The sequence below is a fragment of the Methylobacterium sp. TK31 genome (assembly GCF_055361545.1).
The window spans coordinates 4220267-4330158 of the sequence record NZ_CM143964.1 but is presented as its reverse complement, the minus strand read 5'-3'; the positions used below and the strand labels follow the sequence as shown (position 1 = coordinate 4330158).

Annotated in this window: 105 protein-coding genes and 1 tRNA gene (2 of these 106 running past the window's edge); 47 read left to right on the top strand and 59 right to left on the bottom strand. The window is 70.5% G+C overall.

The features are described 5' to 3' along the window. Together ACXJY8_RS20110 and ACXJY8_RS20105 are read left to right on the top strand one after the other, a co-directional pair. Positions 1-34 carry the 3' portion of a GcrA family cell cycle regulator gene (locus ACXJY8_RS20110; RefSeq protein WP_463772734.1) on the top strand. Its footprint begins 485 nt before the window's first position, so 34 of the gene's 519 nt are visible here — the last part of the coding sequence; its start codon lies beyond the left edge, outside the window; its stop codon occupies positions 32-34. Between the two features lie 87 nt (positions 35-121). Then, positions 122-364 (top strand): hypothetical protein, encoded by a 243-nt coding sequence (locus ACXJY8_RS20105; protein ID WP_463772728.1) that lies wholly within the window; start codon positions 122-124, stop codon positions 362-364. Between the two features lie 18 nt (positions 365-382). Here ACXJY8_RS20105 and ACXJY8_RS20100 read toward each other — a convergent pair whose 3' ends face one another. The 9 genes from ACXJY8_RS20100 to murB form a co-directional block, all read right to left on the bottom strand. Beyond that, a complete protein-coding gene (locus tag ACXJY8_RS20100; protein WP_463772725.1) occupies positions 383-592 on the bottom strand; it encodes a hypothetical protein in 210 nt (69 codons plus the stop codon). A 151-nt stretch (positions 593-743) separates the two neighbouring features. Further along, entirely contained in the window at positions 744-2411 is a 1668-nt protein-coding gene (recN, locus tag ACXJY8_RS20095; protein ID WP_463772723.1) for a DNA repair protein RecN, read from the bottom strand. 132 nt (positions 2412-2543) lie between these two features. Further along, entirely contained in the window at positions 2544-3422 is an 879-nt protein-coding gene (locus ACXJY8_RS20090) for an outer membrane protein assembly factor BamD (protein WP_463772721.1), read from the bottom strand. 221 nt (positions 3423-3643) lie between these two features. After that, positions 3644-4591 carry a UDP-3-O-acyl-N-acetylglucosamine deacetylase gene (lpxC, locus tag ACXJY8_RS20085; protein ID WP_463772718.1) on the bottom strand — a complete coding sequence of 316 codons (948 nt, stop codon included), beginning with the start codon at positions 4589-4591 and terminating at the stop codon, positions 3644-3646. 329 nt (positions 4592-4920) lie between these two features. After that, on the bottom strand, positions 4921-6732 hold the full coding sequence (gene ftsZ, locus ACXJY8_RS20080) for a cell division protein FtsZ (RefSeq protein ID WP_463772715.1): 1812 nt from the start codon (positions 6730-6732) through the stop codon (positions 4921-4923). 119 nt (positions 6733-6851) lie between these two features. After that, positions 6852-8174 carry a cell division protein FtsA gene (gene ftsA / locus ACXJY8_RS20075; protein ID WP_056215981.1) on the bottom strand — a complete coding sequence of 441 codons (1323 nt, stop codon included), beginning with the start codon at positions 8172-8174 and terminating at the stop codon, positions 6852-6854. Positions 8175-8240: 66 nt separating this feature from the next. Next, complete coding sequence (locus ACXJY8_RS20070; RefSeq protein ID WP_463772711.1) at positions 8241-9257, bottom strand: cell division protein FtsQ/DivIB; 1017 nt, start codon at positions 9255-9257, stop codon at positions 8241-8243. Then, positions 9224-10147, bottom strand: coding sequence for a D-alanine--D-alanine ligase (locus tag ACXJY8_RS20065; protein WP_463772709.1), 924 nt, complete (start codon positions 10145-10147; stop codon positions 9224-9226). Before ACXJY8_RS20065 ends, ACXJY8_RS20070 begins: the two co-directional genes overlap by 34 nt. A 303-nt stretch (positions 10148-10450) precedes the next feature. Beyond that, the gene (gene murB, locus ACXJY8_RS20060; RefSeq protein ID WP_463772706.1) at positions 10451-11389 is read right to left on the bottom strand and encodes a UDP-N-acetylmuramate dehydrogenase; all 939 of its coding nucleotides are present in this window, start codon (positions 11387-11389) and stop codon (positions 10451-10453) included. A 113-nt stretch (positions 11390-11502) separates the two neighbouring features. Between murB and ACXJY8_RS20055 the strand changes: the two genes are divergently transcribed. Together ACXJY8_RS20055 and ACXJY8_RS20050 are read left to right on the top strand one after the other, a co-directional pair. Continuing rightward, on the top strand, positions 11503-11706 hold the full coding sequence (locus ACXJY8_RS20055; protein ID WP_463772703.1) for a type II toxin-antitoxin system RelE family toxin: 204 nt from the start codon (positions 11503-11505) through the stop codon (positions 11704-11706). Then, positions 11672-12106: a helix-turn-helix domain-containing protein gene (locus ACXJY8_RS20050; protein WP_463772698.1), complete on the top strand. Its 435-nt coding sequence runs from the start codon at positions 11672-11674 to the stop codon at positions 12104-12106. The genes ACXJY8_RS20055 and ACXJY8_RS20050 overlap by 35 nt, the downstream gene beginning before the upstream one ends. A gap of 7 nt (positions 12107-12113) precedes the next feature. Here the strand turns inward: ACXJY8_RS20050 and murC are convergent, their stop codons facing one another. From murC to ACXJY8_RS20020, 6 genes are all read right to left on the bottom strand, one after another. Beyond that, the gene (murC, locus tag ACXJY8_RS20045; protein WP_463772695.1) at positions 12114-13529 is read right to left on the bottom strand and encodes a UDP-N-acetylmuramate--L-alanine ligase; all 1416 of its coding nucleotides are present in this window, start codon (positions 13527-13529) and stop codon (positions 12114-12116) included. Positions 13530-13600: 71 nt separating this feature from the next. Next, positions 13601-14710 carry an undecaprenyldiphospho-muramoylpentapeptide beta-N-acetylglucosaminyltransferase gene (murG, locus tag ACXJY8_RS20040; RefSeq protein ID WP_463772692.1) on the bottom strand — a complete coding sequence of 370 codons (1110 nt, stop codon included), beginning with the start codon at positions 14708-14710 and terminating at the stop codon, positions 13601-13603. Further along, positions 14707-15873 carry an FtsW/RodA/SpoVE family cell cycle protein gene (locus tag ACXJY8_RS20035; RefSeq protein ID WP_056476877.1) on the bottom strand — a complete coding sequence of 389 codons (1167 nt, stop codon included), beginning with the start codon at positions 15871-15873 and terminating at the stop codon, positions 14707-14709. Before ACXJY8_RS20035 ends, murG begins: the two co-directional genes overlap by 4 nt. 195 nt (positions 15874-16068) lie before the next feature. Further along, complete coding sequence (locus ACXJY8_RS20030) at positions 16069-16326, bottom strand: hypothetical protein (RefSeq protein WP_463772688.1); 258 nt, start codon at positions 16324-16326, stop codon at positions 16069-16071. A 125-nt stretch (positions 16327-16451) separates the two neighbouring features. Next, the gene (locus tag ACXJY8_RS20025) at positions 16452-17438 is read right to left on the bottom strand and encodes a CobW family GTP-binding protein (protein WP_463772686.1); all 987 of its coding nucleotides are present in this window, start codon (positions 17436-17438) and stop codon (positions 16452-16454) included. 53 nt (positions 17439-17491) lie between these two features. Continuing rightward, positions 17492-18094, bottom strand: coding sequence for a TetR/AcrR family transcriptional regulator (locus ACXJY8_RS20020; protein WP_463772684.1), 603 nt, complete (start codon positions 18092-18094; stop codon positions 17492-17494). 152 nt (positions 18095-18246) lie between these two features. Between ACXJY8_RS20020 and ACXJY8_RS20015 the strand changes: the two genes are divergently transcribed. The 4 genes from ACXJY8_RS20015 to panB all read left to right on the top strand — a co-directional run bounded on the left by ACXJY8_RS20015 (position 18247) and on the right by panB (position 22046). Continuing rightward, positions 18247-19200 carry a quinoprotein relay system zinc metallohydrolase 2 gene (locus ACXJY8_RS20015; protein WP_463772680.1) on the top strand — a complete coding sequence of 318 codons (954 nt, stop codon included), beginning with the start codon at positions 18247-18249 and terminating at the stop codon, positions 19198-19200. An 81-nt stretch (positions 19201-19281) separates the two neighbouring features. Next, entirely contained in the window at positions 19282-20136 is an 855-nt protein-coding gene (locus tag ACXJY8_RS20010; protein ID WP_463772674.1) for a quinoprotein dehydrogenase-associated SoxYZ-like carrier, read from the top strand. A gap of 15 nt (positions 20137-20151) precedes the next feature. Beyond that, positions 20152-20742: a rhodanese-like domain-containing protein gene (locus tag ACXJY8_RS20005; RefSeq protein WP_463772672.1), complete on the top strand. Its 591-nt coding sequence runs from the start codon at positions 20152-20154 to the stop codon at positions 20740-20742. A gap of 479 nt (positions 20743-21221) precedes the next feature. Then, on the top strand, positions 21222-22046 hold the full coding sequence (panB, locus tag ACXJY8_RS20000; protein WP_056277125.1) for a 3-methyl-2-oxobutanoate hydroxymethyltransferase: 825 nt from the start codon (positions 21222-21224) through the stop codon (positions 22044-22046). Between the two features lie 42 nt (positions 22047-22088). Here panB and ACXJY8_RS19995 read toward each other — a convergent pair whose 3' ends face one another. The 3 genes from ACXJY8_RS19995 to ACXJY8_RS19985 all read right to left on the bottom strand — a co-directional run bounded on the left by ACXJY8_RS19995 (position 22089) and on the right by ACXJY8_RS19985 (position 26028). Next, entirely contained in the window at positions 22089-24173 is a 2085-nt protein-coding gene (locus ACXJY8_RS19995; protein WP_463772667.1) for a TonB-dependent siderophore receptor, read from the bottom strand. Between the two features lie 428 nt (positions 24174-24601). After that, positions 24602-24904: a hypothetical protein gene (locus tag ACXJY8_RS19990; RefSeq protein WP_463772663.1), complete on the bottom strand. Its 303-nt coding sequence runs from the start codon at positions 24902-24904 to the stop codon at positions 24602-24604. A 191-nt stretch (positions 24905-25095) separates the two neighbouring features. Then, positions 25096-26028, bottom strand: a complete 933-nt coding sequence (locus ACXJY8_RS19985; protein ID WP_463772659.1) for a LysR family transcriptional regulator — start codon at positions 26026-26028, stop codon at positions 25096-25098. Between the two features lie 253 nt (positions 26029-26281). Between ACXJY8_RS19985 and ACXJY8_RS19980 the strand changes: the two genes are divergently transcribed. Continuing rightward, positions 26282-27394, top strand: a complete 1113-nt coding sequence (locus tag ACXJY8_RS19980; protein WP_463772655.1) for a type II asparaginase — start codon at positions 26282-26284, stop codon at positions 27392-27394. A 188-nt stretch (positions 27395-27582) separates the two neighbouring features. Further along, positions 27583-28464, top strand: a complete 882-nt coding sequence (locus tag ACXJY8_RS19975; RefSeq protein WP_463772650.1) for an AraC family transcriptional regulator — start codon at positions 27583-27585, stop codon at positions 28462-28464. Between the two features lie 107 nt (positions 28465-28571). Here ACXJY8_RS19975 and ACXJY8_RS19970 read toward each other — a convergent pair whose 3' ends face one another. The 6 genes from ACXJY8_RS19970 to ACXJY8_RS19945 form a co-directional block, all read right to left on the bottom strand. Next, positions 28572-29492, bottom strand: a complete 921-nt coding sequence (locus ACXJY8_RS19970) for a bestrophin family protein (protein ID WP_463772647.1) — start codon at positions 29490-29492, stop codon at positions 28572-28574. Positions 29493-29574: 82 nt separating this feature from the next. After that, positions 29575-30330 (bottom strand): glucose 1-dehydrogenase, encoded by a 756-nt coding sequence (locus ACXJY8_RS19965; RefSeq protein ID WP_463772645.1) that lies wholly within the window; start codon positions 30328-30330, stop codon positions 29575-29577. 190 nt (positions 30331-30520) lie between these two features. Then, a complete protein-coding gene (locus tag ACXJY8_RS19960; RefSeq protein ID WP_463772642.1) occupies positions 30521-31429 on the bottom strand; it encodes a LysR family transcriptional regulator in 909 nt (302 codons plus the stop codon). Between the two features lie 97 nt (positions 31430-31526). Further along, entirely contained in the window at positions 31527-33500 is a 1974-nt protein-coding gene (locus tag ACXJY8_RS19955; protein WP_463772639.1) for an acyl CoA:acetate/3-ketoacid CoA transferase, read from the bottom strand. Between the two features lie 320 nt (positions 33501-33820). Further along, the gene (locus ACXJY8_RS19950) at positions 33821-35179 is read right to left on the bottom strand and encodes an ATP-binding response regulator (protein WP_463772635.1); all 1359 of its coding nucleotides are present in this window, start codon (positions 35177-35179) and stop codon (positions 33821-33823) included. Beyond that, entirely contained in the window at positions 35176-36423 is a 1248-nt protein-coding gene (locus ACXJY8_RS19945) for an FIST N-terminal domain-containing protein (protein ID WP_463772633.1), read from the bottom strand. The genes ACXJY8_RS19950 and ACXJY8_RS19945 overlap by 4 nt, the downstream gene beginning before the upstream one ends. 144 nt (positions 36424-36567) lie before the next feature. On the opposite strand from ACXJY8_RS19945, the gene ACXJY8_RS19940 reads away from it, so the two are divergent. Then, a complete protein-coding gene (locus tag ACXJY8_RS19940; RefSeq protein ID WP_463772631.1) occupies positions 36568-37227 on the top strand; it encodes a response regulator in 660 nt (219 codons plus the stop codon). Positions 37228-37242: 15 nt separating this feature from the next. On the opposite strand, the gene ACXJY8_RS19935 is transcribed toward ACXJY8_RS19940, so the two are convergent. The 3 genes from ACXJY8_RS19935 to ACXJY8_RS19925 all read right to left on the bottom strand — a co-directional run bounded on the left by ACXJY8_RS19935 (position 37243) and on the right by ACXJY8_RS19925 (position 38491). Then, complete coding sequence (locus tag ACXJY8_RS19935) at positions 37243-37680, bottom strand: PRC-barrel domain-containing protein (RefSeq protein WP_463772627.1); 438 nt, start codon at positions 37678-37680, stop codon at positions 37243-37245. A 108-nt stretch (positions 37681-37788) separates the two neighbouring features. Next, positions 37789-38292, bottom strand: a complete 504-nt coding sequence (locus ACXJY8_RS19930; protein ID WP_463772625.1) for a DUF2721 domain-containing protein — start codon at positions 38290-38292, stop codon at positions 37789-37791. Between the two features lie 73 nt (positions 38293-38365). Beyond that, the gene (locus ACXJY8_RS19925) at positions 38366-38491 is read right to left on the bottom strand and encodes a hypothetical protein (protein ID WP_463772622.1); all 126 of its coding nucleotides are present in this window, start codon (positions 38489-38491) and stop codon (positions 38366-38368) included. A gap of 608 nt (positions 38492-39099) precedes the next feature. Between ACXJY8_RS19925 and ACXJY8_RS19920 the strand changes: the two genes are divergently transcribed. Continuing rightward, positions 39100-39465 carry an SWIB/MDM2 domain-containing protein gene (locus ACXJY8_RS19920; RefSeq protein WP_055947098.1) on the top strand — a complete coding sequence of 122 codons (366 nt, stop codon included), beginning with the start codon at positions 39100-39102 and terminating at the stop codon, positions 39463-39465. Between the two features lie 94 nt (positions 39466-39559). Here the strand turns inward: ACXJY8_RS19920 and ACXJY8_RS19915 are convergent, their stop codons facing one another. Continuing rightward, the gene (locus tag ACXJY8_RS19915; protein WP_463772617.1) at positions 39560-41704 is read right to left on the bottom strand and encodes a helicase-related protein; all 2145 of its coding nucleotides are present in this window, start codon (positions 41702-41704) and stop codon (positions 39560-39562) included. 456 nt (positions 41705-42160) lie between these two features. Between ACXJY8_RS19915 and ACXJY8_RS19910 the strand changes: the two genes are divergently transcribed. Then, the gene (locus ACXJY8_RS19910) at positions 42161-42478 is read left to right on the top strand and encodes a hypothetical protein (protein ID WP_463772614.1); all 318 of its coding nucleotides are present in this window, start codon (positions 42161-42163) and stop codon (positions 42476-42478) included. A gap of 6 nt (positions 42479-42484) precedes the next feature. On the opposite strand, the gene ACXJY8_RS19905 is transcribed toward ACXJY8_RS19910, so the two are convergent. Beyond that, on the bottom strand, positions 42485-43069 hold the full coding sequence (locus ACXJY8_RS19905; RefSeq protein ID WP_463772611.1) for a sigma-70 family RNA polymerase sigma factor: 585 nt from the start codon (positions 43067-43069) through the stop codon (positions 42485-42487). After that, on the bottom strand, positions 43066-43533 hold the full coding sequence (locus tag ACXJY8_RS19900) for a NepR family anti-sigma factor (RefSeq protein WP_463772608.1): 468 nt from the start codon (positions 43531-43533) through the stop codon (positions 43066-43068). Before ACXJY8_RS19900 ends, ACXJY8_RS19905 begins: the two co-directional genes overlap by 4 nt. A gap of 403 nt (positions 43534-43936) precedes the next feature. Here ACXJY8_RS19900 and ACXJY8_RS19895 point away from each other — a divergent pair, with 403 nt between their 5' ends. Further along, positions 43937-44866, top strand: coding sequence for a glutaminase (locus ACXJY8_RS19895; RefSeq protein WP_463780848.1), 930 nt, complete (start codon positions 43937-43939; stop codon positions 44864-44866). Positions 44867-44989: 123 nt separating this feature from the next. On the opposite strand, the gene ACXJY8_RS19890 is transcribed toward ACXJY8_RS19895, so the two are convergent. Continuing rightward, entirely contained in the window at positions 44990-46030 is a 1041-nt protein-coding gene (locus tag ACXJY8_RS19890; RefSeq protein WP_463772606.1) for a glutamine synthetase beta-grasp domain-containing protein, read from the bottom strand. Between the two features lie 196 nt (positions 46031-46226). Between ACXJY8_RS19890 and ACXJY8_RS19885 the strand changes: the two genes are divergently transcribed. Then, on the top strand, positions 46227-47309 hold the full coding sequence (locus tag ACXJY8_RS19885; protein ID WP_463772602.1) for a cytochrome-c peroxidase: 1083 nt from the start codon (positions 46227-46229) through the stop codon (positions 47307-47309). Between the two features lie 45 nt (positions 47310-47354). Here the strand turns inward: ACXJY8_RS19885 and ACXJY8_RS19880 are convergent, their stop codons facing one another. Continuing rightward, a complete protein-coding gene (locus ACXJY8_RS19880; RefSeq protein ID WP_463772597.1) occupies positions 47355-47516 on the bottom strand; it encodes a hypothetical protein in 162 nt (53 codons plus the stop codon). Between the two features lie 318 nt (positions 47517-47834). Here ACXJY8_RS19880 and ACXJY8_RS19875 point away from each other — a divergent pair, with 318 nt between their 5' ends. Beyond that, positions 47835-48836: a hypothetical protein gene (locus ACXJY8_RS19875; RefSeq protein ID WP_463772594.1), complete on the top strand. Its 1002-nt coding sequence runs from the start codon at positions 47835-47837 to the stop codon at positions 48834-48836. 34 nt (positions 48837-48870) lie between these two features. Here ACXJY8_RS19875 and ACXJY8_RS19870 read toward each other — a convergent pair whose 3' ends face one another. Further along, a complete protein-coding gene (locus ACXJY8_RS19870) occupies positions 48871-49122 on the bottom strand; it encodes a cupredoxin domain-containing protein (protein ID WP_463772592.1) in 252 nt (83 codons plus the stop codon). Between the two features lie 309 nt (positions 49123-49431). On the opposite strand from ACXJY8_RS19870, the gene ACXJY8_RS19865 reads away from it, so the two are divergent. Next, positions 49432-52320 (top strand): EAL domain-containing protein, encoded by a 2889-nt coding sequence (locus ACXJY8_RS19865; protein WP_463772590.1) that lies wholly within the window; start codon positions 49432-49434, stop codon positions 52318-52320. 125 nt (positions 52321-52445) lie between these two features. Here the strand turns inward: ACXJY8_RS19865 and ACXJY8_RS19860 are convergent, their stop codons facing one another. After that, the gene (locus tag ACXJY8_RS19860; RefSeq protein WP_463772585.1) at positions 52446-52721 is read right to left on the bottom strand and encodes a hypothetical protein; all 276 of its coding nucleotides are present in this window, start codon (positions 52719-52721) and stop codon (positions 52446-52448) included. A 319-nt stretch (positions 52722-53040) separates the two neighbouring features. On the opposite strand from ACXJY8_RS19860, the gene htpG reads away from it, so the two are divergent. From htpG to ACXJY8_RS19840, 4 genes are all read left to right on the top strand, one after another. After that, a complete protein-coding gene (htpG, locus tag ACXJY8_RS19855) occupies positions 53041-54876 on the top strand; it encodes a molecular chaperone HtpG (RefSeq protein ID WP_463772582.1) in 1836 nt (611 codons plus the stop codon). A 143-nt stretch (positions 54877-55019) separates the two neighbouring features. After that, a complete protein-coding gene (locus ACXJY8_RS19850) occupies positions 55020-55313 on the top strand; it encodes a hypothetical protein (protein ID WP_463772579.1) in 294 nt (97 codons plus the stop codon). A gap of 648 nt (positions 55314-55961) precedes the next feature. Beyond that, the gene (locus ACXJY8_RS19845) at positions 55962-57608 is read left to right on the top strand and encodes a DEAD/DEAH box helicase (protein WP_463772576.1); all 1647 of its coding nucleotides are present in this window, start codon (positions 55962-55964) and stop codon (positions 57606-57608) included. A 50-nt stretch (positions 57609-57658) separates the two neighbouring features. After that, positions 57659-57734: transfer RNA gene (locus ACXJY8_RS19840), tRNA-Thr, on the top strand. A 365-nt stretch (positions 57735-58099) separates the two neighbouring features. Here the strand turns inward: ACXJY8_RS19840 and ACXJY8_RS19835 are convergent. Beyond that, complete coding sequence (locus ACXJY8_RS19835) at positions 58100-59005, bottom strand: LysR family transcriptional regulator (protein ID WP_463772574.1); 906 nt, start codon at positions 59003-59005, stop codon at positions 58100-58102. Between the two features lie 155 nt (positions 59006-59160). Between ACXJY8_RS19835 and ACXJY8_RS19830 the strand changes: the two genes are divergently transcribed. The 8 genes from ACXJY8_RS19830 (at position 59161) to ACXJY8_RS19795 (ending at position 67802) form a co-directional block, all read left to right on the top strand. Next, entirely contained in the window at positions 59161-60702 is a 1542-nt protein-coding gene (locus ACXJY8_RS19830) for an ABC transporter substrate-binding protein (RefSeq protein WP_463772571.1), read from the top strand. Positions 60703-60768: 66 nt separating this feature from the next. Next, positions 60769-61683: an ABC transporter permease gene (locus tag ACXJY8_RS19825; RefSeq protein WP_463772569.1), complete on the top strand. Its 915-nt coding sequence runs from the start codon at positions 60769-60771 to the stop codon at positions 61681-61683. Next, positions 61680-62633 carry an ABC transporter permease gene (locus ACXJY8_RS19820; RefSeq protein ID WP_463772567.1) on the top strand — a complete coding sequence of 318 codons (954 nt, stop codon included), beginning with the start codon at positions 61680-61682 and terminating at the stop codon, positions 62631-62633. The genes ACXJY8_RS19825 and ACXJY8_RS19820 overlap by 4 nt, the downstream gene beginning before the upstream one ends. Positions 62634-62692: 59 nt before the next feature. Continuing rightward, positions 62693-64114 carry a M20 family metallopeptidase gene (locus tag ACXJY8_RS19815; protein ID WP_463772565.1) on the top strand — a complete coding sequence of 474 codons (1422 nt, stop codon included), beginning with the start codon at positions 62693-62695 and terminating at the stop codon, positions 64112-64114. A 2-nt stretch (positions 64115-64116) separates the two neighbouring features. Next, positions 64117-65727 carry an ABC transporter ATP-binding protein gene (locus ACXJY8_RS19810; RefSeq protein WP_463772562.1) on the top strand — a complete coding sequence of 537 codons (1611 nt, stop codon included), beginning with the start codon at positions 64117-64119 and terminating at the stop codon, positions 65725-65727. Positions 65728-66196: 469 nt separating this feature from the next. Beyond that, entirely contained in the window at positions 66197-66460 is a 264-nt protein-coding gene (locus ACXJY8_RS19805) for a hypothetical protein (RefSeq protein ID WP_463772560.1), read from the top strand. A 107-nt stretch (positions 66461-66567) separates the two neighbouring features. Then, positions 66568-67383, top strand: a complete 816-nt coding sequence (locus tag ACXJY8_RS19800) for a transglutaminase-like domain-containing protein (RefSeq protein ID WP_463772556.1) — start codon at positions 66568-66570, stop codon at positions 67381-67383. 68 nt (positions 67384-67451) lie between these two features. Continuing rightward, the gene (locus ACXJY8_RS19795; RefSeq protein ID WP_463772553.1) at positions 67452-67802 is read left to right on the top strand and encodes a hypothetical protein; all 351 of its coding nucleotides are present in this window, start codon (positions 67452-67454) and stop codon (positions 67800-67802) included. A 172-nt stretch (positions 67803-67974) separates the two neighbouring features. Here ACXJY8_RS19795 and ACXJY8_RS19790 read toward each other — a convergent pair whose 3' ends face one another. Together ACXJY8_RS19790 and ACXJY8_RS19785 are read right to left on the bottom strand one after the other, a co-directional pair. Then, positions 67975-68970, bottom strand: a complete 996-nt coding sequence (locus ACXJY8_RS19790) for an SDR family oxidoreductase (protein WP_463772549.1) — start codon at positions 68968-68970, stop codon at positions 67975-67977. 79 nt (positions 68971-69049) lie between these two features. Then, a complete protein-coding gene (locus ACXJY8_RS19785) occupies positions 69050-70396 on the bottom strand; it encodes a PQQ-dependent sugar dehydrogenase (RefSeq protein WP_463772546.1) in 1347 nt (448 codons plus the stop codon). 220 nt (positions 70397-70616) lie between these two features. Between ACXJY8_RS19785 and ACXJY8_RS19780 the strand changes: the two genes are divergently transcribed. Both ACXJY8_RS19780 and ACXJY8_RS19775 read left to right on the top strand, forming a co-directional pair. Continuing rightward, positions 70617-71573, top strand: coding sequence for a TAXI family TRAP transporter solute-binding subunit (locus tag ACXJY8_RS19780; protein WP_463772542.1), 957 nt, complete (start codon positions 70617-70619; stop codon positions 71571-71573). A gap of 62 nt (positions 71574-71635) precedes the next feature. Beyond that, positions 71636-72196 (top strand): SRPBCC family protein, encoded by a 561-nt coding sequence (locus ACXJY8_RS19775; RefSeq protein WP_463772539.1) that lies wholly within the window; start codon positions 71636-71638, stop codon positions 72194-72196. 73 nt (positions 72197-72269) lie between these two features. Here ACXJY8_RS19775 and ACXJY8_RS19770 read toward each other — a convergent pair whose 3' ends face one another. Next, positions 72270-73838 carry a sensor domain-containing diguanylate cyclase gene (locus ACXJY8_RS19770; protein ID WP_463772536.1) on the bottom strand — a complete coding sequence of 523 codons (1569 nt, stop codon included), beginning with the start codon at positions 73836-73838 and terminating at the stop codon, positions 72270-72272. A gap of 201 nt (positions 73839-74039) precedes the next feature. Here ACXJY8_RS19770 and ACXJY8_RS19765 point away from each other — a divergent pair, with 201 nt between their 5' ends. Further along, a complete protein-coding gene (locus ACXJY8_RS19765) occupies positions 74040-74267 on the top strand; it encodes a hypothetical protein (protein ID WP_463772532.1) in 228 nt (75 codons plus the stop codon). A gap of 22 nt (positions 74268-74289) precedes the next feature. On the opposite strand, the gene ACXJY8_RS19760 is transcribed toward ACXJY8_RS19765, so the two are convergent. Then, a complete protein-coding gene (locus ACXJY8_RS19760; RefSeq protein WP_463772530.1) occupies positions 74290-74577 on the bottom strand; it encodes an MTH1187 family thiamine-binding protein in 288 nt (95 codons plus the stop codon). A gap of 322 nt (positions 74578-74899) precedes the next feature. Between ACXJY8_RS19760 and ACXJY8_RS19755 the strand changes: the two genes are divergently transcribed. Beyond that, positions 74900-75436, top strand: coding sequence for a phospholipase A2 family protein (locus ACXJY8_RS19755; RefSeq protein WP_463780846.1), 537 nt, complete (start codon positions 74900-74902; stop codon positions 75434-75436). Positions 75437-75540: 104 nt separating this feature from the next. On the opposite strand, the gene lpdA is transcribed toward ACXJY8_RS19755, so the two are convergent. The 8 genes from lpdA to gloB form a co-directional block, all read right to left on the bottom strand. Beyond that, positions 75541-76941: a dihydrolipoyl dehydrogenase gene (lpdA, locus tag ACXJY8_RS19750; protein WP_463772528.1), complete on the bottom strand. Its 1401-nt coding sequence runs from the start codon at positions 76939-76941 to the stop codon at positions 75541-75543. Positions 76942-77055: 114 nt separating this feature from the next. Beyond that, the gene (gene odhB, locus ACXJY8_RS19745; protein WP_463772525.1) at positions 77056-78354 is read right to left on the bottom strand and encodes a 2-oxoglutarate dehydrogenase complex dihydrolipoyllysine-residue succinyltransferase; all 1299 of its coding nucleotides are present in this window, start codon (positions 78352-78354) and stop codon (positions 77056-77058) included. A gap of 80 nt (positions 78355-78434) precedes the next feature. Next, positions 78435-81407: a 2-oxoglutarate dehydrogenase E1 component gene (locus ACXJY8_RS19740; protein WP_463772523.1), complete on the bottom strand. Its 2973-nt coding sequence runs from the start codon at positions 81405-81407 to the stop codon at positions 78435-78437. Between the two features lie 193 nt (positions 81408-81600). Next, entirely contained in the window at positions 81601-82485 is an 885-nt protein-coding gene (gene sucD, locus ACXJY8_RS19735) for a succinate--CoA ligase subunit alpha (protein WP_463772519.1), read from the bottom strand. A gap of 8 nt (positions 82486-82493) precedes the next feature. Further along, complete coding sequence (sucC, locus tag ACXJY8_RS19730) at positions 82494-83690, bottom strand: ADP-forming succinate--CoA ligase subunit beta (protein WP_463772516.1); 1197 nt, start codon at positions 83688-83690, stop codon at positions 82494-82496. A gap of 135 nt (positions 83691-83825) precedes the next feature. Beyond that, positions 83826-84788 (bottom strand): malate dehydrogenase, encoded by a 963-nt coding sequence (mdh, locus tag ACXJY8_RS19725; RefSeq protein WP_463772510.1) that lies wholly within the window; start codon positions 84786-84788, stop codon positions 83826-83828. A 274-nt stretch (positions 84789-85062) separates the two neighbouring features. Further along, complete coding sequence (locus tag ACXJY8_RS19720; protein ID WP_463780843.1) at positions 85063-85809, bottom strand: TetR family transcriptional regulator; 747 nt, start codon at positions 85807-85809, stop codon at positions 85063-85065. 142 nt (positions 85810-85951) lie between these two features. Continuing rightward, a complete protein-coding gene (gene gloB / locus ACXJY8_RS19715) occupies positions 85952-86731 on the bottom strand; it encodes a hydroxyacylglutathione hydrolase (RefSeq protein WP_463772509.1) in 780 nt (259 codons plus the stop codon). Positions 86732-86984: 253 nt separating this feature from the next. On the opposite strand from gloB, the gene ACXJY8_RS19710 reads away from it, so the two are divergent. The 6 genes from ACXJY8_RS19710 to ACXJY8_RS19685 all read left to right on the top strand — a co-directional run bounded on the left by ACXJY8_RS19710 (position 86985) and on the right by ACXJY8_RS19685 (position 91871). Then, the gene (locus tag ACXJY8_RS19710) at positions 86985-87719 is read left to right on the top strand and encodes a class I SAM-dependent methyltransferase (protein ID WP_463772508.1); all 735 of its coding nucleotides are present in this window, start codon (positions 86985-86987) and stop codon (positions 87717-87719) included. Between the two features lie 4 nt (positions 87720-87723). Continuing rightward, a complete protein-coding gene (locus tag ACXJY8_RS19705) occupies positions 87724-88413 on the top strand; it encodes a MarC family protein (protein WP_056495212.1) in 690 nt (229 codons plus the stop codon). A 96-nt stretch (positions 88414-88509) separates the two neighbouring features. Next, entirely contained in the window at positions 88510-89307 is a 798-nt protein-coding gene (dapB, locus tag ACXJY8_RS19700) for a 4-hydroxy-tetrahydrodipicolinate reductase (RefSeq protein WP_463772505.1), read from the top strand. Positions 89308-89465: 158 nt separating this feature from the next. Next, complete coding sequence (locus tag ACXJY8_RS19695) at positions 89466-90104, top strand: 2,3-bisphosphoglycerate-dependent phosphoglycerate mutase (protein ID WP_463772502.1); 639 nt, start codon at positions 89466-89468, stop codon at positions 90102-90104. A 12-nt stretch (positions 90105-90116) separates the two neighbouring features. Then, positions 90117-90794 carry an alpha-ketoglutarate-dependent dioxygenase AlkB gene (locus ACXJY8_RS19690; protein WP_463772499.1) on the top strand — a complete coding sequence of 226 codons (678 nt, stop codon included), beginning with the start codon at positions 90117-90119 and terminating at the stop codon, positions 90792-90794. Positions 90795-90911: 117 nt separating this feature from the next. Beyond that, positions 90912-91871, top strand: a complete 960-nt coding sequence (locus tag ACXJY8_RS19685) for a hypothetical protein (RefSeq protein ID WP_463772496.1) — start codon at positions 90912-90914, stop codon at positions 91869-91871. A gap of 168 nt (positions 91872-92039) precedes the next feature. Here ACXJY8_RS19685 and grpE read toward each other — a convergent pair whose 3' ends face one another. Together grpE and ACXJY8_RS19675 are read right to left on the bottom strand one after the other, a co-directional pair. Beyond that, positions 92040-92648, bottom strand: a complete 609-nt coding sequence (gene grpE / locus ACXJY8_RS19680; protein ID WP_463772492.1) for a nucleotide exchange factor GrpE — start codon at positions 92646-92648, stop codon at positions 92040-92042. Positions 92649-92763: 115 nt separating this feature from the next. Then, positions 92764-95553: a [protein-PII] uridylyltransferase gene (locus ACXJY8_RS19675; RefSeq protein WP_463772490.1), complete on the bottom strand. Its 2790-nt coding sequence runs from the start codon at positions 95551-95553 to the stop codon at positions 92764-92766. Between the two features lie 280 nt (positions 95554-95833). On the opposite strand from ACXJY8_RS19675, the gene ACXJY8_RS19670 reads away from it, so the two are divergent. The 3 genes from ACXJY8_RS19670 (at position 95834) to ACXJY8_RS19660 (ending at position 97901) form a co-directional block, all read left to right on the top strand. Next, a complete protein-coding gene (locus ACXJY8_RS19670) occupies positions 95834-96334 on the top strand; it encodes a hypothetical protein (protein WP_463772486.1) in 501 nt (166 codons plus the stop codon). Positions 96335-96529: 195 nt separating this feature from the next. Beyond that, complete coding sequence (gene rpiA / locus ACXJY8_RS19665) at positions 96530-97237, top strand: ribose-5-phosphate isomerase RpiA (RefSeq protein WP_463772481.1); 708 nt, start codon at positions 96530-96532, stop codon at positions 97235-97237. A 70-nt stretch (positions 97238-97307) separates the two neighbouring features. Beyond that, positions 97308-97901, top strand: coding sequence for a DUF2059 domain-containing protein (locus ACXJY8_RS19660; protein ID WP_463772479.1), 594 nt, complete (start codon positions 97308-97310; stop codon positions 97899-97901). 37 nt (positions 97902-97938) lie between these two features. Here ACXJY8_RS19660 and ACXJY8_RS19655 read toward each other — a convergent pair whose 3' ends face one another. Together ACXJY8_RS19655 and ACXJY8_RS19650 are read right to left on the bottom strand one after the other, a co-directional pair. Next, the gene (locus ACXJY8_RS19655) at positions 97939-99312 is read right to left on the bottom strand and encodes a PleD family two-component system response regulator (protein ID WP_463772475.1); all 1374 of its coding nucleotides are present in this window, start codon (positions 99310-99312) and stop codon (positions 97939-97941) included. Between the two features lie 60 nt (positions 99313-99372). Continuing rightward, positions 99373-99753, bottom strand: a complete 381-nt coding sequence (locus ACXJY8_RS19650) for a response regulator (protein WP_463772472.1) — start codon at positions 99751-99753, stop codon at positions 99373-99375. Between the two features lie 75 nt (positions 99754-99828). Between ACXJY8_RS19650 and ACXJY8_RS19645 the strand changes: the two genes are divergently transcribed. Both ACXJY8_RS19645 and ACXJY8_RS19640 read left to right on the top strand, forming a co-directional pair. Beyond that, a complete protein-coding gene (locus ACXJY8_RS19645) occupies positions 99829-100131 on the top strand; it encodes a DUF3572 domain-containing protein (RefSeq protein WP_463772469.1) in 303 nt (100 codons plus the stop codon). A gap of 136 nt (positions 100132-100267) precedes the next feature. Further along, the gene (locus tag ACXJY8_RS19640; protein ID WP_463772464.1) at positions 100268-100675 is read left to right on the top strand and encodes a DoxX family protein; all 408 of its coding nucleotides are present in this window, start codon (positions 100268-100270) and stop codon (positions 100673-100675) included. 7 nt (positions 100676-100682) lie between these two features. Here the strand turns inward: ACXJY8_RS19640 and ACXJY8_RS19635 are convergent, their stop codons facing one another. Together ACXJY8_RS19635 and ACXJY8_RS19630 are read right to left on the bottom strand one after the other, a co-directional pair. Continuing rightward, positions 100683-101342, bottom strand: a complete 660-nt coding sequence (locus ACXJY8_RS19635) for a class I SAM-dependent methyltransferase (protein ID WP_463772461.1) — start codon at positions 101340-101342, stop codon at positions 100683-100685. 10 nt (positions 101343-101352) lie between these two features. After that, positions 101353-101970, bottom strand: a complete 618-nt coding sequence (locus ACXJY8_RS19630) for a hypothetical protein (protein WP_463772460.1) — start codon at positions 101968-101970, stop codon at positions 101353-101355. A gap of 90 nt (positions 101971-102060) precedes the next feature. Here ACXJY8_RS19630 and ACXJY8_RS19625 point away from each other — a divergent pair, with 90 nt between their 5' ends. The 3 genes from ACXJY8_RS19625 (at position 102061) to ACXJY8_RS19615 (ending at position 106064) form a co-directional block, all read left to right on the top strand. Continuing rightward, complete coding sequence (locus tag ACXJY8_RS19625) at positions 102061-103251, top strand: DNA topoisomerase IB (protein ID WP_463772457.1); 1191 nt, start codon at positions 102061-102063, stop codon at positions 103249-103251. A gap of 275 nt (positions 103252-103526) precedes the next feature. Continuing rightward, a complete protein-coding gene (locus ACXJY8_RS19620) occupies positions 103527-104534 on the top strand; it encodes an SDR family oxidoreductase (protein WP_463772454.1) in 1008 nt (335 codons plus the stop codon). A gap of 120 nt (positions 104535-104654) precedes the next feature. Beyond that, positions 104655-106064, top strand: a complete 1410-nt coding sequence (locus tag ACXJY8_RS19615) for a cytochrome ubiquinol oxidase subunit I (protein WP_463772452.1) — start codon at positions 104655-104657, stop codon at positions 106062-106064. Between the two features lie 61 nt (positions 106065-106125). Here ACXJY8_RS19615 and ACXJY8_RS19610 read toward each other — a convergent pair whose 3' ends face one another. From ACXJY8_RS19610 to ACXJY8_RS19585, 6 genes are all read right to left on the bottom strand, one after another. After that, complete coding sequence (locus ACXJY8_RS19610; RefSeq protein WP_463772448.1) at positions 106126-106806, bottom strand: helix-turn-helix transcriptional regulator; 681 nt, start codon at positions 106804-106806, stop codon at positions 106126-106128. A 296-nt stretch (positions 106807-107102) separates the two neighbouring features. Then, a complete protein-coding gene (locus ACXJY8_RS19605; RefSeq protein ID WP_463772444.1) occupies positions 107103-107999 on the bottom strand; it encodes a diguanylate cyclase domain-containing protein in 897 nt (298 codons plus the stop codon). 105 nt (positions 108000-108104) lie between these two features. Beyond that, positions 108105-108656, bottom strand: a complete 552-nt coding sequence (locus ACXJY8_RS19600; RefSeq protein WP_463772440.1) for a hypothetical protein — start codon at positions 108654-108656, stop codon at positions 108105-108107. Between the two features lie 510 nt (positions 108657-109166). Next, complete coding sequence (locus ACXJY8_RS19595; protein ID WP_463772437.1) at positions 109167-109436, bottom strand: hypothetical protein; 270 nt, start codon at positions 109434-109436, stop codon at positions 109167-109169. Positions 109437-109615: 179 nt separating this feature from the next. Beyond that, the gene (locus ACXJY8_RS19590) at positions 109616-109774 is read right to left on the bottom strand and encodes a hypothetical protein (RefSeq protein WP_463772435.1); all 159 of its coding nucleotides are present in this window, start codon (positions 109772-109774) and stop codon (positions 109616-109618) included. 110 nt (positions 109775-109884) lie between these two features. Further along, positions 109885-109892: the final stretch of a hypothetical protein gene (locus ACXJY8_RS19585; protein ID WP_463772432.1), read on the bottom strand. It continues 340 nt past the right edge of the window; 8 of the gene's 348 nt are visible here — the last part of the coding sequence; its start codon lies off the right edge, out of view; its stop codon occupies positions 109885-109887.

Below are 109892 nucleotides of genomic sequence, written 5' to 3'. Positions count from 1 at the left end.
CAAGCGCGACCGGCGCGTCGGCGGCTTTCGCTGATCCTGCGCGCGGGCGCGGCACGGTTTCGAGATGTCGTGCGTTGATCACCGTCGCCGGTTCCGGACCGGCGAAAGAAGGTGACGAGCCGTGACGGAGCCAACGAGCACAATCGACGCCGACGAGGCCGCCTTCCTCGACCTGCATGCGCAGCGCGAGGATCTGGAGCGGCAATTGTCGCTGGTGCAGCTGCGCCGGCAGTTCGGCCCCGGCCAGGAAGCGGTCGACCAGGCCGCCGCCGACGAGCAGGCCCTGCTCCTCAGGCTGGACCGGGTGCTGACCCAGATCCGTGCCGCCGAGTACAAGCGTCAGCCGAACGCGCGGCGCTGGTAGCGGACGCCGGTCGGAACCTCAGTCGAGGCGCCGCCGGTCCCGCTCCTTGTGCCGCAGGCGCAGCAGAAGGTCGATCTGGCCGTCGGGGATCGGCAGGGTGTCGCAGGTCTCTTCGTAGATCGAGCGCAGGGCTATCCCGAGACGATACCGCGTGTCGTCGGGCAGGTTGGGCTGACAGGCATGCGCCGTGTCCTCCCGCATCTCGCCGTCGCAAACTCTCTGGTCCAACGTCTCAGTCCCTCGTTCGAGCGATCCAACGCCGGCGCCGAATCGGAGCGCACTCGCCGTTCATTCAGTGTCGGCGAACATGGTTAAGAGACCGTTAACGACAGGCTCTTGTAACGACAGGCTCTTGTCTCAAAAGGCTCTTGCCCGGCCGTCAGGCGTCGGCGGACTGGAGCAGGCGGGCGGCCGCGGCGCGGGCCTCGTCGGTCACGGTGGCGCCGGCGAGCATGCGGGCGATCTCCTCGCGCCGGGCCGGCGCTTCGAGGGAGGCGACCCGGGTCGCGACCCGGTCGCTGCCCTTGACGGGGTCCTTGGCGATCAGGAAATGCGTCTCCGCCCGCGCAGCCACCTGCGGTGCGTGGGTCACGGCCACCACCTGCACCCGGGTGGCGAGGCGCCCGAGCCGGGCGCCGATCGCATCCGCCACCGCGCCGCCGACGCCGGTGTCGATCTCGTCGAAGATCAGGGTGGGGGCGGAGCCCTTGTCGGCGAGCACCACCTTCAGGGCGAGCATGAAGCGGGAAAGCTCGCCGCCGGACGCGACCTTCATCATCGGCCCCGGGCGCGTACCCGGGTTGGTCTGGGCCCAGAACTCGACCCGGTCGTAGCCGGACGCGTCGCGGGATTCCGGATCGGTGGCGATCTCGGTGATGAAGCGGGCCCGCTCCAGCTTGAGCGGCGGCAATTCGGCCTTCACCGCCGCGTCGAGGGCCTTGGCCGCGCGCTTGCGCCCCTCGGTGAGCTTGGCGGCCGCCTTCGCGTAGGCGGCCTCGGCGGCGGCCAGCGTGGCCTCCAGCCCGCCCAGGGCCTCCTCGCCGGCATCGATGGCGGCGACGTCCGCGGCGTAGCGCTCGCGCAGGGCCGCGAGGTCGTCGACCGGCACCTGGTACTTGCGCGAGGCGGCCCGCAGCGCGAACAGCCGCTCCTCCACCCGCTCCAGCTCACGCGGATCGAACTCGGCCTCGCGCAGGGCGACGTCGAGGATGGAGTGGGCCTCGTCGAGGGCGGTCAGGGCCGTGTCGAGGGCGGCGACGCAGGGCTCGACCAGGGCCGGCAGCTGCGCCGCCCGCCGCTCGAGCTTGCGCAGGGCCGAGGAGAGGTGGGAGACGATCGGGCCGCCCGAGGCCTCGATCGCCTCGTTCAGCTCGCGGGCGACCTTCTCGCTCTGCTGCATCACCGTGCGGCGCTCGGCCAGGGTGGTCTCCTCGCCCGGCTCCGGCGCAAGGGTCTCCAGTTCGGCCACGGCGTGGCGCAGGAAGTCGGACTCCTTGGCGGCGGCATCGACCCGGGCCCGGTGCTCGGACAGGGCGGACCGGGCCCCCTTCACGCGCCTGGCCGCGTCCGCGACCTGGGTCAGCGGGCCCTGGAGGCCGCCGAAGGCGTCCAGGATGGCGCGGTGGGTGGTGGGATCGGCGAGCGCCCGGTCGTCGTGCTGGCCGTGAATCTCCACGAGGGCCGCGCCGATGGCCCGCAGCACCTGGACGCCGACGGCCTGGTCGTTGACGAAGGCGCGGGTGCGCCCGTCCGCCATCTGCACCCGGCGCAGGATGAGGTCGCCCTCGGTGTCGATCTCGGCCTGCGCGGCGAGCGCCCGGGCCGGGTGGTCGAGGGGCACGTCGAACACGGCGGTGACGGCGCCCTGTCCTTCCCCGTGCCGCACGAGGCGGCCGTCGCCGCGCCCGCCCAGCGCCAGCGCGAAGGCGTCGAGCAGGATCGACTTGCCCGCGCCCGTCTCGCCGGTCAGGACGCTGAGGCCCTCGCGAAAGTTCAGGACGAGCTTGTCGATGAGAACGATGTCGCGGATCGCGAGCTGGCTCAGCATGCCGCGCCTGAGGTCCCGTTGTGAACGCTGGCGCCGTGTGTACGGCGAAGTGCCGCCGGCTTCACGCAAAAAGATGCCGCCCCCCTTGGGGAGCAGCAAAGCGGCACTCGACAGGTCGTGGAACGCGCCGGCCTACTGGGCCTCGGCGGTGCGCCCGATGACGCCGCGATAGACCTTGCTGAGCCAGGAGGTCTTCTCCTCGCGCGGCTCCAGGCCCCCGTTCTGCAGGAGCGCGTGGGCGTCCTTGTACCAGGGGCTGTCGGGGAAGTTGTGCCCGAGCACGGCGGCGGCGGTCTGCGCCTCCTGGGTCAGGCCGAGGGCCATGTAGGCCTCGGTCAGGCGCTCAAGGGCCTCCTCGGCGTGCCGGGTCGTCTGGTACTTGCTCACCACGTCGCGGAACCGGTTGATCGCGGCCGGGAAGTTGCGGCGCTCGAGGTAGAAGCGCCCGACCTCCATCTCCTTGCCGGCGAGCTGGTCGCGGGTGATCTGGATCTTGGCCTTGGCGTCGGCCGCGTATTCGGAGGTCGGATATTTCTGGACGAGTTCCTGCAGGCCGGCGAGGGCCTTCTCGGACCGGTCCTGGTCGCGGGTGACGTCGGGGATCTGCTTGTAGTGCGACATCGCCATCAGGTACTGGGCGTAGGCCGCATCCTTGCTCGCCGGGTGGCGCTGGAGGTAGCGCTTCGAGGCGTTGATGGCGTCGTCGTACTTCGCGCCCTCGTAATTGGCGTAGGCCGTCATCAGCAGCGCTTTGCGCGACCAGTCGGAGTAGCTGTAGGCCTTATCGAGCTCGCCGAACTTCTTCGAGGCGCCCTCGTAGTCCTTGTCCTCCATCCGCGCCAGGCCCTCGCTGTAGAGCTTGTCGGCGGGAACGTCCGGGATGACCTCGGGCTTGTACTTCTCGGCGAAGGGATTGATCGAGTCGAGGGCGTCGCATCCGCCGAGGCCGAAGCCGATGACGGACACCAGCACGGCCGCCATCGCACCGCGGTTGGGATGAGTAAGGCGCATTCCGGTCTTCCCCCAACAGACGGGTCCGGTCCCGGACGCGCGTCGTCAAGCCATCACAAAGGTCGGTCGCGTGGCTGACGGCCTCATGCCACGATCCGGGTGCGCTGCACACCGGACGGACGTCCCGTTTCACGCTCGATTCACCGTGGAGCGCGATTTGGGCGCGAAAGCGGCGGGCGGGCCACGCCCTTCACAGAAACGAAGGCTGTGTGTCGGTGGCGCTACAGATCGCCGACGAAGGCGGCGATGCCGAGGCTGGCGCCGAACTCGGTCAGGCTGGCCTCGCGGCGGGCACCGGGACCCTCGACGATGGCGTAGTTGGCGCGATCGGAGAACAGGGCGGTGAGGACGCCGACATTCATGCGGTGGCCGCCGCAATAGGAGCGGTAGCCGCCCTGGAGCGGGAGCCCGGCGAGGGCGAGGTCGCCCACGGCGTCGAGGAACTTGTGCCGGACGAACTCGTCGGCGTAGCGCAGGCCCTCGGGGTTCACGACGGCGGTCTCGCCGACCGCGACGGTGTTCTCGAGGGAGGCGCCGAGGGCGAAACCGGCCTTCCAGTAGCGCTCCACGTCGCGCATCATGCCGAAGGTGCGGGCGCCGGCGATCTCGCGGCGATAGGCGGAGGGGGTGAGGTCCATCGCCTTGCGGCTGCGGCCGATCACCGGATTCTCGAAATCGATCTCGACGTCGAGGCGGAAGCCCCGGTCGATGGGGCGGAGCTCGGCGAAGGCCCGGCCGACCTCGATGCGGACGGAACGGAGGACCTTGATCCAGCGCTTGGCGGCGCCGCAGGTCGCGGTGCCGACGGCGTCGATGGCCTGTACGTAGGGGAGCGCGCTGCCGTCGAGGATGGGCATCTCGGGGCCGTCGATCTCGACGAGGACGTTGTCGATCCCGAGGCCGTAGAGCGCCGACATCAGGTGCTCGATGGTGGCGACGGCGCCGCTCTCGACGTCACCGATGACGGTGCAGAGTTCGGTGGCGGAGACGCAGGCGTGGTGGGCCTTGATGAGCCGGTCGTTGCCGGTGGGCATTCCGGTGCGGAGGAAGGCGATGCCGTGGTTGGCGGGGGCCGGATGCAGCGTGATCTCGACCGGGTTCCCGGAGTGGACGCCGATGCCGCTCAGGGTCGCGGGGGCTTTGAGGGTCGTCTGTTGGTTCGTTCGCATTCCATAGCCCTCGGCCGTGATCGGGCGCGCGCATCCCGTTGGGATGCGCTGTTCGCCCCTTGCGATCCGTCCGCTGCTTGAAGCCCCTGCCGGCGTCTGATGGCCGAAACCACCGCGCCTTGTCGTTCCAAAATTCGTATAGCCGCGCCTCAAAGGCAGGCCAAATCACGGATTCTTACGCTGTGTTACAGCCGCGGTTTCCACCAGCAAATCCGAATCTCGTTTTGAAACAACGCTTTAACAATAGGCATGGCCCGGAGCCGCGAGGCTCCGGGCCTGTGGCTGAAATATCTCAGCCCGGGTGTTGAAGGGTCCGTCGGACCCCGGCGTCAGTTCGCCTGGCGGCGCAGGAAGGCCGGGATCTCGAGCTGGTCGTCGTCCATCATGCGGGCCTGGGGGGCGACGCGACCCTGGGGATCGAGGTTGCCCTGGGCCGGGCGGTAGGCCGGGGGCGCCTGCACCGGGACGCGCTTGGCGTAGTCCGCGGGCGGGGCGGCCTGCGGGACCGGGGCGGCGGGCGCCCGCATCGGCGGGAGCGGCGCGGCCTCGACATCCTCGCGGCGTCCGCCGAAGCCCACCGTCGCGAGACGGCGCAGCAGCGTCATGCGCTTGGAATCGCCGGCCGGCTCCGCCGGCTGCTCCTCGCGGGCCCGGAGCTGGGCCTGGGCGGGAAGCGGCAGGTCCTGGATCTGCGGCATGCGGGGCGCGCGGGCCACGGCCACGGCCGGCCGGGGCGGCACGAACGGGCCGGCGGCGTGCTGGGGCGCGGGCTCGGGGGCCGGCATCGGCGCGGGCTCGTAGGACATGGCGGCGCGCGGCTGGGTCTGGGTCAGCATCACCTCGTCGCGCATCACCGGGGCCTGGGGCAGCTCGACCCGCATCGGCTCGGGGGCGAGGGCCACCGGCTCCGGCGCGCGCAGGGTCTGCTGCACCGGCGCCTGGACCGGGGCGGGCTGGAGCGGCGCGGCCTGGAACGACGCGGCCTGCAGCGACGCCTGGGCGGCGGGCTGCGCGGCCGGGGCCGCTACGGCTCCGTCCTGTCCGACGGGGCGAAAGGTGGAGGCGGGCTGTGCGGCCCGCGCCCTCGCTTCCGCACGCAGACGCTCGGCGACCTCGGCGATGCGCTGCTCGGTCTGCACGATGTCGGGGTTGTTCTGGGAGTTGGCGGCGATCAGGGCCGGCTCGATGCCGGTGGCGACCACCGAGACCCGGATGATGCCGTCGAGGCTCTCGTCGAAGGTGGCGCCGAGGATGATGTTGGCGTCCGAGTCGACCTCCTCGCGGATGCGGGTGGCGGCCTCGTCGAGTTCGTAGAGCGTGAGGTCGTTGCCGCCGGTGATCGAGATCAGCAGGCCGCGGGCGCCCTTCATCGAGACGTCGTCGAGGAGCGGGTTGGCGATGGCGGCTTCCGCCGCGCGGTTGGCGCGGTTCTCGCCCGAGGCCTCGCCGGTGCCCATCATGGCCTTGCCCATGCCGCGCATGATCGCGCGGACGTCGGCGAAGTCGAGGTTGATCAGACCTTCCTTGACCATCAGGTCGGTGATGCAGGCGACGCCCGAGTAGAGCACCTGGTCGGCCATCGCGAAGGCGTCGGCGAAGGTGGTCTTCTCGTTGGCGACCCGGAACAGGTTCTGGTTCGGGATCACGATCAGGGTGTCGACGGCGGCCTGGAGCTCCTGGATGCCGGCCTCGGCCGTGCGCATCCGGCGCACGCCCTCGAACTGGAAGGGCTTGGTGACGACGCCGACGGTGAGGATGCCCATGTCGCGGGCGGCGCGGGCGATGACGGGGGCCGCACCGGTGCCGGTGCCGCCGCCCATGCCGGCGGTGATGAAGCACATGTGGGCGCCGGAGAGCTGGTCACGGATCTCGTCGATCACCTCGTCGGCGGCCGCAGAACCGACCTCGGGGTGCGAGCCGGCGCCGAGGCCCTGCGTCACGCCGAGGCCCATCTGGATCACGCGCTCGGCCTTCGAGGAGGTCAGCGCCTGGGCGTCGGTGTTGGCGACCACGAACTCGCAGCCCAGCAGGCCGGATTCGATCATGTTGTTGACGGCGTTGCCGCCGGCTCCGCCGACACCGAAGACGGTGATGCGGGGCTTGAGTTCCCGGATATCCGGCGCCTGCAGACTGATGGCCATGGTGTCGAGCCTCTCGTGCCTTTCACGTTTCGTTTGACGCCTGCCTGAAGCCAGGAGCGCCGATTTGGGTCTGACCGTTCCGCCCACCCCGCGGGGTTTCGGGCGTTCCGGCGGTCGTCTCAGAAGCTCTCGCGGATCCAGCGTCCGACGCGCGAGAGGTAGCCGTCCGTTCCCGTGCCGGCGAAGGCCCCGTGGCCCCGCGGCTCGAAATGCTCCGCATGCGCCACCTGCGGGTAGACCAGGAGGCCCACCGCCGCCGAGAAGGCGGGGCCCTTGGCGGCCTCCGGCAGGCCGCGGATGCCCAGCGGCCGGCCGATGCGGACCTGGCCCTCCATCACCCGGCGGGCGACCTCCGGCAGGCCGACGAGCTGGCTCGCGCCCCCCGTCAGCACCACCCGGCGCCCGGCCTGGGCCGAGAAGCCCGCGGCGCGCAGGCGGTCGCGCACCAGTTCCACCACCTCCTCGACGCGCGGGCGGATGATCCGCACGAGCTGCGAGCGCGGCACGTGGTTGGGCGCGTCGCCCTCGTCCTCGCCGACCCCGTGGACCGCGATCATGTCGCGCTCGTCGGAGGCGGTAGCGATGGCCGAGCCGTAGAGGGTTTTGAGGCGCTCGGCCGCGGCGACCCGGGTGGAGAGGCCGCGCGCGATGTCCATGGTGACGTGGTGGCCGCCGACCGCGACCGCGTCCACGTGGACGAGGTGGCCGCCGGAGAACACGCCGACGCTGGTGGTACCGCCGCCCATGTCGACCACGGCGACGCCCATCTCGGCCTCGTCGTCCACCAGGGCCGAGAGGCCGGCGGCGTAGGGGGTGGCGATCACCGCCTCGACGCCGAGGTGGCAATGCTCGACGGCGAGCATGAGGTTGCGGGCCGCGGCCGCCTCGCCGGTGACCACGTGCAGGTCGACCCCGAGGGCGTCGCCCATCATGCCCGACGGATCGATGACCGTGCCCTGGCCGTCGATGGCGTAGCCGGTGGGCAGGGCGTGGAGCACGGCCCGGCCGGGACTGACGCCGTGGGCCGAGGCGGTCTCCAGCACGCGCTCCACGTCGGAGCCCGTGACGGTGCCGGTGCGGGTGCCGACGCGGGCCTCGAAGTGCTGCGAGCCGATGCGGCCGCCGGACATGTTGACGATGACCGACTGCACCTCGACCTTCGCCATCCGCTCGGCGGCGTGGACCGCCTGGCGGATCGCGCCCTCGGCGGCCTCGAGGTCGACGATCACGCCGCCCTTGAGTCCCTGCGAGCGCTGGTGGCCGATGCCGATGACGCGGGCGAAGTGGGTGCGCCCGCGCAGGGTGGTGAGGGCCTCGGCCGGCTGGAGCTCGGCGATGAGGCAGACGACCTTGCTCGTTCCGATGTCGAGCACCGAGAGGGTGGTGCTGCGCCGGGCGGAGAGCGGTTTCAGGCGTGGGGTGAGGCCGTGCGGGTCGTGCATCGGGCTACCGGGCGGAGCGGGTGTGGCGGGGACGGGACGCGGGATGCGCCGGACGGATCGTGCGGCTCATGTGCTGGTCCCCTTGGGCTTCGACTTCTTCTGAGATTCGGCGCGGGCCGCGGCCGCCTCCTCGGTGAGCCGCACCACCACCCGGTCGGGCATGCGCAGGTCCACCGCGATGATGTCCTTCTCGAGGATGCGGTTGTCGCGCTCGAGCTTGACCAGCCGGGCCAGGGCCTCGGTCGCCCCCGTCTCGGGCAGGCGGATGTCGACGCCGTCGAGCTTGAGGGTCCAGCGCCGGCCGGAGACGTAGGTGCCGGCCTTGACCCGCTCGGCCAGGGTGCCGGCCGCCTCGATCAGGGCGAGGTAGTCCTTGAGCTTCAGGTTGGCGTCGTCGCCGACCACGAGGGGAAGGGCGGCGTAGCGGTCGTCGCGCATCTGGTCGATCACCGTGCCGTCGGCGGCGATCACGGCGATCTCGCCGTTGCGCTGCCAGAGGGCGGCGGGCTCGCGCTCGACCTGGGTGATGACAATCTCGTTCGGATAGACCTTGCGCACGGAGGCGCTGGCGATCAGCGGCACCGCCAGCAGGCGCTCGCGGGCTTCCGCCACGTCGAGGAAGACCACCGAGGAATGGCCGTCGATGCCGGCGGCCTGCAGCACTTCGCGCTCGTAGAGCCGGGCGATGCCCGAGATGGTGACGCGCTCGACGCCGAAGCCGGCGAGCCGCGCCATGATGTCGAGGGGGCGGCCGTGCTCGGCCACGAAGCGGTCATAGGCGCCGCTGCCGACGAAGCCCGCAAGGGCGAGGGCCGCGAAGGAGACGGAGAAGCCCGCCGTGCCGAGGTGGCGCGGGACGCGGCGCTCGATCGGGAGGGCGAGACGGGAGCGGCGGCCGGGCGGCGCGAAGCGGCGCAGGCGGGCGCCGAGCGCCGCGCGGACGGAAGCGATCGTCCCGGCGGCGGGCCCGAGCGGACCCTGGCCCAGCGGACCTTGGCCCAGCGGACCTTGGCCCAGCGGACCTTGGCCGCCGAACGGGCCTTCGGCCCCTACCGGCCCAACGTTGCGTCCTCCACCATCCATTGGACGAGCTCACCGAAACTATAGCCCGCATGGGCTGCGATCTCCGGGACCAAGCTCGTCTTCGTCATGCCGGGTTGCGTGTTGACCTCCAGCACGACGAGGGCACCGGTTCCCCCCGGTGTGTCGTCGTAGCGAAGGTCCGCACGGCTGATGCCCCGGCACCCGAGTGCTTGATGCGCCGTTAACGACAACTCTTGGACACGCTGGTAAAGATTTGGTTTAATTTCTGCCGGGAGGACGTGGATCGACCCCCCCTCGGCGTACTTCGCGTCGAAGTCGTACCACTCCCCGGAAGCCGGCTTGATCTCGATCACGCCGAGGGCCCTATCGCCCATCACGGCGCAGGTCAGCTCGCGCCCGGCGACGTAGGTTTCCGCAAGGATTTCATCGCCATAGCCCCAATCCTCCCGGCCCACCTCCTGGGGCGGATGGGAGCGTCCGTCGCGCACGATGATGACCCCCATGGAGGAGCCCTCGGCCACCGGCTTCAGCACGTAGGGCGGCGTCAGCACGTGTGACTTTGCGGCCTCATGACGGTTAACGACGCGGCCCTCCGGGACGCTGACGCCGGCCGCCCGCATGACCACTTTGGCACGTTCCTTGTGCATCGCCAGTGCCGAGGCCAGCACGCCGGAATGGGTGTAGGGGATGCGCAGCAGCTCCAGCAGGCCCTGGATCGTGCCGTCCTCGCCCGCCGGCCCGTGCAGCGCGTTGAAGGCCACGTCGGGCCGCAGGTCGGTGAGCACCGTCGCGATGTCCGGCTGGACGTCGACGCGGGTGACGCGGAAGCCCTGCCCCTCGAGGGCATCGGCACAGGCATGGCCCGAATTCAGGGAGACCGGCCGCTCGGAGGACCACCCGCCCATGAGGACGGCGACGTGCTGGGACATGGGGACTCCGTCAGGTGTAGCGTCGGTCGCGGGAGAAGCTGTCGATGTCGTCGCGGAACGGTCTGGTCCGGTCCGTGGATGAGGGGGTGGTGGACACCTCAGAGCTCGGCATAGGCCTCATCATCGGCCGGCCCGCCCCATTCGGTGAAGGCCGCGAAGGGGTTCTCACCCTCGTGCAACGCCGTATCGTCCGTATCGGCATCCGTGGCCATGTGTGTCCCCCATTCGAAGAGCGCGCGGGCTCATCACCGGCGGCCTCGCGATCCCGGCTCCGGTGGGGATCGCAAGGCCGCCACGGAAGACCTACCGATTCGCGGTGGCGGGATCGAGACCGAGGCGCTTGATCTCCCAGTGGAGCTCGACGCCGGAGGTCTCGCGCACGCGCCGGCGCACCTCCTCGCCGAGCCCCTCGATGTCGGCCGCCGTGGCGTTGTCGCGGTTGATCAGGAAGTTGCAGTGCATCTCCGAGACCTGCGCGCCGCCGACCGTCAGGCCGCGACAGCCGGCCGCGTCGACGAGCTGCCAGGCCTTGGCTCCGGGCGGGTTCTTGAAGGTGGAGCCGCCCGTGCGCTCGCGGATCGGCTGGGCCGCCTCGCGGGCCGCCGTCACCCGCTCCATCTCGGCCTCGATCGTCTCGCGGTTCCCCGGGCGGCCCCGGAAGACCGCGCTCGTGAAGATCACGTCGTTGGGGGCGCCGCTGTGCCGGTAGGCGAAGCCCATCTCCGCATGGGTGAAGCGGCGCGCCTGCCCCCGGCGGTCGATGCCGTGGGCCTCCACCAGCACGTCGGTGGTCTCGCCGCCATGGGCGCCCGCATTCATGCGCAGCGCGCCGCCGACCGAGCCCGGAATGCCGCGGAAGAACGCCAGCCCGTCGAGCCCGGCCTCGGCCGCCGCCTTGGCGAGGCGCATGTCCGGCACCGCCGTGCCGACCCGCAGGGTCTCGCCGTCGATCTCCACCGTTCCGAAGGCCCGGCCGCCGAGGCGGATCACGACGCCCGGCACGCCGCCGTCGCGCACGATGAGGTTCGAGCCGAGGCCGATCACGGTGACGGGGGTCTCCGGGTCGAGGGCCGCCAGCAGAAGGCCGAGATCCTCCGCATCGGCGGGCGTGAACAGCACCTGTGCCGGACCGCCGACCCGGAACCAGGTCAGGTCCGACAGGGGCTGGTTGGCGATGAGCCGTCCGCGCAGGGCCGGCGCCCGGGCACGGATGTCGGGGGTGATGTCCGGGAAGGCGGTCATTGGGACTGGTGCTTTTCAGATAAAGCAACGAAAGGTTGCATGATCGGGTGCGGAGACGCGTGATGGGTCGGATGGTGGGTTACACACGCCCGGTAGCGCGTGCCCTCACCCGAATGCCGCCCAGAACGGAAGCGCTCATCCGCGAGAAACTGCGCCTCCTCGCCGAGAGGCCGGAAGCGCTCGCCAACAACGTCAGGGCGCTGAAGGGCACCGAGGGCTACCGGCTTCGGATCGGCGACTGGCGCGTGATCTTCACGATCGGGCCGGATGGGATCATGGTGCATGACATCGGCCCGCGCGGCTCGATCTACGGTTAGGAAGATCGGTATGACCATCGTGCGCACCAAGACGCCCTCGGGCGACGCCATCGTGATCCTGCCGGAAGCGGATTTCGAGCGACTCGTCGCCCTTGCGGAGGACGCGGCGGACGCGCGGACGTTGCAGGCCTCCTGCAATCGTCTGGCCTGCGGAGCGGACGAGGCGCTGAGCGAATCGGATCTCGATGCCCTGCGCCGGGCTCCGACCGCCCTTGCCTTCTGGCGGGGGCGCCGGGGGATGACCACGGCCGCCCTAGCGCGTCTCGGCGGGATCACCGAACCTGCCCTATCGGCGATGGAACGGGGCGAACGCGCGGCCGACATCGTCGTCTATCGCGCTCTCGCGGGCGCACTGGGCGTCGACCCGGAGGATCTCATCCCGGACGGTGCCGGCAGGTAGGCCGGGCTCACGCCTTCACGCCGTCCAGGGCGGAGAGTTCGCCCGGCAGGGCGTAGGCCCATTGCGTGATGTTGCCGGCACCGAGGCACACCACGTAGTCGCCGGGCTTGGCGCGGCCGGCGACGATGCCGGCGAGGTCCTCGGAGCGCTGCAGCGCGATGGCGTCGCGATGGCCGCGCGACTTCAGGCCCGAGACGAGACCGTCGCGGTCCATGCCCTCGATCGGCGCCTCGCCCGCCGCGTAGACGGGGGCGACGATGACCGTGTCGGCATCGTTGAAGCAGGTGCAGAAATCATCGAACAGCGAGGCGAGGCGCGTGTAGCGGTGCGGCTGAACGATGGCGATGACGTTGCCCTCGGTGGAGGCGCGGGCGGCCTTCAGCACCGCCTTGATCTCCACCGGATGGTGTCCGTAATCGTCGAAGATCAGGGCGCCGTTCCACTCCCCGGTCCGGGTGAAGCGGCGCTTGACGCCGCCGAAGCCGGCCAACGCCTTGCGGATCGCCTCCGGCTCGACGCCGAGCTCGTGGGCCACCGCGAGCGCCGCGGTGGCGTTCAGCGCGTTGTGCTTGCCCGGCATCGGCAGGACGAGGTCCTCCATCTCCAGGCGGAAGCCCGGGCGCCGGTCGCGGATCATCACGCGGAACCGGCTCTGACCGCCGCGCAGGTCCACGTCGATGAGGCGGACATCGGCCTGCGGATTCTCGCCGTAGGTGATGATGCGACGATCCTCGATGTGGCCGACGAGGTCCTGCACGATCGGGTGGTCGATGCACATCACGGCGAAGCCGTAGAACGGGATGTTGTCGATGAAGCGCCGGAAGGCGTCCTTGACCGCGTCGAACGAGCCGAAATGGTCGAGGTGCTCGGGGTCGATGTTGGTGACGATGGCGACGTCCGCCGGCAGCTTCAGGAAGGTGCCGTCCGATTCATCGGCCTCCACCACCATCCACTCACCCTCGCCCATGCGGGCGTTGGTGCCGTAGGCGTTGATGATGCCGCCGTTGATCACGGTGGGATCGAGGTTGCCGGCATCGAGCAGGGTGGCGACGAGGGAGGTCGTCGTGGTCTTGCCGTGCGTGCCCGCGATGGCGACGCAGGACTTGAAGCGCATCAGCTCGGCCAGCATCTCGGCCCGGCGCACCACCGGAAGGCGGCGCTCGCGGGCGGCCACGAGTTCGGGGTTGTCGCGGCGGATCGCGGTGGAGACCACCACGAGGGCGGCCTCCTCGACGTTGCCGGCCTCGTGCCCGATGAAGGTGCGCATGCCCTTCTCGGCCAGGCGCCGGACGTTGGCGTTGTCGTTGGCGTCCGACCCCTGCACGGTATAGCCGAGGTTGTGCATCACCTCGGCGATGCCGGACATGCCGATGCCGCCGATGCCGATGAAGTGGATGGGGCCGAGCTTGTCGGGCAGCTTCATGGGAAGGACCAGTCTCAGGGGCGTCGGGCGCGGACGAATGGGCGCCGACGGGATCTACCGGGCGGAAGGGCTCAAGGGTTCGCCGCCGTCGCGACGACGATGTCGGCCAGCCGCTCGGCGGCGTCGTGAATTCCAGCGCTTTTGGCGGCTGAGGCCGCCGCGGTCAATTTTTCGGGATTGGTGAAGAGGTCGACCAGCTCCGCCGTGAGGCGATCCGGCGTGAAGGCGGATTGCGGAATCGCCTGCGCGGCGCCGATGGTCGCGAGCGTCGCCGCATTGGCCGCCTGGTCCTGGTCGAGGGCGCCGGGCAGCGGTACCAGGATGGCGGGCCGGCCGATGGCGGCGAGCTCCGAGACCGTCGAGGCGCCGGAGCGGCCGATCACGAGATGGGCCGCCGCCATGCGGGCGGGCAGGTCCTTGAAGAAGGGCGCGGCCTCGAGGCCGGCGAGGCCCAGGCCGAGATAGAGGTTCTGGACCTGCGTCAGGTCCTCGGCCCGCACCTGCTGCACCAGGTGGAGGCGCGCACGCAGGTCGGCGGGCAGGTTGGCGATGGCACCGGGCACGACCTCGCCCATCACCCGGGCGCCCTGGCTGCCGCCGAAGACGAGGAGGTGCAGGGGATCGCCGGCGCCCACCGGCGGGTAGGGATCCTTCGCCGCCTCGAGCACCGCCGGGCGTAGGGGATTGCCGGTATGGGTCCGGGGGGCGAGGGCCTTGGCGGGCACGCCGCGCACGTCGCGAAAACCCGTGGCGATGGCCCGGGCACCCCGCGCCAGGAAGGCGTTGGCCCGCCCCATCACGGCGTTCTGCTCATGTAGGACGGTCGGCACCCGCAGGAGCTGCCCCGCCAGCATCGGCGGCACCGTGGGGTAGCCGCCGAACCCCACGATGGCGGCCGGGTTGATGCGTCGGATCTGCCGGGCGGCGACGCCGAAGCCCCGCCCGAGGGTGAGGAGCGCGGTGCCGCGCTGGATCAGGGAGCGGCCGGAGGGCGTGGCCGACGCGATGGTGACGATCTCGGAGGCCGGGAAGCCGGCGGCGATGGAATCCACCCGCGCATCAGTGGCCAGCACCACCCGCACGCCCCGGGCGCGCAGGGCATGCGCCAGGCTCTCGGCGGGGAACAGGTGCCCGCCCGTGCCGCCGGCACAGAGCAGGATCGTGGCGGTCGCAACGGTCAACGCATCACTCCGGCGATCGTCGCCGGGGCGGTGCCCGGCGGCTTCTGGCTCAGGGTGGTGGTCCGGGGGCGCTTGCGGGTCAAGGCCACGAGGAAGCCCATGCCGAGGGCCAGCGAGATCAGCGAGGAGCCGCCGTAGGAGACGAAGGGCAGCGTCATGCCCTTGGCGGGCATCAGCCGCACGTTCACCGCCATGTTGATGCAGGCCTGGAGCCCGAACAGGGTGGTCAGACCCGTGATCGCCAACCGCGAGAAGGTGTCGTCGGTGCGGCGGGCCAGCTTGAGGCCGCGCATGACGATGTAGGCGAAGAGCAGGACGAGCCCGAGGCAGACGATGGTGCCGAATTCCTCGCCCGTCACCGAGAAGATGAAGTCGGTATGGGCGTCGGGCAGGTGGCGCTTGGCGACGCCCTCCCCCGGGCCGGTGCCGAACCAGCCGCCGGAATTGAAGGATTGCCGGGCCCAGTAGCCCTGGAAGTTGTCGCCGGAATCGCTGTCGAGGAAGCGGTCGATGCGCTCGCGGACGTGGTGCAGGAAGCGGTAGGCGGCGGCGACGCCGATCAGGCCGCCGGCACCGAGGCCCGCCACCCAGAACCAGTGCAGGCCGGCCACGAAGAACAGCGCGCACCAGACGATGGTGATGAGCATGGTCTGGCCGAAATCGGGCTGCAGCACGAGGGGCACGATGGTGACCGGCAGGAGCAGGATCGCCAGCAGGCCGCCCGGCATGTCGCGGCGCTGGGCGCCCTCCGAGAAGGCCCAGGCCGCCACCACCACGAAGGCGGGCTTCACGAATTCCGAGGGCTGGATGCCGATGGCGCCGAACTGGATCCAGCGATGGGCGCCCTTGATCTCCGGCCCGAACTTGCTCGCCAGGATGCAGAGGGCGACGCCCATCATCCAGGTGAAGAGTGCGACGCGCCGGATGTGGCGCAGGGACAGGAAGGACACGCCGACGATGATGAGGATCGTGGGCGCGAGGTAGAGGGCCTGCCGGTTGAGGAAGTGGAAGGTCGGCAGGCCGATCTTCTCGGCCACCGGCGGCCCGCCGCCCATGAGGAAGACGAGGCCCGCCACCATGAGCGCCCCGAGCCCGGCGAGGAGGCCGCGGTCGACGGTCCACCACCAATCCGTCAGGGGCGTGCGTTCGGCGCGGGACATCATGGGATCAGCGCTCTCCGGGGCCTCACGGCGCCCGGACGGGGGCAGCCGATCGCGGCCGGCAGCGTGATGCCGGCCCGGATCGATCCTGTGCCGGAATGGTAAACCAAGTGTTGCGGGAACGGTGTTTGGCCGGCAGCGGAGGGGCCGGACGGCGGCTCGCCCCCTCCCGCTTCGGCCCGGCGGCGCCTGTTCGGCCTAGCGGCGCATCGACTTGAAGCGGCAGGTGCGGCCGGTGTCGCGGTAGCCGGCCGGACATTGCCGGACGCAGGCGCCGGCCGCGAATTTGAGCGGCGGCGGACAGGCCCGGGCGGCCCCGCGCTGCTGGAATTCATAGGATTGTGCCGGTCCGGCCATCGCCCCCGGATCGAGGAGCAGGGGTGCGACCAGGAGCAGGCCGGTCAGGCCGGCGAGACGTAGACGATGTGGGCGCAGGCGGATCTGGCGCAGGGTCATGACGGGGTTCCGATCGGGAGGTGCGTGCGGCGCCGGGCCCCTCGGTGGGAGCGCGGCGGCCGCACGGACAATGCTCCGCTGCGCGATCGGTTCGCCGTAGCGCCGTCGCGAGGACCCGGGCCCGATCAGGCCGCCCGGCAATCCTCGAACCCGGCCCGGATCTCCGCCGGGTCGAGCTTGCGGCCGATGAAGACCACACGGGACACCCGGGGCTCGCCGTCCTTCCACGGACCCTGGAGGTCGCCGTCGAGGATCTGGTGCACGCCCTGGAAGACGAAGCGCTGCGGCTCGTTCGGGAAGGCGACGATGCCCTTGCAGCGCAGGATGTCGGGGCCCTGGACCTGGGTCAGGGTCGAGATCCAGGGCATGAACTTCTCCGGGTCCACGGGCCCGTCGATGCTGGCCGAGACCGACTGCATGTCGTCGTCGTGATGATGGTGATGGCCCTCCTCCAGGAAGTCGGGCTCGATGTCGAGGATGCGGCCGAGATCGAAGGCGTTGCGCTCCAGCACCGCCTCGAGGGGCACCGCGCAGCGCTCGGTGCGGTGGACCTTGGCGTAGGGATTGATCGCACGGATCTGGGCCTCGACCCGGGCGAGGTCGGCCTCCTCCACGAGGTCGGCCTTGTTGAGCAGGATCACGTCCGCGAAGGCGATCTGGTTCTTGGCCTCGGGGGCGTCCTTGAGGCGGTCCGAGAGCCACTTGGCGTCGGCCACCGTCACCACCGCGTCGAGGCGGGCGGCCGCGCCCACATCCTCGTCGATGAAGAAGGTCTGGGCGACGGGGGCAGGATCGGCCAGGCCCGTGGTCTCGACGATGATCGCGTCGAACTTGCCGCGCCGCTTCACCAGGCCGTCCATGATGCGGATGAGGTCGCCGCGCACGGTGCAGCAGACGCAGCCGTTGTTCATCTCGAACACCTCCTCGTCGGCGCCGATGATGAGGTCGTTGTCGATGCCGATCTCGCCGAACTCGTTGACGATCACCGCGTAGCGCTTGCCGTGGTTCTCGGTGAGGATGCGGTTCAGGAGCGTGGTCTTGCCCGCCCCCAGGTAGCCGGTGAGCACGGTGACGGGGATCTTGGCGGAGGCGGTGTTCGGGCTGTCGGACATGGTCGCTCTTCGTCGATGGCGCGGGAGGCGTCGCTGCAGCCTGTTATATTGTATCAGTTCGGTGGGATGGAACCCCGGCCGGACGCAACCCCGCCGGCCCGCAGACCGTCGCAGAGCGCCGCGAGCGTGCCGCGAAAGCCCGCCGGCCCGGCGAGCAGGCGCTCCATGAGGAGGGCCCCCTCGAGGGCGGCGATCACCATGCGGGCGCTGGGTCCAGGCTCGGCGGAGGCGCGGATGCGCCCCGCGGCGATGCCCTCGGCGAGCACGTCCTCGAGCCATGCGATGTGCTTCTCGAAGAAGCGGGCGATGTCGACGCGCAAGGAATCCGGCAGGGCGTCGCCCTCGATGGCCAGGACGGCACAGAGGCAGCCGAGGCCCGCCTCGACGCCGCCGAGATAGAGCGCCCCGTAGGCGGCGATCCGGCCGATCGCGTCCGGCTCGCCGGCCCGGATCTCGGCCAGGGCCGCGTCGTAGCGGGCGTCGTAGGCCGCCACGAGGGCGTGGGCGAGGTCGGACTTGGTGGCGAAGTGGTGGTGGATGCTCGCCTTCCGGATCCCGACCGTTTCGGCGAGGTCCGCGTAGCTGAAGCCGGCATAGCCCCGGCGCCGCACCAGGGTCTCGGCCTGCAGCAACAGCTCGGCACGGGTATCCCTCATCGTCTCGTCGTCTCCTCGTGGACCGCCGCCCTCGTCCGCCGGTGCCCGCACGCGCAGCCGTGATCGGCCGGCAGCCGGCCTCCCGGCTTATGCCGTTGACGTGGCAAAAAATCTACCTACTAATTGGTAGAACAACAGAACGGAGGAAGACGATGCGGGCGGATGCCGGCCGATCACGCTGGAGCAGCACGCGGCGCAGCGCCCTGTTCGGTGGCCTGTGCCTGTGCTGCCTGCCCACCCTCGGACGGTCCGCCGAGGGCTTCGACCTGCAGGAGGTCGGCCCCGGCATCTTCATCCGGCGCGGCCCCGACGCCGAGGCGACCCCGGAGAACAACGACGCCATCGCCAATATCGGCTTCATCGTCGGCGACCGGTCCGTGCTCGTCACCGAGTCGGGCGGAAGCCTCGCCGACGGAGCCTGGCTGCGTGGCGAGATCCGGAAGCGCACCGACAAGCCGATCAGTCACGTGGTGCTGACCCATGTCCACCCGGACCATTGCTTCGGGGCGTCGGCCTTCGCCGAGGACAACCCGGTCTATGTCGGCCACCATGCCCTGCGCGCCGCCCTCGACGCCCGGGGCGAATATTACCGCGGCCGCCTCGCCGAGATCCTGGGTGCCGACCGGGCCGGCCGCGTGGTCTATCCCACCCTGGAGGTGGCGGATGGCGCCGAGGTGGATCTCGGCGGGCGAACCTTGCGCTTCACCGCCCACGGCGCGGCGCATACGAACTGCGACCTCTCCATGCGCGACTCGGCGAGCGGCATCCTGTTTCCCGCCGACCTCCTGTTCGTGACCCGCATCCCCTCCCTCGACGGCAGCCTCCTCGGCTGGCTCAAGGAGGCGGACCGTCTGCGCGCGATGGGGGCCGCCAAGGCCGTCCCGGGCCACGGGCCGCGGCTGGTCGACCTCGCGCCCGCCCTGGACGACCTGACCCGCTACCTCGCGACGCTCCGGGACGAGACCCGGAAGGCCATCGCGGCGGACGTGCCGATCGAGAAGGCGGTGCAGACGGTTGGCCAGTCGGAGCGCGACCGATGGGTCCTGTTCGACACCTATAACGGCCGCAACGTCACCCAGGCCTTCAAGGAACTGGAATGGGAATGAACCGGCAGCTTGAGCCCGGCATCGCCCACGCCACATGATGATGCACAGATTCGACAACGATCGTTCACCAGGAGAAACGCCGTGACGCGCCCAGCCAAACCCGTCCTCGTCCGCTCCGTCCTCGCGGCGCTGACCCTTGCCCTGCCCCTGGCCACCGCCGGAACCGCGCTCCGTCCGAGCGCGGTTCATGCCGCCGGTGCGAGCGACGACGAATCCGAGCGCCTCGCGCGTTGGAAGGAGATCCAGACGTCGATCTTCGGGGACCGCCGGATCGCGCCTACCGACAGCCTGGTGAAGATCGACGCCCCGGTGCGGGCGATGGACGCCGCCCTGGTGCCGATCACCCTGACGATGCCCGAGAAGGACCGGATCGCCGGCGTCCACCTCGTCATCGACGACAATCCCTCGCCCTACGCCGCCCACATCGCCTTCGGCCCGGGGGCGGATGCCGGCGAGATCAAGCTCCGGGTGCGGGTGAACAACTACACCAACATCCACGCGGTGGTGGAGACCAAGGACGGGCAGCTCTTCGAGACGACGAAGTTCGTGAAGGCGTCGGGCGGCTGCTCGGCCCCCATGGGTATGAGCGACGAGGAGGCGATGAAGGGCATGGGCGACATGAAGCTGAAATTCGCGGAAGGCCAGCCCGGACGCCCGGTGGAGGCGACGCTGATGATCCGCCATCCGAACTTCAGCGGCATGCAGATGAACCAGATCACCCGCGACTACACGCCGGCCCGCTACATCAACAAGGTCGCGATCACCCGCGGCGACCAGGCCGTGCTGACCCTCGACGGGGACATCTCGATCGCCTCGAACCCGGTGATCAATTTCGGCCTGCGGCCCGAGGGCCAGGGGCCGATCAAGGTGATCGCCACCGACAACCAGAACGGCCGCTGGGAGCACAGCTTCACGGCGCCGAGCGCGACGAACTGAGCGGGCCCGCGGGCGATGCGGCAGCAGCTCCTCCGGATCCTGGCGGCAGGCACCGCCCTGCTCCTCCTGGCGGCGGCCAGCCCGGCGGATTCCCCCGTGAACGTGCCCGAGCCGGACGGGATCTGGACCGGGCCGCAACGGGGCTACACCCCCGCGACCCTGGCCGGGGCCAGCGTCATCGACATCGACGCCCTCGATGCCCTGATCGCCCGCGACCGGCCGGTGCTCCTCGACGTGTCGCTGGCCGACCGGCGCCCGGCGGGGTTTCCGGACGACCGGCCCTGGCTGCCGGCCCACCGCTCGGTCCCGGGCGCGGTCTGGATGGCCAATGCCGGCGCCGCGCCCCTCGACCCGGCCCGGGAAGCCCTGTTCCTGAAGCGCGTCGCGGAACTGACCGGAGGCGACAAGGGCCGGGCCGTCGTGGCCTTCTGCCACCCGGAGTGCTGGGGCAGCTGGAACGCGGCCAAGCGCCTGGTGCTCCAGGGCTATACCCGCGTGCACTGGTTCCCCGAGGGCATCGAGGGCTGGCAGGAGCGCCACCCGACCACGGTGATCTCCGAGGACCCCGCCTGGAGCGCCCGCGCCGGGACCGACGCGCAACGCTGAGGCAGCCGCCCGGGCGACATGCCGGTGGGGCGTACCGGCTCGTAGAGCACGATGTTTCCGGGTCCCGCGGCCACGCTCAATTTATCAGCACGCCTGTGCAGGAATACCACTCGCACCACCGTTGACAGCGGTCCTGTTGTGGCGGAATAAAGGCATCCAGCGGCGCCCGGAAGTCTAGGGAGGAAACGCCCGGAGAGAGCACGGAGCAGCGACGCCATCGCTGCTATCGAGGCCCCCGGACAAGACTTTCGGTACAGTTGTCTTTGCCGGACATTGCTGCGCCGAGCTACCTGACATCTGGTATACCACCCGGACGATCAGAGCGTTGCGGGCGCGAATTCGGGCGATCGCCTCATGGCGACAATGCCGTGCGACCGTCATTTTCGGCGCGCGCGCTCGTCGGCGAGGCCGTGTATAGAGACGCCACCAGCAGCCGGCCCGCCGCGTTCCGGCGGTCCGCACCAGCCGGGTGGAGTCGCATGTCGCAAGCCGTTCAGTCCCGCCGCATCCGCGCGATCGACCTGGCCAAGCGCAAGGCCGAGGGGCGCAAGATCATCGCGCTGACCGCCTACCACGCCCACACCGCCGGCATCCTCGACCCGTACTGCGACTTCATCCTCGTGGGCGATTCCCTCGGCATGCTGATGCACGGCATGGAATCGACCCTGCCGGTGACGCTGGAGATGATGATCGTCCAGGCGCAGGCGGTGATCCGGGGCACCTCGCGCGCCCTCGTCGTGGTCGACATGCCGTTCGGCTCCTACGAGGCGAGCCCGCAGCAGGCCTTCCTCAACGCCGCCCGCGTGCTCAAGGAGACGGGTGCCGGAGCGATCAAGATGGAGGGCGGCGCGCGTTTCGCCGAGACCGTGGCCTTCCTGGTGGAGCGCGGCGTGCCGGTGATGGGCCATATCGGCCTCACGCCCCAGTCGGTGAACACCATGGGCGGCTTCAAGGTGCAGGGCCGCGAGGCCGATGGCGAGCGCCGCCTGATGGCCGATGCCCGCGCCATCAACGACGCCGGCGCCTTCGCCATCGTGATGGAGGGCATCGTCGAGCCGGTCGCCCGGGCCATCGCCACCTCCCCCGACATCACCACGCCCACCATCGGCATCGGCGCCACCATGGCCTGCGACGGCCAGATCCTCGTCCTCGAGGATATGCTGGGCCTGAGCGACCGCGTGCCGAAATTCGTGAAGCGCTTCGGCACCCTGCGCGGCCAGATCGAGGCCGCGGTGAAGGACTATGCCGAGGAGGTCCGCTCCGGCACCTTCCCGGCCGAGGAGCACACGTACCAGCCGCTCTGAGCCGAGCCCCGCGGGCTGATCCCGCGGGGGGCCGGTCTCACGCTACCAGCGGTAGCCGATGCTGCCGAGCACCCGGCGGCGCTCACCGTAGTAGCAGGCCGTGACCGAATTGCAGCTGCTCACGATGCGCTCGTCCGAGACGTTCGCAACGTTGAGGGCGAAGCGCCAGCCTTCCCAGTCGTAATGGGCGACGAGGTCGCCGACGACGTAGCCCGGCACGCGGAACTGGTTCAGCTGGTCGGCAAAGGAGCGCCCGACGCCGCGGACGCCTCCGCCAAAGCCCAGCCCGCGCAGATCTCCGCTCTGGATCGTGTAGTCGACGAAGAGCGAGCCGTACTGCTCCGGCGTATTGACCAGGACCTTGCCGATATTGGCCGCGGTCCCGTCCCGGGTCACAGCGAGGTCGTAGGCGGTGTAGGATGCCACGGCGCGCAAGCCCGGCGCAAGGTTGGCCACGGCCTCTACTTCGACACCGCGCGAGTTGACCGCGCCGGTCTGAATGGACTGAAGCACGTTCGCTGGGTTCGCTGTCAGCACGTTCGTACGGGTAAGATCGAACAAGGCGGCAGCAAAGTATCCGTCGAAGCCAGGGGGCTTATATTTTAGACCGACCTCGGTCTGTTCGCTCTTCTCGGGCAGAAAGAGCTGCTGGAGGGAGGTGTTGACCCCGACGAGCGGTGTGAAGCCTTGTGCGTAGGAGACGTAGGGCGCCAGACCCGACTCGTCGTTGTAGATGAGAGCGGCGCGGCCGGTGAAGGCGCTGACGTCACGGCTCTGGCCGATGGCGTTGGGGGTACGGGGATCGTTGTCGGTCGCAACCCAGTCGTTGCGACCCGTGAGCAGCAAGGTGAAATTGCCGAACGTGATCTCATCCTGCAAGTAGGCAGAGAACTGGTTCTGGGTGACGACCGAGTTGTTGAAGGTACCGGACAGGTTGAGCGGCGTGTTCGGGTAAATCGGCCGGATGAGATTCAGGGACGGGCCACTGCCGCCCACTTGGAAGTCGTCGAGCTGGTAGCGGCGATACTCGAAGCCGGCAAGCACCGTGTGCCCGAAATCCCCTGTCCGGAACGGGATGATGATCTGGTTGTCGATGTCGCTCTGCACGCCGGTGTTACGCGCCAGGAAGTCGAACCGACCGAGGTCGCCTGCGGCCGGGGTGGTCGCGTAACCGACGCCGAAGCGGTTGGCGAGGTTGACGCTCACGCTGCCGTGGCGGGCGTTCTGCCGGAACTTGATGTCGTTGTCGAAGCGGTGCTCGAACTCGTAGCCCACGAAATCCTGGGCGCGCGTCAGGCGGTCGGTCGCCGGGTCGCCGGTGAAGCGGCTCGTCTTGATGAAGCCGAAGGGGGCCGGCGTCACCGTGCCCTCGTAGGGCAGGAAGTTCTGCGTGCCGGCGCGGTCGCGCTGCACCTGGGCGAGGACGGTGAGCGAGGTGTCGGCGTCGGGCTTCCAGGTGATCGAGGGCGCGAAGAAGAAGCGGTCGTTGTTGACGTAGTCCACCTGCGTGCCGCCCGCCCGGCCGAGGCCGACGAGCCGATAGAACAGCTTGCCCTCGGTGCCCGGCGCATCCACCGGTCCGCCGATGTCGAAGCCCGCATAGGCATTGCCGTAATTGTCGACCCCGGTCTCGACGTAGCGGATCGGCACGATCGGCGGCCGCTTGCTCACCGCGTTGATGATGCCGCCGGGGCTGGCGCCGCCGTAGAGGCCGGAATTCGGACCGCGCAGGATCTCGAGCCGCTCCAGGCCGAAGGGTTCGAGCTTCCAGGTGGCGAAGGCGGAGGTGAACAGCTGCAGCCCGTCGAGGAAGTACCCGGATTCCTGGGCGGTGAAGCCGCGGATCAGGAACCAGTCGTTGCGCGGGTCGGCGCCGAAGGTCTCGCCGCGCACGCCCGGCGCGTAGCGCGTGGCCTCGGCGAGCGAGGCCGGCTTCTGGTCGTCGATCTGCTGGCGCCCCACCACCGAGATCGCCTGCGGCGTCCGGATGATCGCGGTGTCGGTCTTGGTGCTGGAGACGGAGCGGGTCGCGACGTAGCCGGCGACGGGTCCGCGCGGGTCCTCGGCCGCGCCGATCGCGGTGCCGCCCCGGCGGTCGCCGACCACCTCCAGGGTATCCAGGGTCACACTCGACGCACTCGGCGGGCTGGATTGCTGCGCCGCCGCCGAAGAAACTGCGCCGATGGCGAGAGCAGCCACCGAGCAGAACAGCGTCGCTCGCAAGCTGAACGGCCTGATCGACGGTTGTACGCAGGAAAGCACGGACGAGCGAGGCACGTTTCAACCTATGACCAAATGTATTTTTGTCAGGTGAAACAAAAAGTTTGGCCCGTCAACGAGCGACTTACCGTGCAAAACCCATCTCTTTTACGACGTGCTTATGACGCAACATTTTAGAACTAATACAATTACATGTTCCGCCGCGCGCCCGGTGCGAGGTCCGCCGGATGGTTCCTGCGAAACGACGACGGCCCCGCCGGGGTGGCGGGGCCGTCGTTCATTCAGGGGTGCCGACCGTGCCGGAACGGCGCGGTCGTCGCGTCGGGAGGCGCGGCCTATTCGCAGACGCGGACGCGGCGGACGTGCTCGTAGCCGTAGGCGTCGACGTAGCCGCGGCGCTCCATGTGGCACACCTCTTCCTCGACATAGACCGGGCGCGGGGCCCGGTAGACCGGGCGACCGGGGTAGTAGCCGCCATCGTTCTGCGACGAGGCGATGGCGCCGCCGACGGCGAGGCCGCCGAGCACGCCGAGGGCGGCCGCGCCACCCGGGCTGATGCCATCGCGCGCCTGGGCGCCCGGGATCGCCGCGACGGCGACCGTGGCGGCCACGAGGGCCGCGACCAGCGAGTTCTTCATAGCTCCGTTCCTTTGATCCCGAAGAGCCTGTGCAAATCCAGAAGCGTCACTGTCGGAGGGAATCACCGAACGGTTGATGAACGGTAACGAACCCCGCCCGCGAACGAATCACATCCGTGCGAATCCTCACGCGCGATGGCAAATCGCGCAGGATTGTGCCGCTTCCGTGGCTGCGCGCCGGCGTCCGGCGGTCAGATCGTTCCGGTCGGCTCCTCCACCAGGGTGCGGAGGGTCCGTCGCAGCCATTGATGGGCGGGGTCGTCGTCGTAGGAGGCGTGCCACAGCATCGAGATCGCGACGTCCTCCAGGTCCACCGGAGCCGGGCTCACGGTGAGGCCGAGCGCCCCCGCGAAGAAGGTCGCGAGCCGGGCGTGCATGGTGGTCAGCACGGGGGCGCTGCGTACCAGGAACGGCACCGCGAGGAAGCGCGGCGTCGTCACCGCCAGGGTGCGCCGGCGCCCGAGCCGCGCCAGGGCATCGTCGACCACGCCGTGGGCGGTCTCCTTCAGGCTGGTGAGCACGTGCGGGAAGCGCAGGTAGTCGTCGAGCGAGATCGGCGGCGCCAGGCCGACGAGGTCGGCGTTGAACACGCAGAGGTAGCTGTCGCGGTAGAGCAGGCGCTGCTTGTGGTGGGTCTGCCCGTCCGAGAAGAAGCCGATGCCGAGGTCGACCCGGTCCGCGTCGAGCTCCTGCAGGATGCGGATCCGGTCGATGGAGCGCAGGAGCAGGCTGATGCCCGGCGCCTCCCTCCGCAGGTGGGCGAGGAGGCGCGGGCCGATCAGCACCTCGGCGCTGTCGGGCAGGCCGATGGTGAAGGTGCGGGTCACGGTCGCCGGATCGAACTCGGCATCGCGCCGCACCAGCGCCTGGATCTGCCGCAGCAGGGTCCGCACCGGCTCGGCGAGGGCCAAGGCCCGCGGGGTCGGGCGCATGCCCTCGGGCGCCCGCGTCAGGAGCTCGTCGGAGAACAGGATGCGCAGGCGCGCGAGGCTGCTGCTCATCGCCGACTGGCCGATGCCGATGCGGGCGGCGGCCCGGGTGACGCTGCGCTCCGCCAGAAGCGCATCGAGGGCGACGAGCAGGTTGAGGTCGACCCGGGACAGATCGATGTGATCGATGGTCATGATCGGTTCGTTCCGCTCGATCCCCGCAGTACCGCGTCAGCCTCCTCGCTCCGGACGCGCGGGTGTGCAAGGCCCCCGCCGGATCTTCCGAACGCGGCGGACCCCGCAGGAGCCCGGCAGCGCGCGATCGAGCCGCCACGGGTGACATTTCCCGCGATGCCTCGGGATTGATCCGCCACGGGCGCGTTTTTCGGCTGGGCCTCGCCGGGGTGCGGCGCCACAATGCGGCTCCCGAAACGACCCGAGAATCCCCATGCGCCGTACCCTGCCGATCGCCCTGATGGCCCTGATGGCCGGCACCGTCCTGCCTGCGCGCGCGCTGGAGGGGCCGATCCCGGCCAAGCCCGGCGCGACGGCCACGGCGCCCGCAGCCTCGGCCAAGCCCCGCGTCGTCATCGTCGCCACCGGCGGCACCATTGCGGGGGCCGGCGCGGATGCGGCCAACAGCGCCACCTACCAGGCCGCCAAGGTGCCGGTGGACAAGCTGATCGCCGCGGTGCCCGCCATCGCCGCGGTGGCGGACGTGCGCGGCGAGCAGGCCTTCCAGATCGCCTCGGAGAGCTTCACCAACGCGCAGCTCATCGAGCTCGCCAAGAAGGTCTCCGCCCTGGTGAAGCGCGACGACGTCGACGGCGTCGTCATCACCCACGGCACCGACACGGTCGAGGAGACGGCCTACTTCCTCGACCTCGTGGTGAAGACCGACAAGCCCATCGTGATGGTGGCCTCGATGCGCCCCTCCACCGCGATCTCGGCGGACGGCGCCCTCAACCTCCTGGACGCCGTCACGGTGGCGGGCGCCAAGGATGCCCGCGCCAAGGGCGTACTCCTGACCATGAACGACGAGATCCAGGCCGGGCGCGACACCACCAAGCGCGTCAACATCAAGCCTTCGGCCTTCTTCAGCCAGTGGGGGCCGCTGGGAATGGTGGTGGAGGGCAAGACCTACTGGTTCCGCGCGCCGGTCAAGCGCCACGGCACCACCTCCGAGTTCGACATCGACGGCATCGACAGCCTGCCCGAGGTCGCGATCGTGTACGGCTCCGGCAACATGCATCCCGAGCCCTACACCACGGCCGTGGCGGGGGGCGCCAGGGCGATCATCCATGCGGGCACCGGCAATGGCTCCGTGGCCGGCTACCTCGTCGACACCCTCAAGGACCTCCGTGCCAAGGGCGTGCAGATCATCCGCTCGTCCCGCGTCGGCGACGGCTTCGTCCTGCGCAACGCCGAGCAGCCCGACGACAAGTACGACTGGGTGGTGGCCCACGACCTGAACCCGCAGAAGGCCAAGATCCTCGCCGCCGTCGCCCTGACGAAGACGCAGGACACCAAGGAGCTGCAGCGGATCTTCTGGGAATACTGAGCGGCTCGGGTCGACGGCGGACGCTTCGGGAGGTGCCCGCCGTCGACCCGAAGCTACCCTTCACGCCAGGATACGGCCGCCTGCGAACAGACTTCGAAGCAGCCTACAGCCGCCGCCCGAACCGCAAGATCGGTCGAGCGAGCCATGCCCGTGTGCGCCTAGCTGGTCGCGCCACGAAGGTCGGGACGATGCGTGCAGCGATCCGAAACTATCATGCCCGGATGCGGAGGGTGCTGGATCACATCGATCGGCACTTGGACGACGATCTGGGCCTGGAGACGGTCAGCGCCATCGCGGCTTTCTCGAAGTTCCACTTCCATCGGCAGTTCACGGCGACCTTCGGGTTGTCCGTGCACCGCTACGTTCAGCTTGCTCGCATGAAGCGCGCTTCATACCGGCTGGCCTACAGGGACGCCCAAAGCGTCACTGAAATCGCGATGGATGCCGGCTACGACGCACCAGACGCCTTCGCCCGCGCCTTTCGGCAACGGTTTGGGCAATCGCCGTCGTCTTTCAGCAAGGCTCCCGACTGGGGATCGTGGCTTGCGGCCTTCGGGCCACTCGACAATGCGAGGACCAAGCTCATGCCGAGACCATTCACGCCCGACGATGTGACGATCCGCGACGTGCCACCGACGCGGGTGGCGATCATGGAGCACCGCGGTGATCCGGCGACGCTCGGTGCCACCATTCGGCGATTCATCGAATGGCGGAAGGCCGCTGGCTTGCACCCCGGCACGAACCCGACCTTCAACGTCTGGCGGTCCGAGCGGCGGCCCGCGTCGCCGGCCGACTACAGCGTTGACCTCTGTGTCGGAACCGACCAGCCGATCGCGGCGAACGGGAAGCCAATCGAGGTCGGCGAAATCCCCGGCGGACGCTGCGCGGTGCTGCGGGTCGTTGGCAACACCGACAACCTGGAGCCTCCCGCACGCTATCTCTATCGCACGTGGCTCCCGGCCAGCGGCGAGGAGGCGCGGGATTTCCCGCTCTACTGCCAGCGCCTCTCGTTCTTCCCGGAGGTGCCGGAGCACGAGGCGGTCGCGGAGGTGTTCCTGCCGCTGAAGTAACCTTGCGCAACGGCGGCCCGTCTCGGGTCCCCGGCTGGTTCTCCGCCCCTCCCGGGCCCCAGCCGGCGGCACCGGGCCGGCGACCTCGGATGCACGCGGCGGCGCCCTCACGTCAGCAGGAAGCGCTCCGGCACCCGGGGCGGCGGCGCGGTCTCGCCCAGGGCGTCGAGGACGATGCCGTCGACGGTGTGCAGCAGGGCGTCGAGGGGCAGGTCGTTCGGCGCGAGGCCGAAGGGCTCCTCCAGCTCGTCGCCGAGCGCATCGAGGCCGAAGAAGGTGTAGGCGACGAGCGCCGTGGCCACCGGCGTCGCCCAGCCCAGGGACGCCGCGAGGCCGAAGGGCAGCAACAGGCAGTAGATCCAGGCCGTGCGGTAGAGGAGCAGGGTGTAGGCGAAGGGCAGCGGCGTGTTCTGGATCCGCTCGCACACCACCTGGACCTGCGCCAGGGCGGCGATCTTGTGCTCCAGGGCGGCGAGAAGCACATCGGTGAGGACGCCCCGGTGATAGGCCTCCGCAAGATCGCCGGTGAGGCCGGCGAGCACCGCATCCGCGGCGCTCGGATGCAGGACCAGCGCGGCGGCTTCGTCGGCGGGAAGCCAGGGCCCGGCGGCCGCACTCGGCGTGCCCCCGCGCAGTTGCGCGTGCAGGGCGTGCGCGAAGGCCGAGAGACGCCGCAGGCAGCGCCCGCGCAGGGCCGTTTCGGCCTCGTCGGGCAGCAGGGCATTGACGAGCCGGGCGAGGCCCCGCGCCTCGACCACGAGGCTGCCCCAGGCGCGGCGGCCCTCCCACCAGCGGTCGTAGCAGGCGCTGTTGCGGAAGCTCAGGAAGATCGACAGGGCGATGCCGATCAGGGTGAAGGGCCCGACGCCGGCGGTGATCGGGAACGCCTCGGGCCAGCGCCGCTCCACCGCGACCACGCCCACCGCGATCGCGGTGATCCCCAGGACCTTGAGCGCCACCTGCGGCAGGATCGAGCCTCGCAGGGTGAACAGGATGTCGAAGAGGTTGGGGCGCGAACGGACGATCATCCCACCGTCTTCTCAGGCCGCGGCACGCCCCGCAACCGCGCGACCACCCCTGTCGGACCGATGTGATCCGCGGCCCGGACGCTCAGAGCGACCAGCCGCCATCGACCGAGATCGCGGCGCCGGTGACGAAGGCACCGAGATCGGCACTCATCCACAGCACCGCCTCGGCGATCTCCTCCGGCCGGCCCAGGCGCCCGACCGGCTCCAGGTCGATCGCCTTCCGGAGGTCGCCTCCGGTGAAGCGGTCCATCATCGGCGTCGCGATGTTGCCCGGCAGGACGGCGTTCACCCGGATGTTCGCGGTGGCATAGTCGAGGGCGGCCGACTTGGTGAGGCCGATGACGGCGTGCTTCGAGGCGGCGTAGCCGGCCCCGCCCGCGACGCCGCGGATGCCGGCGCCCGACGCGGTGTTGACGATGACCCCGCCGCCCTGACGCAGCATCTGCGCGATCTCATGCTTCATGCAGACGAAGGTGCCGCGCAGGTTGATGTCGAGGATGCGGTCCCAGTCATCGAGCGCGATCTCCGCCACCGGCGCGGCGACGTTCTCCACGCCGGCATTGTTGAAGGCGATGTCGAGCCGTCCGAAGGTTGCGACGGTCTCGGCGACCGCCGCCGCGACCTCCTCGGGCCGTGCGATGTCGCAGGCGAGGACCAGCACCTCGGCGCCGGCCTCCCGGATCGCCTCTGCGGTCCGTTGCAGGGCCTCCCTCGACCGGTCGAGGACGGCGACGCGGGCCCCCTCCTCGGCGAAGGCCACGGCGGTGGCGCGCCCAATGCCGCTGGCGGCTCCGGTGACGAAGGCGACGCGGCCGGTGAAACGATCGGGACGGGACATGGCGGTTCCTTACGGGTTCGGGGAGCGGGGCGCCCCGGATCCGAAGGGTGTCCCGATGGCCGCATCGCCATCGCCCCCTCGTCCCGGTGCACCCGCCTGGATGTAGGCGGGGCGACCGGGGGACGTGAGCGGGCAGCCCCTCATCGGAGCGATGAGGAGCGTTCATCGTGCCCAGCCGATCAGAGATGCCCTAGAGGCCGAGCGGCCGCATCTCGCGGATGAGGGCGATGAGCAGGCGCAGTCCGGTCGGAAGCTGCCGGCGTCCCGAATAATAAAGGTGGAAGCCGGCGCCGACCGGGGACCAGTCGGCGAGCACGCACCGGAGCGCGCCCTCGCGGATCAGCGGCGTCACGCAGGGTTCGGGCAGGTAGGCGAGGCCGGCCCCGGCCCGGGCGAGCGCGATCGCGAGTCCGGTATCGTCGAGGGTGAGCGCCCCCGGCACATCGACGGCGACAGCCTCGCCGCGCCGCTCGAACTCCCAGCGATAGATGCGGTCGTCGCCGAGCCGGATGCGAAGGCCGCGATGGGCGAGGAGGTCGTTGGGATGCACCGGCGTCCCGAAGCGCTCCAGATAGGCGGGCGCGCCGACCACGACCCAGCGGAGGTCGGCGGAAAGGCGCTGGGCGATCATGTCCTCCGGAACCGTGTCGCCGTAGCGGATTCCGGCATCGGCACCCGCATCGACGACGTCGAGCAGGCTGTTCGACACGCGCAGATCGATGGCGATGCCCGGGTAGCGTTCGAGGAAGACCGGGAGGACCGGAGCCAGGAGGAGCGTGCTGGCGTGCTCCGGCACGTTGAGGCGCACGCGCCCGGCCGGCTCGCCGCGATGGCGGTTGAGCGCCTCGATGGCCTGCCCGATCGCCGCGAAGGGCCCGTCGAGGGACGCGAAGAGGTCCTCGCCGGCAGCGGTGAGGGTGACGCTCCGGTTGGTCCGGTTGAGAAGGCGGACGCCGAGCTGCGTCTCCAGGCCCTTCAGGGCATGGCTCAGGGCCGATGCACTGACGCCCAGATCGAGGCCCGCCCGCCGGAAGCTGCGATGCTTGGCGATCGCCAGGAAGGCCCCGAGGGCCGGCAGGCTGGGACGAGGGGGCGGCACGGACCGGTTGTGCCGACGCGGGGGCGCCGACGCAAGGACCATGAGCGCGCCTCAACGTCAGGCGGCTTCGGCTCCCCGGCCGGAGCCGCCCCTCGGCTCACGCCGCCGAGGCGATCGCCGTGGAGGCGCGCCGGATCTTGCCGGCGCCGTCCAGGAAGGCGTGCGCGTCCTCCTTGCGCTCGAAGACGTGGGGCGCGACGCCGCGCCGGGTCAGCGCTTCCTCCATCTTGAGGCGCAGGAAGGCGCTGGTCGCGTAGCGCGTGGTGGTGAGGTAGTAGTTCGCCTGCAGGTATTGGATCATGTGCGCGTAGTCGTCGTACAGGTTCTCGTTGATGCGGAACCCGTCGTGGTTGACGACCGTGTTGACCCGCTGGCCGGCCTTCTTGCAGGCGCCCACCAGCACCATGCGCAGGTCGTCGAGGTCGCTCTTGGCCCGGGCGTGCCAGCCCTCCAGGTTCACGAACAGGATGTTGCGCTCGGAATCGTAGCTCACGCGCTCGGCCAGGTTGAGGTTGAGCAGGTCGGCCAGCAGCTCCATCGGCTCGTCGCGGAACAGGCGCGCGTCCATCGGCATCGGCTGCTTGATGATCGGCCGGAAGCCCATATGGGGCAGGATGTCCCGCTCGATGTCGATGCCCGGCGCCACCTCGATCAGCTCCAGGCCCTCGTCGGTGAGCTGGAAGACGCAGCGCTCGGTGACGTAGATCACCGGCTGCGAGCGCATCTGGGCGTACTGCCCGCTGAAGGTGATCTGCTCCACCTGCGGCAGGAACTTCTGCGAACGGCCTTCCGTGATGATGCGGAGCTGGCCGTCCTCGATCACGGTCTCGAGGCCGCCCACCGTGAAGGTGCCGGCGAAGACCACGGAGCGCGCGTTCTGGCTGATGTTGATGAAGCCGCCGCAGCCGTTGAGACGGCCGCCGAACATGCTGGTGTTGACGTTGCCGTGCTGGTCGCACTCGGCCAGACCCAGGCAGGTCATGTCGAGGCCGCCGCCGTCGTAGAAGTCGAACATCTGGTTCTGGTCGATGACGCAGTCGGCGTTCGTCGCCGCGCCGAAGCTCGACCCGGAGGCCAGCACCCCGCCCACCGCACCGGCCTCGGTGGTCAGGGTGATGTAGGGAGTGACCTTCTCCTCGTTGGCGACCGCCGAGATGCCCTCGGGCGCGCCGACGCCGAGGTTGACGACGCCGTTGGGGGGCAATTCGAAGGCCGCGCGCCGGGCGATGACCTTGCGGGCATCGAGCGGCATCTTCTTCATGCCGCTCACGGGGACGCGGATCTGGCCGGCCAGCGCCGCATCGTGCTGCACGCCGTAGTTCATGCGGTGCATCTCGGGTTCGGCCAGCACCACGCAATCCACCAGGATGCCGGGGACGCGGACGTCCTTGGGCAGCAGGAAGCCGTCGTCGACGATGCGCTCGACCTGGGCGATGACGATGCCGCCGTTGTTGCGGGCGGCCATGGCCTGGGCGAGGCAGTCCAGCGTCAGCGCCTCCTTCTCGAAGGAGATGTTGCCCGACGGGTCGGCGGAGGTGCCGCGGATGAAGGCCACGTCGATCTTGGTGGCGGTGTAGAACAGCCACTCCTCGCCATCGACCTCCACGAGCTTGACGATCTCGTCCTGGGTCACGGTGTTGACCCGGGCGCCGCCGTGGCGCGGGTCGACATAGGTGTGCAGGCCTACCTTCGAGAACAGTCCCGGCTGACCGGCGGCGCAGGCCCGGTAGAGCTGGGAGATCACGCCCTGGGGCAGGTTGTAGCCCAGGATCTTGTCCTCCTGCGCGGCCTTGGCGACCTTCGGCATCCGGCCGAAATTGGCCGCGATGACGCGCCTGAGCAGGCCCTCGTGGTGCAGGCGCCCGGTGCCGAGGCCTTTGCTGTCACCGGCCCCCGCCGTCATGATCAGTGTGAGGTCGCGGGGCGCACCGGTGTCGACGAAGCGCTTCTCCAGGGCCGCGTGCAGGGCTTCGGGAATACAGCTCTGGACGAAGCCCGTCGTGGTGACCACGTCGTTGTGCCGGATCAGCGCGATCGCCTCGCCGGCCGTGATAACCTTGTTTTTCTTCATGAACCGGGCCGTCCTCCACACCCCAGGCCGACGACGGGCGACAGGTCGGAGCCTGCAGCGGGGCGCATGGGGAAGTCTTGTTCTGGCGAGCCAGGGTAAAGATCACCAGGAACCTTCGCAAGGGCACTTCAACTGTCGTTGCAGCGCAATTTGATCTTGGTGCAATGCAAATTTTTCAATCGAGGATCAAACTGAACTGAAAGCCGGGTGGCAGAAGATTTCCCGTTTCTCCCTCCGAGCGCCGCCAAGACGGAACGATGCCTCCGGAACGGCCAAGATTATTCAAAATACTCTTTGGATGCGCCGCGCGCGATATGCCCCTACGCCAGCAGGTAGGTCAGGAGCGCCCGCAACTGGGCCGGCCGGACCGGCTTGTGGACGAGATGGCCCCCGAGGGCGGCGACCTGCGCCTCGATCCCGGGGGAGTGATCGGCCGTGGTGACGATCACCGGCGGACGGGACCCGGTGCGGGCCCGGAGACGGGTCGCCACGTCGAGCCCGCAGGCGCCGTTGTCGAGGTGATAGTCGAGGATGAGGAGGTCGGGCAGGCCCAGGCCGGCCCCGCACGCCGCCTCCACCCCGGCGAGGTCGCGGTGGACGGAAACCTCGGCGTCCCAGGCCCGCAGCAGCCGCTCCAGGGCATCGGCCGTGGGCGGGTCGTTCTCCACCACCAGGACCCGCGCGCCCGTCAGCCGGGTCGTCACGGGGGCCGCCGGAACCGCGCGCTCCGGCGGCGTCGGGCTCACCGGCACGGTCAGGGTCATGCGGGTGCCGCGCCCGACCCGCGAGGCGAGGGCGAGGGGATGGCCGAGGGCCTGGGCCATGCGGCGCACGATGGAGAGGCCGAGGCCGAGGCCCGGCTCGCCCCCCTCGCCTTCCGCGCCGCCGCGGAAGAACTCCTCGAAGACGAGGTCCTGCTCCGCCGGGGCGATGCCGCAGCCCGTGTCGAGCACCTCGATGCGGCAGGCGTCTCCGCGCCGCCGGACCGCCACCAGCACGCCGCCCTGCCGGGTGTAGCGAATGGCGTTCGAGACGAGGTTCTGCAGGATGCGCTGGAGCAGCATCGGATCGCTGGCCACCACGAGGTCGGGCCCACGCAGGGCGAGCCGCAGGCCCTTGCGCTCGGCGAAGGGCCGGAAGCTCGCGACGATGCCGGCGAGAAGCTCGCCGAGGCCCACCGGCTTGATCGCCGGGCGCACCACGCCGGCATCGAGCTTCGAGATGTCGAGGAGGGTCTTGATCAGGTCCTCGATGATCTGGAGCCCGCGCTCGATCTGGCCCGAGATCGCCGCCGCCTCCGGTCCCAGGGGGAGGTCGGCCAGGGCGGAGGCCGAGAGCCGGGCCGCGTTGAGGGGCTGGAGGAGGTCGTGACTGGCGGCGGCGAGGAAGCGGGTCTTGGAGCGGTTGGCGTTCTCCGCCTCCTCCTTGGCGGCCACCAGGGCTTCGTTGGAGCGCTCCAGGCGGTGCATCAGCCCGGTCAGCTCCTCCGTGCGGGTACGGACGCGGCCCTCCAGCATGGTGGCGGTCTGGAACAGGGAATAGGCGCCGCCCTGCTGGTCCATGCTGCGCTCGACATGGGCCATCAGGGCCGCGTTGATGCGTTCCAGCTTGGCGATCCGCTGCAGGTTCGCGTCTTCCCCCGCGGCGGGCGGGGCGGCCGCCGACGGCGGGACGATCATGGTCCGGCCCCGCGGTGGCCCGCCTCGCCCGACTCCGGTTCGGCTCGCCCCGACTCCCCTTGCCCCGACTCCCCTTGCCCCGGTTCGCCCCGCCCGATCGCGATGCCGGTGAAGGTCTGGTTGAGGTGCATCGAGCGGTACTGCTCGCCGTAGGTGTCGAAGCCGACGATGTCGTAGCGCCGGTAGAGGTCGACGATGCCGTGGCGCACCTGCCGGCTCTCGGCGTCGAGGCGGCGCAGCACGCATTCGAACCCGATGACGAGATCGATGCCGCCCAGGGCCGCGTCGAGGCGCGCGAGCTCGGCCTCCGTCGCCGCCACGATGTCGCGGGGGCGCGCCAGGGTGAGCACGACCCCCTCGTCGATGGCGCAGAAGAAGCTGAGCGAGCCATCGGCGTTCATGCGCCGGATCGACCGGCAGAAGTACTCGCCGCCGACCTTCACCGCGAGGGGATAGGCGGCGAAGCTCATCGGCGAGAGCCGTTCGGGATCGAGGCCCACCGCCATGGCGTATTCGCGCGCCGCCGGCTCGGCGTTGAGCTCGTGCACGGTGCGCTGCTCGTCATCCGACGCGGTGACCACGAACCGGGTCCCGGTCGGCTCGAAATTGTCGCTCTTGAAGATCTGGATCGGGAAATCGGAATCCACCAGCAGCAGCACGGCGGCGCGCTGGTGGATGCGGCCGTCATGAAGCAGGACCGTTTCGCGAAAGGTGAGGTCGTCGCCGGCCGAGCCGCCCACGAGGGGAATGCCGTCGAGGGCCCAGGCGATGGCCGAGACCACCGTCTCCTCCGCATTGGTGAGCCCGTCGATGAGCGAGAGGGCGAAGCGGCGCCCGGAAGCCGGATCGGCGCCCGCGCCGTCGAGGCTCCGGCGCAGGGCCCGCACGCTGGAGGCGGTCCGCTCCACGTCGAGGTGGTCGATGGCGTCCAGCAGGGTCGAGACGATGCGGAAGCCCGCCTTCGGGAAGGCGATGACGACGAGGCCGCGATCGAGGCCGCCCGCCGGCGAGATGCCGCCCGACATGGTGCAGCCGGCGATGCCCGCTTCGGGAAAGCGTGCGCAGAGGGCACGATTGAGGGTCTCGACGTCGTAATCGGCCGAGAAGAAGGCCACGACCTGGGCGACGGGGCGCGGGCCGACGGCCGCACCGACCTCGGCCACCGCCGCCTCGGCCGTGGCGGCGTCCGTCCAGGCCGTCGTGATGCCGCACAGATGCGTGCGCACCTGCGTCCCCCCTGCCACGTCGCGTTCCCCCGCTGTCTCGACGCGTGCCGCACTTGACGCCCGGTTCTACGCGATGACACGAGTATGGCGGTCGGCCGGTACCGGCGCAATGCGGCACCGAACAGCCCCGGGACAGGGGCGCGCGCACCGGGCGGAACGGGCATGCATCTCCTCATCGTCGACGATCACCCGCTGTTTCGCGACGCGCTCGCCAGTGCCGTGGGCCTCGCCTACCCGGACGCGACGCTGCACGAGGCCGACGGCATCGCCGGCGCCTGCGCGGTGCTGGCGGCACAGCCCGCCATCGAGATCATCCTCCTCGACCTGTCGATGCAGGGCGTCACCGGCTTCGAGGGATTGCTGGCGATCCGGGCCCAGGCACCGCGGGTGCCGATCCTCGTCGTCTCGGGCCTGGAGGATCCGCGCATCATCCGCGAGGCACTCGACCACGGCGCGGCCGGCTTCGTGCCGAAGGCCGTCGACAAGGCGACGCTGACGCGGGCCATCGCGGACGTGCTGTCGGGAGGCCTCTCGGTGCCGGCCAGCCTGACGAGCGGGACGCTCGCCCCCTCATCCGCCCGCAAGGCGCCGATCGCCGAGCGGATCGCGAGCCTGACTCCGCAGCAGGTACGGGTGCTCGCAATGATCCGCCAGGGCAAGCTCAACAAGCAGATCGCGCACGAGCTTCAGGTCGGGGATTCCACCGTGAAGGCGCATGTCTCCGAGATCCTGCGCAAGCTCGAGGTGATCAGCCGCACGCAGATCGTCATCGAGACGGCGCTCCTCGACTTCGACCGGATCCTGGCGCGGCCCGAGAGCTGAAGCCCCCTCGGCGCCTCAGGCGGTGGGTGCCTTCGCGCCACCGTAGTGGCCGTCGACGCGCTCGCCGAAGGCCGGATCGGCGAAGGGGTCCTCGCCGGCGCCGTGGGTCGGCGCGCCCGCCAGGGTGTCGCGGTCGATGTCGACGATGTAGCCGCCGAGCTCGACGCTGTAGGTCAGCGCCCGCCACGGCACGGGATGGTAGCTCTCGCCGAGACCGAGGAAGCCGCCGAACGAGATGACGGCGTAGGCGACCTGGCCCGAAACCTTGTCGACCATGAAGTTGTAGACCGTGCCGATCGACTCGCCCTCGCGACTGTAGGCGGCCGTGCCCTCGACCTTGTTCGAGGCGATCAGGCGCCGGGTCTCGTCGATGGCGACGCCCTCGGCCGAGGGATCGAGCTCCATGGAGCCGGCCGGGCGGATGCTGCGCTCGTTCGGGAGGTCCGTCGGCATGCGCATTCCTCTTGGTGGATGGGATCTTGACGACGGGTTCGGCGACCCGGGGGCGCCGCGCGCGGCGCCAGACCGGACAAGCCCGCGACCCGCGCAGGGGTTCCGGGCTTACGCCCGCTCGTCCACCGGCACCCCGGTCTCTTCGGCCACCTCGATCTGGCGCACGGCCACCCGCTGGCGCATGCCGCGGCTCGCCAGGAGCATCTCGAAGCCGAACACCATCAGGGCGCTCAGGGTGCAGAGGATGGCGAGGCCGAACAGCACGAACAGGATGTCGGCCACGGTGGCGTCGCGCAGGGCTCCGACGAACAGGGTCAGCACCGCCCCGCAGGTGGCGACCCCGCCGAGCGCCCCGAGGATCACGGCGGCGTCGAGGGCGAGGGAGCGCCGGCGCAGGGCGTTCATGCGGCGGGCGAGGCGGACCTGTTCGTGACCGGAGGCGCCGTCGATCGCCTGGGAGATGCGCTCGGCCTGGTCGGCCACCCGGGCGAGGCGGGTGCCGAACACGTTCAGAAGCGTGGCGATGCCCGAGAGCAGGAAGACGGGCGTCAGCGCGATCTGGATGATGTGGGCCGTGCTGTCGAGGGACGAGGCGACGGAGTTGTCGAACATGCAGGAGCGATCGCGACCGGGAAGGAACCCTGGCGCAACGTTTCGAGGCGGCGGACGGTTCGGGCGCCGACCGTCAGATCAGGCCGGCATCGACGCGCGCGGTCGGCGCGGGTTCGGCCTCGATCGAGACCAGCGTGCCGAGGCCGATGATGAGCGCGACGGCGGCACCCAGCGAGAGCGTGAAGGCGAGGAGGATCATGCCCGCAGCGTCGCCGATCGCCCTTAAGGTTCGATGATGCCTCCGGCCCGGCCCTGTCCCGAATTCGGCCGCCCGGCCGTCGACCGGGCCTTGAAGCCGGCGGCTGCCTCGTTAGTCCCATCAATTCTACGTCGTGGGTCGAAATTCTTGATCGCGGCGCGAAATATTTGATCGGATGGCAGCGCCCTTCGGACCGGGCGAGCGAGCGGGTCTGCATTACCCCGACGCGACGCGGTCCGGGCGGGCGAAGCGGGCGCGGCCCCGCCCGGGCCGAGACGGGCGCCTCGGCGGCGGCAGCGGCTTAAATGCCTGATCCACACCGCTTTTCCGGACGCCGGTCCGTGTCGTCGCGCCCCCGGCCCGCGCCGATGCCGTCGCGAAGTACAGTGCGGGGCCGATCAAGTTCTCGGCCAAGTCGTGGGCGTTCGATCTCGGCGCGGGGTCGCCTCGTCCGCACACGGCGCCCCGCGCCTGTGGATGACGGGCCGGCCGCGGGCGGTTTTCCCTTGGAACGCTCGCGGCACCGCTTAGTTGTTGCAGCTATGCGCTGCGAGGCCACCGGCCGTGGGCGTACCGGCGCTCACCGTCGACATCCGGAGGAAGACCCCATGGCAAAGAGCACCACCAAGACCGCCGAGAAGGCCGCTCCCAAGGCGGCCCCGAAGGACGCCGAGAAGCCCGCCGCCAAGGGCAAGAAGGTCGCTGCGCCGAAGGGCGACGGCGCCAAGCCCAACGCGCTGCAGCAGCCGCTGAAGCCCTCCTCGGAACTCGCCGCCGTCGTCGGCGATGCCGCCCTGCCGCGCGGCGAGGTGGTCAGCAAGGTCTGGGAGTACATCAAGAAGCACAACCTCCAGAACCCCGAGAACAAGCGCGAGATCCTGGCCGACGACAAGCTGAAGAAGGTCTTCGGCAAGGACAAGTGCACCATGTTCGAGATGAACAAGCACCTGGCCGCTCACCTCAAGTCGGCCTGAGCGAAGCTTATCGCGCGCAGAACCCGGATCGGCGGCGGGGAGGGGTCACCCCTCCCCTGGCCGACCGGTGGTTCCGGCCCGCCTGAGGCAGACATCAGCCTCGCGTGCCGGCCCGCCGCGTCCGACGTTCGACCTTGCGGGTCGCCGTCTCCCGGAGATGGCGCTCGATCTCGCCGTTGGCGCGGGCCCGCATCGTGCGCATGGCCTCGGCGTCGTCGAAGGTCTCGGGAAAGCGCCGGGACAGCCAGAGATAGGCGCTGGCGAGCTTCACCGTCCGTTCCTGGTAGTCCAGTTCCCCCGCGAGGTTCGCCCGCAGGGCCGGCACCGTCGTGCCCGCCGCCCGGGCCTGGGTCCAGCGCTCCAGCATGCCGAGGGAGACGGGGTCGCGCCGATCCACCGGGCAGACCGAGAAGGCGAACTTCTCCGCGATCGGCAGCCGCGCCTTGTCCACCACGCGGGCGATCTCCAGGATCTCCTCCAGGGCGGAGGGCTGGAACGGCGAGCCGGCATAGAAGGTGGCGCGGGCGAAGTGCGCCAGCACCTCGCGCAGGCTGTCGGTGCGCATCTCCTCGGCCACGGAATTGATCGCGATGAGGTCGGGGCGCACGAAGAAGCGCGTGTCGGCGGCCGGGGCCGTGGGTGCGCCGGCCAGCGCGGCCCGGATCGGCTCCAGCCCGGTCTCGTCGACGGCGGCGACGTAGCCCTCGTCCTGGTGCCCGAAGCGGCCGGCGCGGCCGGCAATCTGGCGGATCTCGGAATTGGTCAGCGCCCGCTCGCCGACCCCGTCCCACTTGCGCACCGCCGAGAAGACGATCCGCTTCAGCGGGCCAAGATTGAGGCCCATGCCGATGGCGTCGGTGGTGACGAGGACGTCGGCCTCGCCGGCCCGGAAGCGCGCGGCCTCGGCGCGCCGCACCTCGGGCGAGAGGGCGCCGTAGATCGTCGCCACCCGGTGGCCGGCCGCCACCAGGATCTCGCGGTTCTCGTGGACGGCCCGGCGCGAGAATGCCACCACCGCGTCGCCCGGCGTCACCTTCTCCAGGGGCACGGGCGCCTCCTGCAGCACCAGCGGCGTCTTGCGCACGAAGGTGACGACCTCGAGGGACTCGTTGGCGGCCTCCGCGGCGCGGCGCACGGCGGCCAGCGCATCGTCCGAGCCGCAGACCACCACCGTACGGGCGGCCACGCCGAACAGGGCGTTGGTCCAGGCCCAGCCCCGGTCGGGATCGGCGATCATCTGGATCTCGTCGATCACCGCCACGTCGACGGGCCGGGTGAGGTCGGCGGTCTCGATGGTGCGGGCGGTATGGGTCGGGTTGAGGTCGCCCAGCGTCTCCTCGCCCGTCACCATGCCGGCGCGCAGGCCGCGCTCGGCCAGGGCCTCGTAGTTTTCCAGCGCCAGCAGGCGCAAGGGGGCGAGGTAGGTGCCGGTGGGCGCCGCACGCAGCATCTCCAGAGCCGCGTAGGTCTTGCCGGAATTGGTCGGCCCCATATGGAAGATGATGCGCCGGCCGAGGCGCCGGGCCGCAGTGAATTTCTCGATATAGGCCCCGAAGCCGACCTGGTCGCGCAGGCGGCGCAGGCGCGAATCCTCCCGCGCCACGCTGCGGGCGCGGGCGCGCACGCCCTTCAGGGTGTCGGTGAGCGACTGGTTCAGGTTGGGCGAGAGCAGGAAGGCGCGCGAGCGCAGCGACCGGTCGAGATGGTCGATGTAGGTGGCGGCATCGGCGCCCACCTCGCGCAGATCCTCGGCGACCTGATCGCGCAGCCGCTCGACCGCCCGGCGCAGGGATTTCGCGGTGCGCAGCTGGGTCTCGGCGACGGCCGCCCGCAACTCCTCGAGGCGCCAGTTCGGATCGTTGCGGTGGGCCATGCCGGAGAGGATGCCGGCGATCCCGGCTTCGGGCGTCGCGTCGATCCGCAGGTCGAGGCGCCCGCCATCGAGGACGGGGATCAGGGTCCGGATGGTCCAGGCGATGCCGCCGTCGCGCATCACCGCGGCGCGCAGGGCCGGCACCGCCTTCTTCACGGCCGTGGCCCCACCCTCGGCGAAGGCCCGCCGGGCCCTCAGCTCGCGCAGCGCCTTGGCGACCACCGCATCCTCGACGAGACCGCCATAATCGGGCAGGCCGAGGTGAAGCCGCAGGGCATCCACCTCGACGCTCCGGGGCGGCAGGCCGAGGCGGGCCGCCGCCTCCAGCAGGATCTCGTTCGTCGGTCGCGCGCGCTTGCGGGCCATGGGCCTCTCGTCGGGGGGTCTCGATCCGCCGCGGACGGACGACCGGGCCGCGCCAGGGTGCGCGGGACGCGGCCCAAAAAGCAACGGCTCCGATCAGCGCAACGTCGAGCGCCACCGGGATGCCCGGGTTCAGGGGCCGCGCCGCGGGAGCGCCCGATCGGCCGCTGCGATGGTTCGAGCAGACCTTGAAAACCCGACACCCATGCTCCGTGTTCCGAAGACAGGACTCCGGAAACACTTATCCAGAACTTGGAGAAGACACGACCGACACTCTCGAAATCGGCCAAACGACAACCAACGGTCGTTTTTGCTTTGGCTTTGATCCAAGTTATTTAGGGCTTGGCTTTTCCCTTGCTAACCCGATGCAGGGTCGAACGCGCGTCGGGGCAAGCCGCCCCGCCCGATTGGCGCGTCCTCGATCCTGGCCGTGACCACACATGTCAGGGAAGCGATACGATGCACGAGAATTCCGCCGGACCGGCCGCATTCTGGGCTTCGGTGGCGAACGACGTCACGTCGCGGGTCGAGCCGGTGCTCGCCCGCGACGCCAAGGCCCGGGAGGGCGTGATCGAGTATCTGCGCGACCTGGAGGCGGTGGCCCTGCGCGACGGCAGCAGCCGCGAGGCCCTGCAGGTGATCGCCTCCGGGCGGCGTCTCCTCGGCGATCGGAGCGATGCTCCGCCCGCCGAGATCGCCCGCCGAGGTCGCCCGCGCCGTGCGGGCCGCCCTGATCTGAGCGCGTCGGACGAGTCTCGCCCGGCGCCCAGTCGATGAGGTGCGCTACCCGGGCGGCGGCCCCAAAGCCGCCCGGGTGAACGCATCGGCGCCGATATCGTCGGTGCCGTTCATCCCGAGGCTCTCGATCAGCCGGCCGCGGGCGCGGCTCACGCGGCTCTTCATGGTGCCCACGGCGACGCCGCAGATCTCCGCGGCCTCCTCGTAGGTGAAGTTCTGCGCGCCGACGAGGACCAGGGCCTCGCGCTGGCTGAACGGCAGTTCGTTCAGGGCGTCCTGGAACTCGCGCATCTCGACCCGGATCTCCTGCTCGGGCAGGCTCGTCAGGCGCCCGGCCAGGGCGCCGTCGGCGTCCTCCACCTCGCGCTTGCGCTTGCGCTGCTCGGAGTAGAACAGGTTGCGCAGGATGGTGAACAGCCACGCCGTGAGGTTTGTCCCCCGGGTGAAGCTGTCGGCCTTGGTCCAGGCCCGGACCAGGGTGTCCTGGACGAGGTCGTCGCTGCGGTCGAGATCGTAGGTCAGCGAGAAGGCGAAGGCCCGCAGGGCCGGAATCGCCCCGAGCAGGAGCTGGCGCATCTCGTCGTCGGCGCCCTGCGGCGTGCCGATTGGATTGGGCATCGCGTTGCTCATGAGGATCCTCGCGTCGTGCTGCGGGCGGCCAGATCGGCGAGGAGGGCGTCGAAGCGGTCGGGGAGCGGCTGGCTCAGCACCTCGGCGTAGAGGAGGCGCAGGTTGCGTCCGATGCGCCGGCGGGCTTCCACGGTCATCCCGGCCTCGCCGGGGTCGGACGGGGCCGGAGCGGAAGGCGCGAGCCCGAGATCGGTCGCGCGCGCGATGTCGGCTTTCGCGACTTCGGCCTCGCCGATCTCGGACTTGGCGGCTTCAGACTTGGCGGCTTCAGACTTGACCGCTTCAGACTTGGCCGCTTCAGACTTGGCGATCTCGGCCTCGCCGATCTCGGACTTGGCGAAGTCCGGGCACACCCCTGCCGCCGGGACCGAAGTCGCCCCGGCGAGGCGGGACGTCGTCGGCGCCGCGAGCTGGATCTCGCCAGGTCCGCTGCTGCGGTTCGGGTCGCTCGAATCAATGCTCATTGCTGCTCATCGCTCGACGGCCGGGGCCGGAGAGTCCGGAGCTCCGTCATGTCGGCGGCCGTGCTACGGCTGCGCGATTTAACGACCTCTGAAAAAAGCATTCATCTGATCTTAAGCTGCAGAATGCAGGCGAAAGACCATGAGCATCACTTGGAAACAGTTAGAAACAATTTCGATACATCGGTCAAGCGTCGCCGTTGAAGATCTATAGTCTCGCAATTCTGTCAGCAAGCTGAACAGTAGCCGGCCGCGGCCCGGGCGGCCCGCGGCCGTGAAGCGCCTCGCGGAACCGGGCCTTCATCGCGCAGGACGATACTCAGCCGGCCCCCCGGCGTGGCCCGGCGCTTGCGCGCTGGCCCGCACCTCATCCACGCCACGGAAGCGCTGCCCGATGCCGTCAGACCTGCCCGATCTCGACCTTGTCGTCCGCGAGATCGCCGACGAGATGCGGGAGAGGCCGGATCGGGGCGAGGTGGCGACCTACATACCCGAACTCGCCGGGGTCGACGCCAAGGCCTTCGGCCTCGTGGTGATCGACGCCGAGGGGCGGGTCGCGGCCGCCGGCGACTGCGACGAACCCTTCTCGATCCAGAGCATCTCGAAGGTCTTCACCCTGACCCTCGCCCTCGGCATGGCCGGCGACCGGCTCTGGCGCCGGGTCGGGCGCGAGCCTTCCGGCAGCCCGTTCAACTCCATCGTCCAGCTCGAACGCGAGCGCGGAATTCCGCGCAATCCGTTCATCAATGCCGGTGCGATCGCGGTGACGGACCTGATCCTGTCCGGGCACCAGCCCCGCGAGGCCATCGGCGAGATCCTGCGCTTCATGCAGTTCCTGGCACAGGACCCCACCATCGCCATCGACGAGGCGGTGGCCGCCTCCGAGCTGCGCACCGGGTTCCGCAACATGGCGCTGGCCCACTACATGAAGTCCTTCGGGGTGCTCGACAATCCGGTCGACTTCACCCTCGGCGTCTACTTCCACCATTGCGCCATCAGCATGTCGTGCCGGCAGCTCGCCCAGGCCGGCCGCTTCCTGGCCCATTCGGGCCGCAACCCGTTGACGGGGCTGTCCGTGGTCTCGCCCGAGCGGGCCCGCCGGATCAACGCGGTGATGCTGACCTGCGGGCACTACGACGGCTCGGGGGAGTTCGCCTATCGGGTGGGTCTTCCGGGCAAGAGCGGCGTCGGTGGCGGCATCCTGGCGATCGCGCCGGGCAAGGCCTCGATCGCCGTCTGGTCGCCCGGCCTCGACGCCTCGGGCAATTCCCATCTCGGGCGGATCGCCCTGGAGATGCTGACCAAGCGGCTGGGCTGGTCGATCTTCGGCGCCTGAAGGACGAGGCTCGGCCGTCCCCAGGACTTGCCGCCGGAACAGGCAAAAAGAAGGGCCCGCCGCGCGGAACGCGGCGGGCCCTGCCTAGGCCTGAAGCAAATCAGGCCAATTAGTGCCTAAATCTTAGGCGGCTGCCTGCTGGCTCGTCTCGGTCGGAACCGAGGAGATCGTCTTCAGGATCTGCGAGGCGATCTGGTAGGGGTCTCCCTGGCTGTTCGGGCGACGATCTTCCAGGTAGCCCTTGTACTCGTTGTTGACGAAGCTGTGCGGCACGCGGATCGAGGCTCCGCGGTCGGCGACGCCGTAGCTGAACTGGTCGATGGCCGCGGTCTCGTGCTTGCCGGTCAGGCGCATGTGGTTGTCGGGGCCGTAGACCGCGATGTGGTCGTCGAGGTTCTCCTTGAAGGCCGCCATCAGGGCTTCGAAATACGCCTTGCCGCCGACCGTGCGCATGTGCTCGGTCGAGAAGTTGGCGTGCATGCCCGAGCCGTTCCAGTCGGTCGCGCCGAGCGGCTTGCAATGGTACTCGACGTCGATCTCGTAGGTCTCGCACAGGCGCTGGAGCAGGTAGCGGGCGACCCACATCTCGTCGGCGGCCTTCTTGGAGCCCTTGCCGAAGATCTGGAATTCCCACTGGCCCTTGGCCACCTCGGCATTGATGCCCTCGTGGTTGATGCCGGCATCGAGGCAGAGGTCGAGGTGCTCCTCGACGATCTTGCGGGCGATGCTGCCGACTTCCTTGTAGCCGACGCCGCAATAGTACGGACCCTGCGGGGCCGGGTAGCCGGAGGCGGGGAAGCCGAGGGGACGGCCGTCCTTGTAGAAGAAGTACTCCTGCTCGAAGCCGAACCAGGCGCCGTCATCGTCGAGGATGGTGGCGCGCTTGTTGGAAGCGTGCGGGGTGACGCCGTCCGGCATCATCACTTCGCACATCACCAGAACGCCGTTCTTGCGCGTGGAATCGGGGAAGTGGCGCACGGGCTTCAACATGCAATCGGAGCTGCCGCCTTCGGCCTGCATCGTCGAGCTGCCGTCGAAGCCCCAAAGCGGAAGCTGCTCAAGGGTCGGGAACGCGTCGAATTCCTTGATCTGGGTCTTACCGCGAAGGTTCGGCACCGGAGTGTAGCCGTCGAGCCATATATACTCGAGTTTGTATTTCGTCATTCCGAGCCTCTCGTCCTGAAGCGATGCGACATCCCAGGACACCTGACGGGATTCGCAGCCATCGCTGGCTGGGGCGGCATAAGCAACGTTCGCGCCAATTCGCCGGTTACCGATCGTGCGACAGATCGGCCGGGGCAAGCGTCGTGAGACTTCCTTAACGGGTTCGGTCTAGCGCTGGCGAAGTCAGGAGATCGCGATGCGCAGACAGGTGAGCGCCGCGTTCGCCGGCCTTGCCCTCGTCGCCCTGGCGGTGGCCGGGTTCGGGTTACGCGCTTCGGGCGCCGGCGAGCCGGAACGAGCGGATACCAGCACGACGCAGGCCGAACTGTCGGCGCTGCGCGAGGCCTATCGGCGCGTCGACGAGGCGCTTCATCCGGCCGAGAATCCCTACAGCCCGGCCAAGGCCGATCTCGGCCGGCGCCTGTTCTTCGATACCCTGCTCTCGGGCGGGCGCACCATGAGTTGCGCCAGTTGCCACCTGCCGACTCGGTCCTGGAGCGACGGCCGCCCCCGCGGCATCGGCGAGACCGGCGCGGCGATGAAGGTGCGCACGCCGACTCTGCTCGACGTGGCCCAGATCCCGATCCTCGGCTGGGACGGCAAGTTCCGCAGCCTCGAGGACGTCGCCTTCACGCCGATCACCGGCACGAACGCGATGAACCTGCCCGAGGACACGCTGATCGCGCGTCTCAAGGCGGATGCCGGCTACGTCCGCGCCTTCGCGGCCGCGTTCCCGGACCGGGTCGGCGCGGACGGCGCGATCGGCCGCCGGACGGTCGAGCTGGCGCTGGCGACCTTCCAACGCTCCATCGTCTCCGGCGAGACGCCCTTCGACCGCTGGGTGGCGGGCGATGCCGGCGCCATCGGTCCGAGCGCCAGGGCCGGCTTCGTGCTGTTCAACGGCAAGGCGCAGTGCGCCGGCTGCCATTCCGGCTGGACCTTCACGGACGGGTCCTTCCACGACATCGGCGTCGGCATCGGTACGGATATCGGCCGGGCCGCGTTCTTTCCGGATTCGGTTCAGCTGCGCTACGCGTTCAAGACCCCGACCCTGCGGGACGTGGCCACGCGCGGGCCCTACATGCACGACGGCTCGCTGGCCTCCCTGCGCGAGGTCATCGACCTCTACGATCGCGGCGGCATCGATCGGCCGAGCCGCTCGCCGGCGATCAAGCCGCTCGGCCTGACCGAGGCCGAGAAGCACGATCTGATCGCCTTCCTGCAGACCCTGAGCGCCGACGGGACCGCCAGCCTCGCGGTGCCGCCCCGCCTCAACTGAGCGGGCGAGCCCGTCCGCGATCCTCCGCCGGCCGTGACTTCGCCGTCAACGGAACAGCGGCAGCGCGGCCCCGAGCAGTCCCAGCCCTCCGAGGAGGAGCCGCCCGGACCAGCGCTCCAGGCTTTCGGCCCGGCTCGGCGTCCGGATCGCCGCGTAGGACAGTCCGGTGCCCACCATCAGGCTCGACAGGCTCAGGGTCGCGATCATCGGACTCTTCGGGTGAGACGGCTCGTCCCCCTCGCTAGCGCCGGGACGGTTAGCAAACGCTCTCCGCGCGAAAGCTTTCCAGAAGCATCGTCACCGAACCGTTACACGGTCCCATGCATTCGTGCGGACGAGCCCGCTCGGGCGTCCGATGCCGAGACGCCACAGGTTAACCATTTGGCAAGGACTATTAACAAGTTCCTTCCGCAAACCGGAGAAGGCGCGTAGTTTTCATCGCGCCGGTAAGCCCCCGCGCCGGTTTCGTGAACAGGGCCTCCCCCCATGCAACCTGGAAGACGCTGGCTGCCGCGTGTCGCAGTCATGATGACGACGGCTGTCCTCACCGTCGCGGGCTCCGGCGCCGCGATGGCTCACGTGAAATGGTTCTGCGCCTACGACCTCGTCGGCGCTCCCCGGGACCTCGGCGAAGTCCTGTGCGCGGACTTCGAGAAGCTGGTCGGCCTGTCCGTCCTCGCCCTGATCGTGGGCGGTCTCCTGGAGGGAACGGTGCTGGGGGCAGCACTGACCCGATCCCTTGACCGGACCACCGCCTGGGCGCGCGAGAACACCGAGCTTCTGTTCCGCGCGGTGCTGGGCGGCTTCTTCGTCTCGCTGTGGACCCTCGGCGGCATCATCCTGACGCCCGAACTCAAGACCGCCAACACCGTCCTCCCCTGGTTCCAGCTCGCCATCGCGGCCGGCTTCCTGTGGCGGCGCACGATGGTGTTCTCGGCCCTCGGCATCGTCGTGCTGTTCACGACCGCCGTGGTCCAGTACGGCGCGTTCCACCTCGCGGACTATCCGGTGTTCCTCGGCGTCGCCGCCTATTGCGCGCTCACCGGCCTCGGGCTTTCCCTGCCGGGCAACATCCGGCCCCTCGACGTCGTCCGCTACACCGCCGCCATCACGCTGATGTGGGCGTCCGTCGAGAAGTGGGCCTACCCGCAATGGTCGTTCCCGCTCTTCGTCGAGCATCCGGGCATGACCTTCGGGTTCACCGGCGAGTACTTCATGAAGGCCGCCGGCGCCGTGGAATTCGCCCTCGCCTTCGCCCTGGTCTGCACGCCGCTGGTGCGTCGGATCTCCGCGATCCTGCTGGCCGCGACCTTCATCTCGGCGATCTTCGAGTTCGGGAAGGTCGACGCCATCGGGCACGCGCCGATCATCGTCGCCATGGTGGCCCTGGCCGCCGACAACGCCTCCGCGCCCTACCGCCTGCGCAACCTCGCCGTCACCCCCTTTGGATACGGAGCGGCCCTGGCGGCCTTCATCGGGCTCTATTACGGCGCCCACGCCGTGCTGCAGGGCGCGCCCCTGACCTGAGGGGCCGCCCGCGCGGGCACCGGGATCGGCCGCCTCAGCGGCCGTCCACGCGCACCGTCAGCTTCATCTTCGGGTGGATCCCGCACAGCACCGCGAAGGTCCCACCCACGTCGAAGACCACCTGGGTCCGGCTGCCGGGCTTCAGGTCTCCGGAATCGAAGGTGAAGTCGGGCGAATCGATGTAGACGTGGTGGAGGAGGTCGCCGTCGTCGTTGACGATCTCCACCTGGGCGCCGCGCCGGACGGTGAGGGCGTTGGGCTGGAAGGCCCGCCCTTTCTGGGACACGTGCAGGCTCGGCGTTCCGACGGCCGCCAAGGCCAACCCGCCGCAGGTCGCACCGGCAATTCCAAAGGCCACGCAAACGAGTGTGAGGCGCCGCATCCGCGTTCCGTCCGTTATCCGATGACGAGGGTCGAGATGATCCCCGGTGGAAATGTGACGAGCAGCTTCACAGATCAGATCGGCCCCGTCCGCAAATACGGTTTCATACCTCGATGAACTGCCGGTTAAGAACCGAATCCGCGCACGCCATCTCAAGACGGCCTTAACAACTATCATTCATCCTACCCTCCATCATTGGACGGGACAGACTGGATGACATCGCCCGAAACCCCGATGCCATCGCGTTCACGCACCGGCCGCTGGCTGGTCGACCGGCTGGGTGCGATGCTCGGCACGATCCGGGGCCGGATCGTGATCGCGTTCCTGGTGATGAGCGCGATCACGGGCGCCCTCGGGCTCTCGGCGGCGTCGAGCATCCGCCGGGCGGACGAACTCGTCAGCCAGACCTTCGACCGCTCGCTGATGTCCATCAACTACGCCCGCGCCGCCGCCACCGACTTCGCCGGGATGCGCACCGTCGAGGCGCGACGCTGGATGATCACCGATCCGGCGGCCCGCACGCTCCTCGACGAGCGCTTCGCCAGCCTCCAGCGCCTCCTCGCCGAGGACCTCGAGATCGCCGTGGAGCGCGCGCAGTCCGAGCGGGCGACCGGCGCGGCGCAGGCCGCCGAGCGGGCGGTGTCCGAATGGACGGAGGCCCGGGCCAGGATCACGGATCTTGGCCGGAGCGAGGCCGCCTACGCCGAACTCGACCGCCATGCCGCGGTGGCGGAGGAAAACTTCGACCTGTTCATCAACTACACGGCCGGCGACGGCTTCATCTATCGCCAGCAGGCCCGGGCCATCGTCGCGCGCGAGACCCGGCTCAACCTGATCGGCACCCTGATCGCCGTGCTCCTCTCCGGCACCGTGGCCTTCTGCCTGGCGCGCCGCATCATGGGGCCCCTGGCCGATGCCTCACAGGCCGCCACCCGCATCGCCGGCGGCGACCTCAGCGGCACCATGCCGGCCGGCGGGGCCGACGAGGTCGGAACGCTGCTGGCCGCCATGGGCACCATGCGCGACAGCATCCGCCAGGCGATGGAGAAGGAGGTGGCGCAGCGGATCTCCGCCGAGGATCGCCTCGCCGATGCCCTGGAGACCTCCCGCGAAGGCATCGTCGTGGTCGACGAGGCCGGGCGGATCACCCTCACCAACAGCCAGGCCGAGGATTACCTCGGCTTTCGCGCCGGCACCCTGCCCGCGGGCCGCACCATCGCCGCCCTCGCGGAGGCCGGAGCCGGTCCGGGCGGCCTCGCCCAGGCGCTCCTATCCACGCCCGACGAGCGCAGCGAGCTGCGCCTCGCCGACGGCCGCTGGCTCCGGATCAGCCGGAGCGCCACGCGCACGGGCGGCTTCATCGCGGTCTGCAGCGACATCACCCTGCTCAAGCAGCAGGAAGCGGTCCTCCAGTCGACCAACCTGCGCCTCGACACCGCCCTCGACAACATGTCCCAGGGGCTCTGCCTGTTCGACGCCGCCGGCTGCCTGATCGTCGTCAACCGGCGCTACTGCGAGATCTTCGGCCTGAAGGCCGACGAGCTTCCCCTCGGCCTGTCCTACCGGGAGGTCGCCGGCCTCAGCGCGACGCGGGGCGACTGCCCGCAGCCGGATTCCGACGCCTTCGCCCTGGCCCAGGCCGAGACCGCCGGCGGCGGCTCGGTCGATTCGGACTTCCTGCACCTCGGCGACGGGCGCGTGGTTGCGGTCTCGCACAAGGCGGTGCGCGGGGGCGGGCTGGTGGCGACCTACGAGGACGTCACCGAGCGCCGGGAGGCGGATGCGCGCATCGCCTTCATGGCCCGCCACGACGTGCTCACGGGCCTGCCGAACCGGGCGATGTTCGGCGAGCGGATCGAGGAGGCGGTCGCCCATCTCGGGCGCGGCAGCCCGTTCGCGGTGCTCTGTCTCGACCTCGACCGCTTCAAGGAGGTCAACGACACTTTGGGCCATCCCGTGGGCGACGCCCTGCTGCGCGCGGTGGCCGACCGGCTGCGGGCCTGCGTGCGCGAGGTCGACACCGTGGCCCGGCTCGGCGGCGACGAGTTCGCCATCATCCTGTCGCAGGCCGAGCGGCCGCAGGATGCCGCCCTGCTCGCCCGCCGGATCGTGGAGGTGATCAGCGCGCCCTACGATCTCGACGGGCACCGGGCCGGCGTCGGCGTCAGCATCGGCATCTGCTTCGCGCCGGGCGACGGCACCACCTGCGACAAGCTCCTCAAGAACGCCGACGCCGCCCTCTACCGGGCCAAGGCGGACGGGCGCGGCACCTGGCGCTTCTTCGAGGCGGAGATGGACGTCAGCCTCCAGGCACGCCGGGCCCTCGAGCTCGACCTGCGCGAGGCCCTGGCACGCGAGGAGTTCGAGCTGCACTACCAGCCGATCTACGATTTCCGCGCCCGGCGCATCGGCGGGTTCGAGGCGCTGGTCCGCTGGCGCCATCCGGTGCGCGGTCTCGTTCCCCCGGGAGAGTTCATCTCGGTCGCCGAAGAGATCGGCCTCATCGTGCCGCTCGGTGCCTGGTGCCTCACTAAGGCCTGCACCGAGGCGATGCGCTGGCCCGACGGCATCAAGGTGGCGGTCAACGTCTCGGCGGTGCAGTTCCGCGACGAGGTCATCGTCGAGGCCGTGCGCCAGGCCCTGACGCAGAGCCGGCTGCCGCCGGGACGGCTCGAACTGGAGATCACCGAATCGGTGCTCCTGAAGGACAACCTCGCGACCCTGGCGACGCTCTACGCCCTGCGCCGCCTCGGGGTGCGGATCGCCATGGATGATTTCGGCACCGGCTACTCGTCGCTGAGCTACCTGCGCTCGTTCCCCTTCGACAAGATCAAGATCGACCAGTCCTTCGTGCGCGACATCACCAACAAGACCGATTCCGGCCTCATCGTCCGGGCGGTGATCGGGCTCGGCCTCAGCCTCGGCATGCGCACCACCGCCGAGGGCATCGAGACGGAGGCGCAGTTCGACCGGCTGCGCAGCGAGGGCTGCGACGAGGGTCAGGGCTACTTCTTCGCGCGGCCGAGTCCCGCCTCCGACGTGCCGAAGACGATCGAGCGCTGGTCGCGCGGGCACACCGACGCCGCACGAGCCGTGGCCTGAGGGGCGGCTCCGGCCGCCGCGGACGCGGGACCGGCGAAGAAACCCTGCCGGCAAGTCTCGCTAGCGAGTCCCGCCGGCCGAACCCGTTGGCGGGTCCGGCGCCGGTGCGGCGAGCCGCTTTCGGATCAGTCGACCACCTTGAGGTCGTCCAGGGCGACGTCGCCGTTCTGGCTCGAGAAGGTCGGCGAGCGACCGTTCGACTGCGAGACGCCGCCGATCCTATGGTCGCCGCTGTCGTAGGTCGTCAGCTTGCCATCCCGCTCGATCAGCAGGCGGTGCTTGTCGGGGAAGAACGCGTAGCGCATGTCGTTCTGGCCGCCGCTGGTGGAGGGCTGCCCCAGTTCCTGCGGCCACCAGGGCTCGGACCCCTTCATCGGCTCCATGGGTTTCATCGGCTTCATGGGTTTCATCGGTTCCATGGGCTTCATGGGTTTCATCGGTTCCATCGGAATCGTCCCGCTTTCGTGTGAAGGCACGGCTACGCCCGAGACCCGCGAAGGTTGCGTGCCGGCGCGGTGAAATCCGAGGCAACGGCGCGCGAATGTCCGTCCCCGTGATCCCTCCCCATGATCCGTCTCTATGAACCGGGTACCGACCCGGGTGCCCGGTTCATGGGGAGACGTCCGGACCCGGCTCGACCTTGGCCGCCATTGAATTCGCCGGAAGGCGACGGCATATCGCGCACGCTTCATTCATTCTTCGACATCAGGAGGCGTTCCCTTGAGCGACACCGTGGAACGGCACGAATTCGGTGCCGAGGTCGGGCGTCTGTTGGACCTCGTGGTCCACGCCCTCTATTCGGACCGGGAGATCTTCCTGCGCGAGCTGGTGGCCAACGCCGCGGACGCCATGGACCGGCGCCGCTTCGAGGCGCTGACCGATCAGGCCTCCGCGCTGCCCGCCGACGCCAAGGTCCGCATCGTTCCGGACAAGGCGGCCCGCACCCTGACGCTCTCGGATGCCGGCATCGGCATGACCAAGGCGGAACTGGCCCAGAACCTCGGCACCATCGCCCGCTCGGGCACCCGCGCCTTCAGCCAGACCCTCAGCGACGCCAAGCCCGAGGACAAGCCGAGCCTGATCGGCCAGTTCGGCGTCGGCTTCTACTCGGCCTTCATGGTCGCCGACCGGGTCACCGTGACCTCGCGCCGGGCCGGCTCCGAGGAGGCCTGGACCTGGGCCTCCGAGGGCCAGGGCAGCTACACGCTCGAGCCCGCCACCCGCGCCGAGCCCGGCACCGACATCGTCCTGCATCTCAAGGAGGATGCCGACGAGTACCTGGAGAGCTACCGGCTCGACCACGTCGTGCGCAAATGGGCCGACCACATCACCGTGCCGATCGCGATCCGCGGCGAGGACGGCCAGGAGGAGAACGCCAACCAGGGCACGGCCCTGTGGCGCAAGGCGAAGTCCGAGGTCACGCCGGAGCAGTACACCGAGTTCTACCGCCACGTCGGCATGAACTTCGACGAGCCCTGGGCGACCCTGCACTGGCGCGCGGAGGGCGCGCTGGAATTCTCGGCCCTGCTGTTCGTGCCCGGCATGAAGCCGTTCCAGGCGGTGGAGGGCGAGCGCGCCAGCAAGGTGCGCCTGCACGTGCGGCGCATGTTCATCACCGATGAGGCGGAACTCCTCCCCTCCTGGCTGCGCTTCGTCCAGGGCGTGGTCGACACCGAGGACCTGCCCCTCAACGTCTCCCGCGAGATGCTGCAGGCGACGCCGGTGCTGACCAAGATCCGCCGCGCCGTCACCGGCCGAGTGCTCTCCGAACTCACCACCCGGGCCAAGGATGCGGAGGGCTACCGCCCGTTCTGGGAGAATTTTGGTCCCGTCCTCAAGGAGGGCATCTACGAGGACCACGAGCGCCGCGCCGAGATCGCCCCGCTGCTGCGCTTCCACTCCTCGGCCGTCGAGGGCTGGACCTCCCTGCCCGACTACGTCTCGCGGATGAAGGACGGCCAGGAGGCGATCTACTACCTCGTCGCCGACGATGCCGACGCCCTGAAGCGCTCGCCCCAGCTCGAGGGCTTCCGTGCCCGGGGCATCGAGGTGCTGCTGCTCTCCGACCACGTCGACGCCTTCTGGCCCGAAGCCCTGGCCCGCTTCGACGACAAGCCGCTGCGCTCGGTGACGCAGGGGGCCGTCGACCTCTCGAAGTTCGCGGGCGAGACGCCCGAGGGCGAGGAGGCACCGGCCTCCGTCGAGGCCCTGGTCGCGGCCCTCAAGGACGCGCTCGGCCCCGACGTTTCCGACGTGCGGGCCACCGACCGCCTCGTCGAGAGCGCCGTGGTCCTCTCCGCCTCGGGCCACGGCCCGGACCTGCAGATGCAGCGGCTCCTGCGCCGGGCCGGCCGGGCCGGCGGCGGCATGCCGGTGCTGGAGATCAACCCGCGCCATCCGCTGATCCGCGCCCTCAGCGCCAAGGTCGAGGCGCAGGAGGCGATCACCGAGGCGGCCGGGACGCTCCTCGACCTCGCCCGGGTGCAGGATGGCGACACGCCGCGAGATCCCGTCGCCTTCGCCCAGAAGATGGCGGCCGCTCTGGCGACGGCCTGAGGCCAGTCAAAAACCCAAGATTGCATTCCGGTGGCCTGTATCCGCCGGAATATCTGCCCACGTTGAAGAGGATCAATTTTGGAACGTGTGGGCGCATACCGGGTTTGATCTCCAGAATAATTATCCCTGGAGGAAATTCGACCATGCGAAATCTTGCCCTCGCGACCGCCGCCCTGATGCTGACGGTCACCACCGCGTTCGCAGCCCCCTGCGCGACCGGCACCACCAGCTCCATGAAGGACAAGTCCGCCGCCATGGACAAGTCCTCCAACGTGGATGGCGGTTCGGCCGCCAAGGTGACGCCCGGCGCCAAGGCCGAGTCGCCCGGCACCGTCGGGGCGATGAACAATGTCGGCGCCAACACGCAGCCCGCGCCGGGCGAGAAGAAGCCCGCCGAGGGGCAGGTCGTGAAGGGTGACAAAGCCGACAATTGCTGAGCGCGGACGCGGACACGGCCGACAGGTCGAGCCTCGCACCGAAGGAACGAAACGCCCTGCGCGCCCCCGGCACGCGGGGCGTTTCCGCGTCCGGCCCCTACCGGGAGCGATGCGTCTCAGGGGTGCCGGCGTTTCCGAGGTCCGGCTGCCGGCCCCGTGACGCGTCGAGATCCCAGCCCGGTTCCCGGTGGCGGGCTGGTGCGAACCCGCCTAGAAGGCCCCCTTGGAACGACCGATCCTACACCGCGTCACGCGACGCCTCGTGACCGGCACGAGGGGCGCGACGCCCCAGCACGAGGCGCTAGGGTGAACCTCCTCAAGCGACTGTTCGGGCGAAGCGAGACGGCCAGCACCCCGTTCCGGGCCCTCGGCATCGCGGCCGCCCGCATCGCGCAGGGCGACTGGGGACCGTCCGGCGGAGCCGGCAGAAGGGCCCTCCCCTCGACAGGCTCGACGGCGATGTCGTGGCGGAACGCCATGTCATCCTGAATGGGCTCCCGGGCTGACAGCACGATTCCGGGACGGCTTGGAACGACATCGACACCCCGACCCGATCCCGGAGGTCCCGGCCGCCGATCCGGCCCCCGCTCGATCGACCTGCCCCTGCGCCCCCAGACCAATTCCGAGACACGCACCGAATCCCCAGCGATGGACCTTCGTCCCTACCAGCGCGCCAGCCTCGATGCCCTCCACGCCGCCTGGACGCGGGGCGAAGGTGCCGGCCTCATCGTCCTGCCGACGGGCGCGGGCAAGTCCCTGGTGATCGCGGCCCTGGTGCGCGAGACCCTGGATGCCCACCCAGCCCACCGCATCCTGGTCGTCACCCATACCCGCGAGCTGATCGCCCAGAACCATGGCGAACTCCTAGCGCTCTGGCCCGCGGCGCCGGCCGGGATCTATTCCGCCGGCCTCGGCCGCCGGGACGGGACCGCGCAGGTCCTGTTCTGCGGCATCCAGTCCGTCTGGAACCGTGTGCCCGAACTCGGAGGCTTCGATCTCGTCATCGTGGACGAGGCCCATCTCATCCCGCGCGACGCCGAGACCCGCTACGGCCGCTTCCTCGGCGCCCTGCGCGCCGAGCGCCCGGACCTGCGCGTCGTCGGCCTCACGGCGACGCCCTACCGCCTCGACAGCGGACGTCTCGATGAAGGTCCGGGCCGGATCTTCGAGGCCATCGTCTACGAGGCCAATGTCGGCGACCTGATCCACCAGGGCTACCTCGCGCCGCTCGTCTCCAAGGCCACCGCCACGCTTCTCGACGTCAGCGGCGTGCCCCGGCGCGGAGGCGACTACATCCCGAGCGCGCTCGAGGCCGCCGTCAACCAGGACTGGATCACCCGGGCGGCGGTGGAGGAAATGGTGGGCTACGGCCAGGGCCGCCGGGCCTGGCTCGCCTTCTGCGCCGGCGTCGCCCACGCGACCGCGGTACGCGACGCGATCCGGGCCGAGGGCCACACCTGCGAGACCCTCTCGGGCGAGACCCCCAAGCGGGCGCGCGACCGCATAGTGCGCGACTTCCGCGAGGGCCGGATCCGCTGCCTGACCTCGGTCGGCGTCCTCGCCACCGGGTTCAACGTGCCCCAGGTCGATCTCGTCGCCCTGCTGCGGCCGACCCAGAGCACAGGCCTCTATGTGCAGCAGGTCGGCCGGGCCCTGCGCCGCGCGCCGGGCAAGACCGATGCCCTCGTCCTCGACTATGCCGGCCTCGTCCGCATGCATGGCCCCGTCGACATCGTCACCGCCCGCAGCGCCGCTGCGATCCGCGGCCGAGAGGGCGAGATCCGGGCCAAGGCCTGCCCCGGCTGCGGCGCCCTGATCGCCCTCAACGCCAGCACCTGCGAGGCCTGCTGGGTCGAACCCGAGGCGGAGGAGGCCGGCCCGGCCCACGAGGCCTCCGCGGACGATGCGCATCCGATCCTGTCGAGCCAGGTGCCCGACCGCGGCGCCCCCGGGTGGCAATCGGTCGGCGGCTGGACCTTCGCGGCCCAGCCGGAATCCGACGGTGACCTCGCGGTCACCTTCCACCTGCATGACGGGCGACAGCACCGGATCGTGCTCGGCCTTGCCCGGGCCGGATATCCCCGCGAGAAGGCGGTGCAGTGGTGGCGCCAACTCGGCGGCGGACGCGATGCGCCGATGACGGGAGCCGAGGCCCTGGACCGACAGGACGGCCTCACCCGCCCGGACGCGATCGAGATCCGGGGGCAGGGACGCCTGACGGAATCGGTCCGCTACCGCTTCCCGGACGGCCGCATCTTCGCCGAGACCCGCCGCCTCGGCGACCTCGCCGCCTGACGATGTCGGGCTTGCGCCGGACCAACGGCGCTGATAGCGCAGGACGGCACGCCGGTTTAGCTCAGCTGGTAGAGCAACCGCCTTGTAAGCGGTAGGTCGCGAGTTCAAGTCCCGCAACCGGCACCACATTTTCTGATCCGAATCGGCCTGCGACATCGGCCCGGGCGCGGGCTCCATCGACACGGGGCTCGCCCGCCGCCGTCGCCCTCATCCTTCGATCCCACCCGGCCCGCACCGAACGCCGGATCGTGGGCGCTTCGCGGTAGGATCGGCGGCGCCGGGCTGCCGGATGAGGCCGCGCCTCGGCGCGGGCGGCTCGTGAAATTCCCGGGGGAACGAAAGACCCGCCGCGGATCGCTCCGGGCGGGTGAGTGTCGATGATGTCCCTCGGGGGTGAGGGCTTCGATTCGTAGCAGGTCGGGCGGACGCTGCCTCTCGCATTTGATGGCTCGTCCCGCGCATCCGGGCGCGGGCGAAGCCGGGGCGGAGATCTATCGCGGACCGGGAGGCGGCGGCAGCGCGGCGACGAGCTGGCGCAGGAAGGCCTGCACGGCATGCGGCAGCCTGCGGTCGCGCATGACCTGGACCTGGATGCCGCGCATCAGGTTCGCCCGCGAGCGCACCGGAATGCAGACGAGTTCGCCCAGACGCACCGGCGTCTGCACGGAGAGGGCCGACATCAGCGCCAGCCCCCGCGTGCGGCGCACGAAGGGCAGCAGGGCGGAGAGGATGTTGGCCGTCAGCGTCGGCTCGATGGCGATCCCCTCCGCCAGGCAGGCGGCGTCGAAGACCCGCCGGGCGGTGGTGTCGAGGGTCGGCACCGCGATCGGATAGGCCTTGAGGTCCGCGAGCTGGATCGAGGGGCGGCGCGCCAGCGGATGATCGGGCGCGCTCAGGGCCACCATCTCGACGGCGTTGTCGTACACGACCGCGACCAGACTCGACGGGGCCATGGCGAAGGTGATGCCGATATCGGCGTCGCCGGCCGCGACCACGTGCGTGACCTGGGCCGGGGGCAGCATCTGCACCTCGAAGCGGATGCCCGGATGGGCGGAGTGGAACTCCGCGATGGCGTTCGGCAGGAGGTCGAGGGCGAAGCCCTCCGAGGTCGCGATGCGGATGAAGCCCCGCGCCAGCCCCTGCAGCTCCTGGATCTCGGCCGCCACCTGCTCGGCCCGCAGCAGGGTCTGGTGCGCATGCGCGGCCAGCAGCTCCCCGGCCGGGCTCGGCACCATGCCGCGCGGGCGACGCTCGAACAGAACACAGTCCAGCTCCGCCTCGAGATTGGAGATCTGCCGGCTGATCGCCGAAGCCGCAACGTTCAGTTGCGTAGAGGCGGACGCGATCGAACCTGTCCTGGCGACGGCGAGGAAGTAGCGCAGGCCCGAAATGTTCATGACACTTGGTCCCTTGCCGAAACGGCACGGCAGCAATCGCGAAATTCTACTTGTTGCGATGCAAAATGCACAACACCATGGCAGGGCGAAAAAAGCGGCAGACCGCTGCGGCCGGCATCCGGCCGTCGTGCGAACGGGCGAGAGGGATCGACATCATGGCGAGCGGGATCATGACGAGACACGGCTCCACGGCGCGCGCCGCGCTCACCCTGCTGATGCTGGCCGCGAGCGTGCCGGCCCTGGCCGGCAAGGCCGACGACACTCTGGTCTACGCCTCCGACACGGAGCCGGAGAACGTCAGCCCCTATCACAACAGCGCCCGCGAGGGCGTGATCCTGGCCCGCAACGTCTGGGACACCCTGATCTATCGCGACCCGAAGACCGGCGCCTACCAGCCGATGCTGGCCACCGCCTGGAAATGGGTCGATCCCCTCACCCTCGAACTGACCCTGCGCGACGGCGTGACCTTCCACAACGGCGACGCCTTCGGCCCTGAAGACGTCGCCTTCACCTTCAACTACGTTCTGACGCCGGAAGCCCGCACGGTGACGAAGCAGAACGTCGACTGGATGACGTCGACGGACGTGGTGGATGCCCACACGGTCCGCATCCATCTGAAGAACGCCTTCCCGGCGGCGCTCGAATATCTCGCGGGCCCGACCCCGATCTTCCCGGCCGCCTATTTCAAACGTGTCGGCCTGGACGGTTTCGCCAAGGCGCCCGTTGGCACCGGCCCCTACCGCATCACCGCGGTGGAGAACGGGCGCGGCGTGAAGATGGAGCGCTTCGCCAAGTACTGGCCCGGCAGCCCCATCGGTTCCCCGAAGATCGGCAAGCTCGAATTCCGGGTCATCCCGGACGCCGACAGCCGCATGGCCGAGCTCGTCACCGGCGGCATCGACTGGATCTGGCGCGTGCCGAGCGACCAGGCCGACCAGCTCAAGGCGGCCCCGAACGTCACCGTGCTCAGCGCCGAGACCATGCGGGTCGGCTTCCTGCAGTTCGACACCCTGGGGCGGGCCGCCGCCAATTCGCCCCTCAAGGACGTGCGCGTCCGCCAAGCGATCTCCTACGCCATCGATCGCAAGGCCATGGTCGACAACCTCGTGCGCGGCGGTAGCCGGGTGATGAACGCGGCCTGCTTCATCGATCAGTTCGGCTGCACCGACGAGGGCGTGCCGCGCTACCTCTACGACCCGTCGAAAGCCAAGGCGCTCCTGAAGGAGGCCGGCTATCCGGACGGCTTCGAGATCGACCTCGGGGCCTACCGCGAGCGCGACTACGCGGAGGCGGTGATCGGCTACCTGCGCGCGGTCGGCATCAAGGCGCGGCTGAACTACCTGCGCTACGCCGCCCTGCGCGACCAGATCCGCGGCGGCAAGGTCTCGATCGCCTTCCAGACCTGGGGCTCGTTCTCGGTGCTCGACGTCTCGGCCTTCACGGGCGTGTACTTCAAGGGCGGCGACGAGGACCTGACCAAGGACCCGGAGACGATCGCGGCCCTCCAGGCCGGCGACGGCGCCACCGACCCGGCCGCCCGCAAGGTGAAGTACGCCGAGGCGCTGAAGCGCATCGCCGGCCAAGCCTATGCCCTGCCGCTGTTCTCCTACTCCACGAACTACGCCTTCACCTCGGACCTCGCCTTCACGGCGCAGCCCGACGAGCTGCCGCGCTTCTACGCGGCACAGTGGAAGTGACGGCGCGCGGAACGGCCGGTCCCTGACGACGGGCCGACGGACAGCTCCGAACGAGGAAAGCGGGCCATGCTCCGGTTCATGATCCAACGAAGTCTGGTGGCGCTCGCGGTCGCCGTGACGGTGTCGGTGGCGAGCTTCATGCTGCTGCACCTCTCCGGCGACCTCGCCGCCGCCATCGCGGGGCCGGAGGCGACCTCCGTGCAGGTGGAGGCGATCCGGGTCCAGTACGGGCTCAACCAGCCCCTCCTGGCGCAGTTCGTCGCCTGGGCGGCCCGAGCGATCCGGCTCGATTTCGGAAATTCGTTCTATTTCCGCGAGAGCGTGATCGACCTGCTCGCCGCCCGCCTGCCGATCACCCTGTTCCTCGGCGTGGTGGCGCTGGCCGTCGCGCTCTTCGTGGCGATCCCGCTCGGGGTGCTCGCCGCGGTCAAGCGCGGCACCTGGATCGACCGGGCCGCCCTGTCGGTCTCGGTGCTGGGCCAAGCCATGCCGAGCTTCTGGTTCGGCCTGACCCTGATCATGATCTTCTCGGTGAACCTGCGCTGGCTGCCGGTCTCGGGCAACACGACCTGGAAGCACTTCGTGCTGCCGGCCGTCGCGCTCGGCTACTACGCCATGCCGGCGGTGATGCGGCTGACCCGCAACGGCATGCTCGAGGTCCTCGCGTCGGATTACGTCCGCACGGCACGGGCGAAAGGTCTCCCACCGCGAAAAATCCTGATCCGGCACGCCCTGCGCAACGCCGTCATCCCGGTGATCGCGCTCGCCGCCGTCCAGTTCGGCTTCATGCTCGGCGGCTCCATCGTGATCGAGGCGGTGTTCTCGCTTCAGGGGCTCGGCCAGCTCGCCTGGGAATCCATCGCCCGCAACGACTTCCCCGTGGTGCAGGCGATCGTGCTCGTCCTGGCGATGATCTACATCGCCCTGACGCTGGCCGCCGACCTCCTCAACGCCTTCCTCGATCCTCGGCTGCGCCAATGACCCTCCAGCCTTCCGCATCCCCCCTCGGTGCCGGCCTTCCGGAGACGCCGGCGACCCGCCCGGCCGACGGCCCGGCGCCGCTGCCCGCGGCCCGCTCGCCCACCGCCCTGGCACTCCGGCGCGGCCTCCACCACGGCGGCTTCCTGATCGGCGCGGGCATCCTCGGGATCATCCTGCTCTGCGCCCTCGCCGCGCCGGTGATCGCCCCCCACGATCCCTATGCCCAGGACGTCTCCCGGCGCCTGATCCCGCCGATCTGGCACCTGAAGGGTAGCTGGGAGCACGTGCTCGGCACCGACAAGCTCGGGCGCGACTACCTCAGCCGCCTGATCTACGGCAGCCAGATCTCCCTCCTGATCGGGATCGCGGCCGCCGCCATCTCGGGGGTGATCGGCACGACGCTCGGCATCTGCGCCGGCTATTTCGGCGGCAAGGTCGACGCGGTGGTGAGCTACGTCGTGACCACGCGGCTCGCCATGCCGGTGGTGCTGGTGGCGCTCGCCATGGCCTCCCTGGTGGGCGGCTCGCTGAAGGTGGTGGTGCTGGTGCTCGGCTTCCTGCTCTGGGACCGCTTCGCCGTGGTCACCCGCGCGGCGACCCGCCAGATCCGCGACCAGGACTTCATCGCGGCGGCCCGCGCCACCGGATTCTCCCCGGCCCGCATCCTGTTCCAGGAGGTGCTGCCGAACATCCTCAACGCGCTGATCGTGGTGGCGACCCTGGAGATGGCCCACGCCATCCTGCTCGAGGCCGCCCTGTCCTTCCTCGGCCTCGGCGTGCAGCCGCCCCTGCCGTCCTGGGGCCTGATGATCGCCGAGGGCAAGCCGTACATGTTCTTCCAGCCCTGGGTCATCACCATCCCGGGCGTCGCCCTCCTGGTCCTCGTCCTGGCGATCAACCTGCTCGGCGACGGCATCCGCGACGTCACCGCCCCCGAGGGCCGGCGCTGAGCCCCCCGAACCGACCCGTCCGAGCGTCCCCCGACCCGTCACCGAGATCGAGTGAGTCCATGTCCCGACACGATGCGATCGCGCGCGCCGCGCGCCACTACGACGAGGGCGATTTCCTCACCGTGCTGCAGGACGCCGTCGCCCGCCCCACCGAGAGCCAGACCTCCGGCCAATTGCCGAAGCTGCGGGCCTATCTCGACGATTTCCTCGTGCCCCTGATCGCGCCGCTCGGCTTCGCCAGCCGCATCCTCGACAACCCGGACGGCACGCACGGCCCCTTCCTCATCGCGGAGCGGCACGAGGGCTCCGACCTGCCCACGGTGCTGATCTACGGCCACGGCGACACCGTGCGCGGCTACCCCGAGCAGTGGCGCGACGGGCTCGACCCCTGGACCATCACCATCGAGGGCGAGCGCTGGTACGGGCGCGGCACCGCCGACAACAAGGGCCAGCACATCCTCAACCTGGGCGCGCTGGCGGCGGTCATGGCGGCGCGGGACGGACGGCTCGGCTTCAACACCAAGCTGCTGATCGAGATGGGCGAGGAATCCGGCTCGCCGGGCCTGCGCGAGGTCTGCCGGGCCGAGGCCGAGGCCCTGAAGGCCGACGTCCTCATCGCCTCGGACGGACCGCGGGTCAGCGCCGAGCGCCCGACCGTCTTCCTCGGCTCGCGGGGCGGCTACACCTTCGAGATGCTGCTGGACCTGCGCGCCGGCAGCCACCATTCCGGCAATTGGGGCGGCCTCCTGCGCAACCCCGGCACGGTGCTGGCCAACGCCATCGCCACCCTCGTCGACGGGCGCGGCAAGATTCTCCTCGACGCCCTGCGGCCGCCGGCGATTCCCGACGCCGTCCGCGCGGCGCTGGCCGACATCACCGTCGGCACCGACCCGACCGCGCCCGCGATCGATACGGATTGGGGCGAGCCCGGCCTGACCGATGCCGAGCGGGTCTTCGCCTGGAATACCCTGGAGGTGCTGGCCTTCAAGACCGGCGACCCGGACGGCCCCCTCAACGCCGTGCCGCCCACCGCCAAGGCGACCCTGCAGCTGCGCTTCGTCGTGGGTACCGACTGGGAGGGCATCCTGCCGGCCCTGCGCGCCCATCTCGACGCGCACGGCTATCCGATGGTCGAGGTCCGCGCCGCCCGCACCGAGGTCTTCCGCGCCACCCGGCTCCCCGTCGAGGACCCGTGGGTCGACTGGGCGCTGGCCTCCATCGCCGAGAGCACCGGCAAGCGGCCGGCCCTGCTGCCGAACCTCGGCGGCTCCCTGCCCAACGACGCCTTCTCGGAGATCCTCGGCCTGCCCACCCTGTGGGTGCCCCATTCCTACCCGGCCTGCCTCCAGCACGGGCCCGACGAGCACCTGCTCGGGTCGCCCTCCCGCGAGGCCCTGATGCTGATGGCGGGGCTGTACTGGGACCTCGCCGAGACCGGACCGGCGGTGCTGGCCCGGCGCAAAGCCCTCCAGGGAGCCTGAGCATGAGCGAGCCCGTCGTCCGCATCCGGAACCTCACCCTGGCGCTGCCGAAGGGCTCGGACCGGCTCCACGCCGTCGAGGACCTCTCCCTCGACCTGATGCCGGGCAAGATCCTCTGCGTCGTCGGCGAATCGGGCTCGGGCAAGTCGATGAGCGCCTACGCGCTCACCGGCCTCCTGCCCCGGGCGCTGAAACCGGTCGGCGGGGAGATCCTGTTCGAGGGCCGGGACCTCCTCACCCTGGACGAGCGCGGCTGGCGCGCCCTGCGCGGGCGCCGCATCGCCATGGTGTTCCAGGAGCCGATGACGGCCCTCAACCCGGTCATGCGCATCGGCGACCAGATCGCCGAGATGTTCGAGGCGCACGACCTCCTCACCCCAGCCGAGCGCAGGGCCCGGGCGGTGGCGCTCGCCGCCGAGGTCGGCCTGCCCGATCCGGCCCAGATCGTACGGGCCTACCCGCACCAGCTCTCCGGCGGCCAGCGCCAGCGGGCCATGATCGCCATGGCGCTCGCCCTCGAACCCTCGATCCTCGTCGCCGACGAGCCGACCACGGCGCTGGACGTCACCACCCAGGCGCAGATCCTCAAGCTCATCCGCGCGCTGCAGCAGCGCCGGGGCATGAGCGTCCTGTTCATCACCCACGATTTCGGCGTGGTGGCCGACATCGCCGACCAGGTCGCGGTGCTCCAGCGCGGGCGCCTGGTCGAGCAGGGCAGCGCCGGGGCGGTGCTGCGGAACCCGCAGCATCCCTACACCCAGGCCCTGCTCGCGGCGGTGCCGAGCCTGGTGCCGCCCGCGCGCACCTCCCGCGAGGCCGAGCCCCTCGCCCTCTCGGCCATCGGCCTGACCAAGACCTACACCAGCCGCGCCGGATTGTTCGGCAAGCCGCGCGTGGTCGCGGCGGTCCAGGAGGTGGCCTTCGACGTCCGGCGCGGGGAGACCCTGGGCCTCGTCGGCGAATCCGGCTCGGGCAAGTCCACCACCGCCCGCCTCGCGATCCGGCTGATCGAGCCCGACCGGGGCACGGTGCGCCTCGGCAGCCTCGACTACACGGCGCTGGGGCCCCGCGCCCTGCGCAACGAGCGCAAGCGCATCCAGATGATCTTCCAGGACCCCTTCGCCTCCCTGAACCCGCGCCGCACCGTCGAGCAGATCATCACCGCCGGCCCGATCGCGCACGGCACGCCGGCCCGTGAGGCGAAGGCGCGCGCCCGCGAACTTCTCGACCTCGTGGGCCTCTCGCCGAGCGCGGCCGAGCGCTACCCCAATGCCTTCTCGGGCGGCCAGCGCCAGCGCATCGGCATCGCCCGGGCGCTGGCCATGGAGCCCGACGTGCTCGTGGCCGACGAGGCGGTCTCGGCCCTCGACGTCTCGGTCCAGGCGCAGGTGCTCGATCTCCTCGAAGACCTCAAGCAGCGCCTGAACCTCGCGATGCTGTTCATCACCCACGACCTGCGCGTCGCCGCCAAGATCTGCGACCGCATCGCCGTGATGCATCGGGGCAGCATCGTCGAGATGCGCCCCACCGCCGAGCTGTTCCGCGCGCCGGAGCACGCCTACACCCGCGACCTCCTCGGGGCGGTGCCGGGGCTGCAGGCGACCGGCCCGTGAGGCGTCGATCCGCGACGGGCCGGCCGGGCGAGCGCCGGGGCGCTCCGGCCTCCGGAGATTGGCGCGCCGCCCGCCGCCGTCTGTAACGGACCGGCGTGAGCGGACGGAGATGTCGGCCGCTCCTCCGGCTCCGATCGGATGGACGTATCGATGCGCCTGTCCATGGCGACCGTCCGGAGCCACCCGAAACGGATCTTCGCGAAGACTCGAGACCTCCGGACAGAGCGAGCTGCTGCTGTTGCTCAGCCGCCAGGCCTCCCACTGAAACCGGGATTTCGCCGGAGGTCTGCTTGGCGGATCGTGATCTGGATGTCGTGCGCGAAGATCGGCGCGGGGCAGGTCTCGCCCTCGACCAGAACATTTCCGAACCGTTTCATCGTGAACTCTGCTAGGACTCCCATATTCGGCTCATGAGATAGGGATACGCCCGGATCCCTGCGGTGAACTCGTCATCTGAGAGAGACACCGCATGGCCTACGAGAAGCCCAACATGGAATTCTCGGACCTGACCGGACGGGCGACCCAGGACGGCGTCACGGTCACGGTGAACGTCTACCGCTTCGCCGGCACCCAGGACCCCTGGACTCTGGAGGTCATCGACCAGACGGGGTGGTCGACGGTCTGGAGCGACACCTTCGAATCCGACGAGGATGCGCTCGACGCCTTCACCGACGCGGTCGAGGAAGGCGGGGGCATGCGCGCGTTCCTGGAGCCGCCGCCCACCCTGCACTGAGCGGCGTCCGCCATCCCGCGGACCGGCGCGGCGCGCGCCCGCGCCCCGGATTCCACGGCCGGACGGCACGCGTCCCGGCCGGCCGTTGCCTTTCCAGGAGAGACACCATGCGCATCCTCGTCGGCTGCGAGATGACCTACAGCTTCCCTCAGCCGACGCCGGTCATCGCGACGCTGAACGTCCATGCCTCGCGGTTCCCGGACCTGGAGCGACCGGACCATCTCGTCACCAGCCCCGCCGTGCCGCTGGAAGGCTATCGCGACAGCTTCGGGAACTGGTGCCAGCGCATGACCGCGCCGGCCGGGACCTTCACGCTGAGGACCGAGACCGTCGTCCGCGACGGGGGCCAGGGCGACCGCCCCGAGACCGATGCCGCCGAGACGCCGGTGGCGAAGCTCCCGACGGACAGCCTGCTGTTCCTCCTCGGCAGCCGCTACTGCGAGACCGACCGGCTCTCGCAGATCGCCTGGGACCTGTTCGGGCATCGGCCCCCGGGCTGGAGCCGGGTCCAGGCGATCTGCGACTACGTGCACGACCGCATCACCTTCGGCTACGAGCACGCGCGCGCCACGCGGACCGCGTTCGACGTCTTCGAGGAACAGCGGGGCGTGTGCCGCGACTATGCGCATCTCGCGATCGCGTTCTGCCGATGCCTGAACATCCCGGCGCGCTACTGCAACGGCTACGTGAGCGACATCGGCCTTCCCCTCCCCCACGCGCCCGGCGATTTCGCCGCGTGGATGCAGGTCTTCCTCGACGGCCGCTGGCACACCTTCGATCCGCGCAACAACGCGTCCCGGATCGGCCGGATCCTGATCGCCTACGGTCGGGACGCGGCCGACGTGCCGCTCACCCTCACCTTCGGGGCGAACACCCTGACGAAGTTCCTGGTCACGACCGAGGAAGCCGCGCCCAGCGCCTGACACACCGCCCGACGCCCCCGGCCCGTTCCGGGGGCGTCGCTCCGAACCGACCCGAAAGCAGAGACACCATGACCACAGCCGACATGCTCGCCGAGAACGTCTCGATCGCGGACCTCACCGGACGGGCGGCGGACCGCCTCGCGTATCTGAAGGGCGTCTATCTCAACATGGTCCCGGATCAGGCCGGAAACCCGACCCTGCGCGTCCGCCTCAGCCGGGTCGGGCCGCCGGCCCAGCCGCCCTACCGGATCGAACGGGACGATTCCGACGGCCAGACCGTCATCCTCGGGTTCTACCAGGGCGACAAGCACAAGCCGCTGGCCAAGCGGCTCCACGATTGCGACGGACCGACCTGGAGCCGCGAGACCATGAGCTACGCCGACGTTCGGGCGCTCCACAACGGAGCGGTCGGAGCCTGAAGCCTCCGGGATGCATCGCGGGCCCGGCCGGGCGCGCGTCGCGCCAGGTCGAGGCCGCCGCGGGGCCGGGCCGGGATTCAGGCGAGGTGGAGGTCGGGCCGATCGGGACGACCCGGCCGGACCGTATCCGGATCCGACCGGCACGCGCCCGGACCCGCGGGGCCCCCTCGTCTCAGGGACCGCCGCGCCCCCCGGTGGCGCCGAAGACCTGGCCGGTCGCGTAGCTCGCCTCGTTGGAGGCGAGCAGGACGTAGAGGCCGGCGAGTTCGGCCGGCTGGCCCGGGCGGCCCATCGGCGTGTCCTTGCCGAAGTTCGGCAGCTTCTCCGGCGGCTGCCCGCCGCAGACCTGCAGCGGCGTCCAGAACGGGCCCGGCGCCACCGCGTTCACCCGGATGCCGCTCTCCGCCAGCTGCTTGGCGAGCCCCTTGGAGAAATTCACGATCACCGCCTTGGTCGAGGCGTAGTCGAGCAGGTTCTCGGAGGGGTCGTAGGCGTTGACGGACGCGGTGTTGACGATCGCCCCGCCGGGTCCGAGATGGGCGAGGGCGGCCTTGGTGATCCAGAACATCGCGTACACGTTGGTCCGGAAGGTCTGGTCGAACTGCTCGGTGGTGATGTCGAGGATCGAGACCTGGGACTTCTGGTAGACCGCGTTGTTGACGAGGATGTCGAGGCCGCCGAGTTCGCGCGCCGCATCCGCCACCAGGCGCTGGCAGAAGGCCTCTTCGCGAATGTCGCCCGGCAGCGCGACCGCCCTGCGCCCGGCCCGGCGGATGAGTGCCACCACCTCGGCCGCGTCCGGCTCCTCGGCCGGCAGATAGTTGATGGCGACATCGGCGCCCTCGCGGGCATACGCGATGGCCGCGGCGCGGCCGATGCCCGAATCGCCGCCGGTGATCAGCGCCTTGCGGCCGGCGAGGCGGCCGGACCCTTTGTAGCTGGTCTCGCCGTGGTCCGGACGGGGTACCATCCGGCTCGCCAGGCCCGGCCAGTCCTGCTGCTGCCTCTCGAACGGGGGCTTCGGATAGCTGCGCGGCGGGTTCGGGGCGGGGTCGGTCTGCGCCACCCGCTCCTGCGCGCCGGCCGCGCTCCCCAGCGCCACCGCCATGCCGGCGGAGAGGCCGCCCACGAGGGCGCGCCGCGAGGGGTCGGTCTTGGTCTCTGTCATGGGGCTTTCGCTGCTGTCGGGGGCGTCGCGCATCCGGGCCGGGCCTCGCGGCCCGGCCCCTGGATCGGCTCGGCGGCCGCTACTGGGTCCGGCTGGTGGCGCTCACCCGCCAGATCGTCTTGCCGACATCGTCCGAGACCAGCAGCGCGCCGGTCCTGTCGAGGATCACGCCGACGGGGCGCCCCTGGGCCTTCTCGTCGGCGTTGAGGAAGCCGGTCAGCGCGTCGACCGGCTGACCGGTGGGCTTGCCGTCCTTGAAGGGCACGTAGATCACCTTGTAGCCGCTCTTCGGCCGGCGGTTCCACGAGCCGTGCTGGGCGACGAACAGGCCGCTCTTCCAGGCTTCCGGCAGGCTGCTCGCCTGCGAGAAGGCGATGCCGAGGGAGGCGGTGTGGGTGCCGACCGCGTAGTCCGGGGCGATGGCCTTGGCGACGAGGTCGGGCTTCTGCGGCTGCACGCGCTCGTCCACGTTCTTGCCCCAGTAGCTGAAGGGCCAGCCGTAGAAGCCGCCCTCCTGCACCGAGGTGATGTAGTCCGGCACGAGGTCGCTGCCGATCTCGTCGCGCTCGTTCACCGCCGTCCAGAGCTTGCCCGTCACCGGCTCGAAGCCGAGGCCGTTGGGGTTGCGTAGGCCGGTGGCGTATTCGCGCATCTGCTTGTTCGAGATCGTGTATTCCCAGATCGCCGCGCGGCCGGTCTCTTTGTCGAGGCCGTTCTCGCCGACATTGCTGTTCGAGCCGACGGTCACGTAGAGCGTCTGCCCGTCGGGGCTGGCGATGACGTTCTTGGTCCAGTGGTGGTTGATGCCGGAGGGCAGGTCGACGACCTTCTCGGGCGTCGCGGTGATCTCGGTCTGGCCCACCTGGTAGGGCACCTTCACCAGCGAATCCGCATTGGCGACGTAGAGGTCGGAGCCGACCAGCGCCATGCCGAAGGGCGAGTGCAGGTCCTTCAGGAGCACGTGGCGCTCCTCGGCGACGCCGTCGCCGTTCGCGTCGCGCAGGAGCACGATGCGGTCGGGGCTCTTCACGCCGGCGCCGGCCATGCTCTTGACCTTGTCGGCCACCCAGTCGGCGACGCCGGTCGAGGGGTCGTCGGTCTGCGGCTTGTTGGCCTCCGCCACCAGCACGTCGCCGTTGGGCAGGAGATACATCCAGCGCGGATGATCGAAGCCCTCGGCATAGGCCGCCACCTGCAGCCCGGACGCGGCCTGGGGCTTGGCGCCGTTCTCCCAGCGGGCGACGCGGGCGATGTTCACGGTGGGCATCAGGGTCGGGTTGGGAGCCGGCAGCGTCGGGCTCGCGCCCTGGCCGGCCGAGGCCTCGAGGGTGGCCTGCTCGGGATAGACGATGAAGCGCACGAAGGCCGCGCCGCCGAGGAGGAGGACGGCCAGGGCCGCGAGGCCGAGTTTCGATCGAGTCCGCATGACGATCACTTCAGCTTGCACGTTGCGCGCAGCCCGCGCGGCCACGCCTCGCAGGATCAAGCCTCCGAGACCGCTTTTGGCTCCCTGGCGGCGCGACGCGGGCCTTGCGCGACGCCGGCCGCCTCCGCTTGAATGGCGGCCCCGATCCCCCGGATCCCCCGACCTCGTGGGCCGGGGCGCTCCCGGGCGACACCGGCCCCCTGACACACCGGGTGCACCCATGCGCAGGCGCACATTCCTCCTCGGAGCCACGGCGGCGACGCTGATCCGGCCCGGACGGGCGCGATCGGCCGGCGCGCCGGACGGCCTCGTGCTGGCGACGGCGACGCCGGGGGGCTCGTTCCCCGCCTTCGGTCAGGCCCTGGTGGAGGCGCTCCGCACGGTGGACCCCGCCCTGTCCGTCACCCTTCAGCCCTCGAAGGGCTCGGCCGAGAATGTGGGCCTCCTCCGGAGCGGCGCCGTCGATCTCGCCCTCGTCCAGGGCGACTATGCCACCGACGCCCTCGCGGCGGGACCCGAGGCGGGTCCGCGCCTCACCGTGGTCGCGCCCGTGAACGCCTCGCCGGGCCTCTTCGTCGTCCCGGCGGCCAGCGACATCCGCGGGGTGCCGGACCTGCGGGGCCGGCGCGTCGTCCTCGGCACCCACGCCTCCGGCCTCACCGTCATGGGCCGGACCGTTCTGGCGGGATCGGGCATCGACCCCGACCGCGACATCGAGCCGATCCTCCTCGACCGGGCCGGCGACGGGGCGGTCCTGGTCCAGGACGGCCGCGCCGCGGCGCTCTGGGGCGCCGGCCTCGGCTGGCCGGGCTTCCGGACGCTGGCGGAGGCGCCCGGCGGCGCCCGCTTCTTCGGGCCCGCGCCGGACGCGATCGCGCGCATCCTGGCGCTGGGCACCTCCCTGCGCCGCCGCACCGTGCCGGCGGACGCCCTGAAGAGCCAGCACACGCCCATCGACACGGTGGGCTCCTGGAGCTTCGTCCTCGCCCGTCCGGGCATCGACGGCGCCGCCGTCACGCGCTTCGTCGCGGCCCTGGCCGGGAGCCAGGCGCACTTGGCGCGGAACTACCCGCAGGGGGGCGACAGCGACCCGCGCAACCTCGTCGAGGCCGCGCCCCGTGCCTGGCTGCACCCGGCGAGCGCCGCCTACCTGCGCGGCATCGGCGCTCTCCCCTGAGACGCGGCGCAACCTTCCCTCCCGCCGCCCGGTTGCGCTGAGCAGATGCGGGGGAAACGATCATGCGACAGGCCATCTTCGGGATCGCCCTCACGGCCCTGGCCGGCCCGGCCGGCGCGGTCGAGGTCTCCCGCAGCCGCGACATCCCAGCCCCGCCCGCCGCCGTCTGGGCGCTCGTCGGCGGCTTCTGCGCGATCGCCCTGTGGCATCCGCAGGTCGTCGCCTGCGAGACCTCCGGGACCCGGGACGATGCGGACCGGGAGGACAACGAGCCGATGCGCCGGCTCACCATCGCCGGAGGCCTCGGCATCCTGGTCGAGGCCGAGACCCGGCGCGACGAGGCCGGGATGAGCTACAGCTACGCCTTCATCGAGGGTCCCTTGCCGGTGGCGGCCTACAACGCCACCCTCCAGGTCCGGCCGAACGGCACCGGTGCGACCGTGGTGTGGAGCGCCACCTTCGACCCGGCCGGCATGGGCGAGGCGGAAGCCCGGGCCGATATCGAGGGCGTCTACGACCAGGGCCTCGCCGGCATCGCCCGGGAACTCGGCGCCCCGGCAGCCAAGCCGAGATCGGCTCCGCCGGTGATTCCCGATGGGCCTCCGCCGGTCCTGCCGAGATAGGCTCCGCCGGTCCTGCCGAAATAGGCTCCGCCGGTCTTGCCGAAATAGGCTCCGCCGGTCTTGCGCCCGGGAATCAGCCCGCCGCCAGGCGGAGGCCGGCCTTGTCCCGGCGCCGCACCTGCACCTGGTTGCGCCCGTTCGCCTTGGCCGCATACAGCGCCTGGTCCGCCGCCTCGACGAAGGCGGCCGGGTCGACCGCCCGGATCTCGGGGATCTGCGCCACGCCGATGCTGACGGTGAGAATGCCCAGCGGGCTGCTCGCATGGGGCAGCGCCCAGCCCGCCACGGCGTCGCGGATGCGGTGGGCGACGATCTCCGCCCCCGCCGCGTCGGTGTCGGGGAGGATGACGGCGAACTCCTCGCCGCCGATGCGGCAGGCCGTGTCGGAGGCGCTGGCGATGCTCGCGTCGATGGAGCGGGCGATCAGCCGGAGGGCCTCGTCGCCCTGCTGGTGCCCGTAGCGATCGTTGAAGCCCTTGAAGTAGTCGGCATCGAGCACGAGGAGCGAGAGCGGCAGCCGGTTGCGGACCGCGCGGCGCCATTCGCGCCCGAGGGCGTCGTCGAACCGGCGCCGGTTGGCGAGGCCCGTCAGGGCGTCGGTGGTCGCCAGCTTCTCCAGCTGGACGTTCAGGTCGAGGGCGGCCTGCTCGGCCGCCTTGCGCTGGTGCAGTTCGCGCCGGAACAGCCCGGTGAGGACGATGGTGGTGGCGCAGAGGCTGAGCACCACCCCGCCGAGGACGAGGGCGCGGTGCCACCAGTCGGCGTAGATCTCCTCCGGAGACACCGCGATGCTGAGGTGGAGCGGCAGGTCACCGACCTGCGTGAAGACGAAGTCGCGGGTTCCCTCGCCCACCATCGCGGGGCCGCTGAAGTGGTCCCCCGAGGCATCGAAGAACTTCCGGTAGCTGTCGGTCGCCGAGACGCTGCGGCCGATCACGCTCTCGTCGTAGGGCTCGCGCATGATGATCGCGCCGCCCGGACCGTAGAGGGTGACGGTGCCGGCATGCTCCGCGCCGACGGCGGCGAAGAGCTGGCGGAAATAGTCGAGGTAGATCGAGCCGAGGACCACCCCGGCGAAGCTGCCGTCCGGGTCCGACAGGCGCCGGCTGATGATCAGCACGCGCTTGCCCGTGAGGCGCGAGATCAGGGGCTGGCTGACGTGCAGCTCGTTCCCGGGATGCTTGACGTGGTACTGGAAATACTCGCGGTCGGCGTAGTTGAGCGGCTCGGGCTCGAGGGATTTCGAGCTGATGATGAGCTTGCCCGTCCTGTCGAACACGAGGGTATGCCCAAAATTCTCGGCCGTGGCGGCCCGGTCGAACAGGATCATCTGCCGGAGCGCGGGATCGGCCTGAGCGAGTTCGGGCAGCTTCAGGCCGTCGACGACCGCCCGCAGCGAGAGGTCGTAGAGCTCGATGTTGCGGGCGATGTCCCGCCCGAGGACCTGCACGAGGCTGCGCGACGTCACCTCGGAGCGCCGGGCCGCATCGACGCGCATCTGCCAGAGCATGTAGCCCGAGACCAGGCAGAGGCCGACCACCGCGAGCAGGTTGATGGCGCTCAGCCAGCGGGCCGAGTGCGTCCACCGAAAGCGCTGCGTCCGGATCAATCGTGCCTTCATCATGATGATCTTGGCATCCATCGGTGATCCGGTGATCCGCGCGCCGAGAGAACCAACGACGACCGCCGGCAAGTCCCGGTCATCGGCCAGGGGCGGTTAAGACTTCATCCGTCGATCGCTCCAACGTGTGATTCCACACACTTTCAGCCGCCCCGGTCGACGGATCGAGAGAACGTCCGGATGCGTTGCCGTGGGTACGCGACTTGGACGGAAGGCTTCAGCATGAGATTCCGGCACGGCCACATCCTGCTCCTGGCCCTCGGCCTGGCGACGCCGGCCGCGGCGCAGCCGGCGCCTCCGGACTCCCGCGCGGAGTCGCCCGGCGAGGCGGTCTGCCGGGCGCAGGCGGACAGGAGCGGCATCACGGGCGCCGGCCGCGACACGTACCTGCGGGAATGCGTGGCCGGCGAGACGCTGGACCGGCCGAAATCGGATGCGCCGAAGCCGTGACGGTCCCGCCGGCCGCCGCCGCTCAGAGCACGGCCTTCAGCTTGTCCGCCATGGATTGCGCCTTGTCGCGCCGCGACGAGAACGCCATCGTGAAGAACACGCGCTGGACGCCGATCTCGCTGAGCCTGGCCTCGCAGGCCTCGATCAGCGCGCAGATGTCGCCGAGTTCGCCCTCGATGTTGGTCCCGTTGGCATGCATCTCGGCCTGGAGAGGGCTGGCGTCGATGATCGCCTTGATCTCCTTCACGTAGGGCGAGACCGAGGGGCCGACGCCCATCGGGACGATGCACAGATCCGCGACGACCTTCATGTTGGTTCTCCCTGCGCTTCACGGTGCTCCCAGAGGTCGCACGCGCCCCGGCCTGTCAATCGCCCGCCGTATCTCCCGCCCCCCGCATCTCCCGGGCGCATCTCCTCGGCGGGTACGGGCCCGAGATCGCCCGTTCCGCGAGGTCGGAGGCCGGAAGCCGGATCCTGCCGGGCGGAACGGTCTTGCCACCTTCGCCGTATCTGCTGACCAACGGGGACCCCGCCGCGGCCCGGGCGGGAGGGGGTCCGGTGGACGGGAGACGAGAGCCTTGACCGACCGGTTTCGCGCCTTTGCCGCGGCGATCGCCGCCGCGCTGCTGCTGATGGTGGCGGAGACGCCCGCCCGGAGCGCCACCGAGGCGCCGGACGTCCCGGTGGAGGAGGAGGTCCGGCCGGGGCCGCCGCCTCCGCTGCCGGACCTGGCGGATTCCAACGGGCGTGCGGGCGAGCCCCTGAACCAGCCCGGGCCCGCCTCCGGGATTCCCAGGGCGCTTCGCGGCTCGGCCGACAGGGCCGGCGGCCCCGCCAACGACCTCACCCCGACCGACCGCCCCGACGAGGCGCCGCTGCCCAAGGCCGACCTCGTCCAGGTGCTGGAGGGCAAGGCCCTGTTTCACGGCAATTACTGCGGCGCCGGCCAGCGCGGCGAAGGTCTTGCGCCCACCGACGACCTCGACGCGGCCTGCATGCGCCACGACGCCTGCTTCGACACGGCCGGACATCGGTCCTGCGCCTGCAACGCCACCCTCGAGCGCGAGGCCGCCGCGGTCTCGGAGCGGCCGGGCCTGTCCCGCCAGGTTCGCGAGCGGGCCCTCAGCGTGGCCCAGGCGGCCGAGGTGATGGCCTGCCAGGCGCCCTGACCGCTCTCGGGGCCAGGGCGAAACGAAGCTCTTCGTGCCGGCGGAATCGAAACGGCCGCCGCTCGGGGAGCGGCGGTCGGGCTTTTCGGGTCCGGCGCTGCGGATCAGATGTGGATCGCGCGCTTGCCCACCGCGAGGGCGGCTTCCTTCACCGCTTCCGTCAGGGTCGGATGGGCGTGGCACGTGCGGGCCACGTCCTCGGCCGAGGCGCCGAACTCCATCGCCACCGCGACCTCCGCGATCAGGTTTCCGGCATCGGCCCCGACGATGTGGACGCCGAGCACCCGGTCGGTGGTGGCGTCGGCCAGGATCTTCACGAACCCGTCCGTGGTGTGGTTCACCTTGGCGCGGCCATTGGCGGTGAAGGGGAATTTCCCGCTGTTGTAGGCGATGCCGTCCTTCTTGAGCTCCTCCTCCGTCTTTCCGACCGAGGCGACCTCCGGATAGGTGTAGACCACGTTCGGGATCACGCCGTAATTCACGTGGCCCGACTGGCCAGCCAGCAGCTCGGCCACGGCGACACCCTCGTCCTCGGCCTTGTGGGCCAGCATCGGCCCGGCGATGACGTCGCCGATGGCGTAGATGCCCGTGACGTTGGTGGCGTAATGGCTGTCCGTCTGGATGCGGCCCTTGTTGTCGAGGCCGACGCCCACCGTCTCCAGGCCGAGGCCCTCGGTGTAGGGCACCCGGCCGATGGCCACGAGCACGACGTCGGCCTGCAGCTTCTCGGCCTCGCCGCCGGCGGCGGGCTCCACCGTGACGGTGGCGGCCCCGTCCTTGACCTCGACGCCCGTGACCTTGGACGAGAGCTTGAACTGCATGCCCTGCTTGCCGAGGATGCGCTGGAACTGCTTGCCGACCTCGCCGTCCATGCCCGGCAGGATCCGGTCGAGGTACTCGACCACGGTCACCTCGGAGCCGAGGCGGCGCCAGACCGAGCCGAGTTCGAGGCCGATGACGCCGGCGCCGATGATGAGGAGCTTGCCCGGGACCTTCTCCAGCGCGAGGGCGCCGGTGGAGGAGACGACGATGGTCTCGTCGATGGTGACGCCCGGGAGCCGGGTGACGTCCGAGCCCGTGGCGATGACGACGTTCTTCGTCTCCAGGAGCTGGTTGCCGCCGTCCTCGGACAGCACCTCGACGCGGCCCGCACCCGCGAGGCGCGCGGTGCCGCGATAGGCGTCGATGCCGTTCTTCTTCAGCAGGTACTCGACGCCCTTGGTGTTGCCGTCGACGCCGTCCTGCTTGAAGGTCATCATCTTCGCGAGGTCGAGTTCGGGCGCGTTCACGATCACGCCCATGTCGGCGAAGTGCTTGCCCGCCTCCTCGAACGCCTCCGAGGCGTGCAGCAAGGCCTTCGAGGGGATGCAGCCGACGTTGAGGCAGGTGCCGCCATGGGCGGCCCGCTTCTCCACCACGGCCGTCTTGAGGCCGAGCTGGGCGGCGCGGATGGCGCAGACGTAACCGCCGGGGCCGGTGCCGATGACGACGAGATCGTAGGACATGGGAATCTGACTCGCTGGATTGGGCGGCGGGTCATGCCCCACCATCGATGGACGAAGCGCGCGGAAGCGTCCGGCCGCGCGGGGGCGCGGCCGGCGGACGGCAGCTGCCGGGCCTTAGAGGTCGAGCACGAGGCGTGCCGGATCCTCCAGCGCCTCCTTGACGCGCACGAGGAAGGTCACGGCCTCCTTCCCGTCGACGATGCGGTGATCGTAGGACAGGGCGAGGTACATCATCGGCCGCGCCTCGATCTTGCCGGCGCGGACCACCGGGCGTTCCTCGATGCGGTGCATGCCGAGGATGCCGGATTGCGGCGCGTTGAGGATCGGGGTCGACATCAGCGAGCCGTAGATGCCGCCGTTGGTGATGGTGAAGGTGCCGCCCTGCATCTCGTCGATGGAGAGCTTGCCCTCGCGGGCCTTCTTGCCGAAGCCGGCGATCTTCTTCTCGATGCCGGCGATCGAGAGGTCGTCGGCGTCGCGCACCACGGGCACCACGAGGCCCTTGTCGGTGCCGACGGCGATGCCGATGTGGTAGTAGTTCTTGTAGACGAGGTCCTGCCCGTCGATCTCGGCGTTCACCGCCGGCACGTCCTTGAGGGCGCCGATCACCGCCTTGGTGAAGAAGCCCATGAAGCCGAGCTTGGTGCCGTGCTTCTTCTCGAAGATGTCCTTGTACTGGCTCCGCATCGCCATCACGGCCGACATGTCGACGTCGTTGAACGTCGTCAGCATCGCGGCGGTGTCCTGCGCGTCCTTGAGACGGCGGGCGATGGTCTGGCGCAGCTTGGTCATGCGCACGCGTTCCTCGCGCGCCGCATCGTCGGGCTTCGAGGGCGCGCGCGGGGCGGCCGGCTTGGCCTCCCGGGCGGGTGCGGGCACCGGGGCGGACGGGCCCTTGGCGGTCGCCTCCAGCATGTCGCCCTTGGTGACGCGGCCGTCCTTGCCGCTGCCGTTCAGGGTCGCGGGGTCGATGCCCGACTCGCGCGCCATCTTGGCGACCGCAGGGCCGTGGTCGCCGGATTCGCGGGTCGCCTGGGGAACGGCCTCGCCGTGGTTGCCGTAGCCGGCCGAGGAGGTCTGGGCCGGCGCCTCGGCCGGCTTGCCCTCGCTCTTGCCCTCTGTCCTGGTCTCGGCCTTCGCGTCGGCCTTCTTCGGCGCCGCGGCCTTGCCCCCGCCGGCCTCGACGATGGAGCCGAGAAGCGCGCCGGGCTCCACCGTCTCGCCGTCCTTGGCCAGGATCTCGCCGAGCTCGCCCGCGGCCGGGGCGTTCACCTCCAGGGTGACCTTGTCGGTCTCGAGTTCCACCAGGGGCTCGTCGGCCGCCACGGCGTCGCCCGGCTTCTTGAACCAGCGGCCGATGGTGGCCTCGCTCACGGATTCGCCCAGGGTCGGGACGACGATATCGGTTGCCATGGTTCAGTGTCCGTCCGGAGGGTTCGGGACGCCGTTCGCGCGGCGCCCTCGGATCGAAAAGGGTCGGGAAGGGCCGGCGGTCAGACCGCCAGCGCCTCGTTGAGGAAGGCCTGGAGCTGGGCCTGGTGCTTCGAGAGCATGCCCACCGCCGTGGAGGCGGAGGCCGGGCGGCCGACGTAGCGGGCGCGCTTGACCGGCGACTGGGCCTGGCCCAGCACCCATTCGAGGTAAGGCTCGACGAAGGTCCAGGAGCCCATGTTCTTCGGCTCCTCCTGGCACCACACCACCTCGGCGTTGCGGAAGCGCGCCATCTCGCCCGCCAGCGCCTTCAGGGGGAACGGGTAGAGTTGCTCGACGCGCATCAGGTAGACGTCGTTGACGCCGCGCTTCTCGCGCTCCTCGTAGAGGTCGTAATAGACCTTGCCCGAGCAGAGCACGACGCGCCGGACCTTGTCGTCCTTGACGAGCTTGATGCCGTCCTCGTCGCGCTCGGCATCGTCCCAGAGCACGCGGTGGAAGCTCGAGCCCTCCGCCATCGCCTCGATCGGCGAGACCGCCTTCTTGTGGCGCAGGAGCGACTTCGGCGTCATCAGGATCAGCGGCTTGCGGAACTCGCGGTGCAGCTGGCGGCGCAGGATGTGGAAGTAGTTCGACGGCGTCGTGCAGTTGGCGACCTGCATGTTGTCCTCGGCGCACATCTGCAGGAAGCGCTCCAGGCGGGCGGAGGAGTGCTCCGGCCCCTGGCCCTCGTAGCCGTGCGGCAGCAGCAGGGTCAGGCCCGACATGCGCAGCCACTTGCGCTCGCCCGACGAGATGAACTGGTCGATGACCACCTGGGCGCCGTTGGCGAAGTCGCCGAACTGCGCCTCCCACAGCACCAGGGCGTTGGGCTCGGCCGCGGAGTAGCCGTACTCGAAGCCGAGCACCGCCTCCTCGGAGAGCATCGAGTTGATGACCTCCAGGCTGGCCTGGCCCTCGCGGATCGAGTTCAGCGAGGTGTAGCGCTGCTCGTTCTCCTGGTCGATCACCACGGCGTGGCGCTGGGAGAAGGTGCCGCGCTCGACGTCCTGGCCCGAGAGCCGGACCCGGTGGCCCTCGATGAGGAGCGAGCCGAAGGCCAGGGCCTCGGCGGTGGCCCAGTCGATGCCCTGGCCCGATTCCACCGCCTTGGCGCGGTTGTCGAAGAAGCGCTGGATCGTGCGGTGCAGGTGGAAGCCGGGCGGCGGCGTGGTGATGCGCTGGGCGATCTCGCGCAGCGTCTCCACCGCCACGCCGGTCTTGCCGCGGCGGGGATCGTCCACGTCCTCGCGCACGGCCTTGAAGCCGGCCCAGCGGCCGTCGAGCCAGTCGGCCTTGTTGGCCTTGTAGTTGCCCGCCACCTCCAGCTCGGCATCGAGCATCGCGCGGAACTCGGCCTTGCGCGCGTCGAGCTGCTCCTGGCTCAGGACGCCCTCGGCCACGAGCTTCTTGCCGTAGGTCTCCAGCGCGGTCGGGTGCTTGCGGATGCGCTGGTACATCTTCGGCTGGGTGAAGGCCGGCTCGTCGCCCTCGTTGTGGCCGAAGCGGCGGTAGCACAGCATGTCGATGACGACGGGCTTGCCGAACTTCTGGCGGTACTCGATCGCGATCTTGGCCGCGAAGGTCACGACCTCCGGGTCGTCGCCGTTGCAGTGGAAGATCGGCGCCTCCACCATCTTCGCGACATCCGACGGGTAAGGGGACGATCGCGAAAAACGCGGATCGGTGGTGAAGCCGATCTGGTTGTTGATGATGAAGTGGATCGAGCCGCCGGTGCGGTGGCCCTTCAGGCCGGAGAGGCCGAGGCACTCGGCCACCACGCCCTGGCCCGCGAAGGCCGCGTCGCCATGGATGAGCAGCGGCACCACGCGGGTGCGCTCCACCGTGGGCTTGGCCCGCTGGTCCTGCTTGGCGCGCACCTTGCCGAGCACCACGGGATCGACGATCTCGAGATGCGACGGGTTGGCGGTCAGCGAGAGGTGGACGTTGTTGCCGTCGAAGGCGCGGTCCGACGAAGCACCGAGGTGGTACTTCACGTCGCCCGAGCCCTCGACCTCGGCCGGGTTGGCCGAGCCGCCCTTGAACTCGTTAAACACCGCCCGGAAGGGCTTGGCCATCACGTTGGTGAGCACGTTGAGGCGGCCGCGATGGGCCATGCCCACGACGATCTCCTCGGCGCCGAGAGCGCCGCCGCGCTTGATGATCTGCTCGAGCGCCGGGATCATCGCCTCGGAGCCGTCCAGGCCGAAGCGCTTGGTGCCGGTGTACTTGAGGTCGAGGAACTTCTCGAAGCCCTCGGCCTCGATCAGCTTGTTGAGGATCGCCCGCCGGCCCTCGGGGGTGAAGGTGATCTCCTTGCCCTTGCCCTCGATGCGCTCCTGGATCCAGGCCTTCTCCTCCGGATTGGAGATGTGCATGAACTCGACGCCGAGCGTCTGGCAGTAGGTGCGCTCCAGGATCTCGACGATCTCCCGGATGGTCGAGAATTCGAGGCCGAGCACGTTGTCGAGGAAGATCGGGCGGTCCCAGTCCTTCTCCTCGAAGCCGTAATGCTGCGGGTGCAGTTCCTCGTGGTCGCCGCGCGGGGCGAGACCGAGGGGGTCGAGCTTGGCGTGCAGGTGGCCGCGCATGCGGTAGGCGCGGATCAGCATGATCGCGCGGACCGAATCCTTCGTCGCCTGCTCGACCGAGATGCCGGGCGCCGAGGCGATGACGGCGCCCTTGGTCGGCGCCGACGCGGTGTCGGACTTGGCGCGGATCTTGTCGCCCATCGCCTTCTCGACGGTGGCCCAGTTGCCGTCCAGCGCCGAGACGATCTCGCCGTTGGCGTGGATCGGCCAGTTCGGCCGCTCCCACGAGGCGCCGGCCGCGTTCTTCTCCGCCAGACCCTTGTCCTCGTTCAGGGACCGGAAGAACGTCTGCCACTCGGGATCGACCGAGTTCGGGTCCCGGGCGTAAGCCGCCTGCAGCTCCTCGATGTAGGCGGCGTTGCCGCCGTAGAGGAACGAGGTTTCGAGCGCGTCCTGGCGTGCCATCGTTCGGGTCATCCTGCCGCTGTGCGGGGTCCTCCGCCGGGGAGGGCCCCTGCCCGACCCCGTCCGCGCGGATCGCGGCCGGAATCGGATGTACCGGGAAAGACGCGGGCCCCAGCGGGCTCGCGTCGCTCGTTCGTCAGATGGGGGCGCGGACCTGAACCTCGTACAACGCGAGGCCCGCGTCCCGTGCGTGTCAGCCGCGCAGAACCTCGACGAGGGTGCTGCCGAGGCGGGCCGGCGAGGGCGAGACCCGGATGCCGGCCGCTTCCATCGCGGCGATCTTGTCCTCCGCGCCGCCCTTGCCGCCCGAGATGATGGCGCCGGCATGGCCCATGCGGCGGCCCGGAGGCGCCGTGCGGCCGGCGATGAAGCCGACCATGGGCTTCTTGCGGCCGCGCTTGGCCTCGTCGGCGAGGAACTGCGCCGCCTCTTCCTCGGCCGAGCCGCCGATCTCACCGATCATCACGATCGACTCGGTCTTGTCGTCGGCGAGGAACAGCTCGAGCATCGAGATGAACTCGGTGCCCTTCACCGGGTCGCCGCCGATGCCGACCGCCGTGGTCTGGCCGAGGCCGGCATTCGTGGTCTGGAACACGGCCTCGTAGGTCAGCGTGCCGGAGCGGGAGACGATGCCCACCGAGCCCGGCTTGAAGATGTTGGCCGGCATGATGCCGATCTTGCACTGGCCGGCGGTGACGATGCCGGGGCAGTTCGGGCCGACGAGGCGGGACTTCGAGCCCTCGAGCGCGCGCTTGACCCGCACCATGTCGAGCACCGGAATGCCTTCGGTGATGCAGACGATGAGCGGGATCTCGGCCTGGATCGCCTCGCAGATCGCGTCCGCCGCGCCCGGCGGCGGCACGTAGACGACCGAGGCCGTCGCACCCGTGGCCTCGCGGGCCTCCGCCACCGTGTCGAAGACCGGCAGGTTGAGGTGCTTGGAGCCGCCCTTACCCGGCGAGGTGCCGCCGACCATCTTGGTGCCGTAGGCGATGGCCTGCTCGGAGTGGAAGGTCCCGTTCTTGCCGGTGAAGCCCTGGCAGAGGACCTTGGTGTTCGCGTCGATCAGGATGGACATGGGGTCTCTCAGCCCTTCTTCACGGCGGCGACGATCTTCTGCGCGGCATCGTCCAGGTCGTCGGCCGGGATCACGTTCAGGCCGGAATTCCGGATGATCTCCTTGCCCTTCTCGACGTTGGTGCCTTCCAGGCGCACCACCAGCGGCACCTGCAGGCCGACCGCCTTCACCGCCGCGATCACGCCGTTGGCGATCACGTCGCACTTCATGATGCCGCCGAAGATGTTGACCAGGATGCCCTTCACCTGCGGGTCGGCGGTGATGATCTTGAAGGCCGCCGTGACCTTCTCCTCACTGGCGCCGCCGCCGACGTCGAGGAAGTTCGCCGGCTCCTCGCCGTAGAGCTTGATGATGTCGAGGGTCGCCATGGCGAGGCCCGCGCCGTTGACCATGCAGCCGATGGTGCCGTCGAGCGCGATGTAGGCCAGGTCGTACTTGGAGGCCTCGATCTCCTTGGCGTCCTCCTCGGTCTCGTCGCGGAGCGCCACGATGTCCGGGTGACGGTAGAGGGCGTTCGAGTCGAAGGAGATCTTGGCGTCGAGGCACTTGAGGTGGCCGTCGCCGGTGAGCACCAGCGGGTTGATCTCCAGCATGCTCATGTCCTTGGCGGTGAACGCCGCGTAGAGCCGCGTGGTGAGGTCGCCCGCCTCCTTGGCCTGGGCGCCGGTGAGGCCGAGCGTCTTGGCGACGAGGCGGCCGTGATGGGGCATCACGCCGGTGGCGGGATCGACCGAGAAGGTGACGATCTTCTCGGGCGTGTCGTGCGCCACCGTCTCGATGTCCATGCCGCCTTCCGTCGAGACGACGTAGGCGACGCGGCCGGTCTCGCGGTCCACCAGCATCGAGAGGTAGAACTCCGCCTCGATCTGGGCGCCCTCCTCGATGTAGAGGCGGTTGACCTGCTTGCCGGCCTCGCCGGTCTGGATCGTGACCAGGGTCTGGCCCAGCATTTCGCCAGCGAACTGCTTGACCTCGTCGAGGGACTTGGTGACGCGCACGCCGCCCTTGGCCCCGGCGGGCGCGCCCTTGAAGGTGCCCTTGCCGCGGCCACCCGCGTGGATCTGCGACTTCACCACCCAGACCGGGCCGCCGAGTTCCTTCGCGGCCGCCTCGGCCTCGTCCGGCTTGAAGATCGCCACACCCTTGGAAACGGGCAGGCCGAATTCCTTCAGCACCGCCTTGGCCTGGTACTCGTGAATGTTCATGGATGAGAACCTCAACGTCATCCCGGGGCCGCGCAGCGGAACCCGGGATCCAGAAACACAGGTTGCGATCCAGCCTGCCGCCTCGGCCGCCCTGGATTCCGGGCTCGCCTGCGGCGCCCCGGAATGACGGTCGTGCTAGGCCAGCGCGGGGTTCACGCCCTTGCAGGCCTCGATCAGGGTCTTCACGGCACCGACCGACTTGTCGAACATCGCCTTCTCGTCGCCGTTGAATTCGACCTCGAGGACGCGCTCGACACCGTTGGCACCGATCACGATCGGCACGCCGACATACATGTCGGTGACGCCGTACTCGCCGTTGAGGTAGGCGGCGCAGGGGAGCACCCGGCGCTTGTCGCGCAGGTAGCTCTCGGCCATGGCGATGGCGGAGGCGGCGGGGGCGTAGAAGGCCGAGCCGGTCTTGAGCAGGTTGACGATCTCGCCGCCGCCCTTGCGGGTGCGCTCGACCATGGCGTCGAGCTTCTCCTGGGTGGTCCAGCCGAGCTTGACCAGGTCGGGGAGCGGCACGCCGGCCACCGTGGAGTAGCGCACCAGCGGGACCATGTCGTCGCCGTGGCCGCCGAGCACGAAGGCGGTGACGTCCTCCACCGAGACCTTGAACTCGTCGGCGAGGAAGTGGCGGAAGCGGGCCGAATCGAGGACGCCGGCCATGCCGACCACCTTGTGGGTGGGAAGCCCGGAGAACTTCTGCAGGGCCCAGACCATCGCGTCGAGGGGATTGGTGATGCAGATCACGAAGGCGTCGGGCGCGTGCTGCTTGATGCCGGTGCCGACGGCCTCCATGACCTTCAGGTTGATCCCGATCAGGTCGTCGCGGCTCATGCCGGGCTTGCGCGGCACGCCGGCGGTGACGATCACCACGTCGGCGCCGGCGATCGCCGCATAGTCGCTGGCGCCCGTGTAGGTCGCGTCGAACCCGTCGACGGGCGCGGATTCCGCGATGTCGAGGCCCTTGCCCTGGGGGACGCCGTCGGCGATGTCGAACAGCACGACGTCGCCGAGTTCCTTCAGGCCCGCCAGGTGCGCGAGGGTTCCACCGATCTGTCCAGCGCCGATGAGCGCGATCTTGCTGCGTGCCATGGGGGAAACGAACCTCCGGTCCTTGCGTGGCGGTCACGGCGCTCGGAGGCTTGCACAACCACCGGCGCGTTGCTGCGGCGGTGTGTGGCCGAAAAGGCCCAGGGCTTCAACCGAGACACGAAGGGCAAAGCAGGGTTCGGGCCAGGGTCCGGGGCGATCAGGTTCGGCGCCCTCCGCGAAAAAGCCGAGCAGTCCGAGGACGTTGGCGGCGAGACCGCAAAACCTACCTGCGCGCGAAGGCCAAGTGACAGAGCCGAAAATCTGTCACGGAGGCTCAGAGCGTCCCCGTCCGCAACACCTTCTGGATCGCCAGAATCACCGCGCCGAGGCGGGCTTCCACCAGGTCGCGCGGCAGGTCGGCGTCGTGCTGGATCGCCAGCGGATGGGTGAAGCGGTAGCTGGCGTCGAAGATGTGGGCGATGGCCCGCTCGCGGTCCCGGGCCACGAAGGCGCCGGCGCCGATGCCCTCCTCGACCACGCGCTCGACGAGGCTGCGCAGGCGCACCCGGTGGCGCCGGGCGATGGGGCGCGCGCCCACGGTGGCGTCGAGATGAACGGCGAAGAGGTTGGGCTCGTGGACCAGCGTCTCGCGCTGGACGCTGGCCAGGGCGGTGAGCAGGCGCTCGATCTTGTCGTCGGCCGGGTCCGGCGCATCGGCGATGCGGGCGAGCTCCGACTCGACGTCGCGCAGCCAGCGCCCCGCCACCGCGTCGAGGAGCGCGTCCTTCGACGGGAAGTAGCGGTAGACGTTGGCATGCGTCATGCCGGCCTCGGCGGCGACGGCCACCACGGTGACCCGCTTGGGACCGAGGCGCCGGAGATGCTCCGTGGCGACGGCGAGCAGGCGCGCGTCGACGGCCAGGGGCGCCGCGGCCCGGGGCGCCGGACGGGCGACCCGAGGCACCGAGATGCGGACGGCGCTCTCCGGGGCCGTCTGGTCCTCCGAAGGTTCGCGTCCCCGGCTCTCGCTGAGGTCGATCTCGTGCCCGAAGGCGAAGGGCGGGCCGGGCGGCTGCATCAAATCGGACACCGGGGCTCGTGAAGGGGCGGGACGAAACCTCCCGGACAGGTCCGCTTCGCGAGAAGCCGATTTCCTGGCCGAAAGTCCAAGGAGGCCAGTATCAATGACAGCACTAGCCTCGCTGTAACGCCCCTTTAACGACTCAGAACCGGTTCTTCCAGGCCCTCAATGCGGCAAAGACAACCGAAGGCTGGGTCCCGGGCGCCAGGTCCACCCCTCGGGCGAGGCTCGGCTCGCCGGCGCGCAGGAACGGGTTGGTCGCGCGCTCGGCCCCCAGGGTGCTGGGAATCACGAAGCGCCCCTCCGCCGCGGCGCGCTCGGCCTCGGCCGCCCGGGCGGCGAGGGCGGCGTTGCCGGGCTCGGCCGCCAGCGCGAAGCGGGCATTGGAGAGCACGTAGTCGTGGCCGCTATAGACCGCCGTCGCATCGGGCAGCGGCCGGAAGCGCTCCAGGGAGCGCCAGAGGGTCGTGGGCTCGGCCTCCATCACCCGGCCGCAGCCGAGGGTGAACAGGGTGTCGCCGGCGAACACCACGCCCGCCCTCTCGAACCAGTAGGTGACGTGATCGGCGCAGTGTCCCGGCGTCTCCCAGACCTGCGCCGCGAGTTCGCCGACCCGGACCACGTCGCCCTCCGAGACGGCGACGTCGACCTCCGGCACCGCGTCGCCCGCCTTCAGCGGCGCCGTGACCCGCGCGCCGGTGCGGCGCTTCACCTCCGGGATGCCCTCCACGTGGTCGCCGTGCCGGTGCGTGACCAGGATGTCGGTGAGGGTCCAGCCGGCTTCGTCGAGGGCCGCCAGGACGGGGCCGGCCTCGGGGACGTCGATGGCGGCGCAGGCGCCGGTGGCGGGATCGCGGATCAGGACGCCGATATTGTCGCTGCGGCACAGGAAGGTGCGGATCTCGGGGCTCTGGGCTGGCATGGGGTGTCCTTCCGGATCGGGATGCGCGACGGGCGGCGGAACCTCGGTGCCGCCGAACGGGGTCACGGGGCCAAATGGATGCGGGACGAGGCAGGTCCAGGGGCGAGGTCCCGGGCCCGTGTCCCCCGGTCCTTCGGGGCCTCGGCTGATCCGGGCTTGTCGTGCCGGGTCGCGGCCCCCATTGATGCGGGAGGACCTTTTTCGCGCCGCGGGCCTCCTGCCGGAGCCGAGCGACCGTACCGAAACCCGATCCATGCGCCTCGACGTCACCGATCTGCGCGCCTTCTACGCGAGCCCCCTGGGGGGCGTGACGCACCGCATCGTGGCGCGCGCGATCCACGGCTTCCTCGGTTCGGTCTCGGGCCTGCGCGTGCTCGGGCTCGGCTACGCCACGCCCTATCTCGGCCCCGTCCACGTCATCGCCGAGCGGACCCTGGCCTTCATGCCGGCCACGCAGGGGGTGGTGAACTGGCCCGGCAGCGGCCGCTCCTGCTCGGCGCTCGCCGACCCGACCATGATGCCCCTGCCCGAGGCGGCGGTGGACCGGGTGATCCTGGTCCATGCGCTGGAATCCGTCGAGAGCCCGACCGAGCTCCTGCAGGACGTCTGGCGGGTGCTGACCCCGGGCGGCCGGATGATCCTGGTGGTGCCCAACCGGCGCGGCGTCTGGGCCCGGCGCGACGCGACCCCCTTCGGCCACGGCCAGCCCTACAGCCGCTCGCAGCTCGCCCGGCTGATGCGCACCACCCAGTTCTCCCCCGAGGGCTGGGCCGAGACCCTCTACATGCCGCCGGTGGAGAACCGGCTGCTGCTGCGCACCGCCGGGGCCTGGGAGCGGCTGGGCACCAGCCTGTCCCTGCCCTTCGCCGGCCTGCACGTGGTCGACGCCACCAAGCAGCTCTACCGCCCCGTCGCCGTGCGCCGGGTGCGCCGGGCGACCCGCCTCGCCCCAGCCCGCGTGCTGGTGCCCGCCCCCTCCCCGGGCTGAGCGGATGCTGAGCCTGATCGCGCCCGAGGCGGCGCTGCAAAGCTTCGTGCTCGCCTTCTCCTCGCTGTTCTCCATCGTGAATCCGGTGGGCTCGTCGCTGATCTTCGCGCAGGTGACGGCCCTGAACTCTCATGCCGAGCGCCTGGAGCTCGCCAGGCGCATCGGCTTCTACGCCGCCCTGATCATGCTTTCGACGCTCTGGGCCGGCGCGCCGATCCTCAACTTCTTCGGGGTCTCGCTGGCCGCCCTGCGCATCGCCGGCGGCCTCGTGGTGGCGGCCTCGGCCTGGACGCTGCTGACCGCGCCGGAGGCGCGCGAGGCCCGCAAGCAGGCGGAGGCGACCCGGGAACCGGCCGGCAACCTCGCGGAGATCGCGTTCTTCCCCCTGACGCTGCCCTTCACCACCGGCCCCGGCACCATCGCGGTGGCGATCGCGCTCGGCTCCAACCGGCCGGCGCCCGGGCCGGACCGGATCGGCTTCTACGTCGGCATGTCCCTGGCGGCCCTGGCCATCGCGGTGCTGGTGCGCTTCACCTACGGCTCGGCCGACCGGGTGGTGACCTGGATCGGCCCCGTCGGCGCCCGGGTGCTGGGGCGCCTCTTCGCCTTCCTGCTCCTCTGCGTCGGCACCCAGATCACCGTGAACGGGGTCACGGACGTGCTCGGGCCCCTGCTGGCGCAAGCCGGGCGCTGAATCCAAGCCGGGCGCTGAATCCTTGTCCGCTCCGGCCTGAGGCTGTACCGCAGCGCGGAGGCGACAGGTGGCGACAAGTTCGGGAGGCTGAGGACGATGCGGCTCGTGGTGGTCGGCGCCGACGGGCGCATGGGGCGGATGCTGATCCGCGCGGTGGCGGAGACCGAGGGCTGCACCCTGTCGGGCGCCATCGAGCGCGCGGGCTCCGCGGCCCTGGGGCAGGATGCCGGCACGCTGGCGGGCCTCGCGCCCCTCGGCGTCGCGGTCACGGACGATCCCCTGCCGGTCTTCGCGGCGGCCGAGGGCGTCCTCGACTTCACGGCGCCGGCCGCCACCACCTTCTTCGCCGAGCTCGCCGCGCAGGCCCGCATCGTCCACGTGGTCGGCACCACGGGCCTGCAGGAGGCGGATCTCGCCAAGCTCTCGGCGGCCGCCCACCACGCCCGCATCGTGCGCTCGGGCAACATGTCCCTCGGGGTCAACCTCGTGGCCGGGCTCGTGCGCCGGATGGCGGCGGCCCTCGGGGAGGAGTTCGACATCGAGATCGTCGAGATGCACCACCGCATGAAGGTGGACGCCCCGTCCGGCACCGCCCTCCTCCTCGGCGAGGCGGCGGCGGAGGGGCGCGGGGTCGCCCTCGCCGACGCGCGGGTCTCCACCCGCGACGGCCATACCGGCGCGCGCCGGCCCGGCGACATCGGCTTCGCCACCCTGCGCGGCGGCACGGTGGTGGGCGACCACAGCGTGGTCTTCGCCGGCCCCGGCGAGCGGATCACCGTCGGCCACCATGCCGAGGACCGGGCGATCTTCGCCCGCGGCGCCGTGCGGGCGGCCCTCTGGGCCTTCGCCCGGCCGCCCGGCCTCTACGGGATGGACGACGTCCTCGGGCTTTAATACGAAGCTCACGCGCCGCGGGCGGGTTTCGTCATCCGCCGTTCAGATTGACGCGCGCATGAGCCGCCCGATGCGCCTTCGCTGCGCTGCACCATCGTCCCCGCCCAGGCTTTCGCCAAGGCCCGTGCCGTCTCCAAGACCAAGAGGATCGTCCCCCGATGGATCGCCTTCTCGTCCTCGCTCGCCATGGCCAGAGCGACTGGAACCTCAAGAAGCTGTTCACGGGCTGGCGTGATCCCGAGCTGACGGATCTTGGCGTCGAGGAGGCCCGCAATGCCGGTCGCTGGCTCAAGGAGCAGGGCTACGGCTTCGACGTGGCCTTCACCTCCAACCTGCGGCGCGCCCAGCGCACCTGCGCGCTGATCCTGGAGGAGATGGACCACGGCGGGATCGAGACGATCCGCAACGAGGCCCTGAACGAGCGCGACTACGGCGACCTCTCGGGCCTCAACAAGGACGATGCCCGCGAGCGCTGGGGCGACGCCCAGGTGCACCAGTGGCGCCGCTCCTACGACGTGCCGCCCCCCGGCGGCGAGAGCCTGAAGGACACCGCCGCCCGGGTGCTGCCCTACTACATCCAGTTCATCCTGCCCCGCGTCATGGCGGGCGAGCGCGTGCTGGTGGCCGCCCACGGCAACTCCCTGCGCGCCCTCGTGATGGTGCTCGACGGCATGACCACCAAGACCATCGCCAGCCTCGAGATCGCCACCGGCATCCCGCTCGTCTACCAGCTCAAGGCCGACACCACGGTGGAGAGCAAGACGGTGCTCGAGCACGACATCGACCACAAGGTCTGACCGGCCCCGCCCATGGCCGCCCGCGTTCCGGCCGGGACCGTCCTGGTTCCCGGCCTGATCCACGTCCCCGGCTATCTCGACGGCGCGGCGCAGGCGCGCCTCGCTGCCGAACTCGCGGCGGCGCTGGCGGCCGCGCCCCCCTACACGCCGCGGATGCCCCGCACCGACCGGCCCTTCTCGGTGCGGATGTCGAATTGCGGCCCGCTCGGCTGGGTCTCCGACCGGGCCGGCTACCGCTACCAGCCGCGCCACCCCGTGACGGACGCGCCCTGGCCGGCCATCCCGGCCACCGCCCTCGCCGCCTGGGAGGCCCTGTCGGGCTATCCGGCGCCGCCCGAGGCCTGCCTCGTCAACCTGTACGGGCCCGACGCCCGCATGGGCCTGCACCAGGACCGCGACGAGGAGGCCCAGGATGCGCCCGTGGTCTCGCTCTCCCTCGGCGCCACCGCGCTCTTCCGCTACGGCGGCCTGCAGCGCGCGGACCCGACCCGCTCGCTGCGCCTGCGGGCCGGTGACGCGCTCGTGATCGGCGGTCCGGCCCGGCTGATCCATCACGGGGTCGACCGCCTCGTCCCGGAGGCGCCGGACCTGCTCTCGGGCGCCGCCCCCGGCGGGCCGCCCGATTTTCTGGTGCCCGGCGGGCGCTGCAACCTGACCCTGCGACGCGTGACGCGGCCCTCCGGCGCTTGACAGCGGCGGGGTGTTGAGCCGACCCATCGGATCAGCCTCAGCGTCGGCCTGCCCCGCCAGGGGCGACCCGGCGGACCTGCCCGGCGCGAGACCGGAGCCTTGCGGAGAATCGATTCGATGCGTCTGCGTAACCTCGTTCGTCCGGTGTCCATCCTGGTCCTCGCCCTGGGGCTGGCCGTGCCGGCCCTGGCAGCGGACCCGGTCTTCCCGCCGAGCTCCCGCTTCGGCTTCGACCCGCCCTCCGACATGGTCTCGTCGAAGCGCTTCTCCGGCCTGGAGCGGCTGGAGGGCGGCGCGACGGTCTCGGTGGTGGAGCTGCCGGCCAACGCCTTCGCCGACCTCGAGACCAACTTCACCGACTCGAACCTGAAGGCCCAGGGCTTCGTCGTCAGCAGCCGCCAGGCCATCAAGGTCGCGGGCGACGTCGACGCGGTGCTGTTCACGGGCGAGCAGCCGGCGGTGGAATCGGCCGGGACCCCGGCCATCAAGAAGTGGATGCTCCTCGTGGGCGATCCGACCGTCACCGGCATCATCATCGCGCAGGCGACGCCCGATGCCGAGACCGAGGAGACCATGAAGCGGCTGCTGACCGGCATCCACATCCGGCCGGCGCTCACCCTGGAGCAGCAGGTCGCCGCCCTGCCCTTCCGGATCGGCAACGACGCGGGCTTCCGCCCGGTGCGGGTGCTCGCCGGCAACTCGGTGCTGATGACCCAGGGCACGAAGGACGAGATGCTCGGCCTGGAGCAGCCGATCCTGGTGCTGGCCCAGGCAGTGCAGCCGCCGCCGGCCACGGAGCAGCGCGACGCCTTCGCGCGCGCCGCGCTGTATTCCAACCAGACCATGAAGGACTTCGTGATCGAGCGGGCCCAGAGCTACCGCCAGAACGGCGTCGACTGGCACGAGATCGTGGCGCGCGCGGTCGACACCGCCTCGAGCACGCCGGTGGTCATCTCACAGACCATCCGCTTCGCCCCGGACGGCTACCTGCGCGCCGTCGGCGTCGTGAAAGCCGACAAGCGCGAGGGCGTCCTGGCGAAGTTCCGCGAGATCGTCGACAGCGTGCAGCTGCGCTAGGGGCGACCGTTCGACCCGGTCGCAAGGTCCTTCTCCCCTCCGCGGGAGAAGGTGGCCCGCGAAGCGGGTCGGATGAGGGCAGCGACGGTTCCGGAGAGGGTTTCCCCTCTCCCGCCTGCTCCGCAGGCACCCTCCCCCACAGAGGGGGGAGGGTCACAGGCGCCACGCTCAGGCGGCGTCGGCCGGGGTGGCGGCCGGCTTCGGGCCGCCCTTGGCCACGCCCACCAGGGCCGGGCGCAGGACCCGGTCGCCGATGATGTAGCCGGCCTGCATCACCTGCACGACGGTGCCGGTGGGGACCTCGGGGTCCGGCACCTCGAACATCGCCTGGTGGCGGTTGGGGTCGAAGCGCTGGCCCTTCGGCTCGATCAGCTTGACGCCGTGCCGTTCCAGGGTCTTGGCGAGGTCGCGCTCGGTGAGCTCGATGCCGTCGATCAGGGCCTTGAAGGCGCCGTCGGCGCTCGTCCGGTCGGCTTCGGGAATGCTCTCCAGGGCGCGGCGGATGTTGTCGGCGGAATTCAGGAGGTCGCGGGCGAAGTTCGTCACCGCGTAGGCGCGGGCATCGGCGACCTCGCGCTCGGTGCGCCGGCGCAGGTTCTCCATCTCGGCCAGGGTGCGCAGGACGCGGTCCTTCAGCTCGTCGCGCTCGGCCACGAGGGGGGCCAGCGCCTCGCCCTGCATCGCCTCGCCGGAGCCCTCGGTCTGCGCGGCCCCCTGGGTCTCCTCGACCGCCTGGGCCGGATCGCGCCGCTCGTCGTGCATGTCGTTCGCCATCATGGGGTTTCGTCAGGGAAATTCAGGTTCGGGGTTGGCGCTGATATCAGGCGGTGGCGCCGCGAAATCAAGCGCGCGGGGGCTCGGGCCCTGCGCGCGCCCCGGCTCCGGGCCGGGCTCAGGCCTCGCGCGGGGGCGGCGAGTCGATCAGCGCATCGAGCCCTTCCGCGCGCAGGGCGGCGACGTCGCCGGCGAAGACCTCCATCACGGCGGTCCGGATCGCCACCTGGCGGTCGGGCTGGGTCACCCGGGTGCCGGTGAGGTCGGTCACGTAGAACACGTCCACCGCCCGCTCGCCGAAGGTCGCCACGTGGGCCGAGGTGATGTTGAGGCTGAGCCGGCTCAGCGCCGTGGTCAGCTCGTAGAGCAGGCCGGGGCGGTCGAGGCCGGTGATCTCGATCACGGTCTCGCGGCTCGACAGGGCGTTGTCGATCGCCATGTCGGGCGGCACCAGGAAGGTGCGCGAGCGCTCGCTCGGGGGGTGCTTGTCAGCCACGAGGTCGGCGATGCGGATCTCGCCGCGCAGGGCCTTCTCGATGGCGGTGGTGATGCGTCCGGCCCGGCGCAGCTCGTCCTCGTCCCGCTCGAAGGCGCGCGAGATGAAGATCGAGTCGAGGGCGAAGCCGTCCGTGGTGGTGAAGATCTGCGCGTCGACGATGTTGCCGCCCGACGCGGCGCAGGCCCCGGTGACGATGGCGAGCAGGCGCGGATGGTCGGGCGAGTAGATCGTCAGCTCGGTGACGCCGCGGACCGGATCGGTCTCGGTGGCGGTGGCCACCGTGCGCCCCTCGGCCGTCAGCGCCTTGACGAAGCCGGCATGCTTGAACTGGCGCGTGGTGTCGACCTTGAGCCAGTAGGCCTGGTTGTGGCGCGCCGCGTAGGCGTCGAACGCCTCCGACTGCCAGTCGCTGAGCTGCTCGCGCAGGGCCATCTGGATCAGGCGGACCCGGTCGGTGCGCGCGATCTCGGAATGGCCGCCGGAGAGCACCACCTCGGTCTCGTCGTAGAGGGTGCGGATCAGGGTGCCCTTCCAGGCGGTCCAGACGCCGGGGCCCACGGCCTTGATGTCGGCCACCGTCAGGATGGTGAGGAGCTTCAGGCGCTCCAGGGTCTGCACCACGCCGGCGAACTTCTCGATGGTCTTGGGGTCCGAGAGGTCGCGGCTCTGGGCGGTCATCGACATCAGCAGGTGGTGCTCCACCAGCCAGGCCACCATCTCGGTCTCGGCCGCGGTGAGGCCGAAGCGCGGCCCGAGCTTCTCGGCGATCGCCGCCCCCGCGATGGAATGGTCCTCCGGCCGGCCCTTGGCGATGTCGTGCAGCAGCACCGTGACGTAGAGCGCCCGCCGGTGGCTGATCGTGTCGATGAGCCGGGTCGCCAGCGGATGCTCCTCCTCGGTGCGGCCCGATTCGATCGCCGAGAGCACCCCGAGGGCGCGCAGCAGGTGCTCGTCCACCGTGAAGTGGTGGTACATGTTGAACTGCATCATCGCGACGATGCGGCCGAAATCCGGGATGAAGCGGCCGAGCACGCCGGCCTCGTTCATCAGCCGCAGGATGGTCTCGGGCGAGTTCTTCGAGGTCAGGATGTCGAGGAAGAGCCGGTTGGCCTCCTCGTCGGCCCGCAGGGACTGGCCGATCAGGCGCAAGGCGCGGTTGGCCGCCCGGGTGGCGTCGGGGTGGATCGGCAGGTTGTGGCGGTCGGCGAGCCAGAACAGCCGGATCAGGTTCACGGGATCGCGGCTGAAGGCGTCGGCGTCGCGCAGGTTGATGCGGCCGTGGTCGTCGACGAAGTCCTCCGCCTCGATGGCGGTGGCGCGGAAGCGGTCGCGGAACCGGCCGATCCAGCGGTCGAGCACGGGCGTGCGCTTGGCGTGGCGCGCCTCCAGCGCCGCGCAGACGATAGCGGTGAGGTCGCCGACCTCCTTGGCGATGAGGAAATACGCCTTCATGAAGCGCTCGACGCCCGAGAGGCCGCCGCGCGGCTCGTAGCCGAAGCGCTCGGCGATCCGCGGCTGCAGCCCGAAGGACAGGCGCTCCTCGGCCCGGCCGGTGACGAAGTGCATGTGGCAGCGCACCCGCCACAGGAGCTCGTCGCAGCGCTCGAACACCCGGTACTCCTCCGGGGTGAACAGGCCGGCGGCCACGAGCTCGCTCTGGTCCCGGACCCGGTAGGTGTACTTGGCGATCCAGAACAGGGTGTTGAGGTCGCGCAGCCCCCCCTTGCCGTCCTTCACATTGGGCTCGACGAGGTAGCGCGAGGCGCCCGCCTTCGAGACCCGGGCGTCGCGCTCGCGCAGCTTGGCCTCGACGAATTCGGGCGCGGTCCACATCACCAGCTCGGTGTCGAAGCGGGTGACGAGCTCCTCGAACAGGGCGCGGGTGCCGAACAGGTAGCGGGCCTCGAGGAGCGAGGTCCGGATGGTCATGTCGGCCCGGCCCTCGCGCAGGCACTCCTCGACCGAGCGGGTGGCGTGGCCGACCTTCAGCTTGAGGTCCCACAGCACGTAGAGCATCGCCTCGACGACGCTCTCGGACCAGGCGGTCTGCTTGTAGGGCAGCAGGAACAGGAGATCGATGTCCGAGCCCGGCGCCATGGTGCCCCGGCCGTAGCCGCCGGTGGCCACCACGGCGAGCTGCTCGCCGGTGGAGGGGTTGTCGTTGGGGTAGAGCCGCCAGACCACCGCGTCGTGGATGGTGCGGATCACCGCGTCGGTGAGCCGGCTCAGGCGCTGGGCGCAGGCGATGCCGTCGCGCTCCTCCAGGAGGCGCTCCTCGGCATCCGCCCGCCCCAGCTCGATGACCCGTCGCAGCTCCGGCACCAGCACCGCCCGCAGGCGCGTCGCCTCGCGGGCATCGCGGTCCAGGTTCTCGAGGATGTCGTGGAGGGCGGCGACGGCGTCGAACATGGCCAACCCCGTTAGCATGTTGGCGGAACGACGCCAGCGGCATCACCGCGCGGAGCCCGCACAGGTGCGGGATCGCGAGGCGTTTTCATCGCCAGTCCAGAGGCGCGGCGGCGGCCCGCCGCCAGTCCAAGGGCGCGGCGGCGGCCCGCCGCCTTGTCTACCGGGTTCGGTCTCCCGGGTCCGGGCGGGCCACGGTTGCGCCGCAAGGCCGGGCTAGCGCTATGCGGTCTCCCGTCCAGACCGTCGCCCCCGCGCACCCCAGCATTCACGAAGGCTCCCGATGCGTTCGATCCTGCGTCCGATGTCCGCCCGCCCGGCCCGGGCCCTCGCCCTCGCGGCCGGCCTCCTGCCGGCGCTCGCCGCCCCGGCCTGGGCCGCCTCCTTCGAGTTCGTGCCGGCCCCCCAGATCGACCTCAACCGGGTCTACCGGGTCGACAAGGTCACGGGCGAGGTCACCTCCTGCCAGTACGGCCTGCGCGAGGGCGCGGTGGGCAGCGTCGGCGTCACCGTCTGCTACGGTGCCGGCGAGGGCGCGAGCGCCCAGGCCCCCTCGGAATACGGCCTCGTGGCCTCCCGCCACACCCGCGAGGCGGGGGTGTTCCGGGTCAATTACCGCACCGGCGAGATGAGCATCTGCTACGTGCAGCTGCAGAAGGAGGCCGTGGTCTGCACCGCGCAGGCCAACCCGGCGAGCCCGGGGGCCGACGAGGCCCCGGCCACCGGCGCCGCCCCGGGCCGGGCGGGCCCGAGCGCCACGCCGCCGCAGGGCGGCCGGCCCTGAACCCGTCCCGCCCCATCACGTCCTGCCCTGATCCCGGCCCGCGCCGCGTTGGAGCGGCCGGCCCGGCGTGCTAGGGGCAGCCGGTCGCGCCCGCCCGGCGGCGCGCGCCGTTCGATCCGTTCCCCGCCGCTTCGTCCCACGCCCGAGCCGTCCCATGCCGCACGCCCTCCCCTTCCCGGCCCCCGGAGCCCTCGCGTGAGCGGGCCGGATCTGCGCCGCGCGGCGGCCGAGGTCGCCGTCGAGCTCGTCACCCCCGGGATGCGGCTCGGGATCGGCACCGGCTCCACCGCCAACGTCTTCGTCGAATTGCTGGGCGCCCGCGTCCGGGCCGGCCTCGACGTCGTCGGCGTGCCGACCTCGGAGGCGACCCGGGTCGCCGCGGAGGCCGCCGGCATCCGCCTCGCCACCCTGGAGGAGCTGCCCGAGCTCGACCTCACCATCGACGGGGCCGACGAGATCGACGGGGCGATGCGCCTGGTGAAGGGCGGCGGCGGCGCGCTGCTGCGCGAGAAGATCGTCGCCTTCGCCAGCCGCCGGATGGTGGTGATCGCGGACGCCGCCAAGCGCGTGGAGACCCTCGGGGCGTTCCCCCTGCCGGTCGAGGTCAACGCCTTCGGCCTCGGCGCCACCCGGCGGGCCGTGGCCGCCGCCCTTCAGGCGAGCGGCTGCACCGGCGAACTCGTCCTGCGGGCCAGGGACGGCGCGCCCTTCCTCACCGATGGCGGCCACCACATCCTCGACGCCCATCTCGGGCGCATCCCCGATCCCGAGGCCCTCTCGGGTGCCCTCTGGGCGGTGCCGGGCGTGGTCGAGCACGGCCTGTTCCTCGGCCTCGCCAGCGGGGCCATCCTGGCCGAGGCGCGGGACGGGCAGGCGGTGGTGAGCCGGCTCGGCACCGTCTGAACCCGCCCCCTCTCCGCACATCCTTCCCATCGCCGAACCCCGTCGCCGAACCCCTTCCGGAGCGTCCGCCATGTCCCGCCGCCTCGCCGCCCTGGCCGCCCTCGTCCTCGCCAGCGCCCCCTTGAGCGCCCCGGCGCAAGTCCTGGCGCAAGCCCCGGCGCAGAAGCCGCCGGCGGCCAAGCCCGGCGCCAAGCCGCCCGCCCCCGCGCCGGCCCCGAGCACCCCCGCCGCGCAGAGTCCGGCCTATTCGGCCAACCACCTCGCCCTCGCCCGCGAGGTCATGCTGAATTCCGGCATCGCCCGGTCGTTCGACTCGATCATCCCCGCCTTCAGCGACCGCATCCGCCAGGGCGCCGTCACCCGGCCCGAGATCACCAAGGACCTCGACACGGTCCTGACCGCGCTGGAGCCCGAGATGGAGATGCAGAAGCAGGCGATGATCGACACCGCCGCCCGGATCTACGCCTCGCGCCTGTCCGAGTCCGAGCTGAACGAGATCGCGACCTTCTTCCGCTCGCCCGCCGGCAAGCGCTACGTCGAGACCCAGCCGCAGGTGCTCGACGAGATGGTCCAGGCGATGCAGACCTGGACCCAGGACGTGTCGGAATACATCATGGTCCGCGTGCGCGCCGAGATGGCCAAGAAGGGCCACCAGCTGCAGTAGCGGCCCCGCCGCCGGCGGCCCTGCCGCCGGCCGGGTCTCAGGCCGCGGCCGCCTCGACCCGGTTCCGGCCGGTGCTCTTGGCCCGGTAGAGGGCGAGGTCGGCGCGCTTGAGCATGTCGGCCGGCCCGGCATCCTCGGCCCGGCGCCAGGCCACGCCGATGGAGACGGTCACCGGCACCGTGCGGGTGTCGCGCTGGATCGCGAACGGCACCGCCTCGATGCGCTCGCGGATGCGCTCGGCGATGGCGTAGGCGCCCTCGGCCTCGGCATCCGGCAGGACGATGACGATCTCCTCGCCGCCGTAGCGGGCCACGATGTCGATGCCGCGCGTATGGGTGCGGATGCGCTCGGCGAAGGCCTTGAGCACCTCGTCGCCGGCCTCGTGCCCGTAGGTGTCGTTGATCGACTTGAAGCGGTCGATGTCGAGCATCAGCGCCGCCACCGGCCGGTTGCGCAGGGCCGCCTCGCCGAACAGGGCGCCGAGATGGCTGTCGAGGTAGCGCCGGTTGTGCAGCCCCGTCAGCCCGTCGGTGACGGCGAGCTCCATCGAGGCCTGGACGGCGCCGCGCAGGGCCTCCGAGAAGCGGCGGCGGCGCACCTGCGTGCGCACCCGGGCCACGAGCTCGTTCCGGTCCACCGGCCGCATCAGGTAGTCGTGCACGCCGAATTCGAGGCCCCGGATCACCCGGGCGCGGTCGTGCTCCTCGGCGATCATCATCACGGGCATCAGGCGGGTGCGGTCGAGGGAGCGCAGCTGGCTGCACAGGCGCAGGCCGTCGAAGCCCTGGATGTCGAGGCTGACCAGGGCGAGGTCGAAGCTGCCCTCGGCGGCCAGCACCAGGGCCTTGTGCGGGTCCGCCTCCACCATCAGCGTGTGGTGCTGGCCCAGCGCCGCCGCGAGGCGGTCGGCCGAGCCGGGGCGGTCCTCCACGAGGAGGATCGAGGCGTTAAGGCCGGTCTCGGCCGCCGCCAGGGCCAGGGGATCGCCGATGCCGAAATCCCGCGAGGCCACGGCACGGGAGCGCAGCTCGTCCGTCACCGCCTTCAGGCGCACCAGGCTGCGCACCCGGGCGAACAGGGCGGTGTCGTCGATGGGCTTCGTCAGGAAGTCGTCGGCGCCCGCATCGAGGCCGCGCAGGCGGTCGGAGGGCTGGTCGAGGGCGGTGACCATCACCACCGGCAGGTGGGCCGTGTTGGGGTTGCTCTTGAGCCGGCGGCAGACCTCGAAGCCGTCCATGCCGGGCATCATCACGTCGAGGAGGACGAGGTCGCAGAGACCCTTCTCGCAGATGGTGAGCGCGTCGGGGCCGTTCATCGCCGCCAGAACGTCGAAGTATTCCATCGAGAGCTTCGTCTCCAGGAGCTTCACGTTCGGGAAGAGATCATCGACGATCAGGATTCGGGCCGACATCGTTCCTCGCGCAGGGTCGTACTACTGGGCCGTCGGGACGCTTCGAGCGAGGCGTGCGGGTCAGGCGCCCCTGGCGTCGCCGAGGTACTGGCGCACGGTGGCGAGGAACTTCGCCACCGAGATCGGCTTCGAGAGGTAGGCCTCGCAGCCGCCCTCGCGGATGCGTTCCTCGTCGCCCTTCATGGCGAAGGCCGTGATCGCGATCACCGGGATGGCCTTGAGGTCGTCGTCCTCCTTGAGCCACTTCGTGACTTCGAGGCCGGACACCTCGGGCAGCTGGATGTCCATGAGGATGAGGTCGGGGCGGTGGGCCCGGGCGAGTTCGATCGCCTCGATGCCGTTGGCGGTCTTCAACGTGGCGTAGCCATGGCCCTCCAACAGGTCGTTGAAGAGCTTCATATTGAGTTCATTGTCCTCAACGATGAGCACGGTCTTCTTCATGGCCCGTTGTTCCCGGTGCGTGGACGGCCCATTGTCGTTCGACGCATGCCCCGCCTCAGGAGATTTAGCGGATACATGTTGACGAAACGCAAACCCACGGGCGGAGACGATTCCGCAGAGGGCGTGGCCCTGGCGGCGCTCGCCTGGATGGCCACCGACGACGAGCGCCTGTTCGCCTTCCTCAACGCCACCGGGGCGACGCCCGAGACCCTGCGGGCCAGCGCGCAGGACCCCGGCTTCCTGGCGGGCATCCTCGATCATATCATGAGTGACGAGAGCACGCTCCTCGCCTGCGCCGAGGCCCTCGACACCAAGCCCGAGCGCATCGCCGCCGCCTGGCGCCGCCTCGGCCCGCCGGACTTCGACGACGGGATGTGAATGGGGGATGCGGGGCCGGATATCCCCGCCGGATTGTCCCCCGAGGCTCGCCCCGTCGCGTGCAGTGCGGTATGGCTCGGCGGCTTCGCGCCGGCACCAGCCGCGCGACGCGCCCATCGCCGGAGGCCGTTCGCCCATGTCCCTCGCCAACCTGTCGACGACCTGGGCCCCGCGCCTGCTCAGCGTCCTGCGGATCATGGCCGGCCTGCTCTTCCTCGAGCACGGCACCCAGAAGCTGTTCGGCTTTCCCATGCGGATGGGTGGCGGCCCCGCGCCCGATCTCCTGTCCCTCCCGGGCATCGCCGGCTGCCTCGAACTGGTGGGCGGGACGCTGATCGTCCTCGGCCTGTTCACCCGGCCGGTGGCCTTCCTGCTCTCGGGCCAGATGGCGGTAGCCTACTTCCTGGCGCACGCGCCGAAGAGCCCGTTCCCGGCGCTCAACGGGGGCGATGCCGCGATCCTGTTCTGCTTCGTCTTCCTCTACCTCGCCGCCGCCGGCGCCGGTCCCTGGAGCCTCGACGCGCAGCGCCGCGGCCGGTTCTGAGGGCGGCTCAGGCGCTGAAGCGCCAGACGCTGCTGCGCTTGATCTCGGCATCCTCCAGGGAGCGGCTCACCGGCACCGCGTAGGTGGCGAGCTCGGTGAGCCGGTCGCGGGGCAGGTAGGAGCGGCCGGGATCGCCCACCAGCACGGTGGCGCCGCGGGCATGCAGGCCGGAGAGCCAGCCGGTGACGCGGGCCGCGAGGTCCCGCTCGTAGAAGATGTCGGCGGCCAGCACCACGGCCGAGCCCGGATCGGAGCCGACGAGGTCCCGCGACACCGCCTCGATCCGATCCGCGACGCCGTTGGCCGCCGCGTTGAGGCCGATGGCCGGGATCGCGAAGGGATCGAGGTCGCTGGCCGTGACGTGGACCGCGCCGGCCCGCGCCGCCGCGATGGCGACGAGACCCGAGCCGGAGGCGAAGTCGAGCACCCGGCGCCCCGCCACGAGGCCGGGATTGTCGAGGACGTAGCGGGCGAGCGCCTGCCCGCCGGCCCAGGCGAAGGCCCAGAACGGCGGCGGCAGGCCGATCGCCTCCAGCTCGTCCTCGGTCTTCTGCCAGAGCTCGGTGGCCTCGTCGGCCACGTGCAGGACGATCTCGGGCGCGTGCGGCACCGGGCGCAGCCGGGTGTTGGCCCGGATGAAGGCGAGGGGATCAGCCGACGGCGTCATGATTCCACGCTCATGCCCGGCCGAACTCGCCGTAGAGGCTGGCGGCCGCCGCGCCCAGCCCGTCCTCCCTCGGTCCGTCCGCATCCGCGAGCGCCAGCGCCGTATCGGCCGGGTCGAGGCCGAGGGCGGCGGCATCGGCCGCGGTCTCGCAGAGGTATCGGGTGCTCCGGGTGGCGAGGGGGCCGCGCAGGGCCTGACGCAGGCCGAAGCGCGTCAGGCGCCCGGCGGCATCGGTGCGGGCGCCCAGCGCCGCGAGGTCGTCGGGCTGGTAGATCCGCGCCGCGATGCCCGACATCGCCGCCGCCGTGCCGCCGACCACGATCGCCCGCAGGCCGATGGCGTGCAGGAGGTCGGCCTCCAGGGCCTTGAGGATGCCGGCGAACTGGCCCGCCTCGTAGCCCGCCGCCATCGGGTTGATGCGCGAGGTCCCGAGCGCGAAGGGCACGACCCGGGCGCCCGCCGCCTCGATCGCCCCGCGATGCGCCGCCACCCGCGTCACCACCGTCGCGGCCAGCCCGGCGGCCCGGGCTGCCGCGACCAGGGGCAGGAAGCGGGACGCGAAGCCCGCATCGTCGGGGGCGAGGAGGACGAGATGCCGGGGCCTGGTGCCGGAAGCGGGATGATCCATCGGACGCCTTGTAGCATGCCCCGCCCGGAACAGGGGATGGCGCGGCCCCGTTGACGGCCAACGAGACACCACGAGGGACGGAACCGGAGCATGGCCACGGCGCGCGACGAAGAGGGCACGGTCGCCGACCCGCGCGACGCCGCCGAGGAGGCGGGCCTGCGCTACGTCGACGACGCCATGCCGGGGCTGACGCGCCGGAAGAGCGGCACGGGCTTCGCCTATCGCGACGCCCGGGGCCAGCCGGTGCGGGACGCAAAGACCCTGGCGCGCATCCGCTCCCTCGCGATCCCGCCGGCCTATACCGACGTCTGGATCTGCCCCCGGGCCAACGGCCACATCCAGGCGACGGGCCGCGACGCCAAGGGACGCAAGCAGTACCGCTACCACCCGGATTTCCGCGCCGCCCGCGACCTCACCAAGTTCGAGCACGTCATGGCCTTCGCCGACGCGCTCCCGGCGATCCGCGCCCGGGTCGATGCTGACATGGGCCGGCGCGACCTCCCCCGTGAAAAGGTGCTGGCCACCGTGGTCCACCTCCTGGAGACCACGCTGATCCGGGTCGGCAACGACGATTACGCCCGCACCAACAAGAGCTTCGGCCTCACCACCCTGCGCGACCGGCATGCCCGGATCGAGGGCTCGGCGCTCACCTTCCGGTTCAAGGGCAAGAGCGGCAAGACCTGGGACCTCGGCCTCAAGGACCGGCGCGTCGCCCGCATCGTCAAGGCCTGCCAGGACCTGCCGGGCCAGGAGCTGTTCCAGTACCGCGACGCCGACGGCACCGTGCGCGACGTGACCTCGGCGGACGTCAACGCCTACCTGCGCGAGATCACCGGCCAGGACATCACCGCCAAGGATTTCCGGACCTGGGCGGGCACGGTGCTGGCCGCCCTGGCGCTGCAGGAATTCGAGGCCTTCGACAGCGAGGCCAAGGCCAAGAAGAACCTGCGCGCCGCCATCGAGGGCGTCGCCGCGCGGCTCGGCAACACGCCGACCATCTGCCGCAAGTGCTACATCCACCCCCAGGTGCTCGACTGCTACCTCGAGGGCGCCCTCCTGCTGCAGATTAAGGACGCGGTGGAGGACGAGCTGCGCGAGGATCTCCAGGGGCTCAAGCCCGAGGAGGCCGCCGTGCTCGGCCTGCTCCAGGCGCGCCTCGCCGAGGTCAAGGACGGCAGGGGCCGGGATCTGTCGGACCAGGGGACGGCCAGGATGGCCGGGGCGGCGGCGCGCAAGCGGGGCGCGAAGGCATCGGAATCCCGGCAGGGTCAGGCTGCCTGAGTCACAGCTCCGGCCCGCCTCGGTTCAGCGCGGAAGAGCCCCTCCCCCCTCTGCGGGGGAGGGTGGCCCTCGCGTCAGCGAGGGTCGGGAGAGGGGAACGCCCTGTCCGGAGAGGTCGCCCCCTCTCCCGCCTGCTCCGCAGGCACCCGCCCCCGCAGAGGGGGGAGGGTTTTCGCTGAGCCTCGTCCCCCCGTGTCGTTTGGGCACGCATCCCCGCCGGCACCAGGTCGCCCCCGAACCCGTTGGCGCCACGTGCTCACCGAGGATGAAACATCATGAAGGTCGCGGTCGTCACCGGGGGAACCGCCGGAATCGGGCTCGCCACCGCCCATCTCTTCGCCCGGCGGGGCTGGGCCGTGGCGGTCATCGCCCGCGACGCCGGCCGTCTGGGCGACACGGAGGCCGCCCTGATCGCCTATGGCCGTCCCGTCCTGGCGATCTCGGCCGACGTGGCGGACGCCGAGGCGATCGATGCCGCCGCCGAGCGGATCGAGCGCGAGTTCGGGCCGATCCGGGCCTGGGTCAACAACGCTATGGCGACCATCGTCAACCCGGCCGACCGGATCACGCCCGCGGAGTACCGGCGCGTCACCGAGACGACCTACCTGAGCCAGGTCTACGGCACGCTGGCGGCCCTGCGCCACATGAAGCCGCGCAACCGCGGCGCCATCATCCAGGTCTCGTCGGGGCTCGGCATCCGCGCCGCCCCGCTCCAGGCGCCCTATTGCGCGGCGAAGTTCGCGGTCTCGGGCTTCACCGACGCCCTGCGCTCCGAGCTGATCCACGACCGCGTGGACGTCTCCCTGAGCGTGGTCTACCTGCCCGCCGTCAACACCCCGCAGTTCAACTGGGCCCGCAACCGCACCGGCCACGGCCAGTATGCGCCCGACCCGGTCTACGATCCGCGCCTCTGCGCCGAGGCCATCGTCGCCACCGCCGACAAGCCGAGCCGCGAGGTCTGGGTCGGGCACAGCACGGTGATGATGGCCGCCGCCCAGGCCCTGATGCCGGGCTACGCCGATTCCAAGGCCGCCACGATGTGGTCGGCCCAGCTCACCGACGCGCCCGCCCCCGACAAGGCCGGCAACCTGTTCGCCCCGGTGCCGGGCGATGTCGGCATCGACGGGCGCTTCTCGGACCGGACCAAGTCGACGCGCAGCGCCTACTGGACCAGCCGCGACCGCGACCTCCTCGTGGCCGGCCTGACGGGGGTGGTGGCCCTCGGCCTGTTCGGGGTGGCGACCCTGGCCCGCGCGCCGCGCCGCCTGCTGCCGCGGCGCTGACGCCCCGGGGGCCGGTGCGACCCCATCGCGATTCGCGAACCGGATGCAGCTCTGCGCTCTTCACGCTATAGCTGTTCCAGGGGCCCCTGATTCCGGGCCCCGCTTCGGACGAGGTTCGCCATGGAAGTCGACGCGCTGCTGCTCTCGCGCATCCAGTTCGGCTTCACCATGGCCTTCCACATCATCTTCCCGGCCTTCACCATCGGGCTGGCGAGCTTCCTCGCCCGGCTGGAGGCGCAGTGGCTCTGGACCGGGAACCCGATGTACCGGAACCTGTACCGGTTCTGGGTGAAGGTGTTCGCGGTCTCCTTCGGCCTCGGCGTCGTCTCCGGCATCGTGATGAGCTACCAGCTCGGCACCAACTGGTCGCGCTATTCCGACTTCACCGGCAACGTGCTCGGGCCGCTGATCCAGTACGAGGTCATCACGGCCTTCTTCCTGGAGGCCGGCTTCCTCGGGATCATGCTGTTCGGCTGGGACCGGGTCGGCGACCGGCTGCACTTCGTCTCGACCTGCATGGTGGCGATCGGCACCCTGATCTCGGCCTTCTGGATCCTGTCGGCCAATTCCTGGATGCAGACGCCGGACGGCTTCGTGGTCGAGAACGGCCGGGCCATCGCCACCGACTGGTGGAAGGTGATCTTCAACCCGTCCTTCCCGATCCGCTACGCCCACATGGTGCTGGGCTGCTTCCTCACCACGGCCTTCGCGGTGGCGGGCATGTCGGCCTGGATGATCCTGCGGGCGCGCAAGGAGCCGGCCGAGAAGGTGGCGGGCGCCCGGCTCTCGCTCTCCATGGCGCTCTGGTTCGCGGTGATCTTCACGCCGATCCAGATCTTCGTCGGCGACAGCCACGGCCTCGCCGTGCTCAAGCTGCAGCCGACCAAGCTCGCGGCGATCGAGGCGAACTGGGACCGGCAGGACAACATGCCCCTGCTGCTCTTCGCGATCCCCAACATGGAGGCGGAGAAGAACGACTTCGAGATCGGCATCCCGCGGCTGGGCAGCTTCATCCTCACCCACGACTTCTCGGGCGTGGTGCCGGGCCTGAAGGACGTGCCGCGCGACCAGCGCCCGCCGGTCTGGCCGGTGTTCTATTCGTTCCGCATCATGGTCGCGATCGGCATGGCGATGCTGGGCCTGAGCCTGTGGAGCCTCTACCTGCGCTGGCGCGGCACGCTCTACACGAACCGCTGGTTCCTGAACGCGGCGATGCTGATGACGCCGTCCGGCTTCGGCGCGGTGCTGTTCGGCTGGTTCACCGCCGAGATCGGGCGCCAGCCCTACATCGTCTACGGGCAGCTGCGCACGGCGGACGCCCACTCGCCCCTGACGGTCAATGCCGTGACGACCTCGCTGGTCGCGTTCCTGATCGCCTACGCGTTCATCTTCGGCTTCGGCAGCTACTATCTCGCCAAGCTCCTACGCAAGGGCCCGGAGCCGCTGGAGGAGGCCATGCGCGGCGGCGACGTGGCGCAGAAGCCCAAGCGTCCCCTGTCCGCGGTCAACGAAGGCCTGAATCCCGCCTGACGGGTCCCGACGTCCACCCGATCCGTCCTGGTGCCCCACCCGCGGGGCGGCGCGGCCCGGCTCAGAGCCGGGCCAGGGACTCGCTCGGGTGGTGTCCGCGGCCGCGGTCGGCGCCATTCACCCGGACCGGGCCGGCATCGACCACGGGGGCGAGGCCGAGATGGCGGGCCAGGGCGACGAGGTCCTTCAGGCGCCCGGTCTGGGTCTTGCGGCGCAGGTTCAGGCGGTGGGTCTCCACGGTGCGCACGCTGAGGTTCAGGCGGCGCGCCACCTCCTTGTTGCTGAAGCCGGCGCTGAGGAAGCGCAGGATCTCGGCCTCCCGCGGGGTCAGGCCGTCGGCGACCGGCACGACGGTGGGCGCATCGGCGTCCCAGGCCGCCTCGGCCGCGCCCGCCGCGAGGGCCAGGAGGGCCGTGCACATGTCGCGCGCCGGCGCCGAGCGGGCGATGAAGGCATCCGCCCCGGCCTCGATCAGGCGGGTCACGAAATCGGCGCGCAGCACCTCGAAGCCGACGAGGACGCCGAGGCCCGGCGCCCGCCCCTTCAGGGCCGCGATCCGCTGGTCGAGGCCGGGCTCGGGCTCCGCCCCGACGAAGATCAGGGCGACCTTGCGGGCCGGTCCGTGCGAAAGCTCCGCCTCGCTCAAGGTGTGCAGGCGCGGCTCGTGCTCAATGACGGCGCGAAAGGCGGATTCGGGCCCGAGGGGCTCGCCGACGATCAATACTCCCACGGCGTCATGCATGCCGCTGAACTCCCCACTGTCCCACCGCGACACACCGCAGCGTTTCTTCCGGGGATCAGATCAAGTTCCGTTCCAGAGCTTTACTCGGCGGGACTCCAGCACATCGTTCGCAGCTCTCGGACAAGACTCGGCCTGGATTCGACCACGATTCCCCGAAGACTGGGAATCCGGCACGGTTAATTCGGCGGAACCTTGGTAAACGCCCGCGACCGGTTGACCAGGGCCGCCGCAGCGGCGTTCCGCAACGGCACAGGGGCGCTGCCGGAGCGGTCCCCGATTCGAGACAGGGTCCCGGCTCAGCCGGCCCGGGCCAGGACGAGGTCGGAAGCGGCGCTGACGACGCGGTTGCGGCCGGTGGTCTTGGCCTCGTAGAGGGCGATGTCGGCCCGCTTGAGCAGCCCCTCGATGGTGTCGCCCTCGGTCCACTCGCTGACGCCGAAGCTGCAGGTCAGGCGGATCGGCACCCGGCCGCCGCGGATGCGCAGGGCCTCCATCGCGCGGCGCAGGCGGGTCGCCTGAGCCTCGGCGTCGCTGCCGGAGCGGTGGGGCAGGATGATGCCGAACTCCTCGCCGCCGAGGCGTCCGACGATGCCGTCGACCGCCAGTTCGCGGCACACGGCCTGGATGGCCGCGTCGCCGACATCGTGGCCGTACTCGTCGTTGATGCGCTTGAAATGGTCGATGTCGAGGAGGATGGCGGACATCCTGCCGTGGTCGCCCACGCGCTCGGCGGCGTCGCGCGACTTCTGGAGGAAGGCGCGCCGGTTGAGGAGCCCCGTCAGCGAATCCGTGTCGGCGAGGCGGATCAGCTCGCTCTGCATCGTGGTGAGCCGCTCGGCGGCCCGCAGTCGAGCATGCAGTTCCTCCGGTCCCGGCGGCTTCTCGATGAAGTCGTCGGCGCCGCTGTCGAGGGCCTCGGCGAGGTTCCGGGCGTTCCGGGCCGACGACATGGTGATGATGTAGAGGGGGCGGTTGGCCTCGGCCAGCAGGCGGGCGGACCAGCACAGCTCCAGGCCGCCGAGGGGCCGGACCTCGAGGCTGGTGATCAGCACCCGGACCGAGGCGGTGTTCTCGACGAAGTCCAGGGCCTCGGTCGAGTCCGTGAAGGCCGAGACGGTGTGGCCGTTGGGTTCGAGGACGGCCGCGATCATCTTGAGGACGACCCGACTGGTGTCGACGAGGACGATATGCATGGCGCGGCCTGATCACCTTCGCGGTTCTGGCGATCAGGATGGCACCAATTGATTAATGCTTGCGAAAGCCCGTCCGGGCCGGATCGCCGTCGCGGCACGAACGCCTCAGCGGTGGGAGACCCGGACCGGGACGACCCGGGCGCCGCCGCTCATCTCGCCGGCGGGCGGCGCGGCCTGGAAGCCGCCGCCCTGCGCCTGGAAGGCCCTGCTGCCGGCCTGGGAGCGCGCGTCTCCGGGGGCGGCGGACCAGCGCTCCTGCCGGTTGCGCGTCAGCACCCGGGACCGGCCGGGCGCAGCGGCCCGGGCGACGGAGCGCGGCGCATCGATGACGTAGACGGTCGGCGTGCCGGCCGGCGCGCTGCGGATGCCCGCCACCGTCGGGATGCCGTAGGTGCCGTAGCCCCAGGCGCCGGGGACGAGTTCGCTCGGGCGCGGGACGCGGGTGAACGGCGCGCCGACATAGTCGCCGCGGATCAGCGGGCCGCCGAAGCCGCCCGCGTAGCCGGCCTCGTCATCCCGGCCGTAGATCAGGTCCTGACCCTGGGCGGTGCCGGCCAGGCCCGAGAGGATCAGGGCGCCGGCGAGGGCGACGGAGCGCAGCGGAATCGATCCCGGGAACGAGGTTCGCGACGCCGTGGTCTTGGATCGATGGGTCATGCGACGCCGGACTCCCGCGCTGGCCGATTTCGAGGAGAACCGGCACCGACATCCTGTCGTTCCGGACATCCGGCCCGCCGCCAACGTCGAAGACTGCTTAGCAGGACGGCCGGGGCGGACCGACCGGGCAAGGGGCTCGGAGACGCCTCTCCGCAACGGCGACCGGAGGAGCGGGCGCCCCCGATCGCAAGCCGCGCCGGCCCTGGATGGCGCTGGCCCCGGGACACCGTCGTCTCGGACGAGACCCCGTCGCGTGCCGGCCTCGGTTATCTCCGGTCGAACCCCTGCCTGGCGGCAGGACTTCCGATGAAACACCCTGCCTCGCGGCAGAAGCCCCAACAAAAACCCTGCCTCGCGGCAGGACTTCCGATGAAAAACCCTGCCTCGCGGCAGGAGCCCCCACAAAACCCCTGACTCGCGGCAGGAGCCCAACAAAAAACCCTGCCTCGCGGCAGGGTCGGGTCGTCCGGTGGTGGCGGGCGGCGATGGGTCCGGGCCGCGGCGCCGGCCTCAGCGGCAGGTGGTGACGCGGCGGACGATCCAGCCCTCGCCCTCGACCCAGAGGCGCTTGCGCGAGCGGCTGCAATTGACGGCCTCGTCCTCCGATTCGGTGATGGCCGCGACGGGGGTGACGGCGGCGGAGGCGGCGGCGGCCTTGTCCGGGCCCGGGTTGGCGACCGGGGCGGCGAGAGCGGCGGGAGCGAGGGCGCCCGTGAAACCGGCGCCCATCAGAAGAACCGTGCCGGCCAGCACGGACACGTGCAGTCGATTCGCTTTCATGAGAAGATTCTCGCTCGCACATCCTCTGGCGGACGTGCCCTCAACATGTCGGGATCGTGCGACGGCGTGCGCTGTCGTCTTGGACTGTTAAGTCGCGAGGGGCCGGAAGGGTTGCAGTCAAGGGGCCGGCCGATCAGCAATCCTTGAGCGCGGGGCGCGGTCTTTCGGGCCGTGCCGGATCAGGGCATCGCCGAGACCGCGATCATCGGCAGCGTGACCGCGAGCTGGGTCACGGCCGGGCGCGGCAGCGCGCGGTCGGACAGGACCAGGGCGCCGAGCCCGAGCACGAGGCTGAAGGCGAGGAGACTCGTCTCGATGCCGCGATAGAACCCGTCCATCTCACACTCCCGGCGCGCCGATGCGGGGCCGTCATCCGGCGCGTGCCGCCCCCGTCCGGCCCGCGGGCATGTTCGACCCGGGAGTATGAGGGAATCGTAACCGTGCCGCCTCAGGCGC

What these genes read in the sequence shown, in the direction of transcription:
- ACXJY8_RS20035 (WP_056476877.1), bottom strand. Translation starts at nt 15,873, where the DNA reads ATGATGTCCCGCGCCGAACGCACGCCCCTGACGGATTGGTGGTGGACC.
- lpxC (WP_463772718.1), bottom strand. Translation starts at nt 4,591, where the DNA reads ATGCGAACGAACCAACAGACGACCCTCAAAGCCCCCGCGACCCTGAGC.
- ACXJY8_RS19890 (WP_463772606.1), bottom strand. Translation starts at nt 46,030, where the DNA reads ATGACGAAATACAAACTCGAGTATATATGGCTCGACGGCTACACTCCG.
- odhB (WP_463772525.1), bottom strand. Translation starts at nt 78,354, where the DNA reads ATGGCAACCGATATCGTCGTCCCGACCCTGGGCGAATCCGTGAGCGAG.
- dapB (WP_463772505.1), top strand. Translation starts at nt 88,510, where the DNA reads ATGCGGCTCGTGGTGGTCGGCGCCGACGGGCGCATGGGGCGGATGCTG.
- ACXJY8_RS19655 (WP_463772475.1), bottom strand. Translation starts at nt 99,312, where the DNA reads ATGTCGGCCCGAATCCTGATCGTCGATGATCTCTTCCCGAACGTGAAG.
- ACXJY8_RS19865 (WP_463772590.1), top strand. Translation starts at nt 49,432, where the DNA reads ATGACATCGCCCGAAACCCCGATGCCATCGCGTTCACGCACCGGCCGC.
- ftsZ (WP_463772715.1), bottom strand. Translation starts at nt 6,732, where the DNA reads ATGGCCATCAGTCTGCAGGCGCCGGATATCCGGGAACTCAAGCCCCGC.
- ACXJY8_RS20005 (WP_463772672.1), top strand. Translation starts at nt 20,152, where the DNA reads ATGCGGCAGCAGCTCCTCCGGATCCTGGCGGCAGGCACCGCCCTGCTC.
- ACXJY8_RS19670 (WP_463772486.1), top strand. Translation starts at nt 95,834, where the DNA reads ATGCGTTCGATCCTGCGTCCGATGTCCGCCCGCCCGGCCCGGGCCCTC.
- ACXJY8_RS19930 (WP_463772625.1), bottom strand. Translation starts at nt 38,292, where the DNA reads ATGTTCGACAACTCCGTCGCCTCGTCCCTCGACAGCACGGCCCACATC.
- ACXJY8_RS19765 (WP_463772532.1), top strand. Translation starts at nt 74,040, where the DNA reads ATGAGATTCCGGCACGGCCACATCCTGCTCCTGGCCCTCGGCCTGGCG.
- ACXJY8_RS19630 (WP_463772460.1), bottom strand. Translation starts at nt 101,970, where the DNA reads ATGGATCATCCCGCTTCCGGCACCAGGCCCCGGCATCTCGTCCTCCTC.
- ACXJY8_RS19815 (WP_463772565.1), top strand. Translation starts at nt 62,693, where the DNA reads ATGTCCCGACACGATGCGATCGCGCGCGCCGCGCGCCACTACGACGAG.
- ACXJY8_RS19600 (WP_463772440.1), bottom strand. Translation starts at nt 108,656, where the DNA reads ATGACCCATCGATCCAAGACCACGGCGTCGCGAACCTCGTTCCCGGGA.
- recN (WP_463772723.1), bottom strand. Translation starts at nt 2,411, where the DNA reads ATGCTGAGCCAGCTCGCGATCCGCGACATCGTTCTCATCGACAAGCTC.
- ACXJY8_RS19980 (WP_463772655.1), top strand. Translation starts at nt 26,282, where the DNA reads ATGCGCCGTACCCTGCCGATCGCCCTGATGGCCCTGATGGCCGGCACC.
- ACXJY8_RS20030 (WP_463772688.1), bottom strand. Translation starts at nt 16,326, where the DNA reads ATGACCCTGCGCCAGATCCGCCTGCGCCCACATCGTCTACGTCTCGCC.
- ACXJY8_RS19915 (WP_463772617.1), bottom strand. Translation starts at nt 41,704, where the DNA reads ATGGCCCGCAAGCGCGCGCGACCGACGAACGAGATCCTGCTGGAGGCG.
- ACXJY8_RS19905 (WP_463772611.1), bottom strand. Translation starts at nt 43,069, where the DNA reads ATGAGCAACGCGATGCCCAATCCAATCGGCACGCCGCAGGGCGCCGAC.
- ACXJY8_RS19950 (WP_463772635.1), bottom strand. Translation starts at nt 35,179, where the DNA reads ATGATCGTCCCGCCGTCGGCGGCCGCCCCGCCCGCCGCGGGGGAAGAC.
- sucC (WP_463772516.1), bottom strand. Translation starts at nt 83,690, where the DNA reads ATGAACATTCACGAGTACCAGGCCAAGGCGGTGCTGAAGGAATTCGGC.
- ACXJY8_RS20065 (WP_463772709.1), bottom strand. Translation starts at nt 10,147, where the DNA reads ATGTCCCAGCACGTCGCCGTCCTCATGGGCGGGTGGTCCTCCGAGCGG.
- lpdA (WP_463772528.1), bottom strand. Translation starts at nt 76,941, where the DNA reads ATGTCCTACGATCTCGTCGTCATCGGCACCGGCCCCGGCGGTTACGTC.
- ACXJY8_RS19620 (WP_463772454.1), top strand. Translation starts at nt 103,527, where the DNA reads ATGAAGGTCGCGGTCGTCACCGGGGGAACCGCCGGAATCGGGCTCGCC.
- ACXJY8_RS19885 (WP_463772602.1), top strand. Translation starts at nt 46,227, where the DNA reads ATGCGCAGACAGGTGAGCGCCGCGTTCGCCGGCCTTGCCCTCGTCGCC.
- ACXJY8_RS19820 (WP_463772567.1), top strand. Translation starts at nt 61,680, where the DNA reads ATGACCCTCCAGCCTTCCGCATCCCCCCTCGGTGCCGGCCTTCCGGAG.
- ACXJY8_RS19975 (WP_463772650.1), top strand. Translation starts at nt 27,583, where the DNA reads ATGCGTGCAGCGATCCGAAACTATCATGCCCGGATGCGGAGGGTGCTG.
- ACXJY8_RS19810 (WP_463772562.1), top strand. Translation starts at nt 64,117, where the DNA reads ATGAGCGAGCCCGTCGTCCGCATCCGGAACCTCACCCTGGCGCTGCCG.
- ACXJY8_RS20025 (WP_463772686.1), bottom strand. Translation starts at nt 17,438, where the DNA reads ATGTCCGACAGCCCGAACACCGCCTCCGCCAAGATCCCCGTCACCGTG.
- ACXJY8_RS20090 (WP_463772721.1), bottom strand. Translation starts at nt 3,422, where the DNA reads ATGCGCCTTACTCATCCCAACCGCGGTGCGATGGCGGCCGTGCTGGTG.
- ACXJY8_RS20015 (WP_463772680.1), top strand. Translation starts at nt 18,247, where the DNA reads ATGCGGGCGGATGCCGGCCGATCACGCTGGAGCAGCACGCGGCGCAGC.
- ACXJY8_RS19800 (WP_463772556.1), top strand. Translation starts at nt 66,568, where the DNA reads ATGCGCATCCTCGTCGGCTGCGAGATGACCTACAGCTTCCCTCAGCCG.
- ACXJY8_RS19925 (WP_463772622.1), bottom strand. Translation starts at nt 38,491, where the DNA reads ATGATCCTCCTCGCCTTCACGCTCTCGCTGGGTGCCGCCGTCGCGCTC.
- ACXJY8_RS19955 (WP_463772639.1), bottom strand. Translation starts at nt 33,500, where the DNA reads ATGAAGAAAAACAAGGTTATCACGGCCGGCGAGGCGATCGCGCTGATC.
- sucD (WP_463772519.1), bottom strand. Translation starts at nt 82,485, where the DNA reads ATGTCCATCCTGATCGACGCGAACACCAAGGTCCTCTGCCAGGGCTTC.
- ACXJY8_RS19790 (WP_463772549.1), bottom strand. Translation starts at nt 68,970, where the DNA reads ATGACAGAGACCAAGACCGACCCCTCGCGGCGCGCCCTCGTGGGCGGC.
- ACXJY8_RS19795 (WP_463772553.1), top strand. Translation starts at nt 67,452, where the DNA reads ATGACCACAGCCGACATGCTCGCCGAGAACGTCTCGATCGCGGACCTC.
- ACXJY8_RS19650 (WP_463772472.1), bottom strand. Translation starts at nt 99,753, where the DNA reads ATGAAGAAGACCGTGCTCATCGTTGAGGACAATGAACTCAATATGAAG.
- ACXJY8_RS20070 (WP_463772711.1), bottom strand. Translation starts at nt 9,257, where the DNA reads ATGGATGGTGGAGGACGCAACGTTGGGCCGGTAGGGGCCGAAGGCCCG.
- ACXJY8_RS19845 (WP_463772576.1), top strand. Translation starts at nt 55,962, where the DNA reads ATGGACCTTCGTCCCTACCAGCGCGCCAGCCTCGATGCCCTCCACGCC.
- ACXJY8_RS19695 (WP_463772502.1), top strand. Translation starts at nt 89,466, where the DNA reads ATGGATCGCCTTCTCGTCCTCGCTCGCCATGGCCAGAGCGACTGGAAC.
- ACXJY8_RS19645 (WP_463772469.1), top strand. Translation starts at nt 99,829, where the DNA reads ATGTTGACGAAACGCAAACCCACGGGCGGAGACGATTCCGCAGAGGGC.
- ACXJY8_RS19775 (WP_463772539.1), top strand. Translation starts at nt 71,636, where the DNA reads ATGCGACAGGCCATCTTCGGGATCGCCCTCACGGCCCTGGCCGGCCCG.
- ACXJY8_RS19755 (WP_463780846.1), top strand. Translation starts at nt 74,900, where the DNA reads ATGGTGGCGGAGACGCCCGCCCGGAGCGCCACCGAGGCGCCGGACGTC.
- ACXJY8_RS19825 (WP_463772569.1), top strand. Translation starts at nt 60,769, where the DNA reads ATGCTCCGGTTCATGATCCAACGAAGTCTGGTGGCGCTCGCGGTCGCC.
- ftsA (WP_056215981.1), bottom strand. Translation starts at nt 8,174, where the DNA reads ATGCACGACCCGCACGGCCTCACCCCACGCCTGAAACCGCTCTCCGCC.
- ACXJY8_RS19660 (WP_463772479.1), top strand. Translation starts at nt 97,308, where the DNA reads ATGTCCCGCCGCCTCGCCGCCCTGGCCGCCCTCGTCCTCGCCAGCGCC.
- ACXJY8_RS19860 (WP_463772585.1), bottom strand. Translation starts at nt 52,721, where the DNA reads ATGAAGCCGATGAAACCCATGGAGCCGATGAAGGGGTCCGAGCCCTGG.
- ACXJY8_RS19770 (WP_463772536.1), bottom strand. Translation starts at nt 73,838, where the DNA reads ATGGATGCCAAGATCATCATGATGAAGGCACGATTGATCCGGACGCAG.
- ACXJY8_RS19965 (WP_463772645.1), bottom strand. Translation starts at nt 30,330, where the DNA reads ATGTCCCGTCCCGATCGTTTCACCGGCCGCGTCGCCTTCGTCACCGGA.
- ACXJY8_RS19875 (WP_463772594.1), top strand. Translation starts at nt 47,835, where the DNA reads ATGATGACGACGGCTGTCCTCACCGTCGCGGGCTCCGGCGCCGCGATG.
- murB (WP_463772706.1), bottom strand. Translation starts at nt 11,389, where the DNA reads ATGACCGCCTTCCCGGACATCACCCCCGACATCCGTGCCCGGGCGCCG.
- ACXJY8_RS19780 (WP_463772542.1), top strand. Translation starts at nt 70,617, where the DNA reads ATGCGCAGGCGCACATTCCTCCTCGGAGCCACGGCGGCGACGCTGATC.
- ACXJY8_RS19805 (WP_463772560.1), top strand. Translation starts at nt 66,197, where the DNA reads ATGGCCTACGAGAAGCCCAACATGGAATTCTCGGACCTGACCGGACGG.
- ACXJY8_RS19610 (WP_463772448.1), bottom strand. Translation starts at nt 106,806, where the DNA reads ATGCATGACGCCGTGGGAGTATTGATCGTCGGCGAGCCCCTCGGGCCC.
- ACXJY8_RS19850 (WP_463772579.1), top strand. Translation starts at nt 55,020, where the DNA reads ATGCGAAATCTTGCCCTCGCGACCGCCGCCCTGATGCTGACGGTCACC.
- ACXJY8_RS20055 (WP_463772703.1), top strand. Translation starts at nt 11,503, where the DNA reads ATGCCGCCCAGAACGGAAGCGCTCATCCGCGAGAAACTGCGCCTCCTC.
- ACXJY8_RS19605 (WP_463772444.1), bottom strand. Translation starts at nt 107,999, where the DNA reads ATGCATATCGTCCTCGTCGACACCAGTCGGGTCGTCCTCAAGATGATC.
- ACXJY8_RS19880 (WP_463772597.1), bottom strand. Translation starts at nt 47,516, where the DNA reads ATGATCGCGACCCTGAGCCTGTCGAGCCTGATGGTGGGCACCGGACTG.
- ACXJY8_RS19705 (WP_056495212.1), top strand. Translation starts at nt 87,724, where the DNA reads ATGCTGAGCCTGATCGCGCCCGAGGCGGCGCTGCAAAGCTTCGTGCTC.
- ACXJY8_RS19920 (WP_055947098.1), top strand. Translation starts at nt 39,100, where the DNA reads ATGGCAAAGAGCACCACCAAGACCGCCGAGAAGGCCGCTCCCAAGGCG.
- ACXJY8_RS19675 (WP_463772490.1), bottom strand. Translation starts at nt 95,553, where the DNA reads ATGTTCGACGCCGTCGCCGCCCTCCACGACATCCTCGAGAACCTGGAC.
- ACXJY8_RS19685 (WP_463772496.1), top strand. Translation starts at nt 90,912, where the DNA reads ATGCGTCTGCGTAACCTCGTTCGTCCGGTGTCCATCCTGGTCCTCGCC.
- ACXJY8_RS19710 (WP_463772508.1), top strand. Translation starts at nt 86,985, where the DNA reads ATGCGCCTCGACGTCACCGATCTGCGCGCCTTCTACGCGAGCCCCCTG.
- ACXJY8_RS19640 (WP_463772464.1), top strand. Translation starts at nt 100,268, where the DNA reads ATGTCCCTCGCCAACCTGTCGACGACCTGGGCCCCGCGCCTGCTCAGC.
- panB (WP_056277125.1), top strand. Translation starts at nt 21,222, where the DNA reads ATGTCGCAAGCCGTTCAGTCCCGCCGCATCCGCGCGATCGACCTGGCC.
- ACXJY8_RS19985 (WP_463772659.1), bottom strand. Translation starts at nt 26,028, where the DNA reads ATGACCATCGATCACATCGATCTGTCCCGGGTCGACCTCAACCTGCTC.
- ACXJY8_RS19910 (WP_463772614.1), top strand. Translation starts at nt 42,161, where the DNA reads ATGCACGAGAATTCCGCCGGACCGGCCGCATTCTGGGCTTCGGTGGCG.
- ACXJY8_RS19590 (WP_463772435.1), bottom strand. Translation starts at nt 109,774, where the DNA reads ATGGACGGGTTCTATCGCGGCATCGAGACGAGTCTCCTCGCCTTCAGC.
- murC (WP_463772695.1), bottom strand. Translation starts at nt 13,529, where the DNA reads ATGAAGCTGCCCGACAAGCTCGGCCCCATCCACTTCATCGGCATCGGC.
- ACXJY8_RS19615 (WP_463772452.1), top strand. Translation starts at nt 104,655, where the DNA reads ATGGAAGTCGACGCGCTGCTGCTCTCGCGCATCCAGTTCGGCTTCACC.
- ACXJY8_RS19740 (WP_463772523.1), bottom strand. Translation starts at nt 81,407, where the DNA reads ATGGCACGCCAGGACGCGCTCGAAACCTCGTTCCTCTACGGCGGCAAC.
- ACXJY8_RS20020 (WP_463772684.1), bottom strand. Translation starts at nt 18,094, where the DNA reads ATGAGGGATACCCGTGCCGAGCTGTTGCTGCAGGCCGAGACCCTGGTG.
- ACXJY8_RS19595 (WP_463772437.1), bottom strand. Translation starts at nt 109,436, where the DNA reads ATGAAAGCGAATCGACTGCACGTGTCCGTGCTGGCCGGCACGGTTCTT.
- ACXJY8_RS19940 (WP_463772631.1), top strand. Translation starts at nt 36,568, where the DNA reads ATGCATCTCCTCATCGTCGACGATCACCCGCTGTTTCGCGACGCGCTC.
- ACXJY8_RS20050 (WP_463772698.1), top strand. Translation starts at nt 11,672, where the DNA reads ATGACATCGGCCCGCGCGGCTCGATCTACGGTTAGGAAGATCGGTATG.
- ACXJY8_RS19760 (WP_463772530.1), bottom strand. Translation starts at nt 74,577, where the DNA reads ATGAAGGTCGTCGCGGATCTGTGCATCGTCCCGATGGGCGTCGGCCCC.
- ACXJY8_RS19690 (WP_463772499.1), top strand. Translation starts at nt 90,117, where the DNA reads ATGGCCGCCCGCGTTCCGGCCGGGACCGTCCTGGTTCCCGGCCTGATC.
- ACXJY8_RS19970 (WP_463772647.1), bottom strand. Translation starts at nt 29,492, where the DNA reads ATGATCGTCCGTTCGCGCCCCAACCTCTTCGACATCCTGTTCACCCTG.
- gloB (WP_463772509.1), bottom strand. Translation starts at nt 86,731, where the DNA reads ATGCCAGCCCAGAGCCCCGAGATCCGCACCTTCCTGTGCCGCAGCGAC.
- ACXJY8_RS19990 (WP_463772663.1), bottom strand. Translation starts at nt 24,904, where the DNA reads ATGAAGAACTCGCTGGTCGCGGCCCTCGTGGCCGCCACGGTCGCCGTC.
- ACXJY8_RS19900 (WP_463772608.1), bottom strand. Translation starts at nt 43,533, where the DNA reads ATGAGCATTGATTCGAGCGACCCGAACCGCAGCAGCGGACCTGGCGAG.
- ACXJY8_RS19835 (WP_463772574.1), bottom strand. Translation starts at nt 59,005, where the DNA reads ATGAACATTTCGGGCCTGCGCTACTTCCTCGCCGTCGCCAGGACAGGT.
- grpE (WP_463772492.1), bottom strand. Translation starts at nt 92,648, where the DNA reads ATGATGGCGAACGACATGCACGACGAGCGGCGCGATCCGGCCCAGGCG.
- ACXJY8_RS19935 (WP_463772627.1), bottom strand. Translation starts at nt 37,680, where the DNA reads ATGCCGACGGACCTCCCGAACGAGCGCAGCATCCGCCCGGCCGGCTCC.
- mdh (WP_463772510.1), bottom strand. Translation starts at nt 84,788, where the DNA reads ATGGCACGCAGCAAGATCGCGCTCATCGGCGCTGGACAGATCGGTGGA.
- ACXJY8_RS19830 (WP_463772571.1), top strand. Translation starts at nt 59,161, where the DNA reads ATGGCGAGCGGGATCATGACGAGACACGGCTCCACGGCGCGCGCCGCG.
- ACXJY8_RS19635 (WP_463772461.1), bottom strand. Translation starts at nt 101,342, where the DNA reads ATGACGCCGTCGGCTGATCCCCTCGCCTTCATCCGGGCCAACACCCGG.
- ACXJY8_RS19785 (WP_463772546.1), bottom strand. Translation starts at nt 70,396, where the DNA reads ATGCGGACTCGATCGAAACTCGGCCTCGCGGCCCTGGCCGTCCTCCTC.
- ACXJY8_RS19625 (WP_463772457.1), top strand. Translation starts at nt 102,061, where the DNA reads ATGGCCACGGCGCGCGACGAAGAGGGCACGGTCGCCGACCCGCGCGAC.